Here is a 112,565-nt window from a genome sequence, read left to right as displayed (position 1 = left end):
ACAACATGGGCGGGCTGGCCTACTACCAAAGCCGGGGGTTCGAGGACTACGGAACCAAGCCCGGCGTCCGGTTGGACGATGGCCGGACCGTCGACAAGGTTCTGAAACGCTACGACCTCTGACGGCGCAACGCAGGGTGCGCTGTGGCCTGGCGCGCCCCGTCCAGGACGTACCGCAACCACGCTCCGGGCGCCCAGGCGACGGGCAGGGCCGCAACCGCCCTCAGGGCCGCGTCTTCCTGTTCGATGTCCCTGCGCATTCCACGGCCAGCAGCATCATAGCGACGCGTTGCACGCATCATGTCTTCTGATAACTGAAGCATCGTATTCTCCCAGGGCACCTTCGGCCCAGGGCTATAAATAACTTGAGTTCCGACAAATCCTGAGTCAGGAATTTTTCGTGACCTTTAAGTTGGACTACAAGATGGCAGAGATCGACTGGCACCACCTCCCGCCGCTTTCCAGCCTGCGCGCCTTTGAGGCGACGGCGCGGCTGCAGGGGTTTTCCGCCGCCGCACGCGCCCTGAACGTGACACCCGCCGCCGTGGCCCAGCAGGTGCGGTCACTGGAATCAGAGGTTGGCGCGAAACTCGTGCGGCGCGAAGGCCGGGGGCTGGTTCTGACGGAGGCCGGTCAGCAACTCGCCAAACCCATGACCGAGGCGTTTTCCCTTTTGGCGAATGGTATCGACGGTCTGCGGCAGCGAGAGGCCAGCCGTGGGATCCGTGCAACCACCACCACCTTTATCGTGGACGCGGTGATCCTGCCCAAACTCTGTGACTTCTGGTGCGCACATCCGGAAATCCCGGTCTCCTTCGTGCCCGGGGCCTGCCTGTCGCCGGTGGATTTCGACGGGTTCGACATCGGCATCCGCATCGGAACACCCGAGGATTGGCCGGACTATCGCTGCGAGCCCCTGATCGAATGCGAAACGGTCTTCGTTGCCTCGCCGAAACTCGCGGCGTCTGCGCCGCCGCAGGACCTGCCCTGGATCCTGGGTCCGGCGGATCGCCCCGACGCCCGCATGCTGGCGGAAACGGGGATCGACGTGGACAGGGTCGAACGCCGCGACATCGGCGAAATTTCACTGGAGATCGAGGCGGCACGGCGCGGCATCGGCGCCATCATGGCGACGGATGTCATCGTGCGCCGCCACCTGGACGACGGGTCATTGGTCAAGCTGGACCTGACCTATCCGCGCAAGTCGGTCTACCACGTCATCCTGCCCAGCGGCCCGGTCAGACCGTCCGTGCGTACCTTCGTCGACTGGCTGAAATCCAGCGTCGCCACTTAGCGTGGGCTGCGCTTCGCCAGGATGCGCTGCAGTGTCCGGCGGTGCATGTTCAGCCGCCGCGCGGTTTCCGAGACGTTGCGATCACACAGCTCGTAGACCCGCTGGATATGCTCCCAACGCACGCGGTCGGCGCTCATCGGGTTTTCCGGGGGCGGCGGCAGGTCGTCGCCCTTGGCCAGCAGCGCGTTGGTGATGTCGGTCGCGTCCGCAGGTTTCGACAGGTAATCCGTCGCCCCGATCTTGACCGCGGCGACGGCGGTGGCGATGGCACCATAGCCGGTCAGCACGACCACGCGGCTGTCGGGCCGCTTTTCGCGCAGCACCTCGACCACGTCCAGGCCGTTGCCATCCTCAAGCCGCAGGTCGACAACCGCGTAGGCCGGCGGGCGCGCGGTGGCGATGGCCGTGCCCGCCGCAACGGAACCGGCCATCTCAACCTCGAAACCGCGTTTTTCCATAGCCTTGGCGAGGCGCCTCAGGAAAGGTTCGTCGTCATCGACCAGGAGCAACGAGCGGTCGGCTCCCAGTTCTTCGATGCTGCGTTCCGCCAATAGCCTTCCTCCCGCCACAACTGCGTGAAAACGAGTATTAGCGGGCTAAGTTCCGGCGGTCAAACGCATCCGGACAAGTCAAGATGCCTCGATGAAGCAGGCCGTGCGGTCGGCCATCTGCTCGGGCGTGACCTCGCGCCGGAAGAACTCGACAAAACCCTGTTCGGGCAGCACCAGGTAAGTGAAGGTCGAGTGGTCGACCAGATAGTATTCCGGGTCCGCGTCGGCCTCTTTGCGGTAGTAGGTCCGGTAGGCCTGGCTGGCCGCCTTGACCTGTTCGGCAGAGCCGGTCAGCCCGATCATCTTGTCGTGGATCACCTCGGCGAACTCGCCCACCACCTCGGGCGTGTCCCGCTCGGGGTCGATGGAAATGAAGACCGGGGTCACGTCGTAGCCGCGTTCCGCCAACACATCGACGGCATCGGCGTTACGCGCGGTGTCGAAGGGACAGACATCGGGACAGAAGGTGTAGCCGAAATACACCAGGCTGGGCTTGGTGATCACATCCTTGTCGGTCACCGTCTCACCGTTCTTGTTCAACAGCTCGAAAGGTCCACCAATGGTTTCCGCGCCCCCGGCGATCTTGCTGGTGCGGCACTGGGCAAAGGGATCGTCCGAGGCGGATTGCTGAGTGTAGACCCAGACACCGGCGCTGATGGCGACGAGACCGGCGAAGGCGGCGATTGCGGCAAGACGCTGCATGACTTTCTTCCTCTGGAATGGTTTAGCTGTAGCTATCCGTTGAGGGGCTGGACGCAAGAGGGACGAAAGGGCGCAGATGGCGCAAGGGGATCTCGGACTGATCGGCGACGAACAGCGCAGCAACTGGATCCGGCTGCGCACGATGATCCTGTTGCGCTGGTTCGCGGTGATCGGACAGCTGATCGCGATCACCCTGGCCCAGCGGCTCTACAACCTGCAGCTGGAACTGGGCCTGTGTTACCTGGCCGTGGGTGTCTCGATCGTCGGCAACCTGATCGCGATCTCGGTTTTTCCCGAAAACAAGCGGTTGAGCGAGACAGAGAACTTCATGATGGTGATGTTCGACCTCTTGCAGCTGTGTTTCCTGCTGTACCTGACGGGTGGGCTGCACAACCCGTTCTCGCTTCTGGTGCTGGCGCCGGTCACCGTTTCGGCGGCGGTGCTCAGCCTGCGGTCGACCTTTCTGCTGGGGTTCACCGCCTTCGCGCTGGTCACGGGCATGGTCTATTACCACCTGCCCCTGCGCACCGAGCAGGGGTTCATCCTGCGCATTCCTGACATTTTCGTGTACGGTCAATGGGCGGCAATCTGCATCGCGCTGGTCTTCATCTCTGTCTACTCGCGCCGCATCACGCGCGAGATGAATTCCATGTCCGATGCGCTGGCCGCCACGCAGATGGCGCTGGCCCGGGCACAGAAGCTGAACGACCTCGGCGGCGTGGTGGCCGCTGCGGCGCATGAACTTGGCACGCCGCTGGCCACGATCAAGCTGACCTCGTCGGAACTGGCCGAGGAACTGGACGACCACCCCGACCTCGTCGATCTCAAGGAAGACGCGCTCTTGATCCGGGAACAGGCGGACCGCTGCCGCGACATCCTGCGCAGCATGGGGCGGGCGGGCAAGGACGACCTGCACATGCGCCACGCGCCCCTGATCGAGGTGATCCGCGAGGCCGCCGAACCGCACCAGGACCGGGGCAAGGAAATCCTGATCGAGGAGGGGCCGGGCCCCGGGGGCGACTATGCCCAGCCGCAGATCCTGCGCCGCCCCGAAGTGATCCACGGGTTGCGCAACCTGGTCCAGAATGCGGTGGATTTCGCGCGGACCAAGGTCTGGGTCGAGGCGATGTGGACGGATGACGTGATTTCCATCCGTATCGTCGATGACGGGCGCGGCTTTCCCCAGCACCTGATCGGCCGCATCGGCGACCCTTTCGTGCGCCGCCGCCGCAGCGAAAGCGAAAAACGCGCGCGCCCGGAATATGAGGGCATGGGCCTTGGGCTTTTCATCGCCAAGACCCTGCTTGAACGCACCGGGGCCGAGCTGAGCTTTGCCAATGGATCGGATCCCTACTCGGCGGTGTCGGACCAGTCCGAACGCCGCGGCGCCATCGTCGAGGTGGTCTGGCCTCACAGCAAGATCGTCGCCGACGCCGCAAAACCGGGGACCGCGCTGGGAGAGAACCGCCCGATTGAAATTTAAGATGACTTTAACCTTAATGTTTTATGCTTAACGCGAAATTAACCAAACTGAAATCAACCTGAAGGCCAATCCGCGGGACACGGGTAAGAGGCAGGACCTTGGAGGATCTATTAATTCTGGCAATCGGCGCCGGTGCCGCCGCGGCATTCATGGCCGCCGCACTGATCCTGTTCACGCTGTGCCCGCGCCGATCGCAGTTGCAGCACTCTGGAACGCCGGAAACCGTACTGCTGTTCCGAAACGGCGAAGTTGTCGATTTCACCCAGGATGCCGCAGTGCTGTTCGATCGCACGGTGCTGACCGGTATGGGCTGGGACGAGGTTCGCGAAACGCTGTTGCCCGGCTTCCCGGATCTGCCGGAAGAGCTGCCGGACCGGCCCTTGCACTGGCGTTCGCCTCATGTCGGCAATGCCGAACTGTGGGCCGACCCCGCGGGCAGCCGGCTGCACCTGCGTCTGCAATGCACGCCCGACGGCGCCGCCACACTGTTCCGGGCCCGCTGCCAGAGCGACGAGTACCACCGCCTGTCGGAAATGTCGCGCAACGCCCCCGATGCGCTCTGGCAAACCGATGATGACGGGCAACTGATCTGGTACAACGAGGCCTACGAACACCTGTGCGCAAGCACCGGGCACGAAATCGACGGCACCTGTCCCGTCGACATCAAACTGCCCTCCAAACGAGTCGAGCGCAGCACCCGCATCAGCATCAAGCCCGAGGGCCAGCCGCAGCGCTGGCTCGAAGTCGTCTCGCGCCCGGTCGAACACGGCTGGGTGCATTACGCCACAAGCATCGACAGCCTCGTCAACGCCGAGATGGCGCAGCGCAACTTCGTCCAGACGCTGACCAAGACCTTTGCCCACCTGCCCATCGGTCTGGCCGTCTTTGACCGTGACCGGCAACTGGTGCTGTTCAACCCGGCGCTGGTGGACCTGACGCATCTGCCGGTGGATTTCCTTTCGGCCAAGCCCAACCTCCTGTCATTCTTCGATCACATGCGGGAAAACCGCATGATGCCCGAACCCAAGAACTATGCCTCCTGGCGGGACAAGCTTTATGACGTGGTCTCGGCCGCGCGCGAAGACCGGTATTGCGAGACCTGGAACCTGCCCTCTGGCCTGACCTACAAGATCACCGGCCGCCCGCATCCGGACGGCGCCGTGGCCTTCCTGATCGAGGACATCAGCGCCGAGATCTCGCTCACACGCCGCTTCCGCTCGGAACTGGAATTGACGCAATCTGTGCTGGATTGTTTCGACGACGCGGTGGCCGTCTTCTCTCGGCTGGGCGTGTTGACCTTTTCCAACGCCGCCTACCGGGCACAGTGGAAATGCGATCCCGACAGCGCCTTTGCCGAGATCACCATCGTCGATGCCACCAAGGAATGGCAGCAGGATTGCCAGCCCAGCCCGATCTGGACCGACCTGCGCGAATTTGTCCTGACCCTGCGCGACCGCCAGGGATGGGAGGCACAATTGACCCGCAAGTCCGGTGAAATGCTGCGTTGCATGGTACAGCCCGTGGCTGCCGGGGCGACCCTTGTCCGCTTTACCAGCCTGCCCGTCCAGGCAGAGGAAACCGCACAGCCCGACAATCGCCGGAAGGCGGTGGGATAGCCGCTTGCAGGCCCCTGCGCGGCGCCGGTATCCTCGCCGCCATGACCACCCGCCAGACCGCCCTTACCCTGCCCACGCCAGAGGCCACCTGCGCCCTGGCCCGCCGCATCGGCGCCGGTCTCCGGCCCGGCGACGTGCTGCTGCTGACGGGTGAGATCGGCGCCGGAAAAACCCATTTCGCGCGCTGCCTGATCCAGTCCCTGCTGGACGAACCAGAGGACGTGCCCTCACCCACCTTCACCCTTGTCCAGACCTACGACACCGCCACTGGCGAGCTCTGGCATGCCGATCTCTACCGGCTCACCGGCCCGGACGAGAGCGTCGAGCTGGGCCTGACAGAGGCCTTTGAGACGGCCATCTGCATCGTCGAATGGCCCGACCGGCTGGAGGATCTGGCCCCCCGCGACGCCCTGCGGCTGAGCTTTGCCGCCGGACAGGGTGAGGACGCCCGGGCGCTGGTGCTGGACTGGGAGGCGCCGCGCTGGGATGCGCTGATCGCGGAGCAGGCGGCGTGAGTGACTTCCTGAGTGCAGCAGGATGGGGCGCCGCCCGGCAAGAGGCCTTGGCCGGGGATGCCTCTGCCCGGCGCTACACGCGGCTGTTCCTTGACGGGCAAACCGCCATCCTGATGCAGGACCCAGAGGGCGACGTGGCGCTTTTTGCCCGTCTGGCCCGGCACCTCAGCGGAATGGGCCTGAGCGCGCCGCGCATCCTGTCCGAGGATACAGCCAACGGCCTCTTGCTGATCGAGGATCTTGGCGACGATCTGGTTGCGCGGCTGGCAGAGACTCCCGCGGCAGAGCGCGACCTCTACCTGCTGGCGACGGATGTGCTGATCGACTTGCACCGACATCCCGCGGCGCCCGATCTGCCCATCGCCACGCCGGATCACCTGGCCCAACAGATCGACCTGGCCTTTATCCACTACACGCAGGCGCCAGAGGCCCTGCCCCGCGCCATCGCTGCCTTCCGCCCCCTGCTGGAGGCCCACGCCCAGCCCGCCGAGGTCATGGTGCTGCGCGACTACCACGCCGAAAACATCCTGCTCCTGCCGGATCGTTCGGACACCGCCCGCGCCGGTCTGCTGGATTTCCAGGACGCCCTGCTGGGACACCGCGCCTATGACCTCGTGTCCCTTGTCCAGGACGCGCGCCGTGATGTGCGCGCGGACACCGCCGAGGCCTGTATCGCGCATTACTGCACCGCCACCGGGCACGCGGAAACGCCATTCCGCGCCTCTCTGGCCGTGCTGGGCGCCCAGCGCAACCTGCGTATCCTGGGCGTTTTTGCCCGTCTCGCCGCGACGCGGGGCAAGCCGCATTACATCGACCTGATCCCGCGCGTCTGGGCACACCTGCAGAACGACCTTGCGCACCCGCTGCTGGCCCCGGTGAAAGAGGTCCTCGACACCGCCCTGCCCGCGCCCTCGCCCGACCATCTGACAAGGTTGAAATCCCCATGCCCGACGCCGTGATGCTCTTTGCCGCCGGGTTCGGCACCCGCATGGGGGCGCTGACGGCGACCCGGCCCAAGCCCCTGATCGAGGTCGCCGGGAAACCCCTGCTGGATCACGCGCTGGACCTGACCGCCGGGATCGCGACCCGCGTCGTGAATGCGCATTACCTGTCAGACCAGATCGAAAGCCACCTGAACGGGACCGGCATCCATGTCTCTGTCGAACATCCCGACATCCTGGACACCGGTGGCGGCCTGCGGTTCGCCCTGCCGAAATTGGGTACACATACTGTATACACGCTGAACACAGACGCGATCTGGAACGGTCCGAACCCGCTGGACCTGCTGCGCGCGGCCTGGGATCCGGTGCGAATGGACGCGCTTCTGCTCTGCGTCCCGCTGGCGCGCGCCGTCGGGCGCAAGACCCCCGGTGATTTCAGCCTGCAGCCGGACGGGCAGCTGAGCCGCAAGGGCGATCTTGTCTACACCGGCGCGCAGATCATCAAGACAGAGGGGCTGCACGCCATCCCCGACAAGGTCTTTTCGCTCAATCGCCTGTGGAATGCCCAGGCGGAAACGGGCCGCCTTTGCGGCCTCACCTACCCGGGCCAATGGTGCGATGTGGGCCACCCCGAAGGTATCGCGCTGGCCGAAGGACTTTTGCATGTTTGACGACACGGGACCGCGCCTGTTCGGCCTGCCGCCGGGCGCCGATTTTGCCAGTGAACTTGTCGCGGGCCTGCGCGCCCGCCTGGGCGATGCCCCGCCCGAGGCGCTGGCGCGGGTGGAAATCTACGTCAACTCCGACCGCATGGCGCGGCGCCTGCGCGAAGTGTTCGACAAGGGTCCTGCCAGCCTCTTGCCGCGTATCCGCCTTGTGACCGACCTGGCCGATCCGCTGACAAAGGCCGCTCTGCCCGCCCCAGTGCCCCCGTTGCGCCGGCGGCTGGAACTGACGGGACTGGTGTCGAAACTGCTGGACCAGGCACCCGATCTTGCCCCGCGGGCGGCACTGTTCGACCTGGCCGACAGCCTGGCGACCCTGATGGAGGAAATGCAGGGCGAGGGCGTTGCCCCCGAGGTCATCGAGACCCTCGACGTCTCGGACCAGTCCGGCCACTGGCAACGGGCGCTGACCTTCCTGCGCATCGTGCAGCAGTATTTCGAGGCCGACAGCGCCCCCGACCCGCAGGCCTATGCCCGCCGCGCGCTGGACCTGCGCCTGCGGCAATGGCAGGATAGGCCGCCGCAACACCCGATCCTGGTTGCAGGCTCCACCGGGTCGCGCGGGACAACGGCGGCCTTCATGGAGGCGGTGGCGCGGCTGCCGCAGGGGGCGGTGATCCTGCCCGGCTTTGACACCGACACGCCGGATCACGTCTGGGACCGGCTGGACACCGCGCTGACCGGTGAGGATCACCCGCAGTTCCGCTTTGCCCGGCTGATGCAGGCTTTGGACATGGCGCCCGGAGATGTTCGCCCATGGACCGAGACACCGCCGCCCAGCCCGGTGCGCAACCGCGTGCTGTCGCTGGCCCTGCGGCCCGCGCCGGTCACGCACCAATGGCTGTCGGAAGGGCCGTCGCTGCCGCCACTGGACGCGGCGATGCAGGACGTGACCCTGCTGGAGGCGCCCAGCCAGCGGGACGAGGCGCTGGCCATCGCCCTGCGCCTGCGGCAGGCAGTGGCGGACGGTCAGCGCGCTGCCGTCATCACCCCGGACCGGATGCTGACCCGGCGCGTGACCTCTGCGCTGGACCGCTGGAACATCCTGCCGGACGACAGCGGCGGCACGCCCGCGCAGCTGACCCCGCCCGGGCGACTGCTGCGCCATGTGGCGGAACTCTTCGTCAAACCGCTGACCGCGGAAATGCTGCTGACCCTGCTCAAGCACCCGCTGGTTCACAGCGGCGCCGACCGGGGGCCGCACCTTCTGAATACCCGGGAACTGGAGCTGTTCATCCGTCGCAAGGGCATGCCCTATCCCCAGCCCGAACCGCTGGCGCTCTGGGGCGAAAAGCGGTCGCAGGGCGACTGGGCGGCCTGGGTCGGCGCACGGTTCTGCGGGCAGGAACGGCCCGGCAAACGCCCCTTGGCTGACTGGATCGCCGACCTGCTGACACTGGCGGGCGCGATCTGTGCCGGGCCGGACACCGAAGGCACAGGCGGGCTGTGGCAGGAGGCGGCGGGCCGCAAGCTGCAAGGCGTCATGGCCGGACTGGAGAGAGAGGCAGAGCATGGCGCCGAGATGAACGCTCGCGATTTCGCCGACCTGCTGGGCGCATTGATGTCGCGCGAAGAGGTGCGCGACCGCGACGCGCCCCACCCCGACATCCTGATCTGGGGCACGCTGGAGGCACGGGTCATGGATGCCGACCTGATAATCCTGGCAGGCCTCAACGAGGGCGCCTGGCCGGAACTGCCCGGCGCCGACCCCTGGCTGAACCGGCAGATGCGCGCCAAGGCGGGGCTGCTGCTGCCCGAACGGCGCATCGGCCTGTCGGCGCATGACTTCCAACAGGCGGCGGGCGCACCCGAGGTCTGGCTGTCACGGTCGCTGAAATCGGACGAGGCGGAAACCGTGCCCTCGCGCTGGGTCAACCGGCTGTTGAACCTGATGCGGGGGCTGGAGGCGCAGGGCGGCAAGGAGGTCATCGCCGCGATGCAGGCGCGCGGCAACCGCTGGCTGGCGCTGGCGCGTGCCTCGGAGGCGCCGATCGAGGCCACGCCAGTGCCGCGCCCCTCACCCGCGCCGCCCCCCGGGACACGGCCCGCGAAACTCTCGGTCACCGAAATCAAGCGGCTGGTGCGCGATCCCTACGCGATCTACGCCAAGCATGTCCTGCGGCTGCGCCCGCTGGATCCGCTGATGCAGGCGCCCGATGCGCTGATGCGCGGCATCCTCACCCACAAGGTGCTGGAGGACTTCGTCAAGGCCACGCAGGAGGAACCGCTGGACCTGCGGCCCGACCGCCTGATGGCCCTGGCCGAACAGATCATCGGCGACCCGGACCAAGTGCCCTTTCCCACCGTCCGTGCGCTGTGGCAGGCGCGCATGGCCCGCATCGCGCCTTGGTTCGTGGAAACCGAGGTGGAACGTCAGGGCCGCGCCACCCCCAGCCAGTACGAAATCAAGGGCACCCGCGAAATCCCCGCGCTGGGCTTTACCCTGAGCGCCACCGCCGACCGGATCGACATCGACGGGCGCGGCGCGGCGCATATCTACGACTACAAGACCGGCGCCGCGCCCTCACCCAAGGAACAGCGCGCCTTTGACAAGCAGTTGCTGCTGGAGGCGGCGATGCTGGACGAGGGCGGCTTCCCCCCGCTGGACCCGCCGCATGTGGAACGGGCTGTCTTTGTCTCGCTGCAGCCCTCGAACCCGCGCGAGGTGCTGGCCCCGCTGGAAGACGCGCCGCCCGAGCAGGTCTGGCAGGAGTTCGTCGCCCTCATCAGCGCCTATCATGCCGCCGAGACCGGCTTTACCGCCCGCCGCGCCCTGCAAAAGGACAGCGATGCCGGCGACTACGACCACCTCGCGCGGTACGGCGAATGGGACGTGACCGATGCGCCGGTCAAGGAGGTGCTGACATGAGGCGCGACGACGCGACAGAGGCGCAGGTGCGCGCCGCCGAACCGGGGCATTCGACGTGGTTGGCCGCCAATGCCGGGTCGGGCAAGACCCGCGTGCTGACCGACCGGGTGGCGCGGCTGCTGCTGGACGGGGTGGACCCGTCGCACATCCTCTGCCTGACCTATACCAAGGCCGCCGCATCCGAGATGCAGAATCGCCTGTTCAAACGGCTGGGCGGCTGGGCGATGCTGGATGAAGCCGCACTCAGGGATGAGCTGCGCGAGCTGGGCGTCGAAAAGGACCTGACGGGCGATTTCCTGCGCGAGGCGCGCACGCTGTTCGCCCGCGCCATCGAGACGCCGGGCGGGCTGCGCATCCAGACGATCCACTCTTTCTGCGCCTCCCTGCTGCGTCGGTTCCCGCTGGAGGCCCGCGTCACGCCGCAGTTCCAGGAGATGGAGGACCGCGCCGCCGAATTGCTGCGGGCCGAGGTGCTGGACCGGATGGCAGAGGGACCCGAGGCGCATCTGATCCGCGCAATCGCGCCCTATGTCTCGGGCGACGACGTGGACAGCATCGCCGCGCAGGTCTGTCGCCACCGCGATGCCTTTGCCCCGCCCAAGGATGCGGGCGAGATCCGCGCCGCCTACGGGTTGCGCGAAACGGATGACGAGGACACCCTGCTGGACCAGGTCTTCCTGGGGTCCGAGCTGGACCTCTTCGCGGCGCTGGCCGAGATCCTCGCCACCGGCGGCAAGACCGATCAGAAAATGTCAGGGCAGTTGGGCGCCATCGAGGCGCTGGACCGCGCCGGGCTGGCCCAAGTTCAGGCGGCGCTGCTGACAAAGACCGGGACGGTACTCAAAAGGCTAGGTACGAAGGGGGTCCGCGACAGTGCGCCGGACCTCTTCGAGGCGCTGGATCAACTGGCCGCACGGGTCGAGGAGGCGCTTGCGATGCAGCGCGCGCTGGCCGCCGCCGACCGCGACACGGCCCTGCACGGTTTCGCGGGCGCCTTCCTGCGCGACTACGACGCCGAGAAACAACGCCGCGGCTGGCTGGATTTCGATGATCTCATCACCCGCGCGCGCGACCTGCTGCGCGATCCGGGCGTCGCGGAATGGGTGCTCTACCGGCTGGATGGCGGCATCGACCATATCCTTGTCGACGAGGCGCAGGACACTTCGCCCGTGCAATGGCAGGTGATCGAACGGCTGGCCCAGGAATTCACCGCAGGCGAGGGCGCGCGGGCCGATGTGCGCCGCACGATCTTTGTCGTCGGCGACAAGAAACAGTCGATCTATTCCTTCCAAGGCGCCGACCCGTCCGAGTTCGACCGGATGCGCGACGATTTCGCCGACCGTCTTGCCCGGACCGACGCGCCGCTGGTGCCTGCCAGCCTCGACTACAGCTTTCGTTCGGCAGAGCCGATCCTGCGGCTGGTCGACAACACCTTTCGCGGCGCCGAGGCCTCGGGGTTCGTGGGTGACGGGCACCTTGCCTTCAAGGAGGCGATGCCGGGGCGGGTCGATCTCTGGCCGCTGGTGGACAAGGTCGGTGACGAGGAGGACGGCGCATGGCATGAACCCGTTGATCGGCCCAGTGCCACGCATCACACCGTGCAACTGGCCCAGCGCATCGCGCTTTTCATCAAGGAGAGCATCGAGAAAGGCACCCCCCTGCCCGAGGAGGTCGGCCACACCGGCACCTACCGGGTGCGGCCCGTCCACGCGGGGGATTTCCTGATCCTCGTCCAGAAGCGCGGACGGCTCTTCAAGGAGATCATCCGTGCCTGCAAGCAGCAGGACCTGCCCATTGCCGGGGCCGACGTGCTCAAGGTCATGGCGGAACTGGCGGTCAAGGACATCATCGCCCTGCTCAGTTTCCTCTCCACGCCCGAGGATGACCTGTCGCTGGCAACGCTGTTGCGTTCGCCGCTCTTTGGCCTCACGGAACAGGCGCTGTTCGATCTCGCCCACCGGCGGCAGAAAAAATACCTCTGGGAGGAACTGCGCGCCCGGCGCGAGGATTTCCCCGAGGTGCTGCGCGTGCTGGACGACCTGCGCGGGCAAACCGATTTCCTGCGCCCCTATGACCTGATCGACCGGATCCTGACCCGCCACAATGGCCGCCGCCTGCTGATCGGGCGGCTGGGGCCAGAGGCCGAGGACGGGATAAACGCGCTGCTGCAGCAGGCCCTGGCCTATGAACAAAGCGCCGTGCCCTCGCTGACCGGGTTCCTGGAATGGGCGCGGTCCGACAACCTGAAGATCAAGCGCGCCCCGGACAGCGCGGGCGAAACCCTGCGGGTGATGACGGTGCACGGCTCCAAGGGGCTGGAGGCGCCCGTGGTCATCCTGCCCGATTGCGCCGAACCGGACACCAAGCTGCGCGACGATCTGTTCACCGACGATGACGGCCCGATGTGGAAGGCGGGCGCCGACGCCATGCCGCCGCGCCAGCAGGCGGTGGTCGACACCGCCAAGGAGAAGGCCGCGCAGGAAAAGGACCGCCTGCTCTATGTCGCCATGACCCGGGCCGAGAAATGGCTGATCGTGGCGGCGGCAGGCGACCTGGGGAAATCCGGCGAGGCCTGGTACGACAAGGTCGCGCGGGGTATGGAGGATTCGGGCCCCGAGCGGGTGATGTTCGATTTCGGCGACCTAGGCAGTGGCGAAGGGCTGCGGCTGGGCCTGTCGGACTGGACGCACCTGCCCCTGGATGTCCACGACAAGCCACGGCCCGCGCCGGTAGACCTGCCCGCCGCGTTGCTGGCCCCGGCGCCGGATCCCGTGGCCGCTGTCAAACCGCTCTCCCCTTCGAAGGACCTCGGCGGCGCCAAGGCGCTGCCCGGGGCCGCCGGCGATACCGAGGACATGGCCAAGGCGCGCGGCACGGCGCTGCATCACCTGCTGGAAAACCTGGCCCCCCTGCCCGCCGATCAACGCACACAGGCCGCGGATTCGCTCTGTACCCAGATGGAAACGGACCCGGACCTGGCGCTTGTCACCGGGCATCTGCCCGCGATCCGGGACGAGGCGCTGGCGGTGCTGGAGGCCTCCGCGCTGGCGCATGTCTTTGCCCCCGATGCGCTGGCAGAGGTGCCCGTCACCGCCGATCTGCCGGGGCTGGGGCGGATTCACGGCATCATCGACCGGCTGCTGATCGCGCCCGACCGGATCACCGCCGTGGACTTCAAATCGAACCGCACGGTGCCCGACGGCGCCGACCATGTGCCAGACGGACTCTTGCGGCAGATGGGGGCCTATGCCGCCGCCCTGGCGCAGGTCTATCCCGACCGGCAGATCGACACCGCCCTGGTCTGGACCGCACGTGCACACTATATGCCGCTGCCGCACGATCTTGTGACACAAGCACTCGGTCGGGCCGCCGCATCTTGACGCGCTGGCGACCCCTCCATACCTTCCCACACCTGAAAAGGCTGCCTCAAATCTCAGGAGATTCCCCAATGGCCACCGTCGCCGTCACCGATGACACCTTCGACGCCGAAGTGAAGAATTCCGACATCCCCGTCGTCGTCGACTTCTGGGCCGAATGGTGCGGCCCCTGCAAGCAGATCGGTCCCGCCCTCGAAGAGCTGGCCGCCGAGATGGAAGGCAAGGTCAAGATCGCCAAGGTCGACGTTGACCAGAACCCGAACACCGCCGCCGCGATGGGCGTGCGCGGCATCCCCGCGCTGTTTGTCTTCAAGGACGGACAGGCGGTGTCGAACCTCGCCGGTGCGCGCCCCAAGGCCGCGCTGCAAAGCTGGATCGAAGAGTCGATCTGAGCCGCGTAACCATTTGAATTCGCAGGGGCGCCTTCGGGCGCCCTTGTCGTTTTGCGCGGCATGGCCCATATCGGGCCACAACCGACAAGGAGCGTTCTCATGTCCGACGAGTTTCCCGGCTGGCACGGCACCACGATCATCGGCGTCCGCAAGGGCGGGCAGGTGGTCATCGCGGGCGACGGCCAGGTCAGCCTTGGCCAGACCGTGATCAAGGGCACCGCGCGCAAGGTGCGCCGCCTGTCTCCGGGCGGTCATGACGTGCTCTGCGGCTTTGCCGGGTCCACGGCGGATGCCTTTACCCTGCTGGAACGGCTGGAGAAAAAGCTGGAGGCCGCGCCGGGGCAATTGCAGCGCGCCAGCGTAGAACTGGCCAAGGACTGGCGTACCGACAAGTACCTGCAGAAACTCGAGGCGATGCTGATCGTCACCGACGGCAAGGAGCTTTACGTCATCACAGGCGCCGGCGACGTGCTGGAACCTGAACATGACGTGGCGGCCATCGGGTCGGGCGGGAATTTCGCCCTCGCCGCCGCGCGCGCCATGATGGACACCGATAAATCCGCCGAGGAGGTCGCCCGCACGGCAATGGCCATTGCCGCCGACATCTGCGTCTACACCAACGGCAACCTGACCGTGGAAACCCTGGGCTGAGCCCGGCTCAGCCCCTGCGATGCCAGGCGCCGTCACGCTGCACATAGCTGACGGCGTCGCTTTCGACGAAGCCCGTTTCCCCGGCGGCCCAGCGCGCGATCCGCACATCCGGCCCGTCGAGATCGAGCAGGTTGAAGGTGTTGGGCTCACCCCGCACGCGGCTGGACAGGCAGGTGCCCGCCTGCACGAACAGCAGTTCCGGCCAGGCCCGCATCGGGGCGATCACCGTGTTGTGCAGGTGCCCGGACAGGACGATCTGCGCACCGCATTCCGCAAAGCCCCTCAGCCCCGCATCCGCCCCCTGCATCAGCCGTTTCCGGACCCCGGCGCCGTGCTGCAGAGGATGATGCAGAACCGCGATCCGCGCCCTGTCGCCCGCCGCGCCGAAGCCTTCGCAAGCCCGGGCGATCCGCCGCGACGACAGCCGCCCGCGCTGCCAGGCAAAGCGGTTTACCGTGTTCACGCCGACGACCACCATGCCGTCATCGGCATATCGCGGTTCGAGGTCCTGATGAATGGCACGCCGATAGCGCCGCCAGGGCGCAACCATCCGCAGCCAGAGATTGTCGAGCGGGGTGTCGTGGTTGCCCGGAACCGCCAGCCAGGGCGCATCGAGACGATCCAGAAAGGCGCGCGCCCGGGCAAACTGGCCCACCCGCGCGCGCTGGGTGAAATCACCCGAGATCACCACCAGATCCGGCGTCAACCGGGCGATCTCGTCCAGCAGCGGCTGTTCCAGGTCCTCCCGCGCGCGCCCGTAGTGCAGGTCGGACAGGTGGAGTATTCGCTTCATTTCCTCTCTTGCGGCATGACCAGCCGCAATTCCTCCTCCGTCATGGCAAAGCGCAACGGTCCCTCCATCTTGCGCTTTTCACCGTCATAGGCCAGCAGCATCCGCCGTTTTCCGGGCAGATCGAGGTCCAGCCGGTCGCCCTGGATCAGGTCATAGTCCACGCCTTCCTCGACCGCGCCGGCGGCCAGGCGGGCCACCCTGCGGAACAGTTCGCCCCGGCTTTCGGCGCGGACGACCAGCACCGCGAAACCGCCTGCCTTGATCGCCTCACCCCCTGCCAGGCCAAAGCGCGCCAGTTGAAAATCCGAGCGTCCGACAAAGACCAAAGCCGTCTTGCGGTGATGCGTCCCGTCGCCAGTGCCCAGCCGAACCCGCATGGGCCGGCGAAAGCGCAGGAAACTACGGACGACCGACCAATGCGCCATCAGGCGGCGGCGGCCCCAGCGGCGATAGATCGCCTCGCGCTCTTTCAGGATGCGGGGATAGACGCCGACGCTGGCGTTGTTGAGAAAGATCTGCCCGTTGACCTGGCCCAGGCGCCGGGGCTCGATCCGGCCCGCCGCGATCTGGCGGGCCGCCTCTGCCGGGTCCGGGTCCAGCCCAAGGCCCCGCGCGAAGTAATTGAAAGTCCCGAACGGCAGGACGGCCATGGCGATGCCCGTCCCCAACAGCTTGGCCGCGGTTGCAACAGCGGTGCCATCGCCCCCGGCAGAGACGATCATGTCGGGCCGCCGTGCCACGGCCTTGTCCAGCGTCGCGCCCAGTTGATCGGGGCGGGTGCAGGCCAGGACCTCGGCTCCCAGCACCTCTGCGGCGGCATCGACCGCCGCCGCATCGCGCGAATTGCGCCCGGATTTCAGGTTGGCGACGATGCAGATCCGCCCGGTCGCCGCCATTTCCATCCTGTCCTGCATCGTGCCCGTATCCCGCATGGCGCCCTCGCTTTCGTTGACAGGAACCCCCCGGCGGCGGAGGCGGTTCCCGGAAAGGGCTTGGATTCTGGCGTCACATGTATATCTCACGCCGAAACCCACGCTCTCTGGCGCGGCACAAGGAACAAGACGCATGACCGACCTCACCCCCCGCGAAATCGTCTCGGAACTCGACCGTTTCATCATCGGCCAGCAAGAGGCCAAGCGCGCCGTCGCCGTGGCCCTGCGCAACCGGTGGCGGCGCAAGCAACTGTCCGATGACCTGCGCGACGAGGTCTATCCCAAGAACATCCTGATGATCGGCCCCACCGGCGTCGGCAAGACCGAGATCAGCCGCCGCCTGGCGAAACTGGCCCGCGCGCCCTTCATCAAGGTCGAGGCGACCAAGTTCACCGAGGTGGGCTATGTCGGCCGCGACGTGGAACAGATCATCCGGGACCTGGTGGACACCGCCATCGTCGACACGCGCGACCACATGCGCGAAGAGGTCAAGGCGCGCGCCCATGAAGCCGCCGAAGAACGGGTCATCACCGCCATTGCCGGCACCGACGCGCGCGAAGGCACGCGCGAGATGTTCCGCCGCAAGCTGAAGAACGGCGAACTGGACGACACGGAAATCGAACTGGACGTGGCCGAGACAAGCTCTCCCTTTCCGATGATGGAAATCCCCGGCCAACCCGGCGCCAACATGGGCATGATGAACCTGGGCGAAATGTTCGGAAAGGCCTTTGGCGGGCGCACGGCGCGCAAGCGGATGACCGTGCGTGACAGCTACGAGGTGCTGATTTCCGAAGAGGCGGACAAGTTGCTGGACGACGAGGTCGTCAAGGCCGCGGCCCTGGAAGCGGTGGAACAGAACGGCATCGTCTTCCTCGACGAGATCGACAAGGTCGCCGCCCGGCAAGAGGCGCGGGGTGGCGATGTCAGTCGCGAGGGCGTGCAGCGCGACCTGCTGCCGCTGATCGAGGGCACCACCGTTTCGACCAAGCATGGCGCGGTCAGGACCGACCATATCCTGTTCATCGCCTCGGGCGCCTTCCACATCGCCAAGCCTTCGGACCTGCTGCCGGAGTTGCAGGGGCGCCTGCCGATCCGCGTCAACCTGCGGGCGCTGACCGAAGAGGATTTCGTGCGCATCCTGACCGAAACGGACAACGCGCTGACCCGCCAGTACACGGCGCTGATGGCCACCGAGGAGGTCACGGTCAGCTTTACCGACGAGGGGATCGCCGCGCTGGCCAAGATCGCCGCCGAGGTGAACACCAGCGTCGAGAACATCGGCGCCCGCCGACTTTACACGGTGATGGAACGGGTCTTCGAGGAGCTGAGCTTTACCGCCCCCGACCAGGCCGGGACCGAGGTCACGGTGGATGCGGATTTCGTCGAACAGCACCTGGGCGAGTTGACCCGGTCGACGGACCTCAGCCGCTACGTCCTCTGACCGCCGGCGGACAGCGAGGGGCCAGCCCCTCGCGCTCCCCGAGGTATTTTTCAAACCAAAGAAGCCGGGGTCGCCCCCGAAACGCAAAACGCCCCGCACATCCGGCGGGGCGTTTCGTTTGGGCGAAGTCCCGGGCCAAGCCCGGGACGGGTGCGCTCAGGCCGTCCACCAGCGCTCGGCCATGCGGGCGTTGTCCATCTGCCAGAGGTTGCCCACCTTTTCCGGGTTGGCGATCTTGTTGGACACCGCCTGCACGTAATTGGCGAACATCGGCAGGACCACGCCGCCATCGGTGCGCAGGATCTGCTGCATTTCGGTGTACATCTCGCGGCGCTTGGCCGGGTCCAGTTCGGCGCGGGCCTCGACCAGCAGGTCCTGGAAGCGTTCGCTGTCCTCGCGGCCCCACTGGGTGTCGTTCCACGGCACACCTTCCTCGTAGGCACTGGAGAACATCCAGTCCTCGGTGGCGCGGCCCGACCAGTAGCAGGCACAGAAGGGCTTTTTCAGCCAGACGTTCGACCAGTAGCCATCCGCCGGTTCCTGCACCACGTTGATGTTGATGCCGGCCGACTTGGCCGAGGCCTGGTACAGTTGTGCCGCATCGACGGCGCCCTCGAAGGCCGCGCTGGAGGCCGACAGGTCGATGTCCAGCGAGGACAGGCCCGCCTCCTTGAGGTAGAACTTGGCCTTGTCCGGGTCGTAGCTGTTCTGCTCCATGTCGGCGGCGAAATACTGGTTGGCGGGGCCGATGGGCGTGTCGTTGCCCACGCGACCGTGGCCCAGCAGGATCTTGTCGACCATTTCCTGGCGGTTGATGGCGAATTTCAGCGCCCGGCGCACGTTCACGTCGTCGAAGGGCGCGACATTGGTCAGCATCGGGAAGGTGTACTGCTGGTTGCAGGACACTTCCTGGATCCGCACCATCGGGTTCGCCTTGAGCAGCGCCTCGGTCTTAAGGTCGATGCGGTTGATCGCGTCGACCTGGCCGGTCAGCAGGGCGTTCATCCGCGCGGTATTGTCGTTGACGGCGATGTATTCGATCTCGTCGAAGAAGCCGGCGTCGCCGTCCTTGTAGTGGCTGTCGACCCGCGTCGCGACCATGCGCACGCCCGGCTCGAAGCTCTGGACCTTGTAAAGGCCGGTGCCGATGCCCTTGGCGATGGCCTCTTCGATCTGGCCTGCCGGGTACATCAGCAGGTGATAGTCCGACAGCAGGTAGGGGAAGTCGGCGTTGCCGGCCTCCAGCGTGAACTGCACCTGGTGGTCGGTGATCTTCTTCATCTCGACGATGGATTCGATGATCGGCTTGGCCGCCGATTTCGCACCCTCTGCGACATGCATCTGCAACGAGGCGATCACGTCGTCCGCGCCAAAGGCCTTGCCGTTGTGGAAGGTCACGCCCTGGCGCAAGTTGAAGGTCCAGGTCTTGGCGTCCGGGGACGCCTCCCAGGAGGTGGCCAATTCACCCTTGAGCGTACCGTCGGCGCCGACCTCGGTGAGGTTGTCAAAGACCGAGCCCTGGGCCGAAGCGATCATGAACAGGTCGGAATGCGTACGGGCATCCCAGCTGTCAGAGGTGTTCGCCCCCGACAGAGCGGCGCGCAGGCGGCCGCCCCGCTTGGCCTGGGCGCGCAGCGGCAGGCCGCTGGCGGCAAGGACACCGGCAGCGGCGCCGGTTGTCAGAAGTCCGCGTCTGCTAATTCTGGTCATGTCAGTCTCCCTTGGTCATTGCCCGTCCCGGTTCGTTTTCGGACAGGTTTGTCGCTTTTTGGCGATTCCTACGACATTTTATCAACGGCGGCATCGCCTATGTTATCAACTCCGCGTTCTTTCAGCAGATTTGTCAGCCAATCCGGATCCATCTCAGGCACGGAGGACAGCAGCAGGTCGGTGTAGGCGTGGTGTGGCGGCTTGAACATGTCGCGTTTCGGCCCCTGTTCAACCACCAGCCCGTCCTTCATCACCACGACCTCGTCCGCGATGGCGCGCACGGTGGCCAGGTCATGGGTGATGAACATGTAGCTCAGGCCCAGTTCGTCCTGCAGCCGCGCCAGCAGCTTGAGGATACCCTCGGCGACCAGCTGGTCCAGCGCGCTGGTGACCTCGTCGCAGATGATGAACTTCGGTTCTGCCGCCAGGGCACGGGCGATGCCGATGCGCTGTTTCTGACCGCCCGACAGTTCCGAGGGCAGGCGGTCGATGTACTGGTCTGCAGGCAGCTCGATCTGGTCCATCAGCTCTGCCACGCGCTTGCGCTTGGCGGCGCCGCGCAGGCCCATGTAGAATTCGACCGGGCGGCCGATGATCTCGCCGATGGACTTGCGCGGGTTCAGCGCCGTATCCGCCATCTGGTAGATCATCTGGACCTGGCGCAGCTGGTCCTTGCTGCGCTTGCGATAGTCCAGAGGCAGCGGTTCGCCGTCCAGCTCGATGATGCCGAGACGCGGCGGCAGAAGCCCGGTGATGCAGCGCGCGGTGGTCGATTTGCCGGAACCGGATTCGCCCACCACCGCCACGGTGCGGCCAGCGTGGATGTCGAAACTGACGTTTTTCAGCACATCCACCGTGCCATAGGCCGCCGTCACGCCCTGAACGGAAATCACCGGCGTCGCGTCGGTGGCAACGGGCGGTTTCTCGGGGCGTTCAAAGGCGCGTACGGCCCAGAGGCTTTTTGTGTAGTCCTGCGTCGGCGCGCTCAGCATGGTGCGCGTCTCGGCCTCTTCGACCTCGTCGCCCTTGAGCAGCACCTTGATGCGGTCCGCCATCTGCGCAACCACGGCCAGGTCATGCGTGATGTAGATCGCGGCGGTGTCGAATTCCTCGACGATCTGCCGGATGCTGGCCAGCACCTCGATCTGGGTGGTCACGTCCAGCGCGGTGGTCGGCTCGTCAAAGATGATCAGGTCGGGACGGCAGGCCATCGCCATCGCGGTCATGGCCCGCTGCAACTGGCCGCCAGAGACCTGGTGCGGATAGCGAAAGCCGATCTCTTCCGGGTTGGGCAGGCGCAGCTTGCGATACAGCTCGATGCCGTCGGCGGCGCTGTCGGCCTTGCCCGACACGCTGTGCTGCACCGGCGCCTCCGTGTGCTGGTCGATCAGCTTGTGCGCCGGGTTGAAGCTGGCGGCGGCGGATTGCGCGACATAGGCGATGCGCTTGCCCAGCAACTGGCGTTTCTGCTCGGCGCTGGCGGCCAGCAGGTCGATGCCGTCGAACATCACGCTGCCGCCCGAGATGCGCACGCCGTCGCGGCAGAACCCCATCGCGGCAAGACCAAGCGTGGATTTCCCGGCCCCGGATTCACCGATCAGTCCCAGAACCTCGCCCTTTTTCAGGGTCAGGTCGACGCCGTTGATGATCGGCATCCAGGTCTCGTCCGAGCGGCCCTCGATCCGAACGTCGCGCATTTCGACAAGGAAGTCAGACATGGCTCAATCCTTCAGCCCCGAAGAGCGGTTCAGCATCCAGTCGACGACGAAGTTCACGGCCACGGTCAGCAGCGCAATGGCGCCGGCGGCCAGCAGCGGCACGCTGGCCGCAAGCGGCGCGAAACTGGCGTAGTTGATGAAGGCCGAGAGATCCTTGACCATCGTGCCCCAGTCCGCCAGCGGCGGCTGGATGCCCAGGCCCAGGAAGGACAGCGCGGAGATCGTCAGGAAGACGAAACAGAACCGCAGGCCGAATTCGGCCAGCAGGGGCGCGGTCGCGTTGGGCAGGATCTCGCGGAAGATGAGATAGGGCAGGCCCTCGCCGCGCAGCTTGGCCGCCTCGATGTAATCCATCACGACGATGTTCATGCCCACGGCACGCGCCAGCCGGAACACCCGCGTCGAATCGATCACCGCGATGATGACCACCATCGCAACCGTCAGGCCAAAACCGGACACCCAGGCCGAGGCCACAGTGATCAGCAACAGCGAGAAGATCAGCGAGGGGATCGCCATCAGCACGTCGACCATGCGGCTCAGGACCTGGTCCATCCAGCCGCGCAGGGTGGCGGCAAGAAACCCGAAGGTGCCGCCCAGAACGAAGGCCAGCAGCGTGGTCGCAAAGGCGATGCCCACGGTGTTCTGGGCGCCGTAGATCAGACGGGACAGGATGTCCCGGCCGATCTGGTCGGTGCCCAGCGGGAAATCCGGGTTACCGCCCAGCGCCGGGTTGCCACCGGGGACGATATTGGCCTGGCCGAAGACCTCTTCCTGCCCGTGCGGCGCCAGCGCCGGCGCAAAGATCGCGAGCAGCGCATAGATCAGGATGACCAGAACGCCGAAGGCGGCGGTCAGCGGCATCTGCCGGAACATCTTGCGGCTTCCCGCGGTGCCCAGGGTGCGCCCGATCAGGCGAAAGACAAAGGCCGCCGCCGCGCCGATCAGCACGCCCTGCACCGCCCAGCGGAAGAACTGGACAGAAGCCACGGGCACGCCATCGGCTGTCACGGCGGGCTGGAAATAGTACCAGATGCCGAACAGCAGCAGCGCCGCCCCCAGAACGTAGCCAAAGGCCACCGCCAGCGGCATGTCGCGGAAGAAAGGCTTGTTTCCTGTCAGGCTCTGACCGGCCAGGCGCATGATCCAGCCACCCGCCAGCAAGACAACGATGGCGCCGAGACTCCAGAGTACGGTGCTCATTTCGGATGCCTCAGCCGCGGGTTGGACAGGATCGACAGGATGTCGGCCGTCAGGTTCAGCAGGATATAGGCGGCGGCAAAGATCAGGCAGCAGGCCTGCACCACCGGGATGTCACGGATCTTGACGCTGTCCACGAACAACTGGCCGATGCCGGGATAGACAAAGACCACCTCGACCACCACGACGCCCGTGATGAGATAGGCAAGGTTCAGCGCGATCACGTTGATGATCGGCGCCAGCGCGTTGGGCAGCGCATGGTGCACGATCACGCGCATCGGCTTGATGCCTTTCAGGCGCGCCATCTCGATATAGGGGCTGGCCAGCAGGTTGATGATCGCCGCGCGGGTCATCCGCATCATGTGCGCCGTCACCACCAGCGTCAGGGTCAACGCCGGCAACAGCGTCTTCTGCAACCGTTCGGCAAATCCCATGTCCGCGTAGATGTTGGACAGGGACGGCAAAAGCGGATTCAGCACCGCCAGGAAGAGGATTAGCACATAGGCCAGAAAGAACTCGGGGCTGGAAATCGAGGTCAGGGTCGAGATGTTCGCCACCTTGTCGAAGACCGAGTTCCGATAGAGCGCCGCCAGCACGCCCAGCGTCACCGCAAAGGGCACCGCGATGGCGGCAGCGACACCGGCAAGGAACATCGTGTTGGCAAAGCGGGGCGCGATCTGCTGGGCCACGGTGGTCCGCACACCCGAGTCGTCACCGACGAAGCTGGCGAAATTCGCCTGGGCAAAGGAGTTGCCCAGATCGCCCTGCAACGCACCTGCCAGCCATTGAAGGTAGCGCGTCACCGGGTCCTGATCGAGCCCGAGATCCCGGCGGATGGCCGCCACGGCCTCGGGTGTGGCCCCCTGCCCCAGGATCGCCTCGGCGAAATCCCCCGGCAGCATGTTCACCGCCGCAAAGATGACGATGGATACGATGAACAGAGTCAAAAGGCCCAGCGCAAGACGCTGGAGTATGATTTTGATTACCGGATTCAAGATCCCTGTCGTTTTCTTGTTTTCGTTACAACTACGTTAGCGCCTGAAATCGGTGTGTAAACCCTGTGTCTGGACCGTTTCAGTCCCTCAGGCTGGCCAGATCGTCCATTACGCGCACCAATTCGGCGCTGATCCCGGGTTCCGACAGCGCATGGCCCGCGTTCCGGATCATCCGCAGGTCGGCCCCCGGCCAGGCCTGCGCCAGGTCCCAGGCGCGGCGCGGTGGGCAGATCATGTCATAGCGGCCCTGCACGATGACCCCCGGCACATCGGCCAGCCGGCCGATGTTGTTCAGGATCCAGCCGTCCTCGTCCAGGAAACCCGCGTTGATGAAATAGTGATTCTCGAGCCGGGCAAAGGCACGGGCGTATTCGCCCGGCGCCTCGCCGCCCATCCCGTTGGAATAGACGGAGGCCAGCGCGTTTTCCCAGGACGACCAGGCCTGCGCAAAGCGCGTTTCCGTCCGCAGGTCGCCGCTGAACAGGCGCTTGTGATAAGCGCCGATCAGGTCGTCCCGCTCATCCTCGGGAATCATGTCGGCGAAACGCGCCCAAGGCTCGGGCCAGAACTGCCCGGCGCCGCCGCCATAGAACCAGTCCAGCTCTGTCCGGGTCATCAGGAAGACGCCGCGCAACACCAGCTGGGACACCGCCTCGGGGTGGCTGATGGCATAGATCAGCGCCAGCGTCGCACCCCAGCTGCCGCCAAATACGACGGCGCGATCGATGTCCAGCTCGGCGCGGATGCGTTCGATGTCAGAGACCAGATCCCAGGTGGTATTGGCCACCACGCTGGCATGGGGCCGCGAGCGTCCGCAGCCACGCTGGTCGAACAGGATGACGCGATAGTGCCGGGGATCGAAATAGCGCCGCATCGCCGGGCTGCAGCCGCCGCCGGGGCCGCCATGCAGCACGATGACGGGCTGGCCCTCGGGGTTGCCGCATTGCTCGACGTAAATCCGGTGCCCGTCGCCAACGTCCAGCATACGCTGGTCGAACGGGTCGATCGCCGGATAGAGATACTGCACTGCGCGCTTTTGGCCCGGGATTTTGTCCATGCCCTACCTATATTGCGCCTCAAGGGCAAAAGACCATGAGGAAATTCATGACGACCACCGTGGACGCATCCGAGATCGCCAAGTTCGAAGCGATGGCCGCCGAATGGTGGGATCCGCATGGCAAGTTCAAGCCGCTGCACATGATGAACCCGGTGCGGCTGGACTATATCACCAGCCAGATCGCGGCGGAATTCGACCGCGACCTGACCGCGCCGCAGCCCTTCGCGGGCCTGCGCATCATGGACATTGGCTGTGGCGGCGGATTGCTGTCGGAACCGATGGCGCGGCTGGGGGCCGATGTGGTCGGTGTCGACGCGGCCGAGCGCAACATCCCCGTGGCCCGGACCCATGCCGCGCAATCCGGCCTGCAGATCGATTATCGCCACACCACCGCCGAGGCGATGGCAGCGGCAGGCGAACGGTTCGACGTGGTGCTGAACATGGAGGTGGTGGAACACGTCGCCGACCCGCTGGCCTACCTGACCGCCTGCCGGCAATTGCTGAAACCGGGCGGGCTGCACATCTGTTCGACCATCAACCGCAACCCCAAGAGTTTCGCGGTGGCGATCGTGGGGGCGGAATACGTCATGCGGTGGCTGCCCAAGGGCACCCATGAATGGGCCAAGTTCATCACGCCGGACGAGCTTTACGAGCTGATGCGCCAGGCCGGGCTGGAGCCAGTGGACAGAAAGGGATTCGTCTTCAACCCGGTCAGCTGGGCCTGGAGCGTGTCGGACCGCGACCTCAGCGTGAACTACGTCACCGCTGCGCTGAACCCGGCCTGAACACGCGGCCCGACTTCTTTGGTTTTTAAAGTACCTCGGGGGAGGCTCGGCTTGCCGAGACGGGGGCAGAGCCCCCTCACTCTTCCAGCCGCAGCCGCAACTCGCGCAGCACGGGCAGCGCGGCACGCACGCGGTCCTCGCCCAGGTCGCCCAGCATCTCGTCAATCAGGGGCGTGATCGCGGCCAGCGCCGCCTCGCGCGCCGATCGGCCCGCGGGCGAGATCGAGACCAGCTTGCGCCGGGCATCGTCCCAATCTGGGCGGATATGGACGTAGCCGGCGATTTCCAGTTTCGACAGCGTGTTGGTCATCGCGCCACGGGTGACGTGAAACGCCCGCGCCAGTTGCGCCGGGGTCTTCTCTCCGCCCCGAGCGAGGTGGTTGAGCACCGAGAAATGCGAGATTTCCATGCGGTTCGGCAGCACCTTGGTCAGCCGCGCGCGCAACAGCTGATCCGCCGTCAGCAGTTCCGAGAAAAGCGAGATGGCAAGGCCGCTGGCGTCGCTCATGCCGGTCCCTCGAATTGGCGGTCATGGCTCAGGGCGGGCACCTTGCGCCGCGCCTCTTCGACCGCCGCCATGTCGAGATCGACGCAGAAAACGCCCGGATCCGTACCCGCATCCAGCAGCACCTCACCCCAGGGAGAGATCACCATCGAATGGCCATAGGTCCGGCGCGACCGGCCCGCCCTGGCCGCGTGCTGGCCCGTCTGGGCCGGGGCCAGGACGTAACAGCCCGTCTCGATCGCGCGGGCCTGCAAAAGCGGCTGCCAGTGCATCGGGCCGGTCCCGGGCGAAAAGGCCGCCGGCACGGTCAGAACCTGCGCCCCCGCCTGCGCCAGTGCGCGGTAGAGGTAGGCAAAGCGCACATCGTAGCAGATGCTGAGGCCAAAGGTGCCCAAGGGCGTGTCCGCAAGGACGGCCCGTCCACCCGGCGCATAGCCCGAGGATTCACGGTAGGTCTCCGTCTCGGAGACCTGCACGTCGAACATGTGCATCTTGTCGTAGCGCGCGGCGATCTCACCCTCGGGAGAGATCAGGAAGGATCGGTTCACGAACCGCGTCTCGGGCGGTTCCGCCTTCAGCGCAAGTGACCCGGCCAGCACCCAGATCCCAAGCTCTGCCGCCGCAGCCCGCAGACCGGCCAGCACTTCGTCCGCATCCTCGGGACGCAGCACCTCTGCCTGGTGGCCACGGTCCATCGAGACGCAGTTGCAGACCTCGGGCGTCAGCGCGATCTGCGCGCCTTCGTCCCGCGCACGGCCCAGCATCCCCCGCATCGTGGCCAGGTTTTGCGCCGGATCGTCCGACGAGGTCATCTGCAACAGCGCGGCCCGCATCAACCCGCCAGCAGCGCGTCCAGCTTGCCCTGCCTTTCCAGCGCGGCAAGGTCATCGAAGCCGCCGACATGGGTCTCGCCGATGAAGATCTGCGGCACGGTGTGGCGGCCATGCGCGCGGTCCATCATCTCGGACCGGCGGTTCGGTTCTTCCAGCACGTTAATGCCGGCATAGTCGACACCCTTGCTGTCCAGCAGGCGCTTGGCCGCGTGGCAGTAGCCGCAGAGCGGCGAATAATACATCTCGACCGGTTGCATCTCGGTCCTCCAGATCGTTCGTGCGTATGGTCATGGATTTATGCGTCTTTGGCCGCGCGCGCCAGTACGCTGACACAAACCTCTGTTGCGCCGGCCGCAAGGCAGGCCTCTGACGCTGCGGCCAGCGTGGCGCCGCTGGTCATGACGTCATCGACGATCAGCACCGGCCGCCCCGCTATCATCGGGCTGTGCCGATCCGGCACGCGGATCATGCCGGAAAGCACGCTGAACCGCTCCTCGCGGCTCTTGCCTTCGAGACTGGGCGTGGCCCTGACCCGTTCCAGCGCATCGGGGCACCAGTCCATTCCCAGGTCCCGCGCCAGCGCCTCTGCCAGCAGCGCGGACTGGTTGTAGCGCCGTTTCAGGTGGCGATTGACGTGCAGTGGCACCGGCACGGCCAGCATGTTGTCCCGGATCAGCCCGCGCGTGACCCGCGCCATCCATTTCGCCGCCGGGCGCGCGATGTCGTGGCGGTCGCCGTGTTTCAGCGCCAACACCATCCGCCGCCCCCGGTCACGGTAGACCAGCGCGGCGCGCCCCTGGCTCCAGGGCCGCGCGACGGTGAGGCAATCGTCGCAATGTTCCGCCCGGTCGGACTGGCCCGGCAGGGGCACACCGCATAGATCGCAGGACAGTCCGGATATGAACGGCGTATCGCGCCAGCAGGTCCCGCACAGGCCGAAATCCGTCTCCACCAGCCCGCCGCAGGCCAGGCAGCGCGGCGGATAGACCATCTGCACCAGGGTTTGCATCCCCGTCGACCACAGCCTATGAGCCAACATATGCCCAATCCTCCCCGTCTCACCGACCGGCACGCCCTGACCCTGCATCGCGCCCGCGCACGCGAGGACGCGCTGTTCCTGCACGAAGCCGCGCGCGACGACGCGCAGGATCGTCTCGCGATGGTTAACAAGGGGTTTACGGACATCGCCGTGATCACGCCTTTCCCGCAGGTCTGGCAGCCGCATTTCCCCCGGGCGACATGCATCCCCGACACCGAGGTGCTGGATCTCGACGAGGGCGCGCATGACCTGGTGATCCACGCGCTGTGCCTGCACTGGGCCGACGACCCGGTGGGCCAGCTGATCCAGTGCCGCCGCGCGCTGCGCCCCGACGGGCTGTGCCTGGTGCTGACTTTGGGCGGGCAGACCCTGCACGAGCTGCGCGCCGCGCTGGCCCAGGCGGAGACGGAGGTCACGGGCGGGCTGTCGCCCCGCGTCGCCCCGATGGGCGAAATCCGCGACCTGGGTGCCCTGCTGCAACGCGCGGGGCTGGCCCTGCCGGTGGCGGATTCCGCGCCGTTGACCGCCAGCTACGCCTCGCCGCTGCACCTGATGCATGAACTGCGCGCAATGGGAGAAGGCAATGCCCTGGAGGGCCGGTTGCGGCATCCCACTCGGCGCGCCGTCCTGCTGCGCGCGGCCGAGATCTATGCCCGCGAATTCACCCTGCCGGACGGACGGGTTCCGGCCACCTTCGAGATCATCACCCTGACCGGATGGGCGCCGGACGCCTCGCAACCGCAGCCCTTGCGCCCCGGGTCCGCCGCGCAGCGCCTGGCCGATGCATTGAATACCTCGGAAACGCCTTTGAAAGATTGACGCATTGCAAAACGACGATACATCCAGCCAAACGCGTGATCACGGGACAGACATCATGCTTGACGCCACCACTTCCGCCAAACGTCCGGCCCATGCCCCCGACGACCATCCCAGCCTGCCGCGTGAGCGCGTCGGCGTGCTGCTGGCCAACCTCGGCACCCCGGACAACTACGATTACTGGTCGATGCGCCGTTACCTGAACGAGTTCCTCTCGGACCAGCGGGTGATCGACTATCCCAAGTGGAAATGGCAGCCGCTGCTGCAACTCATCATCCTGACCAAACGTCCCTTCAGCTCGGGCGAGGCCTACAAGTCGATCTGGAACGAGGAGGCGGGGGAAAGCCCGCTGATGACCATCACCAAGGACCAGACCGCGGCCATCGCCCGCAAGATGGCCGACCGCTACGGCGACCAGGTGCATGTCGATTTCTGCATGCGCTACGGCAATCCCTCGACCCAGTCCAAGGTGCGCGAGATGGTCGAGGCGGGTTGCCACAAGATCCTGTTTTTCCCGCTGTATCCGCATTACGCCGGTGCCACTTCGGCGACCGCGAACGACCAGTTCTTTCGCGCGCTGATGCAGGAGAAATGGCAGCCGACCGCGCGCATCGTCGATCCCTACTTTGGCCACCCGAAGTATATCGAGGCGCTGGCCCAGTCGATTGAACGCGCTTATGCGCAGGCCGAAACACGCCCGGACATCCTGGTCTGTTCCTACCACGGTGTGCCGAAACGCTACCTGCTGGAAGGCGACCCCTACCACTGCCAGTGCCAGAAGACGACTCGCCTGTTGCGCGAGCGGCTGGGGTGGGACAAGACCGAGATCACCACCACGTTCCAGAGTCGATTCGGCCCCGAGGAGTGGCTGAAACCCTACACGGTGGACGAGGTCGCCCGGCTGGCGAAAGAAGACGGCAAGAAACACATCGCCGTCTGTGCCCCGGCCTTCTCCGCCGACTGCATCGAGACGCTCGAAGAGATCAACGAAGAGATCAAGGAGAGCTTTGAAGAGGCGGGCGGCGAGAAGTTCACCTATATCCCCTGCCTCAACGACGACCCGGCGCATATCGACGCCTTGTCGCAACTGATCGAGGAGAACCTGGGCGGCTGGGTCTCCTGAACCGGCCAAGCTCACGGTTTCGTTAGTGAAAACCGGAAAAGGGCCGCGCGATGCCTGGCACAGGAAATGAAAAAGGCGGTGCCGTCGCACCGCCTTTTTGCATGATCTTGCGACCGTCGACGATTAGTCGGCGGCAACAGCTGCGATGATCGCGATGAGCAGCAGCGGGATCAGGAGACCAGCGGAGGACGATGCCTCTTGGGTTTCTTCCACGACCACGACGGGCTCCATGACCACTTCATCCTTGGCGTACGACTTGTACGAACCAGCGAATGCGGTGGTGGCTGCGCCAGCGAAAACGGCTGCGAGAGCGAGTTTCTTCATGTTTCTTCTCCAGATATTCGCCTACCGTGGCCACTATTGAACACACGACAGGCACCCAAGACTTACCTCGTATCCCTGTCTAAGCAGTAATTCAGAGGCTTTGCAATTGGTTCTTGGGCGCCCGATTTTGCGGTCCGCCCCCATGTCGTCAAATTAGCAACACCTGCGTTCCGACGTAGGCCATCTCGTACAGTTGTTCGATATGTTCGTTGTACAGGCCGATGCATCCGTTGGACGAACGGCGCCCGATCTTGCGGGTGTCGTGGGTGCCGTGAATCCGGTAGTACGTCCAGCTCAGGTGCAAGGCGCGGGTGCCCAGCGGGTTGTCCGGGCCGGGTCCGACATAGTCGGGCCACTCAGGGTTGCGCCGCTTCATCGCCGGCGTCGGACGCCAATCGGGCTCGGGGTCCTTCAGCACCACCCGGGTGCGGCCGCGCCGGGTCAGGTCCTCTGTCAGGGGGACCGACGACGGGTACAGGTAATAGCTGCCGTCCTCGCGCCAGAAGTGCAGCGCCCGCGACGAGATGTCGACCAGGATCGCGCCCTTGTTGAGGTTGCTGAAGTAGTCCTTCCACTCCAGGGTCCGAAAGCTCGAGATGTTGCGGCGCACGACGTTCGTCACGTTGCGCTCGATCTCTGTGGTGCCGTCGTTCACGTTCTGCGCCAGTGCGGGTGTGCCGATCAGCGCCGCTCCGCCGGCGAGGAACGCGCGGCGGTCAAAGGGTCTTCCTGCCGGTTTCGTCATGCTGCATTGTCCTCGGGGATCTGTATCCTATCGCGACATAATATGGCTCGAATGCCTCAGTCGCAATTCAAACACCTGTCAATATGCCGACTCACGCCGATGTGGGTTTGATCGGCAACGCGTCCTTCGCTAAGGCAGGGTCAAACGAAGAGTCCAAGAGCAGCCAGATGAACCGTCGCGCCTTTATCGCCCTGTCCGCCTCCGCCGCCGCGGCAGCCTGCACCACGACCCCCACCGGAAACACCGAAACCCGGCTGGGTCCGGACGGCAAGCCGCTGCCTCAGGTCTATCGCATCTCCTCGGTCGGGCGCGGCCGCATCCAGTACCGTATGCTCGATTCGGTCAACGCCCTGCGCAAGAGCGCCGGCGCCCCGGAACTGCAACTGGACTCCAAGCTGAACGCCGCCGCCGAAACCCATGCCCGCGACATGTCGGTTCAGAACCGGCCCTGGCACTTCGGCTCCGACGGCTCCTCGCCGATCGACCGCGTGCGCCGCGTCGGCTACCAGGGCAGCCTGGTGGGCGAAACCCTGTCCGAAACCTACGAATCCGAGCTGGAAACCCTCGCCGCCTGGATGCAACAGGACAGCACGCGCACCGTGATCCTGGACCCCTCGGCACGCGACCTCGGCTTTGCCTGGCACCAGGAACCCAACGGCAAGATCTGGTGGACGATGGTTCTGGGCGCCCCGGGCAATGCCGGCCCGACCCCCAGCGCAACCCCCGCTGCCGCCAGCTAACCCCGTCCCGGGCCTGACCCGGGACCTCTGTCCATCCCGTTTCAGGGCGTGATCGTGATCGGCGTGCCGTTCTTTACCATCGAATAGACTTGGCGCATTTCGCGGTTGGTCACGGCGATACAGCCAGCCGTCCAGTCCTGTCCGCCCTTGCGGTACTTCCACGGGCGGCCGTGGATAAAGATGTCGCCCCCCGGGCTCTTGCCCAGATCCTTGGCCTCGGCCCGGTCCTCGGGATTGGGATAGGACACGCCGATCGACAGGTAGAACTGACTGTTCGGATTGCGACGGTCAATGATGTAGCTGCCTTCGGGCGTCTTGCCGTCGCCCTCGATCTTCTTGTCGCCGTTCGGCGCGAATCCCAGACCGATGTCGTAAGATTCCAGCACCTCGTCATGGTGGATGAGGTACATTTTGCGTTCGCCCTTGTTCACAAGAACATGGGTCACCGCCGGTCCGTTGTAGGTGGGAAACTTGCCGCATCCCGCCACCGTCAGACCCAGCATCGCCAGTAGGGCCAACCTGAGAATCGTCATTTCACTGCCTCGTTTCGTTTTTCGGCAGTGTATCTCAGTCGCCCTGTTTTGCGTAGCTCACGATTTCGCCATCGCCCTGCCGTTCGGCCAGGCGCCGCTCGATTGCCTCCAGCCGGGCGATGACCTCGTCGCGGTAGGCATCGGTGGCAATCGTATCCTCCTCGTGGTGGGCATCCTGCATCGAGTTCACGATCAGACCCACCAGCAGGTTCACCACGGCAAAGGTCGTGACCATGATGAAGGGGACGAAGAACACCCAGGCATAGGGATAGACCTCCATCACCGGGCGCACGATCCCCATCGACCAGCTTTCCAGCGTCATGATCTGGAACAGCGAATAGGCCGACAGGCCGAGGTCGCCGAACCACTCGGGGAAACTGTCGCCAAAGAGTTTTGTCGCCATGACGCTGCCGATGTAGAAGATGATCGCCATCAGCAAGAAGACGCTGCCCATGCCCGGCAGCGCGGTCACGAATCCCTCGACCACCCGGCGCAGGCGCGGCGCCACGGAAATCACCCTAAGCACCCGCAGGATGCGCAAGGCCCGCAGTACCGAAAGCCCCTGCCCGCCCGGCACCAGCGCAATGCCGACGATCAGGAAGTCGAAGACGCTCCAGCCGCTGCGAAAGAACCCGGCCCCCCGGGCCAGCAGCTTTGCCGCGATCTCGACGACGAAGACCACAAGGCAGAACTTGTCCAGGGCGATGATTAGCGCTCCGTACCGGCCCATCAGGACCTCCGAGGTCTCCATGCCCAGGACCACGGCATTCAGGATGATGACGGCGATGATGGCATTCTGCACGCGGGGCGCATCGACGATGGCCCCGACGCGGGCGCGAAAACTCATGGGTTCAACTCTCCAGCTGCAATGCGGCGACCAGTTCCACATGGGTGGACCAGCGAAACTGGTCAACCACCTGCAACCAGTCGAGGCGATAGCCCGCCGCCACCAGCCGCGCACAGTCGCGCGCAAAGGTGACGGGGTTGCACGACACATGGGCGATGCGCGGCACCCGCGCCCGCGCCAGCTCTGCCACCTGCGCCTCGGCCCCGGCGCGCGGCGGGTCGATGACGGCGCCGTCAAAGCGTTTCAACTCGTCGGGCAACAGCGGATTGCGGAACAGGTCGCGCGCCTCCGTCGTGACATGCCGCAGCCCCTGCCCCTGGCGCCAGCCCTTGTCCAGCGCGGCGGTCATCGCCCGGTCCCCTTCGACCGCGTGAACCCGGGCCAATTCCGCCAGCGGCAGGGCAAAGGTGCCGCAGCCGGCGAACAGGTCGGCAACGTGCTTTGCCCCCGCCAGCGCCTCCAGCACACCGGCCAGCAGCGCGTCCTGCCCGGTCGCTGTCGCCTGCAAAAAGGCACCGGGCGGCGGTGTCACCAGGGCCGTGCCGAATTGCTGATGCGGCGGGCGCAGGGTCAGCACCTCGTCCCCCCAGGCCAGCCGGGCCAGCCCCGCGCCCTGTGCGATATTGGCCAGCTCCACCCGCAGGGCGTCGTCCACCGGCTTGCCACCCTTCACCATGACGTCCAGCCCCGACAGGCTCTCCGTCACCAGAACGGACATCTCTCCCTTGCGCGAGGCCCCCGCCATAGCCAGCCGTTCCACCATCGGCAATGCCGCCGACAGCGCGGGCGTCACCAGTTGACAGTCCGGCACCGCGACAATCACGTCCGAGGCCTTCTGGTGAAAGCCCGCCAGCGCGCCCTTCTTGGTCCGCCGAACCGAAAACGCCGCCCGCCGCCGCGACCGCTCGGGCGAGGTCACCGTCTCGCGCATCGGGCAGGCCAGCCCCTGCGCCTCCAGCGCGCGGCGCACCACCTCTTCCTTCCAGCCGGTAACAAAACCGTCGGCGGCATGTTGCAACTGGCAGCCGCCGCAGGATTTCGCATGCCGACAGGGCGGTGACACCCGCTGATCCGAGGGCGTCACGATGCGCGGCGCCGCCATGACCGAATTGGCCACCTCTCCCGTGACCACCTCGCCCGGCAGGACACCCGGCACATAGATCGGGCCCGGCGCGATCCCGTCGCCGTGATGGCCCAGACGTTCAATGGTCACTTCCTGCGCGCCATCCGACATGCGCGACCCCCTGTTGCTTCTTCTTGGAACAAATACCCAATAGCCCCGGCACGCCAAACAGGCCAGCGCCCGGAGCTACTCGGCCGCCTCGGCCCCGATGAAACCGCCCGACTGACGCTCCCAGTAACGCGCATAGAGCCCGCCCTGCGCCAAAAGCACCTCGTGGCTGCCTTCCTCGACGATACGGCCGTGGTCCAGCACCAGGATCCGGTCCATCTGGGCGATGGTGGACAACCGGTGCGCGATGGCCAGAACGGTCTTGCCGCGCATGACTTCGCCCAGCGCATCCTGGATCTCGGCCTCGATCTCGCTATCCAGCGCGCTGGTCGCCTCGTCCAGCACCAGCACCGGCGCATCCTTGAGGATGGCGCGGGCCAGCGCGATCCGCTGCCGTTGCCCGCCCGAGAGCTTCACCCCCCGTTCACCCAGCCGCGCGGCATAGCCCCGGTTGCCCTTGTGGTCCGTCAAATCGAGGATGAAGTCATGCGCCGAGGCCCTCCGCGCGGCCTCGAAGACCTCTTCGTCCGTCGCCTCTGCCCGCCCGTAGCGGATGTTTTCCAGGGCCGAGCGGTTGAACATCGCCGTCTCCTGACGGACCACGGAAATCTGCCGCCGCAGCGCCTGTTGGGTCAGGTCGCGGATGTCGGTGCCACCCATCAGGATGCGCCCCTGTTCCACGTCGTAAAGCCGCAACAGCAACGAGACGGCCGTGGATTTCCCCGCACCCGAGGCACCCACCAGCGCCACCTTTTCCCCCGGCGCGATGGTCAGGTCGAACCCGGCCAGCGCGTGTCCCTCGCCACCATAGGCAAACCCCACGTGGTCAAACCGGATCTCGCCCGACTGTGCCTGCGGCAGGGCACCGGGCCTGTTGGTGATCTCATGGCCCGGCGTCAGCGTGCCGATCCCGTCCTGCATCTCGCCGATGTTGGTAAAGATCGACATGGCCACGCGGCCCAGCCGGTTGGTCAGCATGGACAGCCGCGTCGTGACCATCGCGGTCACCGCGATATCCCCCGCCGTCGCCGTGCCGATGCTGTAGAGGTAGAGCGCGCCCAGGATCGACACCACGGGCAGGATGCCCCCCAGCGTCATCAGCACCATGCGAAAGACCGCCGACAGCTCGCCGAAATCCAGCGCGCGGGCGCGGTAAAGGTCCAGCGCCGCGTGGGTCGCCGCGTCCTCGTCATCGTCGCGGGCGAACAGCTTGACCGTGGCGATGTTGGAATAGGTGTCGACGATCTGCCCGGTGACGGCGGTCCGTGCCCCCGCCCGTGCCGCCGACAGGCGCCGCACCCTCGGGATGAAATAGCGCAGCGCCAGCGCATACAGCACCGCCCAAAGCGCAAAGACCCCCAGCAGCCAGGGGTCGATCGCCCCCAGCAGGAAAAAGGCCCCCACGAACATCGCCAGCGCGTAGACGACCACATCCGTGGTTTCCAGCACGAGGTCGGTCAGCGCGCGCGACACCTGCAGCGCCTTCTGGCTGAGCCGTCCGGCAAAATCGTTCTCGAAGAAGCGCATCGAATGGCCAAGGACATGGCTGTTCAGCCGTTGCAGGACCATCGGAAACAGGTTCGGCCCCAGCATCACGCCCGACACGCCCGCGTCAAAGACGAAGATCAGCGGGCGGATCAGCAGGAAGAAGGCCAGCCCGAAAAGGATCAGCCACCAGAACGGCTCCCAGAAGGCGCCAGGGCCGGTGGCCTCGGCGCCGTCGATCACCCAGCCGGTAAAGCGCGCCGCGACCAGTTCGGAAATCCCGGTCATCGCGGTCACGAAGACCGCCAGCAGGATCGGCTTTTCCGCGCCCTTCAGTGCCCAGCGTGCAAAGGCCCACAGGCCCTGCGGCGGCGCACCGTCCGCAGGCTGGAACGGGTCGATCTTCGGCAGCAGGCGTCGGATCATTCCGCCGCCTCCACCGCGTCCTCACCCAGGAATCCGCCGGATTGCCGGTCCCAGTAGCGGGCATAAAGGCCCTTCTTCTCCAGCAGCTCGTCATGGGTGCCCTGTTCGGCGATGCGGCCCTCATGCAGGACAACGATCCGGTCCATGCTGGAAATGGTCGACAGCCGGTGCGCGATGGCCAGAACGGTCTTGCCCTCCATCACCCGGCCAAGCGCCTCCTGGATCGCCGCCTCGACCTCGCTGTCGAGCGCGCTTGTCGCCTCATCCAGCACCAGGATCGGCGCATCCTTGAGAATGGCACGGGCCAGCGCGATCCGCTGGCGCTGGCCACCGGACAGCTTGACGCCGCGTTCACCCAGGTAGGCGCCATAGCCGGTGCGGCCCCGAAAATCCTCCAGTTCCAGGATGAACTCATGTGCCTCGGCCCGTTTCGCGGCCTCGATCACCTCGGCCTCTGTCGCGCCGGGACGGCCATAGCGGATATTGTCCAGCGCCGAGCGGTTGAACATCGCGGTTTCCTGCGTGACCATGCCGATCTGGCTGCGCAGGCTGGTTTGCGTGACCCCCGAAACGTCGGTGCCGTCGATCCGCACCTGCCCGCTTTCGCTGTCGTAGAGCCGCAAAAGCAGCGACAAGAGCGTCGACTTGCCCGCGCCCGAGGCCCCGACGATGGCCAGCTTTTCGCCCGGATGGATGGTCAGGTCGATGCCGGACACACCGCCGGTCCGCCCGCCATAGGCAAAATGCACATCGTCGAAGGTGATCTCGCCCTCGCTCACCTGCAGGTCGGTGGCGCCGGGCTTGTCGGTCAGTGCGTGCGACACGCTGAGCGTTGTCATCCCGTCCTCGACCTCGCCGACGTGGCCGTAGATCACCATCAGGGTAAAGCTGATCCAGCCGGTCATCTGCGCCAGCCGGATCGTGACCGCGCCTACGGCGGCGATGTCGCCCGGCGACACGCCCGCACTGCGCATGGCGATGGCCGTGCCCACCATGATGACGGGCAGCATCCCGGCGATGAAGATCAGGCCAAGGCGAAAGGCCGTCGTCGCCTCGCCGAAATCCAGTGTCTTGCCGCGCAGGTTTTCCATTTCGCCCAGCGCGCGGCGGTCCTCGTGCATGTCGCCGGCGAACAGCTTGACCGTCTTGATGTTGGAAATCGTGTCGACGACCTGGCCCGTCACCATCGCCTGCGCCTCTGCCCGGGCGGCGGAGCGGCGGCGGATGATCGGCAACATCACCCGCAGGAAGGCCAGGTAAAGTGCGAACCACCCGGCCAGCAGCAACAGCATCCCCGGGTGGATCGCGGCCAGCAGAACGGCAGTGCCGATGATGGTCGCCAGCCCGAAGGTGACGGCGTTGACCGTCTCGATCACGATTTCGGTCAAGGATCGCGCGGCCTGCACCATCTTCTGCGCGATGCGGCCCGCATAATCGTCATCGAAAAAGGTAACGGACTGACCGATGGTCCAGCGGTAGAGCCGCGCCAGCACCAGCTTGAAGATATTCGGCCCGATCATCACCGATTGGGTCAGCGCCAGACCACCGAACAGCAGCGGGCGTGCGACCAGCAGGATGCCGACCGCCAAGGCGATCAGCCCCATGTGGTCGGAGAGGAAACCGTCCTGCACCGGCCCGCCAACCGCATCGACCACGCGGCCCAGAAGGTACATCGACAGCACCTCTGTCACGCCCGCCAGGGCCGAGATCGCCACCCCCAGCCATATGATCAACCAACCGCCCTGCAAGGCCCAGGTCATGAAGGCGCGCAGCCTGTCGGGCGGCATGCCTTCGGCCTGCCGCTCCGGGTCGATCATGTTTCCCGCGCGTGCGATCAGTTTCTGGAAAAGTGCCTGCATTACTCTGCCGCCTGCGTGTCCGGATCAAGGAAACCGCCCGATTGGCGTGCCCAGAAACTGGCATATAGCCCGCCCTTGGCCAAAAGCGCGTCATGGCTGCCCTCTTCGGCGATCCGCCCCTCGTCCATGACCAGGATGCGGTCCATCTGAGCGATGGTCGACAGGCGGTGCGCGATGGCGATCACCGTCTTGCCCTGCATCATGCCGTAAAGCGTGTCCTGGATCGCGGCCTCGACCTCGGAGTCCAACGCGCTGGTCGCCTCGTCCAGCAGCAGGATCGGCGCGTCCTTGAGGATCACCCGCGCCAGCGTCACCCGCTGCCGCTGCCCGCCGGAGAGTTTCACGCCCCGTTCCCCCACATGGGCGTCATAGCCGGTGCGCCCCTGCGGATCTTCGAGATCCAGGATGAACTCATGCGCCTGCGCCTGTTTCGCCGCCTTCAGCATCTCGGCCTCGCTGGCGTCAGGGCGCCCATACAGGATATTGTCGCGGACCGAGCGGTGCAGCAGCGCCGAATCCTGCTGTACCATGCCGATGTTCAGCCGCAGGCTGTCCTGCGTGACGCGGGCGATGTCCTGGCCGTCGATCAGGATCTCGCCCTTTTCGGCGTCGTAGAACCGCAACAGCAGCTTGACCAGTGTCGTCTTGCCCGCGCCCGACCGGCCAACGAGGCCGATCTTTTCGCCCGGTGCGATATTCAGCGATACCCGGTCCAGCCCGCCCGCGTCGCGTCCGTAGTGATGCGACAGGTTGCGGATCTCGATGGCGCCCGTGTCCATCACCAGCGGCTTTGCGTCCTTGTCATCTACCAATGTCACCGGCTGGGCGATCGTTTCCATCCCCTCGGCCACGACACCAAGGTTCTGAACCAGGTTCGTCATCGCCCACATGATCCAGTAGGTCATGTTGTTCAGCCGCAGCACCATGGCCAGAGCGGCGGCCACCATCCCCTCTGTCGTCAGCCCGGCGATCCAGAGCCAGACCGCAAGCGAGGCCACCGCGACGATCATCGCCCCGTTCAGGAAGGTCAGCGAGAAGTCCATGATCGTGACGATCCGCATTTCCCGCATGAAGGTCTTGCGCGCCGTTTCGATGGCCTCGCGGGCATAATCCACCTCGCGGTCGTGATGGGCGAACATCTTGACCGAATGGATGTTTGTGTAGCTGTCCACCACCCGCCCGGTGATCGCGCTGCGGGCATCGGAACTGGCCTTGGAGGCGGGACCGGCCCGCATGATCGTCCAGCGCATCAGCCAAAGATATCCCGCGATCCAGAGGACCAGCGGGATAGCCAGCCGCACATCGAACCCCGACAGCATGATCAACGCGCCGATCAGTGTCGAAACGAAGAAGGCGGCGGCATCCAGCACCTGAAAGGCCGCCTCGCCCGCGGCGGGGGGCGTCTGCATGATACGGTTGGCGATGCGGCCCGCGAAATCGTTTTCGAACCAGCCAACCGACTGCCGCAGGACGTGCCGGTGCGACCGCCAGCGGATCAACGTCCCCAGGTTGGGCAGGATCGTGTTGTGCAGGAACGCCATGTCCACGCCCGAGACGATGGTGCGCAGCACCAGCACCCAAAGCGCGGCCAGCGCGAATTCCATCCCGTATTGCGGCAGGATCTGGTCGGGCGTGCCCTGCGCCAGAAGATCGACGATCCGGGCCATATACCAGATCAGAAGGACCTCGCTGGCGGCGACAACCATCTTGAACAGGACGGCCACGGCCATGATCCGGCGGAAGGGGTAAAGGTACTCGCGCATGAAGGGCCACAGGCGCGTGGGCGGCCGATCGGTCGGCGTGTAGTCAAGATAGGGATCGACGAGGTTTTCAAAGAAACGGAACATACCGGGCGCTCCTTGGAGCATTTGACAATGATAAGGGTAAAGCGGGGCTGCCAGTGGCCGACCCGCGCGTGCAGACCGGCTCAGGCGAAGCTGATCAGGATCCTGTCACGCACCATCATGTCTCCCGGGAATTACATGAGTCGAACATGTATTAGGCCAGAATTCCCGGCCTGTCACCCCTCGTCGAGCCAGTTCCGCAGGGCGGCGCCATCGGGCGCGAAATCCTGCGCAATCCAGTGATCCTCGGCCCGGCGCAGCGCATCGCCCAGCGCGGCGCCCTGGTAGGCTGGCATCAAATGCTTGGCCTTCAAGGGGAATTTGGCCTGCGCCCCGCGCGACAGCTCTGCCGCCAAGTCGGGCGGCACCGGCATCCCCAGGCTGGCGGCCCGCAGGACCATCACGATCTGAGCCGCCTGGCTGCCGTGGCGGTAGGCAAGCTCTGCCGGGCCCTCGGTCCCGGACATCAGTGCGCGGAACAGCTCCAGCTCGCGCTGCTGCGACCTCGACAGGCGCAAGGCGGCCCCGTCGAAATATCCCATGACCGCCATGCGGGCCATCGGATCGGGCGTCATGCCCTGTTCCGCCTCAAGCAGCAGGTAGGGGCCCAGCGCCGTGATACTCGCCCCCGGCAGGACATGGGCCAGCACGCCCAGCCGTTCCATCACCGAGACGGACACCAGCGGATCGGGCGCCTTGAGCAGCTTGACCAGTTCCACCCCGACCCGTTCGCGCGACAGCACGTCCAGACCGTCGAGATTGGCGGCAATGGCGGCCAGCGCCTCGGGGTCCATCCCGGCCTCGGGATCGCCGTACCAGGCAGTGAACCGGAAAAAGCGCAAAATGCGCAGGTAATCCTCGCGGATGCGGGTGTCGGCATCCAGGATAAAGCGGAAGTGCCGCGCCTCGAGGTCCGGCAAGCCGCCCAGCGGATCGACCAGCGTGCCGCGCCGGTCGGCGTAGAGCGCGTTCATGGTAAAGTCGCGCCGCACGGCATCCTCGTGCACGTCATCGGCAAAGCGCACCACGGCCCGCCGGCCATCGGTTTCCACATCGGCGCGGAATGTCGTGACCTCGAACCCCTCGCCATCGGCGACCACCGTCACCGTGCCGTGGTCGATCCCCGTCGGCACGACCTTCAGCCCGGCGGCCCGCGCGAGTTCCATCACCCGTTCCGGGCGCGCGTCCGTGGAAATGTCCACGTCGCTGACCGGCACAGCCAACAGCGCGTTGCGCACGCAGCCACCGACCGCATAGGCAAGGTGCCCCCCGTCTTCGAGCAGCCCCATGACCACCTGCGTTGCGGGCGAATCCAGCCAATCTCCGGTGACGCGGGTCATGGCTGCACCCTTTCCGCCAGCGCCCGCAGCATCCGCGCCGTGGCGCCCCAGATGTAATAGGGCCCAAACGGCACCGTGTAATACAGCCGCCTTTGCCCGCGCCAGCGCCGCCACTGCACAGAATAGCGTTCGGGATCTGTGACATGGGCGTAGGGCACGGCAAAGACCTCGTCGACCTCGCCGGGTTCCGGCATCGGCGTGAAATCACCATGCACCAGCCCGATGACCGGCGTCACCACGAAGCCGGTCACCGTCTCATGCGGCGGCAGTGTTCCCAGCACCTCGACCTGGCCGGGGTCCAGCGCCACTTCCTCCTGCGCCTCGCGCAGGGCGGCCGCCACCTCGTCGGCATCGCCCGGATCGACCTTGCCGCCCGGAAAGGCGATCTGGCCAGGATGGTGTTTCAAGCGGCTGGAGCGTTTGGTCAGGATCAGGTCCAGCCCGTTCGCGCCGGGGCGAAAGGCCGCCAGCACGCCCGCCGGGCGCAGCTTGCGGCCCTCGGGAAGGACCACCTTGGGGTTCAGGTCGAAATCCGACGACGGCGCCCCGGGCGCATCCGGCGCCCGGCGCAACCGCGCTTCCTGTTCATTCCGTGTCATTGGCCGTGTCATCGGACCCATCGGCCTCGAACCCTACGCTGGCAGGGTCCAGCGTGTAATGTGCGCCGCAGAACTGGCAATCCGCCGTCACCAGCCCTTCGTCCGTGGTCATCTTCTCGATGTCCCGGGCCGAGTAGATCGACAGGCTTTGGCGCACGCGATCCTCGGAGCAGGTACAGCCGAAACGCACCGGCTGCGCATCGTAGACGCGCGGCTGTTCCTCGTGGAACAGGCGCAACAACAGCTCTGTCGGCGGCACGGTCGGGCCGATCAGCTCCATTTCCTCCAGCGTATGCAGGTGGCTGTTGACCCGGTTCCAGTTTTCCTCGTTGTCGCCGCTGAGCAGATCCTCGGCCTGCAGCAACCCTTCGTCACCCGACCCGCCTTCGCCGCTGGCAAAAGGCGAGGCCTTGGGCATGTGCTGCAGCATGATGCCCCCCGCACGCCAATGTTCGGCCACGCCCGGTTCGGTCGACCGGCCATAGGACAGCGCAAAGGTGGTGGGCAGCTGTTCGGACTGCGCGAAATAGGCGGCGGCGCAATCCGACAGGCTGCTGCCCGCGATGGGGGTGATGCCCTGGTAGGGTTGCATCCCCTTGCCCTGGTCGATCAGGATCGCGAAATAGCCCGAGCCAAGCTGCTGGAACGGCGGCGCGTCGGTGATCCGGTCCCGGTCGAAGCTGGCGTAGGCCCGGATACGCGCCGGCTGGCCTTCTTCCTCGGGGCCGAAGTAATCGGTGGCGATCATCCGCACCGGGCCGTTCGTCTGCACCTGCAGCGACAGTTTCCAGCGCAGCTTGATGGTCTGGCCGATCAGTGCGGTCAGCAGTGCCATCTCGGCCACCAGTGCCTCGACCGGGGCGGGGTAATCGTGCTGTTTCAGAACGCCGGACAGCACGCCGTCAAGCCGGGCGACCCGGCCGCGCATGTCCGAACGGTCAAGCTGAAAGGGTAGGACGGTGTCGTCCCAGGCGAGTTTGTTGCCGATGCTCATGGGGTTTCCTTGTCTGCCTTTGGCTGGCATATCGCGACCATATAAGAGGAATGAACCCGGACGCAAAGGGGGCCAGGGATGACACCCAGGATCGGCACGCCGCCGGAACCCGGTCGGCGCTATACTCTGCGGCCCGGCGTCTATGCCATCCTGCCCCGCGCCGGGCGCCTGTTGCTGACGCTGCAGGCCGACCCGGGACCAGAGGTGCAACTGCCCGGCGGCGGCATCGACCCGGGGGAACATCCGCTGACCGCCCTGCACCGCGAGGTGTTCGAGGAAACCGGCTGGCGAATCGCCCGGCCGCGCCGGCTGGGTGCCTTCCGGCGGTTCACCTTCATGCCGGAATACGATCTCTGGGCGGAAAAGCTCTGCGTGATCTACACGGCGCAGCCGGTTCGACCACACGGCCCCCCGACAGAAGCCGGGCATACGGCGATCTGGCGCAGCCCCGAGATGGCGGTGCAAGAGCTTGGCAATCGCGGCGACAGCAGCTTTGTCCGGGAGTTCTGCCTGCGGAACGTCAGGCCCTGGCGTCCCTGAGAACGTCGTATTCCAGCAGCGCGGCAGAAACGTCATCGCCCAGTTTCGCGGCGCTTTCCATCTGCTGTGTCAGGCGCCAGAACATGTCCTCCAGCAGGTCCGGTCCACTGCCGGTGCGGGCGCTTTCGCGAAAGATCTCGACCAGGCCATCGTCGCCCAGCATCTCGCCGTTCTTCATCACCGCCTCGGTGAACCCGTCGGAATAAAGCAGCAGGCGGTCCCCGGACTGCAGCTGGAAATCATGCTGGTCATAGCTGACCTCGTCGACCAGGCCGATGGGCAGCCCGCCATCCCCGATGAAGTCATGGCTGCCATCCGCCCGCAGCAAAAGCGGCGGCGAATGCCCAGCCTGCACCATGCGCATCCGTCCCGAGGCAAGATCGGCCGCGACATAGGCCATCGTCAGGTATTCTTCGACCCCGGGATCGGCGGCCAGCCGCTGGTTCAGCATCTGCGCCGTCTCTGCCGGTTCGCGCATGGCGTAGAACCGGTCGAACCGGCGTTCCAGGGCGACATTCTGTTCCGGAAAGGTCGATGACAGATAGCCCGCCACCCGCGCCGTCACCATCGCCGAGGTGATGCCGTGGCCCGAGACGTCGATACTGTAGAGACCCAGCCGCCCGAACCCCGGCTTGAACACGCCCACCAGGTCACCGCCGACATGACCGCAGGGCCTGAGCAGCAGGCTGACGCGAGACGTCAGGACCTCGCAGATACGTTCGGGGACCAGCGATTGCTGGATCGTGCGCGCCTGGCGCAGGTCGTTGTCTATGGCGGTGTGGATCTCACGCAACTCCTCCAGCGCGTCCGAGACCTGGCGGTTCTTTTCCGACAGCTGCCGTTCCATCGACACGATGCGTTCGCCGGCCTTGATCCGCGCGCGCAGTTCGTGCGCGTTGACCGGCTTGGTCAGGAAATCATCGGCGCCCGCGTCCAGCCCCTTGGCAATGTCGCCTTTCTCGCTCTTGGAGGTGAGCAGGATGAAATAGCCGTATCCATTCTGGGACAGGCTCCTGAAATGGCGACAGAATTCCAACCCCGTCATGCCCGGCATCATCCAGTCCGAAAGGATCAGATCCGGCGGCGTCCGGCGCACGATTTCCAGCGCCTGGTGCCCGGAGTCGGCGGTCATCACCTCGTACCCCCAGCGGCGGACCATCGTCTCGACCATCTTCAGCTGGGCGCGGCTGTCATCGACCACCAGCACGCGCTGAATAGCGCCTGTCAGCCCGGACGGGATACTGGTGCTCTGGGTCTGCAATTCGTGCCCCTGTTGGCGTTTCCAATGCCGCGGTTTCTAAGCTCCGTTCCTTAACGCGGCCTGAACGATAAAATGCGCCGCATTCCCTCGCCGCCCCGGCACAAACGGAAAGGCAGCCTTTACCTGCGCAGATTAGACAGGGCGCACAAAGGGGCCAGGGCCTCTTTCACCGGCGTGTTTTCCGCAGGAGGTCAGGGAATGATTGATTGGTCGCGTGTCGACGAGCTGGTCGATGAAATCGGCGCCGAGGATTTTGCCGAGGTTGTCGACCTGTTCCTGGACGAGGTTGAAATCGCCATCGTCGCGCTGGAGAAATGCGAAGGCAATCCGGTGGTGACAGAGGAACAGATGCACTTCCTCAAGGGCGCTTCGCTGAACCTTGGGTTCGCGGAACTGGCCCAACTGTGTCTGAAGGGAGAAAAATCCGCCGCCTCGGGCGCGCCGGACACCGTCAGCCCGGCACAGGTCCGCCAAACATTCGAATCCTCGCGGCGCAAGTTCGAACAGGATCTGCCCGGTCGGCTTGCCGCCTGACAGGCAAAGCGAATCCTGACACAGCGAATCCCGGCTGCTCAGATGCGGCGGTGCAGTTCTGACAGGTCACGCGGCGCACCGTCGGCAAAGGCCCCGCGCCGCAACTGGCGCATGCCGTCTATCCAACGGTCCATGTCCGCGGCCCGGCGCCGTGCAAACTCCGCCGCCTCCGGATGCGGCAGGATCAGGAACCGCTGCTCTCTCAGCCCCTGCAACACACGGTCCGCAACCGCTTCGGGTGTCAGGACGCCCTCGGGCCGGTCCTCTTCCCCAACCCCGTACCCCAAAAGCGGAGTCGCGACATACAGCGGACAGACGACAGCGACGCGGATACCCTCGTCGCCATGTTCGATCGCCAGGGATTGCGCCAGGCTGACGGCGGCATGTTTGCTGGCCGAATAGGGTGCATCGCCGATCTGCGACAACAGCCCCGCCGCCGAGGCGACATTGACCAGCCAGCCCTCGCCCCGTTCCCGCATACCGGGCAGGACAAGCCGCGCGGCCCGCAGATGCGCCATGACATGCAGATCCCAACTGTCCTGCCACTGGTCATCCGGCGCGCTGCAGGGCCCCTCCATCGCGCCCCGCGCGAAGCCCGCGTTCGAGATCAGCATGTCGACCCCGCCCAGCGCCGCCTGCGCGTCCGCGACAAGCGCAGCGATCTGCCCGGGGTCGCGCAGATCGGCGGCAAAGGCCCCGGCCCCCAGGTCCCGCGCAACCCTGTCCAGATCCGGCCCCGCCCTGTCGGTCAGGAACAGCCGCGCGCCCTCTGCCGCCAGGGCGCGGGCCAGCGCAAGGCCGATCCCCTGTGCCGCGCCGGTCAGCAGAACGCGCCGCCCGGCAAACATCAGATCACGAACTGGGCGAGGATCTCGTCCTCGGTGATGTCCTGGTAGGTGAACCCCTGCGCATCCAGCTGAGCAAACAGCTTGGCGAAATTCTCGGGCGCCGAGGTCTCGATCCCGATCAGGACAGAACCAAAGTTGCGCGCGGATTTCTTGAGGTATTCGAATCGCGCGATGTCATCCTCGGGACCCAACAGGCCCAGGAAATCCTTGAGCGCACCGGGCCGCTGCGGCAGGCGCAGGATGAAGTATTTCTTTACCCCGGAATAGCGCTGCCCGCGTTCCTTGACCTCTGGCAGGCGTTCGAAATCGAAATTCCCGCCCGAGGTGATACAGACCACCGTCCGCCCGGAGATCCCCTGGCCGAGGTCCTGCAACGCATCGACCGAGAGCGCGCCGGCGGGTTCCAGAACGATTCCCTCGACGTTCAGCATTTCCAGGATGGTCAGGCAAAGCCTGTCCTCGTTGATCGTCAGGGTATTGGCCAGGCCCACGCCCTTGAGCCGGTCAAAGGTCCGCTCACCAATCCGGGCCACGGCGGCGCCATCGGCAAAGGTGTTCACCTGTGGCAGGGCCACGGGCCGCCCGGCCTGCAGCGCCGCGCGCAGGCAGGCCCCGCCCGAGGGCTCGACAAAGGTATATTGCACCGAATTGCCGAAATAGCTGAGCACGCCCGAGGACAGGCCGCCGCCGCCCACCGGAATCACCAGGTGGTCGGGCGCGCGGCCCAGCTGCTGTTCGATCTCGACCGCGACGCTGGCCTGCCCCTCGATCACGTCGTCATCGTCGAAGGGAGACAGGAAATGCCCACCCTCCTGCGCGCAGAACGCCTGCGCCGCCTTCAGGCAATCGTCGAAATAATCCCCGATCAGGCGGATCTCGATAGTGTCGCCGCCGAACATCCGCGTCTTCTGGATCTTCTGCTGTGGCGTCGTCACGGGCATGAAGATCACGCCCGTGACCCCGAAATGCCGGCACATGTAGGCCACGCCCTGCGCGTGGTTGCCGGCAGAGGCACAGACGAAGAGGATTTCCCCCTCCGCCTTGCGCATGGCGTTGAAGGCCCCGCGCAGCTTGTAGCTGCGGACGGGGCTGAGATCCTCGCGTTTCAGCAGCACCTCGGCGCCGAACCGTTCGGAAAGATGGGCATTGCGCAAGAGCGGCGTCGGCGGAAAGACGTCGCGCATGGCGGCCTCGGCGGCGCGGGCCTGGTCCTGGAAACGTGTCATGGCCCAGAAGTGACCCAAGCCCCGCGCCTGCGCAAGTCAGTCGATGTCGCGGCCCTCGACGCAGACACCGTAGAGCGTGGTCAGGACCGAGATCCCGATCATCGTCGCGAACCAGCCGACAACGACGCTGTAGACAAGGTTGATCAGCGAATGCGGGTCGGGGTTCAGCATCGCGGGCAGTTGCACCGCCACCACCATACCCGTCACCAGCAGCGTCAGCACCACCATCGCCTCCTGGTCCTTGCCGGTCGCGGCCCAGGCCTCGCGCAGGGTCATCTTGCGGTCAATGGCGCCGGCGGGCAGCATCACGCCGAAGCGGAAGAACAGGTAGACCGCCAGCGCCACGACCATCAACATCAGCGGCAGGCCCAGCGCGGGCGCCATCGCCATGACCGCCGTCACCGGGATCAGCGCGGCCACCAGCGCAACGACCACCAGCAGGGCAATCATCACCGACCGGCCCAGGTAGGCCAGCACCAGCCCGCCGTGCCAGGGCGGCACCGCACCGTCGGGTTCCTCTCCGGTGAGGACATAGCGGTGCCAGGCCACGGCGATCCACAGGCTGGCGACAATCGCCAGGATCGAGGTCGCGAGAACCATCATCGCCATGCCCGGGTTGATCACTGTCGCGGTCGACCCCTGGGCCGGGGCGGCCAGCAGCACCAGCACCTGGTTCAGCGCCTGCACGGCATAGAGGACCGCCGACAGGCGAAAGGCCGCTTCGAGGTTGTTGAGCACCATGCGGAACGAATGTCTGAAAATCTGCCAGCCGCGCATCGCGCACCTTTCCGAAACAATCCGGCTTCAGGGGGTAGCACGCCGAGAGGTGGCGTCAACGCCCCTTCCTTGCAGGCTCCCTGAAAACAGGCTAATCCGCCCGCCAAACTGCCCCAAAGGACATGATCCATGACAGCGCCCAAGAAAGTTGTGCTCGCCTATTCCGGCGGCCTCGACACCTCGATCATCCTGAAATGGCTGCAGACGGAATACGGCTGCGAAGTGGTGACCTTTACCGCGGACCTCGGTCAGGGCGAAGAGCTGGAGCCCGCCCGCGAAAAGGCGCTGATGCTGGGGATCAAGCCCGAGAACATCTACATCGAGGACGTGCGCGAGGAATTCGTGCGGGATTTCGTCTTTCCGATGTTCCGCGCCAACGCCGTCTACGAGGGGCTGTACCTGCTGGGAACCTCCATCGCCCGCCCGCTGATCTCCAAGCGGCTGGTCGAGATCGCCGAGGAAACCGGCGCCGACGCCGTCGCCCACGGTGCCACCGGCAAGGGCAATGACCAGGTTCGTTTTGAACTGAGCGCCGCCGCGCTGAACCCCGACATCAAGGTGATCGCGCCCTGGCGCGAGTGGGACCTGAACTCGCGCACCGCGCTGCTGGACTTTGCCGAGAAGAACCAGATCCCGATCGCCAAGGACAAGCGCGGCGAGGCGCCCTTCTCTGTCGATGCGAACCTGCTGCACACCTCCTCCGAGGGCCGCGTGCTGGAAGACCCGGCAGAAGAGGCGCCCGAATACGTGCACCTGCGCACCGTGAACCCCGAGGATGCGCCCGACACGCCCGAGGTGATCGAGATCACCTTTGACAAGGGCGACGCCGTGGCCATCAACGGCGAGGCCATGTCCCCCGCCACGATCCTGACCAAGCTGAACGACTACGGCCGCACCCACGGCATCGGGCGGCTGGATTTCGTCGAGAACCGTTTTGTCGGCATGAAGTCCCGCGGCATCTACGAAACCCCCGGCGGCACCATCCTGCTGGAGGCGCACCGCGGCATCGAACAGATCACGCTGGACAGCGGCGCGGGCCACCTCAAGGACAGCCTGATGCCGCGCTACGCGGAACTGATCTACAACGGTTTCTGGTACTCGCCGGAACGCGAGATGTTGCAGGCGGCCATCGACACCTCGCAGCAGTTGGTCTCGGGCACCGTGCGTCTGAAGCTCTACAAGGGCTCGGTCCGCTGCATCGGTCGCTGGTCCGAGAACTCGCTCTACTCCGAGGCCCATGTGACCTTCGAGGACGATGCCGGCGCCTACGACCAGAAGGACGCCGAGGGCTTCATCACCCTCAACGCCCTGCGCCTGCGCCTGCTGGCGGCACGCAAGCGGCGTCTTGGCTGAGCTATCCGAGTTCGTCACGTCCCAGGCTTCGGGCTGGGACGACGTGCTGCGCGAGTTGCGCGCGGGCCGGAAGACCTCGCACTGGATCTGGTGGGTCTTTCCGCAGCTGGCCATTCTGGGCCGCTCGCATCGCGCGCGGCATTTCGGGCTGTCAGGGCTGGACGAGGCCGCAGCCTACCTTGCCCACCCGGTACTTGGCCCCCGGCTGGTCGAGGTTTCGCAGATCCTACTTACCCATGCGGAGACGGATCCGGAAACGATCCTTGGCGCGGTCGATGCGCTCAAGGTGCGGTCCTGCATGACCCTGTTCGAGGCGGTCCCCGGTGCGCCGGAGGTCTTTGCCGAGGTGCTGGATCGCATGTATGACGGCGCCCGCTGCCCGATCACGCGCGAGGCGATCGGCGGAAACGCATCCTGAACACATGAAGGCCGCCCAGGTCCGGGAAACCGGGACCTGGACGGCCGTTCACCGTGCCAAATACGCAGGCACGTGCCTGCCGTGTAACCTGCGGCAGGTGCCGGGCCGGGGTTGAGACGAGGTGACCCGGCGAGAGCCCTTACTGGGCGGTGATGGTGGTCATCACCAGGTTGCCGTCCATGCGGATCGGGCCGTCTTCCTTGGCGCCCAGCGTGTATTCGAAGATACCGGTGGTCATGCCACCGTCTTCGCCGTGAACCATGAGCATCAGCATGTCACCGGCGGCGACTTCCTCGGTCAGGATCGCGGCGACATCCATGTTCTCGCCCTTGCGCAGCGGCGCATGGCCGACAACCGGGCCCGGTTTCATGTCTTCGCCGGTACGGTGCACCACCAGCCAGCCGTTGGCGGGCGCGACAACCTTGGACGCGGAAACGGTGCCCTCTGCAACGCTCTGGTCAGCGGCTTCGACCATCGGGGCCATGCCGTGGCCGCCGGCAAAGGCAGTGCCTGCGACACAGATGAGGGCGGCGGTCATAATCTTGAAATTCATACATTTTCTCCCAGTTCTACTCTACGCCGACAAAGTTGTTTTTCGGCGTGTGGTGCCCTGAATCACGAACCCTCTCCGAAAAAGTTTCAGCACGGATGAATTTTTTCGAGAAAAGTCACGTCTCGCTCACCTTCGGGTGAGACCCTCTCGGGGCGGATTGCCAGGAAGGGGGGCACCGGGGCAGGCTTTGGGAAAAGGAGGACCCGCCATGCCCCGTCTCGTATCCATCCGTCCCGCCCTGCTCTGCCTTCTTCTCGCACTTGGCCTGGGGACCACGGCCCAGACCGCCCGCGCCGCCGAGATCATCGTGGCCGGCGGCTGTTTCTGGTGCGTCGAGGCGGATTTCGAGAAAGTCCGCGGCGTAAGCGAGGCGGTGTCCGGCTACACCGGCGGGCGCACCGCCAACCCGACCTACAAGCAGGTGAGCCGGGGCGGAACCGGCCATTACGAGGCCGTCAGGATCAGTTTCAATCCCGGCTCGGTCTCTGTCCGCCAGCTGTACGACATGTTCTTCCGCTCGGTCGATCCGACCGACGCGGGGGGCCAGTTCTGTGACCGTGGCGAAAGCTATCGCACCGCGATCTTCTACACGGATGCTGCCCAGAAATCCGCCGCCGAAGCCGCCAAGGCGGAGGCGGAAAAGGCGCTGGGCCAACGGATCGTCACCCCGATCCTGCCCGCCAAACGCTTTTACCGGGCCGAGGATTATCACCAGGACTACTACAAGGGCAGCCAGCGCATCGTGACCCGTTTTGGCATCGTCAAGCAACGCGACGCCTACAAACGCTACCGCGACGGATGCGGCCGAGACCAGCGCGTGAAACAGCTTTGGGGCAACGCCGCACCTTTCGTGAACTGACCCGTGGATCGGCATCAATCGGCCGCTTTCCCCCGCTCACATGACGCAATGCATGGCCTGCATTAAGCTGGATGGACCGGATCGGCAGCGATCCGGTCCTTGCATGTATTGAAGAGCGAATTGGAGAGAAGGCAAAATGGCGAATTTCACCATTACAGGCTACAACACGACCGCCAGAACTTTGACCGGGGCGGAACTTGGCGTCGTCACCAAGGACGGTGAGCTGATCATCACAAACGACGAGGCCATCACCCTGTCCGGAGTCGGACTCAACTACCTGTCTGTCAACGGGTCGGTCCAGACCGTTTCCAACGCTTCCTTGACGGCCATCGAGATGTCCGGAGAAGGCAGCATCATGCTGTTTGGTCCGAATGCGACGATCATTTCGTTGAACGGAAACGCCGTGGCCGGCGACGTGTCAGAAAACTTCGAGCTGGACAATGCAGGTACGATCCTTGCGGGCAGCAGCGGCATCATCGTCACCGAGTCAGATGGAAGCATAGCCAGTCGGATCTCGAACAGCGGGCGCATTCATGCCGACGGCAGCGGAATCATCCTGGCATCCGGCAACACGACGGTACGTATCGTGAACACCGGCGAAATCATCGGGACAACGGGCACCGGCATCATCGTCAACGCCAACGTGGGCCAGACAGGCGGCTCTGTCATCAACAATGCCGGCTATATCTATGGGTCATCAAGGGCCTTCCTGGGTGGCGAAGGCGCTGATTGGATTTTCAACAGCGGCACCTTCGATGGCGACATCCTGCTGTTCAGCGGAAATGACCGTTACGAAGGCGGCGCGGGAGTCGCGACCGGGGTGATCGAAGGTGACAGCGGAGAGGATACCATCGCCGGCGGGGACGCTCCGGACACGATGGCGGGCGGCACGGAAGACGACCTGCTGGTCGGGCGTGGCGGGGATGACAACCTGTCCGGCGACAACGGCAACGACACGCTCTTGGGCGGCGACGGCAACGATCTGCTGGATGGCGGTTCGGATGACGACGTGATCACCGGCAACGCGGGCGACGACACGATGGCAGGCGGCATCGGCGATGACATCCTGGTGGGACAGGACGGCTCTGACCGGCTCGAAGGCGGCGGCCAGAACGACACGATGGACGGCGGCGCCGGGAATGACACGCTGGAAGGGGATGATGGCAACGACATCCTGCGTGGCCGCTCCGGCGAGGATGAACTGGCCGGGGGTCCGGGGCGCGATTTTCTGACGGGAGGCACCGGGGCGGACCAATTCGTGTTCCGCGCAGCGGCCAATACGGTGCCCGGTGCCAACCGCGACCAGATCCTGGACTTTGAGCAGGGCATCGATCTGATCGTCGTCGCCGGCCTGTCCCCCGGCGTTTTCGAGTTCCGTGGCACGGCCGGGTTTGCGCCCTCGGGCAATCCCGAACTGCGTCTGCTGGAAACCGCCACCGGCTCGACCATCGTGCAGCTCGACAACGATGGCGACGGCATCGCCGATGCCGAGATCCGCGTGGCGAATGTCACCGGGCTGACGGCGGATGATTTCGTGCTGTGACATTGGGCACATGAGCCAGGGGGCGCTGCACGCCCCCTTGGTATCATTGAAGATTTCGGGCCATGCGCTAGACAGTCTGGTTGTAGACACAAGCATTGACGCGACAGGACAGGATTTCATGGCCCAGATTTTCCAGACCACCGATACCAGCGCGACCGTGACCGCCACCAATGGCGACACGCTGACAATTCTCGAAGGTGTACAGGTCACACCCAGCGCCGTCGCGGTGCAGATGGCCGATGGTTCGTCGACCCAGACGCGGCTTTTCAACAACGGCGATCTTTTCGGGACGGTCCAGATCAACACGGCCTACGCCGAGATCATCAATAATGGCACCATCCAGGCCGGTATCGACAGCGCCTTTGTCCTGGATACGCCCTCGTCAGAGCCGGGGGCGCGGCTGCACATCTACAACTACGGCAGCGTGATCGCCGCCGATGACGTGATCGACCCCTCCGGCGCGCAATCCTCGGTGGACCTGCAGGTGGTGAATCACGGATTGATGAGCGCAACGCGACTGGGCGATCTGCTGCCCGGCGGCGGCGACCTGTCGAACGCGATCATCGTGAACTACGGAGAGATGCGCGGTTCTATACTGGACCTGTCGTCCGATTCCGGCGGTCGCCTGACCAACCTGGGCACACTCGCGGTGGATCGCATCATCTTTGCCACCACCAGCAGCGCCTTCCTTCCGGGGGTCTTCGTCAACCACGGAACGATCATCGGCAAGAACGGCATGTCGGCCCAAATCGAGTTCAGCAATGAAAACGACCGCATGATCAACACCGGGACGATCACCGGCACCGTCAACCTTGGCGACGGTTTCGATCTTTATGACGGCATGGGCACAGGTCAGGTTGTCCAGGCGAACTTTTCCGGAACGGTCAGCGGCGGCAACGGGAACGACACGCTCAAGGGCGGCAACTTTCCCGATTTCCTGTCGGGCGGCAACGACGACGACCTGCTGATCGGGCGCGGCGGCAACGACACGTTGAGCGCGGGATCGGGCGACGACATCGCCTTTGGCGGCGACGGGGACGACGACCTGCGTGGACAGAGCGACAATGACACCCTCAACGGCAACGCGGGCGACGACCTGATCTCGGGGGACGATGGCAACGACGTTCTGGTCGGTCAGGCGGGCAGCGACAGCCTGTATGGCGGCATCGGGGACGACACGCTGGACGGGGGCAGCGACGACGACGTCCTGGAAGGCGGCGATGACAACGACATCCTGCGCGGCCAGGCGGGCAATGACACCCTGCGGGGCCAGAACGGCAACGACCTGCTGAACGGTCGCGATGGTGCCGACGAACTGGACGGCGGCGAGGGCAACGACACGCTGGACGGCGGGTCGGGCAACGATGTGCTGGAAGGCGGCGATGGCACCGACGTCCTGCGCGGCCGCGATGGCGAGGATGAGCTGGCCGGCGGGCTTGGCCTCGACTTCCTGACCGGGGGACAGGATGCGGATGTCTTCCTGTTCCGCACCACCGCCCAGGCCGGTCTGGGTGCCCAGCGTGACCAGATCCTGGATTTCGAACAGGGGATCGACATCATCAACGTGGTCTCGATGATCCCCGGTGTCTTCACCTTTGTCGGCACCGGGCCCTTTACCGGCGCCAACCAGATCCGGGTGATCGAGACGGCCGCCGGATCCAGCATCGTGCAGTTCAACACCGACGCCGACCTGGCCGCCGAGGCCGAGATCCGTGTCGCCGGTGTGACCGGGCTGACAGAAGATGACTTTGCGCTTTAACCGCCGAAGTCCTGAACGTCGCGGAGGTCGGGGATCACGTCCGCCGTGCCTTCGCGCGTGACCATGATCGCCCCGGCAATCATCGCCTGCCCGATGGCCTGTTCCATCGGCAGGCCCCGGTCCAGCCCGGCAAGGACATAGCCGGTAAAGGTGTCCCCTGCCCCGGTCGTGTCGACCGGCGTGACCGGCACAGCCGGAAAGGCCCGTGTTTCTCCGGTGTCGGTGTTGTGCCAGCACGCGCCGTCCCCGCCCAATGTCACGATGACGTCGCGCACCGGCAACGCCTCGGGCGCCAGGCCGGTCGCCTCTTGCAACTGCCGCGCCTCGACCGCGTTCAGGAACAGAAGGTCCAGCAACGGCAGGACCGCCTGCACCGCCTTGGCGTCAAAGGGCGCGGCCGCATAGGCCACCCGCATCCCCTTCGAAGAGGCCAGCTCCGCCGCCGCGCGCTGGGCGTTGGTCTCGTTCTGGGTCAGGAAGATGTCAGAGGCCCCTGCCCCGTCCAGTGCCTCGGCCAGGTGATCGGTGGAAATGGCATGGTTGGCGCCGGGATACAGGATGATCGTGTTCTCTCCGGCGTCATCGACGGCGATCAGGGCGTTTCCCGTGTCCTCGGATACAGTTGAAATAAACTGTGTATACACCCCATATTCCATCAGCCGGTCAACTGCCCAGGCGCCATCCGCCCCCACCGCGCCGATATGCACGCAGCGCGCCGCCGCGCGCGCGGCGGCCACCGACATGTTGGCGCCCTTGCCGCCCAGCCCCCGGGTAAAGGACCGCGCGGCCAGGGTTTCGCCCGGAGCGGGCAGGTGCGGGACGTGATAGAACAGGTCCGCGTTGATAGAGCCGAGATTGAAGATCGTCATCAGGCACCTCCCATGCCGGTCTCTTGCCGGGCGACCGCCCCCTGCCCTGTCTAGCTGATCTTGGCGGCGGCGAGCACCGCCATGTTCAGGATGTCATTCGCGGTCATCGAGGTCGAACAGATCTGGATCGACTTGTCGACACCGGCCAGGATCGGCCCGATCACCGTCGCCCCCGCCATCTCCTGCATCAGCTTGACCGAGATCGAGGCCGAGTGCCGCGCCGGCACCACCAGGATGTTGGCCGGGCCGGTCAGGCGCTGGAACGGGTAATGCTCCTGCGCCTTGACGTTCAGCGCCACGTCCACGGTCATCTCGCCTTCGTATTCGAAACTGACCCCGCGCCGGTCCAGCACGCGCGGCGCCAGGTGCATCTTTTCGGCCCGTTCCGACACCGGGTAACCGAAGGTCGAAAAGCTGACAAAGGCCACACGCGGTTCCAGCCCCAGGTGCCGCGCCACGCCCGCCGCGCGTTCGGCGATGGTGGCCAGGTCTTCCTCGTTGGGCCATTCATGCACCAGGGTATCGGCAATCATCACGATCCGCCCCTTGTGCAAGAGAGCGGTGACACCCGCGGCCCCATGCGCCGCATCGGCATCGAACACATGGTTGATCAGCTGCATCACATGCGCCGATTTCCGCGTTGCCCCGGTGACCAGCCCATCGCCGTGCCCGTGCGCCAGCATCAACGAGGCAAAGACATGCCGGTCGCGCGCCGCAAGCCGGTGGATGTCCTGTCGGTCCATGCCGCGCCGCTGCAGGCGCTCGTAAAGAAAGGTCTTGTAGGTCTCCAGGTGGCGCGTGTTGGCGGCGTTCACCACCTCCAGCTCGCGCACCGCGTCGTGCAGGCCCGCCTCTTCGAGTTTCTGTTTCACGTCCGCGTCGCGCCCGACAACCAGCGCCTTGCCCAGGCCGGACCGCTGGTACATCACCGCCGCGCGCAGCACGCGCGGATCGTCGCCCTCGGCAAAGATCATCCGCGCCTGCGCCGACCGCGCCCGCGCGTTGATCGACCGCAGGATCGAGGCGGTCGGGTCCATGCGCGTCTGCAACATGTGCTCATAGGCTTCCATGTCGACGATGGGCCGCCGCGCCGCGCCCGTGTCCATGCCCGCCTTGGCCACGGCAGGCGGAATCCGGTGGATCAGGCGGGGGTCGAAGGGCGTGGGAATGATGTAGTCGCGGCCAAAGGTCAGCGTCTTGCCATAGGCCAGCGCCACCTCGTCGGGCACGTCCTCGCGCGCCAGTTCGGCCAGGGCCTGCGCGCAGGCGATCTTCATCTCGTCGTTGATGGCGCGGGCGTGGATGTCCAGCGCGCCCCGGAAGAGATAGGGAAAGCCCAGCACGTTGTTGACCTGGTTGGGATAGTCGCTGCGCCCGGTGGCAACGATGGCATCCACCCGCACCTCATGCGCGTCCTCCGGCGTGATTTCCGGATCGGGGTTGGCCATGGCAAAGATCACCGGGTTGTCGGCCATGCTGGCGACCATGTCCTGAGTGACCGCCCCCTTGGCCGACACGCCCAGGAAGACATCGGCGCCTTTCATTGCGTCTTCCAGCGAACGCGCCTCGGTCACGACCGCATGCGCCGATTTCCACTGGTTCATGCCCTCGGTGCGGCCCTGGTAGATCACGCCCTTGGTGTCGCACATGATGCAGTTTTCGTGCCGCGCGCCCATCGACTTGATCAACTCGAGGCAGGCAATCCCCGCCGCGCCGGCACCGTTCAGGACAATTCGGCAATCCTCGATCTTTTTCCCCGACAGGTGCAGAGCATTGATCAGACCCGCCGCGCAGATCACCGCCGTGCCATGCTGGTCGTCGTGAAAGACGGGAATGTCCATCTCTTCCTTGAGCCGCTGCTCGATGATGAAACATTCCGGCGCCTTGATGTCCTCAAGGTTGATCCCGCCGAACGTCGGCCCCATCAGCTTGACCGCCTTGCAGAATTCGTCCGGATCCTCGGTGTCCAGCTCGATGTCGATGCTGTTCACGTCGGCAAAGCGCTTGAACAGCACCGATTTGCCTTCCATCACCGGCTTCGACCCCAGGGCGCCAAGGTTTCCCAGACCCAGGACCGCCGTCCCGTTCGAGATCACGGCGACGAGGTTGCCCTTGTTGGTATAGTCGTAGGCCAGTTCCGGGTTCGCGGCGATATCCTCGCAAGGCACGGCCACACCGGGCGAATAGGCCAGGCTGAGATCACGCTGCGTGGTCATCGGGACGGTGGCCTGCACCTCCCATTTGCCGGGCGTCGGTTCGAGGTGAAAGGCAAGGGCCTCTTCGCGGGTGAATCTGGCTTTGGACATGTCCCCTCCATCCGGCAGAATTTGCGGTTTTCCCCGCTCTTTACCCGTCTTAATGTCACGCGAAATCGCCGGGGGGAAGCTACGTGAGCGCTAACAACGCGGGAAAGAGTACACCACGGGATACCGCTGTCACGCCGATGATGGCGCAGTACCTCGAGATCAAGGCAAACCATCCCGATGCGCTGCTGTTCTACCGCATGGGGGATTTCTACGAACTGTTCTTCGACGACGCGGTGGCGGCCAGCGCGGCGCTGGACATCGCGCTGACCAAACGCGGCAAACACGCCGGGGACGACATCCCGATGTGCGGCGTTCCGGTGCATGCCGCCGAAGGCTATCTGCTGACCCTGATCCGCAAGGGATTCCGCGTCGCCGTGGGCGAACAGATGGAAACCCCCGAAGAGGCCAAGAAACGCGGCTCGAAATCCGTGGTCAAACGCGACGTGGTGCGGCTGGTCACGCCGGGCACCCTGATCGAAGATTCGCTGCTGGAGGCACGGCGGCACAATTTCCTGGCCGCTCTTGGCCACGTGCGCAGGGAATGGGCGCTGGCCTGGGCGGATATCTCGACCGGCGCGTTTCACGTGATGCCGCTGGGCCGGGCGCGGATCGGCGCCGAACTGGCCCGGCTGGCCCCCTCGGAACTGCTGTGCTCCGACGCGACAGAGGACACCCTGCGCGAGGTGCTGGGCGACCTCGGGATCGACCCCACGGTGCTGGGCGCCGCAAGCTTCGAATCCGGCGCCGCCGAGGGGCGGCTGTGCAAGCTGTTCAAGGTGCAGACGCTGACCGGTTTCGGCAGTTTCGACCGGGCCGAACTGTCCGCGATGGGCGCACTGGTCGATTACCTGGACATCACCCAGAAAGGCCGCCTGCCGCTGCTGCGACCGCCCCGGCAGGAACAGGTCAGCCGCATCCTGCAGATCGACGCGGCCACCCGGCGCAACCTGGAACTGACCGAAAGCCTGCAGGGCGGGCGCAAGGGCTCTCTCCTGTCGGTGATCGACATGACCGTGACCTCCGCCGGTGCGCGCCTTCTGGAACGGCGCGTCGCCTCGCCCTCACGCGATCTGGCAGTCATCCACGAGCGGCTGGAGGCGGTGCGCTGGGGCGTCGAGGGACCGATGGCCGACATGCTGCGCGGCGCCTTGAAAGAGGTGCCTGACGTCGACCGAGCGCTGTCGCGGCTGGGGCTGGACCGGGGCGGCCCGCGTGACCTGGCAGCAGTGCGCACCGCGCTGGCGCAGGCCGGGCAGATCGCGGACCGGCTGTCCGGTGTCGACCTGCCGGACCTGGTGGCCCGGTCCTGCGCCGCGCTGAAGGGGCAGGAGGCCCTGCTGGACAGACTGGACGAGGCGCTGGTGGCGGAACCGGGCCTGCGCGTCAGCGACGGCGGCTTTGTCGCACCGGGGTTCGACGCCGCGCTGGACGAGGCGCGCACGCTGCGCGACGAGGGCAGGGGCGTCATTGCCCGGATGCAGGGGGAATACGCGCAGGAAACCGGCGTCACCTCGCTCAAGATAAAGCACAACAACGTGCTGGGGTATTTCATCGAGACGACAGCGGTGCACGCGGACAAGATGTTCGCGCTCTCCGAGCGGTTCATCCACCGCCAGACCACGGCGAACCAGGTCCGGTTCACCACCGTCGAACTGTCGGAACTCGAACGCCGCATCCTGAACGCCGGCAACGAGGCGCTGGAGATCGAGCGCCGCATCTACGAGGACCTGCGGGCCGAGATCATGGACCAGGCGCCCGCGCTGTCCGACCTGGCGCTGGCCCTGGCCGAGATCGACCTGGCGCTGGCCCTGGCAGAACTCGCCCGGCAGCGGGACTGGTGCCTGCCAAGGGTCGATGACAGCCGCGCCTTTGCCGTCGAAGGCGGACGGCACCCGGTGGTCGAGGCAGCGCTGGCCGTGGCCGGCGAACCCTTCATCGCCAATGACTGCAATCTCAGCGCGGACGGGCAGGGGGCTGCCGTCACCCTGCTGACCGGGCCGAACATGGCCGGTAAATCGACCTACCTGCGGCAGAACGCGCTGATCGCGCTCCTGGCCCAGATCGGCTCTTACGTCCCGGCGCAATCGGCGCACGTCGGGCTGGTCAGCCAGATCTTCAGCCGCGTTGGCGCCAGCGACGACCTGGCGCGCGGACGATCAACCTTCATGGTCGAAATGGTCGAAACCGCCACCATCCTGAACCAGGCCGACGAGTGCGCGCTGGTGATCCTCGACGAGATCGGCCGCGGCACCGCCACCTACGACGGCTTGTCGATCGCCTGGGCGACGCTGGAACACCTGCAGGCGGTCAACCGGGTTCGCGGCCTCTTTGCCACGCATTATCATGAACTTACCGCCCTGGCGGGCAAGCTGGACGGGGTCCGCAACGCCACCGTGGCGGTCAAGGAATGGGATGGCGAGGTGATCTTCCTGCACGAGGTCCATGAAGGCGCTGCCGACCGCTCTTACGGCGTGCAGGTCGCTCAACTGGCCGGCCTGCCTGCCGCGGTCATCACCCGCGCCCGCGACGTTCTCGAGGCGCTGGAAAAGGGTGAACGGGAACGCGCCTCGCCCAAGGCGCTGATCGACGACCTGCCGCTCTTCTCAGCTGCCGCCCGCGCATCGGAACCGCCGGTGGCACGGCAAACATCAAAGATCGAGGAACAGCTGCGCGACATGACGCTCGACGACCTGAGCCCACGCCAGGCCCTGGATGCGCTTTATGATCTCAAGGCACTGCTGGACAAAGGCTGACACCCTGTCCGGCGGCTGTGCTTCTTCTTGGTCGAAATAGCCCCGGGGGGTCTGGGGGGCTGGCCGCCCAGCGCGTGCCACCGGCGCCACGCGGTCTTGATGCGCAGGGCGGGAAAACCCGCCATTCACCGGTTCAGGACGCGGGCATCGAGCTGACGCCAACCTGCGCGGGCCGCAACAGCCGGTCGTACAGCATGAACCCCTCGGCCGAGACCTGGATGATCTCGCCCGCCTTGGTGCCCGGCACCGGGGCCTCGAACATGGCCTCGTGCTGTTGCGGGTCGAAGCGCTCGCCGACCTCGGGGGTGATCCGGGTCACGCCATGACGCTCAAACACCTTCAGCAGCTCTTTCAGCGTCAGTTCCACGCCTTCGACCAGCGCGGTCGAGGCGCCTTCGGATTCCTGCGCCGCGGTCAGCGCCCGGTTGAGGTTGTCATAGACCGGCAGCAGGTCGCGCGCGATGCGAGTGCCGCCATAGGCCTGCGCCTCGCGACGGTCCTTGTCGGCGCGCTTGCGGGCGTTTTCGGCATCCGCCAGCGCCCGCATGAACTTGTCCTTGTAGTCGTCCCGCTCGGCGCGCAGTGCGTCAATTTCCATCGCGATATCGTCGATTTCCTCGTTCAACCCGGCCTGCTCCTCGGCTTCGGCCGCGTCGATATCGTCGAGAAAATCATCCTTTTTCGGGTCTGCCATGCCTTCCACCTCTAACTCCGGTCGGCGATCATCCGCCCGACCAGCTGCGCCGTGTAATCCACGATCGGAACGATCCGGCCATAGTTCAGCCGGGTCGGGCCGATCACGCCCACCGCGCCAATGATCTTTCGGTCCGCGTTCATATATGGAGAGACCACCAGAGAGGAACCCGAAAGTGAGAAAAGTTTGTTCTCGGAGCCGATAAAAATGCGCACCCCTTCGCCTTCGTCGGTCAGTTCGAGGAACTCGGCGATATCGCGCTTGCGTTCGAGGTCGTCGAACAGGCTGCGGATGCGTTCCAATTCTTCCTGGGCCGAATCCTCTTCGAGCAGATTCGCCCGTCCGCGCACGATCAGCCGTTCGCTGCTGTCGCCGCTGCCATCCCAGACGGCGATGCCCGCATCGATCAGCGCGGCGGCCAGGCCGTCGATCTCCTGACGGCGCTTGGAAATCTCGGCCTGCATCGCCTTGCGCAACTCTGTCAGGGTGCGGCCCTCGGCCAGCGCGTTGGTGAAATTCGCCGCCTCGCGCATCGCGCTGGGGGTCAGACCCGGCGGCGGGGTGAAAACCCGGTTCTCGACGTGACCATCGGCAAAGACGATCACCACCAGCGCACGGTCCTGCGCCAGGCTGACGAACTCGATATGTTTCAGCGGCGCCTCGTGCTTGGGTGTCAGTACCAGCGAGGCCCCATGCGTCACCCCCGACAGGGCCGAGCCCACCGCATCCAGCAGCCCCGAGACATCGCCAGCGTTGCGCCCCAGAGTCGCATCCAGCTTTTCGCGGTCCTGATCGTCGAGGTCGCGCACCTCCAGCAAGCCGTCGACGAACATCCGCAATCCCTGCTGCGTCGGGATTCGTCCGGCAGACACATGTGGGCTGTCCAGCAGGCCCAGGTATTCCAGGTCCTGCATCACGTTGCGGATCGTCGCCGCCGAGACCTTTTCCGACAGGGTACGGGTCAACGTGCGGGACCCGACGGGTTCGCCGCTGGCCAGATATCCCTCGACCACGCGCCGGAATACCTCGCGCGAGCGGTCGTTCATCTGGGACAGGAGTTCGCGTGCCTCATTCATCTTCTTGCCCTCTGCGGCGCCATTAAAGAGCCTCTGGCCGGAACGTCAATCGGGGTTGCATCCGTGGGCTGCCGCTGTCTATCCCCTGCGTGACCATCAGGAAGGGATGACAATGCGACCGTCGGGACGAGATTTAAGCGAAATGCGCGCCGTTTCAATCGAAACGGGTGTAACCAAACATGCCGAAGGATCGTGCCTGATCCGCATGGGCGACACCCATGTGCTCTGCACCGCCTCGCTGGAGGAGCGTGTGCCTCCCTTTATCAAGGGCTCGGGGCAGGGCTGGGTGACAGCGGAATACGGCATGCTGCCGCGCTCGACCTCGAGCCGGATGCGGCGCGAGGCACAGGCCGGCAAACAGGGCGGCCGCACCGTGGAAATCCAGCGGCTGATCGGACGCGCGCTGCGTGCGGGTGTTGACCGCAACGCCCTGGGCGAACGCCAGATCACCGTGGACTGCGACGTGATCCAGGCCGATGGTGGCACGCGCTGTGCCTCGATCACCGGCGGTTGGGTGGCCCTGCGGCTGGCAGTCAACAAGCTGATGAAGGCCGGGGACGTGATCACCGATCCGCTGGTGTCCGAAGTGGCCGCCATCAGCTGCGGGATCTACGCCGGGCAGCCGGTGCTGGACCTGGATTACCCCGAAGACAGCGAGGCCGGCACCGACGGCAATTTCATCCTGCGCGGTGACGGGCGCCTGATCGAGGTGCAGATGAGCGCCGAGGGATCGACCTTTTCCCGCGACGAGATGGGCCGCCTGATGGACCTGGCGGAAAAGGGCGTCTCGGAACTGGTGGCAGCCCAGCGGGCCGCCGTGGCATGACCCGACGGTTCGAAGGCGACAAGCTGCTGGTGGCCACGCACAACCAGGGCAAGCTGGACGAGATCGCGCATCTGCTGGACCCGTATGGCGTGACCTGCGTGGGGGCCGCCGAGATGGGCCTGCCGGAGCCGGAAGAGACCGGGACGACATTTGTCGAGAACGCACGGATCAAGGCCCATGCCGCAGCAAAGGCCACCGGCCTGCCGGCGCTGGCCGATGACAGCGGTATCGAGATCGACGCCCTGGACAAGGCGCCCGGGGTCTATACCGCCGATTGGGCCGAAACCCCGCATGGCGGCCGCGATTTCATCATGGCGATGGGAAAAACCCATGACCGGCTGCAGGAGAGCGGTATACCGCAACCCTGGACCGCGCGGTTCTGCTGTACGCTGGTGCTGGCCTGGCCGGACGGCGAGGACCTGGTTTTTCCCGGCGTGATGGAGGGCAGGGTGGTCTGGCCCATGCGCGGCTCGCAGGGGCATGGCTATGACCCGATCTTTCAGCCGCAAGGCTATGACGTGACCTTTGGCGAAATGGACCGCTGGGAAAAGAACAAGATTTCCCACCGGGCGGATGCTTTCCGCAAATTCGTGGCGGGATGTTTTGACGCGTAAAGCCCCGGAAAACTGGCAGATCGGCGGGTTCGGGCTTTATGTCCACTGGCCGTTCTGCGAGGCCAAATGCCCCTATTGCGATTTCAACAGCCATGTCGTGAAGGGCATCGACCAGGCCCGTTGGGCCAGGGCATTGGCGGAGGAGATCCGCCGAGCGGGGGCCGAGAGCCAGGGTCGGGTACTCAGTTCGATCTTTTTCGGCGGCGGAACGCCTTCGCTGATGGCGCCGGAAACGGTGGCCGCCGTGATCGAGGCGGCGCGCGACTGCTGGACCTTTGCCAATGACGTCGAGATCACGCTGGAGGCCAATCCGCGTTCCGTCGAGGCGGGGCGCTTTGAAGGCTACGCCCGCGCCGGGGTGAACCGCGTGTCGCTGGGCGTGCAGTCCCTGCGGGCCGAGGATTTGAAGCGGTTGGGACGCTTGCACGACGTCGACGAAGCGCGCGCAGCCTTTGGCGTCGCGCAGTCGGTCTTTGACCGGGTCAGTTTCGACCTGATCTATGCCCGCCAGAACCAGACGCTTGAGGACTGGCGCGCGGAACTGTCAGAGGCGCTGGAAATGGCCGTCGATCATATGTCGCTGTACCAGTTGACGGTCGAGGAAGGCACCGCCTTCTGGGACCGGGCGCGGGCCGGGGGCCTGCGTGGACTGCCGGAAGAGGACCTGGCGGCGGACATGTTCGAACTGACCCAGGAGCTGTGCCAGGCCGCCGGATACGAGGCCTACGAGGTGTCCAACCATGCCCGGCCCGGGGCGCAGTCGCGGCACAACCTGGTGTATTGGCATTACGGCGACTGGGTGGGTGTCGGGCCCGGCGCACATGGGCGAATCGGCAGCGGTGCCACGCGGCAATCCACTGTGGCCTGGTCCGCGCCGGGCAAATGGCTGGAGCAGGCCGAGGCCGGGAGCGGGCTGGAAAGCCGGGATCTCCTGTCCCTGGAAGATCAGGCTGGAGAATACCTCATGATGGGGTTGCGCCTGACTGAAGGACTAGATGTTGAGAGATTGCGGGCCCTGGACTATGGGATCGCGCCTGATGCCGCGATCCGAGACCTGCAGGGACTGGGTCTTGTCGAGCAGAACGGCCCGATGCTGCGGGCAACGGGGCAGGGGCGGCTTGTGCTCAACTCGGTGATTGCCGCCCTCCTGCCCTGACGCCTAGCGCGAGGTGCTGAGCAAGCCGCAGAGCGCGTCCAGCTGTTCCAGCGTATCGTAGGAGATCGTCAGGCGCCCCGCGTCATCGCCGGGCTTGTGGTCGATCCGCACCTTCATGCCAAGCGCAGCGCTGAGATCCCCCTCGAGGGCGCGCGTGTCGGCATCCTTGTCCACGTGGAACGCCCCCTCGGGCGCCTTCTTGCGCGGCTTGGCCTCCGGGTTCATCTGCTTGGCCAGCTTCTCGGTCTCGCGCACCGACAGGCCCTTGGCCAAGACCGTCTTTGCCAATGCGTCCGGATCGGTCGCCGTGATCAGCGCCCGGGCGTGACCTGCGCTCAGCTGGCCCTCGGAGACCATCTCCTGCACGCCTTCGGGCAGGTTCAAAAGACGCATCAGGTTGGCGATGTGGCTGCGGCTCTTGCCCAGGGCCTCGGCCAGTTTTTCCTGCGTGTGACCGAACTTGAACATCAGCTGACGATAGCCCGCCGCCTCTTCGATGGCGTTCAGGTCTGCCCGCTGGATGTTCTCGATGATGGCAACTTCGAGCACCTCGGTATCGTCGAAATCCCGCACGAGGACCGGGATTTCATGCCGCTGCGCCATTTGCGAAGCGCGCCAGCGACGTTCACCCGCGACGATTTCGAACTTGCCGTCTTGATGCGGAGAGGGGCGCACGATCAGCGGTTGCAACACGCCCTTGGTCCGGATCGAGGCAGCGAGTTCATCCAGCTGGGCCTGGGTAAAGCTGCGCCGGGGCTGGTCCGGGTTGGGGATCAGCGATTCGATCGGCACCATGCGGTCTGCCCGGCGGGGGCTTTCCGCCTGGGTGGTTTCCTGCGCCGGACCCACGTCTGCCATGAGTGCCGAAAGGCCGCGACCCAGGCCGCGGCGGGTGTCTTTCTTGGGTTTCTCTGCCATGCCCGTCCTCTTTGACCGCCGTTCAGGCCGCCCGTTTGTCGTTTTTCTTCAGCAGTTCCTCGGCCAGGGCGCGATAGGCCTGCGCCCCTTTCGAAGACGTGTCATAGGCCAGCACCGGCAGCGCGTAGGAGGGCGCTTCGGACACACGAACGTTGCGGGGGATCACTGTCGAGAACACGAGGTCCCCGAGGTTGGCCCGCGCATCCGCCTCGACATGTTGGGAGAGGTTGTTGCGGGCGTCGTACATCGTCAGGACGATGCCCTCGATCCGCAGCGATGGATTGGCGCTTTGGCGGACTTCGCGGATCGTCAGCATGAGTTGCGACAGGCCTTCGAGCGCAAAGAACTCGCTTTGCAGGGGGACCAAGACGGAATGCGCGGCGACCATCGCATTGACCGTCAGCAGGTTCAGCGAGGGCGGACAATCCACCAGGATCACGTCGAATCCAAAGTCATCCAGTGCGGGTTGACGCAGCGCGTCATGCAGCAGAAAGCTGCGTTTTTCGTTGGAATACAGCTCGATATCTGCCGAGCTGAGGTCCACCGTGGCGGGGATGAGGGAAAGGTTATCGGTCGAGGTCTTGAGGATCACGTCCGCCGGGGAAACATCGCCCAGAAGCAGATCGTAGGTCGTCAACTCTCGGTCTTCGGGCTCGATCCCCAGTCCGGTCGAGGCGTTCCCCTGCGGATCGAGATCCACCACAAGAACCTTGTGCCCTTGTTCGCACAGCGCGGCCCCGAGGTTGATCGTCGTCGTGGTCTTGCCCACTCCGCCTTTCTGGTTGGCGATGGCGATGATTTTCGGACCCGGGGGGCGAGTCGGATCAGACATGGACGAGGTCTCCGATTTCCAGGACAACTGCGTTTGGGTTGGTTCTACTTGTATGCGGGGTGCAGGAGAATTGCCATTGGCTGCGTGCGTCTTCGAGCTCTTTTCCCCAGCTTTCGCCCTTCATGAACAATGCAGTCCCCCCCGGGGCAAGGTGGCGTGCCGCAAATTCCATCAGCTTCGGCAAGGGGGCGAGGGCACGTGCTGAAAGGGCTGTCGCCTCTTGGGGTGCACAGGCCTCTATCCTCTGCGCGTGGACCTTGGCCGAAAGGCCGGTTTCACGGATGACACTGCGCAGGAAGGTCGCCTTGCGGGTGTCCGATTCGATCAGGCTGACGGACATACCCGGCGCGCGTTCCGCCAGGAGGGTTGCAACAACAAGCCCGGGAAAACCACCCCCGCTGCCGATATCGACCCAATGGCCCAAAGGCCGGGGGAGGACTGTCACCAATTGGGCGGAGTCCGCGAAATGCCGGTCGACGGCCTCTGCCAGCGTGGCCCGCGCGACCAGGTTGATGCGCGGATTCCACTTGTTCAGTAGTGCCAAGTAGTGATTCAGGCGCTCCAGTGTTTCACGTGAAACATCGAGGCCAAGAGTTTCAGACGTGATCATACCGCGTCTTTACGCAAATGCTGACGCAACTTGGCAAGAATCAAGGTCAAGGCCGCCGGTGTCATCCCGTCGATTCGACCCGCCTGAGCTATTGTTTCCGGCCGTGTCCGCGACAGCTTCATCTTCAACTCGTTGGACAGACCCTGCAGGGATTCAAAATCGAATCCCAGCGGGATTTCAACAGCTTCATCCTTTTTGAGAACTTCCACGTCCCGCGCCTGGCGTTCCAGGTAATTCGCGTACAACGCCTCCCGCTCCAGCTGCGCGGCTGTTTCCGAATCCAGATCCCCCAGACCCTCGTCCAGCTGCACGAGGGTTTGCAGGGAAACATCCTTGAACGACAGCATCTGGAACCCGCTTCGGCGAGCGCCATCCTGGTTGACGTTGATCCCGATGGATCTCAACTGGTTAGGGCTGAACGACACCGCATCCAGTTTCTCCCGACCCGTCGCAAGACGCTCCATCTTGTCATCATAGGCGCTGCGCCGCCCGGCGGACATGGTGCCAAGCGCAATAGCCTTCGGCGTCAGGCGCTGATCCGCATTGTCGGCCCGCAAGGACAGACGGAATTCCGCCCGGCTGGTGAACATCCGGTAGGGTTCACTGACGCCCCGCGTGGTCAGGTCATCCAGCATCACCCCGATATAGCTTTCCGTCCGCGAGAACTTGATCGCCTCTCGGCCTTGCGCTTGAGCCGCCGCGTTCAGACCGGCGACAAGACCTTGGGCGGCTGCTTCCTCATATCCCGTTGTTCCGTTGATCTGCCCGGCCAGGTACAGCCCCTCAACGTCACGCAAGCGCAATGTCGCCGCCAGCGCGCGGGGATCCACATAGTCATATTCGATGGCATAGCCGGGCTGCATGATCTCGACCCGTTCAAGACCGGGAATGCTCCGGACATAGGCCTCCTGGATATCCTGGGGCAGGGAGGTCGAAATCCCGTTCGGATAGATCGTCGGAACATCCAGACCTTCCGGCTCCAGGAAGACCTGGTGAGAGGTCTTGTCCGCGAACCGCACCACCTTGTCCTCGATCGAGGGGCAATAGCGCGGGCCAACCCCTTCGATATGCCCGCCGTACATTGCAGAGCGGGACAGGTTGTCCCGGATGATTTCATGAGTGCGTTCCGTGGTATGCGTGATACCACAGGAAATCTGCCGCGCCTGCGGAGCAGGGGAGAGAAAGGAAAACATCACCGGGTCATCGTCGCCCGGCTGCATGTCGAGGCCGCTCCAGTCAATGGTGCGCCCGTCGAGACGCGGGGGCGTCCCCGTCTTCAACCGGCCAATCGGCAGGTCCATCTCTTTGATACGATCAGCAAGACGGACCGACGGGCGATCACCCATCCGGCCACCCGGCTTCTGAACATCGCCGATATGAATGATTCCGCGCAGGAAGGTGCCACTTGTCAGCACCGTCGACACCGCCCGGATCTCGGAGCCATCCGCCAGCGCTACGCCCTCGACGCGGCCACCGGACATCAGAAAGTCTACGACTTCACCCTCGATGACCTGCAGGTTTTCCGTACCCGCGATCTCGGCCTGCATCGCCTCGGCATATAACCGGCGATCCGCCTGGGCACGGGGGCCTTGCACCGCCGGCCCCTTGCGTCGGTTCAACAGGCGAAACTGGATTCCCGCTGCATCGGCAATCCGCCCCATGATCCCGTCCATCGCGTCGATTTCACGGACAAGATGTCCCTTGCCCAAACCACCAATCGCGGGGTTGCAGGACATGACCCCAAGATCTTGGAGGCGCAGGGTCACAAGCGCCGTGCGTGCACCCATCCGGGCCGAAGCCGCGGCAGCCTCGGTTCCAGCATGGCCGCCGCCCACGACGACAACATCAAAGGCCTCATGTTTCACGTGAAACACTCCTCACTTGCCAATGCAGAAGCTGGAAAAGATCTGGTCAAGAACCTGTTCGACATCCACGTGACCCACCAGCTGTTCCAAAGCCCGCAAGGCGATACGGACTTCCTCGCTGGTCACATCGTACACGTCGAGACCATCATTCAAAAGCACCTGCGCCTGTTCCAGATGGGTCAGACCCTCGGCCAGCGCAACCCTGTGCCGTTCGCGCGAGGCCAGCCCGGCGCCTTGCACCTCTTCGACCAGACGCGCTTCGATCCGCGACAAAAGCTCGGGCACGCCAAGACCCGTCAGTCCGGACACACCCTGGCCAGCCTTGTCCCCCTTTGCGGTGACGACGATGTCGCCCTCGGCAACCGCCAGCATGGGGGTGTCCCCCTCGGGCACAAGGTGAACCCTCAGGTCGGCCGCACCGGCCCGTTCCCGGGCCCGCGCCACGCCAATCTGTTCGACACTGTCATCCGAGTCGCGCAGACCGGCCGTGTCCAGCAGGGTCACGGCCAGGCCTCCAATATCCATACGCACCTCGATCACGTCCCGGGTGGTGCCCGCGACGTCAGAGGTGATCGCCGCATCACGACCGGCGAGGTAATTCAACAGCGTCGACTTGCCCGCATTCGGCGGACCAACAATCGCCACCTCGAACCCCAGCCGCACCCGCTCTGCCGACTCCAATCCGCGCAGCTCACGCCGGATTTCTTCGCTGACAAACTGCAAGAGATCCCGAACTTCGTCCGAGACATCCACCGGCACCTCTTCATCGACAAAGTCGATCGTCACTTCCAACAAGGACACGGCGCGCAGGATCTTCTCGCGCCATTCTCCCACGCGGGTCCCCAGCGCCCCGGTCAGCATCCTCAAGGCCTGCCGCCTCTGCTGCTCGGTCTCCGAGTCGATCAGGTCCGCCAAGGCCTCGACCTGACTCAGGTCCAGACGCTCGTTTTCCAAGGCTCGCCGGGTGAATTCCCCTGGTTCCGCCCCGCGCAGACCCGGCATTTCGCCTAGCTCCCGCAACAGCGCCTGAACCACGGCCACGCTGCCATGCACTTGGAACTCGGCCACGCGTTCCCCGGTAAAGCTCGCCCCGTCCTCGAAGATCAGGATCAGAGCCTCATCCAGGAAATCCCCGCCCGCCGAAATCAACCGCCGGACAGAGGCCATGCGCGGGCGGGGCAGGGGTCCACCCAGCCGTTCCACTGCCTCCCAGGCAAGGGGTCCGGACACGCGCACAACCGAAACGCCCGCTTTCCCGACCGCGCTCGCCAGGGCAAAGATCGTGTCCATGACAGGATCAGCTGTTCATCGAATCGAAGAACTCGGTGTTGGTCTTGGTCTGTTTCAGCTTGGAAATCAGGAACTCGATGGCATCGGTCGTGCCCATCGGGTTCAGGATGCGCCGCAGGACAAAGGTCTTCTGCAAGTCGATCTTGTCCACCAACAGGTCCTCTTTCCGCGTGCCGGACTTGAGAATATCCAACGCCGGGAAGACCCGCTTGTCCGCCACCTTGCGGTCCAGCACGATCTCGCTGTTGCCGGTGCCCTTGAATTCCTCAAAGATCACCTCATCCATCCGGCTGCCGGTATCCACCAGGGCCGTCGCGATGATCGTCAGCGAACCACCTTCCTCGATGTTCCGCGCCGCGCCAAAGAACCGCTTGGGCCGCTGCAGCGCATTCGCATCGACACCACCGGTCAGAACTTTGCCCGACGACGGCACCACGGTGTTGAAGGCTCTACCAAGTCTGGTGATCGAGTCCAGAAGGATAACAACATCTCGTTTATGCTCGACCAGGCGCTTGGCCTTTTCGATGACCATCTCGGACACGGCCACGTGTCGCGTTGCCGGTTCGTCGAAGGTCGAGGAAATCACCTCACCCTTCACCGACCGCTGCATGTCCGTCACCTCTTCGGGACGTTCGTCGATCAGCAAGACGATCAGGTAACACTCCGGGTGGTTCCGCTCGATGCTCGTCGCGATGTTCTGCAGCAGTACCGTCTTACCCGTCCGCGGCGGCGCCACGATCAGGCTCCGCTGGCCCTTGCCGATCGGGGCCACCAGGTCGATGATCCGCGCCGAACGATCCTTGATGGTCGGATCCTCGATCTCCATCTTCAGGCGCTCGTCCGGGTACAGCGGCGTCAGGTTGTCAAAGGCGATCTTGTGCCGCGCGCGTTCCGGCTCTTCAAAGTTGATCTCCGATACCGTCACCAGCGCAAAGTACCGCTCTTCCCCGTCCGGTGCCTTCATCTCGCCCTGGATCGAATCCCCCGTCCGCAGCGAGTATTTGCGGATCATGTCCGGCGAGACATAGATGTCGTCCGGACCGGGCAGGTAGTTCGCCTCGGGCGATCGCAGAAAGCCGAACCCGTCCTGCAGCACTTCCAGGACCCCGTCCCCGTAGATGACCCATCCCTCATCCGCGCGCTCGCGCAGGATCTGGAACATCATCTCGCCCTTCCGCATGGTCGAGGCGTTTTCGATTTCCAGTTCCTCGGCCATCGCCAGAAGATCCTTGGGGCTCTTCGCCTTCAGGTCGGACAGGTTAAGCTTTTCTTCGCTCATGGCACATAACGTGGTGCCCGGAGGCCCACACATCCTTTGTCTAACGGGAAAGATCGCCTTCGGACGAAGGCTGACGGTGCGTATCGCATTGCAAGGCTTCCCGTCAATGAAGATCGCGGAACACCCTTTCTTTAATAAATAGATAAAAGAAAAGGTTTATGAAGTGTTAGGGGCTCCCCGATCTGTGGATTATCGGTTTGTCCCCAGCCTTCCAAACAGGGAAAGACCTCGGGAAAACTCGCGGGATAGCACCGTGACGGTTTCGAACATCTTTCGATAGAGAACTTGTTTTCAAATGGTTAGCCCAAAATTCCCGAAGGTTCTCCATTCGGGATAACTCTTCTGGCAAACCATTCTCTGGCCATCTTCGCACCGGGCACCTCTTGTTCTTTCTCACAGCCTGATGAGTGCTGCACTGCGGGGGAAGACCGCCTGTTTCGCCCCCAGCCTTGCATGTGCCGCGCTTTTTCCTCAGAAACATCGACAAGCCTGCACACCGAATTTTCCCCGGTTTCATCCCCATGCCTGCCGATCTTCTTCTCGCCTCCAGCTCCGCGATCCGGGCCGACATGCTCCGCGCCGCCGGGCTCGTGATCGAAACCGAATCGCCGCGCGTGGATGAGGACAGCCTCAAGGCTGCCCTCACCCTCGAAGAGGCCAGCCCGCGCGACATTGCCGACACCCTGGCAGAGGCCAAGGCGCGCAAGCTGGGGCAGCGCTACCCGGAAAAACTGGTGCTTGGCTGTGACCAGGTACTCGACGCCAAGGGCACCACCCTGTCCAAGCCGCAAAGCCGCGAGGAGGCGCGGGACCAGCTCTGTCGGTTGCGCGGGGAAACCCACCGTCTTCTCTCCGCCGCCGTCCTCTATCACGAGGCGCAGCCGGTCTGGCGCCACGTCGGCACTGCGCGGTTGACCATGCGACCTTTCTCGGACAGCTACCTCGATGACTACCTCGACCGGAACTGGCCGGATGTCGGTACTTCGGTTGGGGGCTACAAGCTCGAATCCGAAGGTGTCCGCCTCTTTGCCCGGGTCGAGGGCAACCATTTCACCATTCTGGGTCTGCCGTTGCTGGAACTGCTGGCCTACCTGACGAACAGAGGAACCATCGCCGCATGAGCCTCGCACGCATTCCGCTTGCCGCCGTCATCGGGTCCCCCGTGGCCCATTCCCGCTCTCCGCGCCTGTTCTCACATTGGCTGCAGGCGCATGGTCTGCCCGGGCATTACGTGCCCATCGACGTGCCCGAGGACAAGCTGGCGGACACCCTGCGACTCCTGCCGCAGCTTGGCTTTGTCGGCCTCAATGTCACCGTGCCCTACAAGGAAAAGGTGATGCAGATCGCCGACAGCGTCTCGGACCGCGCCCGGCTGATCGGGGCCGCGAACACACTGATCTTCCGCGAGGACGGGCGCATCCACGCCGACAACACCGATGGCTACGGTTTTATGCAGAACCTGCAGCAGAATGCGCCGGACTGGGATCCGGCCTCGGGGCCGGCCACGGTCTTCGGGGCAGGGGGCGCGGCCCGCGCCGTGATCGCCTCCCTGCTTGATGTGGGTGTGCCGGAGATCCGGCTGACCAACCGCACCCGCCCGCGGGCGGAAAAGCTGTGCGAGGACTTCGGCGACAAGGTGCAGGTCTTCGACTGGGTGCAGGCCGGTAACATTGTCGAGGGCTGTGCCACCGTGGTGAACACCACCTCGCTGGGCATGACCGGCAAGCCCCGGTTCCGCGTGCCGCTGGACGCGTTGACCCCGGACATGTTGGTGACGGACCTCGTCTATGCGCCGCTGGAAACCCGCCTGCTGGCAGAGGCGCGCGCGCAGGGCTGTACCGTTGTCGACGGATTGGGGATGCTCCTGCACCAGGCGGTGCCCGGTTTCGAACGCTGGTTCGGCGCCCGCCCCGAGGTTGACGAGGCGACGCGCCAGATCGTCCTGGCATGAGGTTCAAGCTTGGCCTGACCGGCTCTATCGGCATGGGCAAATCGACCACCGCACAGATGTTCGCGGATGCGGGCTGCGCCGTCTGGGACGCGGATGCGGCCGTGCACCGGCTTTACGGACCAGAGGGTGCCGCGGTTGCACCCATCGGGAAAATCTTTCCCCAAGCCATTGAAAACGAACAGGTTTCCCGCGACGCGCTGCGCAGGATCATCGCTGATGATGCCACTGCGCTGAAACGGATCGAAGAGATGGTGCATCCGCTTGTGCAAGAGGACCGGGAGGCTTTCATCGCTGCCCATCCGCAGGCCATCGGCGTTTTCGACATCCCCTTGTTGTTCGAAACCGGCGGCGATGCGCAAATGGACGCCACCGCCTGCGTGAATGTTTCCCGTGAAACGCAAGAGGGGCGCGTGCTTGCCCGGGGCACCATGAGTGCCGATGACCTGGCCCGCATCCTCGCCCGCCAGATGCCCAACGCGGAAAAATGCGCTCGCGCCACCTATGTCATCGAAACCGACACGCTTGAGCATGCCCGCGCCCAGGTGCAGGATGTGCTGAAGGACATCGAACAAAGGTTGCAACATGCGTGAGATTGTTCTCGATACGGAAACCACCGGGTTCGAGCCGGAACAGGGCGACCGCATCGTCGAAATCGGGGCGCTGGAACTGTACAACCACGTGCCCACCGGGCGCACTTATCACCAGTACATCAACCCCGAACGCGGGATGCCGGACGAGGCCTTCGGCGTCCATGGCATCGGGCCCGACCTGCTGGAACCGCCGCGCCCGGCCAAACCCGGTGAGATTACCCTGCGCGACAAGCCGGTCTTCGCCAAGATCGTGGACGAATTCCGCGCCTTCATCGGTGAGGATGCCAAGCTGGTCATCCACAACGCCTCGTTCGACGTGAAATTTCTGAATGCCGAATTGCGCTGGGCCAACCGCCCGCCCCTGGCCAAGGATTGCGCTATCGACACGCTGGACATGGCACGGCGCCGCTTTCCCGGTTCACCTGCCTCGCTCGACGCGCTCTGCCGCCGGTTCAGCATCGACAACTCCTCGCGGACGTTGCACGGGGCGCTTCTCGACTCCGAAATCCTGGCCGAGGTCTACCTTGAACTGATCGGGGGAAAACAGCCGGACTTCGGCCTGTCGTCGCATGGCGCCGGTGGTGGCAGCACGGGCGCCGAGCCGGTCTGGCGTCCGCGCCCGCGCAGCAATCCGCTGCCCAGCCGGTTGACGGAAAAGGAAAAGGCGGCTCACGCCGCCTTTGTCGAAACACTCGGGGAAGAGGCGCTCTGGCTGAAAAGCTGAGCGCCGGAAACCCTCAGGCCGGGGCCTGGTCGCCCTGTGCCGCCTGGCGACGCGCGATCTCGTTGCGGTACAGTGCCAGGAAGTCGATCGTTTCCAGGTTCAGCGGCGGGAAACCACCGTCGCGCGACACGTCCGAAACGATCCGGCGCACGAAGGGGAACAGCATCCGCGGGCATTCGATCAGCAGGAAGGGGTGCAGCTGGTCCTCGGGAACGTTCTCGATCGAGAAGACACCGGCATAGTCCAGTTCCAGCAGGAACAGCATGTCACCGGTCGACTTGGCCTTCGACTCGATCTTCAGCTTCATCACCACTTCGTACTGGTTGTCGGCCGTGCGCTTCTTGGCGTCCAGGTTGACCTGCACCTGCACATCGGGCTGAACCTCGCCGCTGACACCTTTCTGGGAAAGGATGTTCTCAAAGGACAGGTCGCGAATGAATTGGGCCAGAATGCTCATCTTGGGCGGCTGTGGTGCCTGCCCGTTGCCGTTGGTGTCTGCCATGTCGGGTCTCCCGTGAAAATCTCAGCGCGAGGCATAGCAGCGCCCGCGCAAAGCCTCAATGCCTCGTCCAGCCCGAACCGGGGTGATTGGGGGCCTTCTCCTTGGGAACCTCGGTGAACTCGCCGTCGATCACGTCGCCCTGGCCGGATCCGGCACGGGGATCGGGATAAACCGGGCCGCGCGGGTCCGGTCCCATCTGGAACCGGGTCACATGCACCCGCCGACGCAGCCAGGCAAAGACCGCCGTGCGCACCGGCGGCGCAAGCAGGGCAAAGCCCACCGCATCGGTAAAGAACCCCGGCGTCAGCAGCAGCGCGCCCGATACAAGGATCATCGCCCCATGCGCCAGCGGCTCGCTGGGATCGTCCAGGTCGGAAAAGCTGCGGCGCAGGTTGTCCATCGCCAGCCGCCCTTGCGCCTTGACCAGCCAGGTCCCGATCACCGCCGTCAGGACGACCACCGCCAGCGTCGGCCACAGGCCGATCAACCCGCCCACCTGGATGAACAGGGCGATTTCGATCAGCGGGACCATGAGAAAGGCCAGGAACAGCCACATGGGAAGATCCTCCATATCAGGGCGGGGCAGGTAGACTCACCCCAACGCCTCACCTACATAAGGATGCAAGCAAGATCTTTAAACGCTGCCTGCAAAGAGGTGCCGATGAACTCTCCCATCCTCCAGCTTCTGGTCCTGGCCGGAATCGCCATTTTTCTCGTTCTGCGCCTGCGGAGCGTGCTGGGCACCCGGGAGGGGTTCGAAAAGCCGCCAGCTCCGGCGCCAAACGACGACCGCCGCCGTTCCGCACGCGACTTCGAGGTGATCGAAGGCGGCCCGGACCATGACATCATCGACCACGTCGCCGAGGACAGCGACGCCGCCAAGGCCCTCGCCGCGATGAAACGGATCGAGCCGCATTTCTCGGTGTCCGAGTTCCTTTCGGGGGCCCGCGGGGCCTATGAAATGATCCTCATGGGCTTTGAACGCGGCAATATCGAAGACCTGCGGCCATTTCTCGCGGATGACGTCTATCAAACCTTTGCCGAGGTCGTGGAACAGCGTGAACAGCAGGGCCTGACCATCGAGGCCGAATTCATCGGTGTCCGTGAACTGACGCTCGCCGATGCCACCTTTGACGAAGGCTCGCGACTGGCCGAGATTTCCGTGCGCTATGTCGGCGAGCTGACCTCGGTCGTCAAAGATGCGACGGGCGAGGTGATCGAAGGATCGCCCACCGCGGTCAAGCGTCAGAAAGACGTCTGGACCTATGCCCGCAACATGGGCAGCGATGACCCCAACTGGCAGCTTGTCGCCACGGACGAATGACGCGCCTTCTCCTTGCGATCACATTTGCGATATCCCTCATGACCGGCCCCGCCTCCGCAGAGACGGGGCCGCGTTATGACATCCTGGATTTTGCCGATCTGCAGGGATGGGCCGAGGATGACCATGCTGCGGCCCTTGCCGCCTTTCTGGAAACCTGCGGCGATCTCGACGATCCGGACTGGTCCGCGCTGTGCGGCCTGGCCCGCGAAACCGATGACGCGCGCGGATTCTTCGAACTGCTGTTCCGCCCGGTCCTGATCCAGGATGAGGCGGAAATGCTGTTCACCGGCTATTTCGAACCTGAACTGAACGGCGCGCCCTACCGCAGCAGCACCTACCGATACCCGGTCTACAAGATGCCGCCCGAGGCGCGCGCCAGCCGTCCCTGGCTCACCCGGCGCCAGTTGCTCACCTCCGGGGTGATGGAGGGCAGGGGCCTTGAAATCGCCTGGGTCGATGATCCGGTCGAGCTGTTTTTCCTGCAAATCCAGGGGTCTGGCCGTATCCGCTTTCCGGACGGGCGGATGATCCGCGTGGGCTACGGCGGCGCCAATGGCCACCCTTATCGGTCCGTCGGCCGGGAATTGGTGCGGCGCGGTGTCTATACTGCGCATCAGGTCTCGATGCAGGTCATCGCCAACTGGGTGCGGCGCAACCCGGTCGCGGGGCGTGAACTGCTCTATCACAACGCGGCTTATGTCTTTTTCCGAGAGGTCAGCGAGGTGCCGCCGGAAAAAGGACCGCTGGGCGCGATGAACCGCTCGATCACGCCGCTGCGCTCGGTCGCCGTCGATCCCCGCTATACGCCGCTGGGTGCGCCGGTCTGGATCGAAAAGGCGGGCGCCGACCCGATGAACCGGCTGATGATCGCCCAGGACACCGGCTCTGCCATCAAGGGGGCGCAGCGGGCCGATATTTTCTATGGAACGGGTGACGACGCCGGCCGCATTGCCGGGCGCACCAAGGACGGCGGGCGCATGATCGTTCTCATGCCGATCCAGCGCGCCTATGCGCTCTTGCCCGAACCGGTGCAATGACCCGGCGGCGCAAGCTACGGCCCGAAGAGCAGGAGCTCTGGCAACAGGTCGCCCGAACCGCAGATCCGCTGCACAAGCGGCCCGCCCGCAAGTCGGAAGAGGCCAAACCCGAGCCAAAACCGCTGTCCTCCGGAAAGGAGACGCCGCGCGATCCGCTGTCGCCCTTTACGATGGGGGACAAATCCGCGCCGCGGACCCAGACCCATGTCTTTCCGAAAACCACCGCCGACCATTTGCACGAGGCGCCGGTGCGTATGGACGCCAAGGCCTTTACCCGGCTCAAGCGCGGCAAGCTGGTGCCCGAGGCCCGCATCGACCTGCACGGGATGACCGTGGACCGCGCGCATGGCGCCCTGGCGCAGTTCATCCTGAATGCCCATGCCCGGGGATTTCGGCTGGTGCTGGTCATCACGGGCAAGGGCCAGCGTGAAGACCCCTATGACCCCATGCCCCGCCGCCGCGGTGTCCTGAAGACGCAGGTGCCGATGTGGTTGCAGATGCCGCCCTTGGCGGGGGCCGTCCTGCAGGTCTCGCAATCGCACCGCAAGCACGGCGGCGAGGGCGCCTATTACGTCTATCTCAAGCGCCGCCGCTGAGCTTGTTCCGGGCCCTGCGTGGATGCCGGGTTAACGATGTCTTGCCGCTTTGTACGAAATGCCGGAAACGACGTACAAAACGTACGTTTTGTACAAACTTCGGGGCCGCGTCACAGCATCTTCCGTGCCCGCGAAACCCCCACCCACATCATCGCCGTGGCAAAGAGGAAATAGAGCGCGACGCCGATATACTGCGTCTCGATCCCCACGCCGAAGTCGATCAGGTAGCCGGTGATCCCCGGCCCGATGGCAGAGCCGAAGACCATCACCGCCGCCGCCATCGCCTTGATCGCGCCCAGGCTGCGGGTGCCGTAGAACTCTGCCCAGAAGGCATTGGGCAGGGTATGTGTCGCCCCCGTGGTCATCGCCACGAACAGCAGTCCGACCAAGGTCCAGCCCAGGCTATCACCCAGGGCGAAACAGAAAAACCCAACGAACATGGGCAGTTGCGACCAGGGGATCAGCCGCCCGGTCCCCAGCCGGTCCAGCAGACCGCCCGCCATGACCATCGCGCCGACCGCCGCCGCCGTGTAGATCGGGAACAGGGCGGTCAGCTCCAGGTGGGACCATCCCTTGACCTCTGCGAAGTGCACCTGCTGAAAGAAAAATGCGGTGTTGAAGGCCGGCGGCCCCAGCAAGGCCGGCACCATGAACCAGAACAGCCAGTGTTTCAGCACCTCGGGCCGGGCCCAGTGCCTTTGGTCCATGCCCACGGAATGATCGGTTTCCGCATGGCTTTGTGGCGTCCGTTCCCGGCGCAGCAACAGCAGCAGAACAGGGACTGCCGCAAGGCTGACACAGGCCACGGCCACCCAAAGCCAGCGCCAGTCCATCACCAGCATGAGCGAGACGAAACTGACCGGCAGCAGCGCCTCACCCAGGGCGAAGCCGAGGCCAGCGACCGAAAGCGCCTTGCCCCGCGTCGCAACGAACCAGCGCGACATCGAGACGACGGCGGTGTGGCTGGCCATGCCCTGGCCGCAGAACCGCAGCGCGAAGATCACCAGCGGCAGCAGGGCCGCCCATGCGTTCAGGGCCATAAAGAGGCAGGAACTTGCCAGCAAAATCAATACGATAGACCCGATCACGCGGGTCCGGAACCGATCCGTCAGCGCGCCTGCCCAGACCATGACCACCGCCGAGGCGCTGGTCCCGATCGTGTAGATCCCACCCCATTGCCCGTGGCTGAGGTCGAATCCTTCGCGGATTTCACCTGCAAAGATCGAAATAAAGAAGGTCTGGCCGAAGCTCGACAGAAACGTGAGCAGCGCGCCGGCGGACAGCCAGCGCGCGTTTTCGGCGAGAAAGCGAATGAGACCCATGTCCCGCCCTTGTCCCGCGATGTGTGAAAATGCGGACGCTGAACGCGTCCGCCAGAGGTCAGTTCGAAATGGCGTTCGCCTGGGCCGACACGCCCAGCACCGCCCCGACCATGCCAAAGATTGTCTGCGCCGAGGTGATCGGGCTTTCCGTGGCAAGCACGGTGTCATCGGGCTGGATCTGGAACTTGCGCGCGGCAAAGAGACCGTCGGCGGTGGTCAGGTCCAGCGTGAACACGACTTGCTGCATCCTTGGGCCATGCCCCGTGGGACTGATGGCCTTGGCGGGATACTCCCGCAGCACCAGGACACCCTTGGGATCTGCACGGGTATCGGACAGGCCGCCCATCAGCGACACGGCCTCAAGCGCGGTGACGTAATCCTTGGGGAAATAGATCAGGTTCTCGATCCCGCTGGCGCCAAGGGCGGTAAAGCTGCGGTCATCCTGTTCGATGACAACCGTGTCTCGGGGCAGGAGGAGCGCGTTCTTGGAACCGTCCGACAGCAGTTGCGACACCGAGATCTCGTAGGTCTTGGAGCCGCGCAGCAGGCGGATTCGGGGGTTGCGCAGATCCGGCATCACGCCGCCGGAATCCGCCAACAAGTTGAGAACCTTGTAGTTTCTCGACGGAAGGGGGTAGGCACCGGGTTTGCCGACGCCACCGACCACGTCAACCGTGTGATCACGGCCCTGCTGCAGGTTAAGCTGAACCTGTGCCGACGGCAGGATCGGTGCCAGCCGTTCCTGGATCTTGGCACGGGCGCCGGTCGCGGTCAGGCCGCGCACGCCAACCTTGTTGACGTAGGGCAGAAAGATTGATCCCTGCGAGTCGACCTCGACACCCTTGATCTCGGCAAAGCGTTCGCCGGGGCTGGTCAGCAGGGAGTTATCCTGGCTGTCCCAGATGATGATGTCGATGCGGTCGCCGGTTCGGATGACCGAGGAACTGCTGCCGTGGCTGGTATTCGGCCAATGGTAGTGCCCGTGCCAGCCGCTGGCGGACCATGTGGCAAGACCGGGAACATTTTCACGGGTGACTTCGATCACCTGGAAAGTCGGTTTTTCCGCGTCCTTCTGGTTGAGTACCTCGGACTGGATCGCCGCGCCGCGCGGCAGGCTGCACGCCGCCAAGGCAAGAACGGCGGCCAACAGGGTGATAAGTCTCAGTTTTGCAGACACTCCAGTCCCCCAACCGGTGTTTGACACTTTCTAGCGGTTCAATCCGCTGATAGACAGTCTGACGGTCGATTGAAAGCGAATTGAGGGTCAAACCGTGGCAGGAACACAGCAATCCCGCAAGGTCCTGCTGATGGGTGCCAGTGGAAAACTTGGCCGAATGCTATGCTCTTTATGGCAATTCAACAGGTTTTCTCTGGTTCCGGTCTACCGTTCGGAAGGGCATGGGGGCCTTGTCTGGCAGGTCGGCGGACCTCTGCCGATGATCGAAGACGTGGCCGCAGTGATTGCCTTTTGGGGTGTGACGCCGCGGCCTGGATGCAACTTGGACGATAATTCGCGACTTGCCTTGGCGGCCTTGGACCTGGGCAAGTCAATGGGCGCAGGGGTGGTGCTGCATTGCTCGAGTGCCGCGGTTTATCGGCCGGGGACAAGCCCGGTTTCGGAAGCTGACCGGGCCTGTCCCGGTTCGGACTATGGCCGTGCCAAGCTGGCGATGGAAAAGGCGATTGAGGAAAGCGCCAGTGGCGAGGGGCCGCGCAATATCATCCTGCGGATCGGGAACGTCGCGGGGGCTGACAGTCTCTTTGCCAATCTGCGCCCCGGAGGGCGGATCACGCTGGATCGCTTTCCTGACGGGTCAAGCCCGGCGCGCAGTTATATCGCCCCGCCCGACCTTGTGCGCGTGATCGAGGCGCTGGTCGAAGACGTTACCGCCGAGGGCACGTACAATGTTGCCGCGCCCGTGCCGACGGAAATGGGGGAAATTGCCCGCGCCGCCGGCTGCACCATCGACTGGCGCGTCGCCCCCGAGACGGCGGTGCCGAAGGTCTGGCTGGACACGTCCCGGCTGTCTCGGATCCTTGCTCTGCCATCTGGGGCGGCTGCAGCGGATCACCTGGTCAAGGGCGCCCAAGCGGGGGGCACCTGGCCATGAGGACGCGGCGGCCCCTGCTGCATACGCTTGATTTCCTTTATGCAATCGGGATGACGGTGCTGCTCTCACCACTCATTCTTTACGTGGCGGTCGTGGTCTGGCGCAACGATGGCTGGCCAATCATCTATCGCTCCGAACGGATGAAAAGCCCGACGCGGTCCTTCTTGCTGTGGAAGTTCCGGACGATGAAGAATGACCCGGCCGATGCCGGCGTCACCGGTCCGTCCAAGTCCGGCCGGATCACGCCGACAGGTGCCTGGTTGCGGCGCAAACGGCTGGATGAACTCCCGCAGCTCTGGAATATCCTGAGAGGAGACATGGGCTTTGTCGGCCCCCGCGCGCCGCTGCGCCGATACGTCGAGAAATACCCCGAGATCTATGCAGAGGTGCTGAAGGAACGGCCCGGGATCACGGGGATGGCTTCGATGGCCTATCACAGGACAGAGGAACGCCTGCTGGCGCGGACTGAAAGTGCGGAAGAGACCGAAGAGGTCTATTGTCGCCGCTGCATCCCGCGCAAGGCGCGCCTGGATCGCCTGTACGCGGCGCGGCGCAATCCCTGCACGGATCAACGGCTGATGTGGGCGACGGTTTTCCGGCGGGTGTCCATGCACCGGCGCCGCTGAGGATCAGCGGCGCAGAACCTGCGAGTTCACATAGCCGATATAGCTGCCCAGCCAGTGCTTGCCGCTGTAGATGTAACCATCAGAGCCGACAACGTAGGCATTGGTGAAATCGCGCGACATGCCGTCGGCGGCGGTACACTTGGCGGTCACAAGCTGCCCGCTGGCGCGGACGAGCCCGGCTGCCACGGGCACTGTGCCACCCGTCGTCAGGTAGCAGGTGTAGCGGTGTATCTCGGTCACGTCCTCGGGCGTGAGGAAACGCTGGTCATAGCTGACCCGGCCTTCACGGCGTGCCTTGACGTAGGAAAGCAACTGGTCCTCTTCCGAGGACATCAGGTCACCGCCCAGGCCACGGGTTGACGTGATCATGCCATCGCGCAGGACGATCACCTGGCGGGCCGGGTTGCCGTAGGTCTGGTAGGGACCATTGCGCTGGATGTTCTGCAGAAGAACCTGAACCTTGTCGCGGCTTTCCAGTTCGAACAGGTAGACGGAATCCGTTGTGGCCCCCAGTGCCTTGGCGATCTGCTGCGGTGTCAGCGGCTTGGGCGCTTCCTTCTTTGAAAAGATCGCCTTGGGCAACTGCTTGAGAATAGCTGCCGTGTCCTTGTTCGCGTTGCCGCAGGAAACCAGGGCCAGGGCCGCCGTCAGGGCCAGGCCGATGCGTGTAATGCTGCGCCGGGTCATCGCCAGAACCTTCCCCAAGAATTGACAGCGTCCGGTTTGTGGTAGTCGCGGACCTGTTCGTAGAGACGCCCGTTGACGTTCAGACGCGCGCCGCCGTCCCGCGACAGCGACTGGATCAGGACATCGTTCCGGCGCCGCGACGGTTGGCCGAAGAAGGTGGCCAGCGGCATGGTGAAACGGATGCCCTTGTCGAACGAACCTTCGCCGAAGTCCTCGAAGGAGGCATCGGTAAAGGTGGCATAGGCACCCACGCGCCAGCCATTCGCGAACTCGCGGTCCAGAGCGACCGTCGCGCCATAGTCGCCTGCCAGGTAACGGCCCACGTCAAGCTGTCCGTGGAACCCGTTGCCGAAGGCATAGTAGGCCGAGACATGGCCGTTGACGTTGGGGATCTCGCGCTTGACGCCCGTCACCGGGTCCGTCGTCGTCATGGACTGCAGGCCAAAGAGCTGGTCGAAGTCACGGCGCTGGATGTAGTTCAGCTCTGCCCCCAGTGCGAGACGGCTGTTGACCGGTTTCCACAACAGTTCGGCCGAGGCACCGGCGTACATCTGTTCAAGGTAGCCCAGCGTCACGCGGGAATAGACATTCTTGGCCGGGCGTCCGTAGTGCGCCAGCTGCAGGTACTCGATCGCCGGATCGCCTTCTTCCGAGTAGCGGGCGTGGTCGGTGCGCACGCGCGGCAGGTTCGACTTGTCGAGGCGTTTCACCTTGTCGAGGTTGCCGGTGAGCTTCTTGGTGATCGACCCGCTGGCAATCAGGTTCGGCGTGATTTCGTATTCCGCCGAGGCGCGCAGACCCGCGTCGAAACGCACAGGGTTGTCCGGGTCAAAGACCGAGAGCTGCACGAACGGTGAAATGGCCCAGGTGAATTTCGGGTAGATGCCGTCATCCGGCGGTGGCGCCTTGCCAAAGCCGTCGCCGAAGTTGGTCCGGGCCAGCATCTCGTTGGCGGCATCATGTTCCAGCCGCTCGAGGTCGGACCGGCGGAAGGTGACGGCGGACATCGCCATGCCGTTGACCACGGGCACGATCTCGAACACCTCGACCGAGGCTGGCATGACTCGGGTCATGACCCGGGCCAGTCTGCCAAAGGCCTGTGACGGGGCACCGTATTTGGGATTCACCAGACGAACGGTGACACGGTTGCTTTGCAGGTCGATGCCCTCGACCTCCAACCCTTCCTTGGCGGCGAGGTTCTTGAGCGAAGCCGTGACGGAAGCCGAGCGCTGGGAGTCCAGCGTCCAGCCAAGGTCCGCAGCCGATCCGGGCGCGCGGGGCGCGACCGGAAGGCCCGATGGCTCTGTCCCGCCGGGCACGCCCAGGGTCTTGGGGTTGGTGACAAAGGTGAACTGCGCGCCGATTTCCGTGCCCAGGACGTGGTATAGCGAAAGCTGCCCACCATTCTTGAACCGGTAGTCGACACCGAAGTTCCAGGGGCTGGATTTCTTCGATGTGCCGCGCTGAACCTCGTCGACATAGTCGTCAGAGGAGTATTCCACCTTGAAGGTGTAGCGGTCGTTGGGCGAGTAGGAGACCCCGCCAAAGGCGGCCACGTCGCCACGGAAAAAACGGTCGATTTCGGGCAGGCCACCCTGGTTGGTGATCTTGCCCGGCCGCGTGCCCATGTTGCCAAAGGGCTGGTAGGACCCGTAGCGCCCCCAGCCAAGACCGCCGGTCAGCGTCAAGCCGGGATACACCGTTTTCGACGCGACCAGGTATTCGCCCGAGTAGATGCCCGTCCCGATGAAGTCCTGGATGCCGACGACCACCGAGGGGCGGCGTTCGGTTTCGGTCAGGAGCTGGTAGCGGAGGTCAAAGCTGCGGTCGAAGAGCGTGCCATTATTGGCGGTGAAGTTCTCGATCGCGGAATAGCGGAAGGTGCCGGACAGCCGCGGGAGGATCTGGAAATAGAGCGTGGTCCGCGATGTGCCGCCGAAATGAGCATAGGTCCCGGCAAGGGTCGCGTCTGGCGGCACCTGTGCGGTGGGCATGTCAACCAGGCCGGGAGAGCCGTACAGGTTGAACGGAAGGCTGTTCACACCCTCCTCTGCCCGGACGGCGCCGCCGAGCGCGGACAGAATGGTGCCCGCAAGCGCGACGCGCCGTACGAGGCCCGATTTTCCGTTGTGAAAACCCGGCATGGTCCCCCACCTCGTTGCCAACACTGTTTCCCGACCCTTGCTAATGTGTTCGTCTGGCCCTGTCCATTCGAAGGCGGCGGCCAGGGCCATATTGTGGGAAAATCGGCACGCCCTTGCCGTCTTGTCTACAAGATGTGCGTGCGCTGCGCTTTAACGGTACATTTTGAAACGTTAATCGAGTGGTAAGCCGCCCGCCCCTAAACCTGTACCCAGGTGAGAGAAAGGTGGGAATGATGAGTGGCGACAGCAATGTCGCGCCAGTCATCATCAAACGCAAAAAGGTGATTGCGGGCGAAGGGCATCATGGCGGTGCCTGGAAGGTGGCCTATGCCGACTTCGTGACCGCGATGATGGCCTTTTTCATGTTGATGTGGCTGTTGAACGCGACAACGGAAAAACAACGCAAGGGGATCGCGGACTATTTCAGTCCGACGATCGCGGTGGCCCGGGTTTCGGGTGGCGGCAGCGGCGCATTGGGCGGAGAGTCCGTCTTTGCGGAAAACACGCTGCCTAGGGTCGGAACCGGGGCCACGAGCCTGCGACCGCAAGCCGAGAGCAGCCGTGACCCGGGTCTGGACAGCAAGGTGTCCGAAGGACCGGAAACCGCCGAATTCAAGAAGGTCGAAGAGCTGTTGATGGGCCGCGGCGGCGAAAGCATGGTTGCCGACGAGCTGCTGGAACACATCGTCACCGAGGTGACGGACGAAGGCCTGGTGATCGAGTTCTTCGAGACCGCGCAGGCCCGGCTTTTCGATGACGAGGCGCGGCCGACGCAGCTTCTGAAGGATCTGGCGTTGGTCCTGGCCCGGGCATCCGATGTCGTGTCCAACCCGGTTGCGATCGAGACGCATACGACCAGCTACCCGGTTGTCCTGGCCGAGAACCCGGCCTGGCAGATATCGCGCGACCGGGCAGAGGTCTTTCGCGAACTGGTCATAGCCCGTGGGCTGGAGGAAGCGCGGGTGCAGCGCCTGACGGCCTATGCGGACCGGGAACCCAGCACCTCCAACCTGCTGGACCCGCGCAACAGCCGGATCGAGGTTGTCTTTCTGCGCAGGAACTGACTCAGTTTTCGTGGGATTTTACCTGTTAGGCCCGCGTTAAACCCACGCCTTTATCTGTTGTCGTGAATTCGGAGCGACGGCAGAAAGGCTAGTCCATGACAATCTCCTCTTCCCTCAATGCAGGTGTTGCGGGTCTCGCGGCCAATGCGACGCGGCTGGGAACCATTTCCGACAACATCGCGAACTCCGCGACCAAGGGGTACAAACGGGTCGAGACGGATTTCTCCTCGATGGTGATCGCGTCGAACGGGTCCGGCTATACCGCCGGCGGCGTGCGCACCACCACCACGCGGATCATCGACCAGAGCGGCGCGTTGGTGGGCACCAGCAACGCAACCGATATCGCCGTGCGCGGCAACGGGTTCATCCCCGTCGCCGAGGCGACGGAATTCGCGGCAACCGGCGATCCGCAGATGTTCCTGACCACCACGGGGTCCTTCCGGGTCGACGCGGATGGCTACCTGCGGACCGAATCCGGCCTGCTGCTGATGGGCTGGCCGGCCAATTCCGATGGGTCGTTGGCCTCCTACGCACGCGACACGGCGGAAAGCCTGGAACCCGTGCGGATCAACCGCAACCAGGTCACCTCGGAACCCACGACGGCCATCACGCTCGGCGCGAACCTCGCGGCATCGGCGACCGATTTCGATGCCACTGGCGCACCCGAAGTCCTGCCGATCGAATACATTGACAACCTGGGCCGGTCCGAAACCCTGACGGTGACATTCACGCCGACGATCCCTGCCACGGGTTCGTCGAACGAATGGACGATGACCATCGTCGATTCTGCCACCTCTGCAGGCGGCAACCCGGTTGGCGAATATACCGTGACCTTCAACACCGGCGCGGCAGACGGCGGCACGCTGTCCACGGTGACAACCACGACGGGCGGCACCTACAATGCCACCGATGGCACGATCATCGTCACCACCAATGGTGGCCCGGTCGAAATCACCATCGGCGCGCCCGGCACCAGCGGCGGGCTGACCCAGGTCGGCGACAGTTTCAAGGCGCTCAACATCTCCAAGGACGGGTCCGCCGCCGGGTCCATGACCACGGTCGAGATCGACGAGAACGGTTTTGTCCACGCGCTGTTCGATACCGGCGCCTCGCGCGTGATCTACCAGGTGCCCCTGGTCGACGTGCCGAACCCCAACGGGCTGATCTCGATGGACAAGCAGATCTACATGCCCTCGCCGGAAAGCGGCAGTTTCTTCCTCTGGGATGCAGGAGACGGGCCGGTCGGTGACGTCGTGCCCTTCGCGCGTGAGGAAAGCTCGACCGACGTGGCCAACGAACTGACGGCGATGATCCAGACCCAGCGGGCCTATTCGTCGAACGCCAAGGTCATCCAGACCGTCGACGAGATGCTGCAGGAAACCACCAACATCAAGCGCTGACGGTTCATCCGTCAGCTTTTCAGGGGGTCGCTAGATGTCTCTTTCCGGTGCGCTGTACAATGCCTTCAGCGGGCTCAAGGCCAATTCCCGGGCCGCGGGCCTGGTGTCGACGAATATCTCAAACGCCACCACCGAGGGGTACGGCCGGCGGACACTGGGCCTTGCACCCGGTGCCGTCGGCACCACCGGCGGCGTACGTATCACCGGAACGGTGCGTCATTCCGATCCGGTCCTGACCGGGGACCGGATGATGTCGGACGCAACCCTCGCCCATGCGACGGCCGGGTTCGAATTCGCCAGCCGGATCGAGGACCTGGTGGGCGATTCCGGCACGCCGGGGTCGCTGACCGACCGCGTGAACGCCTTCGAGAACGCGTTGCTGACAGCCTCGTCCAACCCGGCCTCGACACAACGGCTGGAACTGGTGGCAAACACGGCGGATTCGCTGGCGCGGGCGCTGAACGGCCTCAGCGATGAGGTCCAGTCCGCCCGGCAGACAGCCGATAACCGGATCGCGGCACAGGTCGAAACCCTGAATTCCGCCCTCTCGCGGCTGGATTCCCTGAACGACAACATTGTTCGGGCCGGCTCGACCGGGACCGACCCGACGAGTTTCTATGACGAACGGCAAAGGGTGCTCGACAGCATCGCCGAAATCGTGCCCTTGCGGGTGGTTGAAAGGGAAGAAGGTGACATCGCGGTCTTTACCCGGGGTGGCGCCGTCCTGCTGGATGGGCGCCCGTTCGAGGTGGGGTTCGAACCGAACCATGCCATCGGACCGGGCATGACCTTCGCCAACGGCGACCTGTCGGGCCTGACGCTGAACGGCGTTCCCGTCGATACCCAGGGCATGAGCATGTTCGCCGGTGGCAGCCTTGCCGCCCAGTTCGAGATCCGCGACGTGGACGCGGTCGAACGCCAAGCGCAACTGGACGGGATCGCCCGCGACCTGATCGAACGGCTTGGTCCCGGCGGGCCGGACACGACGCTGGCGGCGACCGATCCGGGACTGTTCACCGATGGTGGCAGTGCCTTCGTGGCCGCGGATGAAACCGGTATTGCCGGCCGGATCGAGATCAACGCCCTCGTCGCACCCGACAGCGGTGGGGCATGGCGCCTGCGGGACGGGCTTGGCGCAGCCACGCAGGGCGACGTGGGCGATGCCCGCCTGCTGCAGGGGATTTCGGAGGCTCTGAGCGCCTCGACTGTCCCGGCCTCCGGCGGTCTGACTGCCATCGCGCGCAGCTTTGCGAACCACATATCGGAATTTGCCTCCTCCGCGGTGGGAGAGCGGGTGCGGGCGGAAAACGCCCAGACATTCGTGTCGATCCAGAACACAGCCCTGTCCGAGATGGAACTGTCCAAGGGTGTGGACACGGACCAGGAACTGCAGCGGTTGATGCAGATCGAACAACACTACTCCGCCAACGCCAAGGTCATGTCGACGGTCGACAGCCTGCTTGAGCGGTTGATGTCCATTTAAGGAGGGCCCGTGATGGAAGTTATCGGGGATATGGCACGCGCGCTGGTGCTGCGTACCAACCAGGTACGGCTGCGCCAGGAAATGGACCAGCTGGCGGTCGAGGTCGCCACCGGGTTCGTCAAGGACGCGGGACAGCATCTGCACGGCGACCTGACCGGCCTGCAATCCATCGACCGGTCACTGGCGCGGTTGGACACATACAGGGTCAATACGACAGAGGCGACCTTTCTGTCCGGAACGATGCAAACGGCCCTGGACGAGATTCAGGATCGCAGCGAGACCCTGTCGCAATCGCTGATCGCCGCCGAGCTGACGCCGAACTCGGCCCTGTTGAACACGATGTCGGACGATGCGGAAAACGCATTGGGACAGGTTCTGAACGGGTTGAACCGCTCGGTTGCCGGGCGGTTCCTGTTTTCCGGAACGGCGACCGACCGCGAGGCGGTGCAAGGCGTCGATGACGTGCTGAACGCTGCGCGCATGGCGCTTTCAGGTCAGACCGACATGGCCGGGATCGAGGCGGCGCTGGACAGTTTCTTTGGCGCCGGCGGCACCTATGAAACCACGGTCTACCAGGGGTCGAACACCGGACTCGCCCCGCTGAAGCTGAGCGAGACGGAAAGTGCGAACCTCGATATCCGGGCCACCGATCCCGTGTTCCGCGAAGTCCTGAAACCGATGATCATGGCGGCCTTGGCCACCGATGACACGCTGGGCCTGTCCCAGGACGTGCAGATCGAAATGCTGACAACCGCCGGACAGGACCTGCTGGCCGCGCAACAGGACGTGGTCGAACTGCGTGCCGGGCTCGGCGCGCTCGAGGCGCGCGTCGAAGAGACCACGGCGCGCAACTCGGCAGAGCATACGGCCACCAATATCGCGCGCCTCGATCTGGTCGGGACTGACCAGTACTACACCGCGTCGCGCTACGAGAACATTCGGACCCAACTTGAAAGCCTTTACACGATCACCGCGCGGTCACAGCGACTGTCGCTTGCGGAGTTCCTCTGATGTTGACACGTTTCTTCACCGCCTTTGTCATAGTGGTTTCACTTGCCCTTCCGGCGGCCTCCCAATCGGTCCGGATAAAGGACCTGGTCGAGGTCGACGGCGTGCGTTCGAACGATCTGGTCGGGTATGGCTTGGTCGTGGGTCTGAACGGCACGGGCGACGGGCTGCGCAACTCGCCCTTTACCGAAGAGATCATGTCCAACATCCTGGAACGGCTGGGCGTGAACGTGACCGGCGAGCAGTTCCGTCCGCGCAACGTTGCGGCGGTTCTGGTGACGGGCAAGCTGCCGCCTTTCGCGCGGATCGGCAGCCAGATCGACATCACGGTTTCCGCGATTGGCGATGCCAAAAGCCTGTTGGGCGGGACGCTGATCATGACCCCGCTGAACGCGGCGGACGGTCAGATCTATGCCGTGGCCCAGGGCACGATCATCGCCGGCGGTGTCGAGGCCGAGGGCGAGGCGGCCCGCGTTGTGCAGGGCGTGCCGACGGCTGGTGTCATTCCCTCCGGCGCGCGTGTCGAGCGCGAAGTGCCCTTTGATTTCACGCAATTGTCGACACTTCGCCTTGCCCTGCGCGAGCCGGATTTCACCACCGCCGCGCGGATTGAGGACGTGATCAACCGGGCCGTCGGTCGCCGGGCGGCCACCATGCTGGACGCCGGGACGGTCCAGGTCGACCTGCAGCGCAGTGGCGCCCGGTCCCCGGCGCGGGCCGTTGTCGCCATCGAGAACCTCGCGGTCGAGCCACAGCGTCGTGCGCGTGTCGTTGTCGATCAACGCTCGGGCACCATCGTGATGGGTGCGGATGTGCGGATTTCCCGAGTGGCGGTGTCCCAGGGCAACCTGACCCTCCGGATCGAGGAAGCGCCGCTTGCGATCCAGCCCAATCCCTTCAGCGACGGTGACACCGTCGTGGTGCCGCGCACCGGCGCCCTGATCGAGGAAGACCCGGGCATCGGCCTCGCCGAAGTGCCGACCGGGACCAACCTGTCCGAGGTCATCGCCGGCCTCAACGCCTTGGGTGTCAGCCCGCGGGACATGATCGACATCCTGAAAAGCATCAAGGCCGCCGGTGCCTTGCATGCGGATTTCGTGGTGATGTGAAGGGCCGCTGAGGCTTTCTTAACGGCTGGCTGTCAGGTTGGCGGCGGCACAGGAGCGGGAGAGCGCAGATGCTCGGAATCATTGGTATCGTTGTGATCTTTGCGATGGTCTTCGGCGGCTATCTCGCGGCTGGCGGCAAGCTGGCGATCATCCTCAAGGCGCTGCCGTTCGAATTCATGATGATCGGAGGCGCGGCAACCGGTGCCTTCCTGATCAGCAATGACGGGGCGACAGTCAAGCACACGATCAAGGATGTCGCCAAGGTCTTCAAGGGTGCCAAGTGGAAGCCCGACGACTACCGCGATCTTCTGTGCCTGCTGTTCGAGCTGATCCGGCTTGCGCGGCAGAACCCGGTTGCCATCGAGGAACACGTGGAATCGCCCTCGGAGTCGAATATCTTTGCCAAGTATCCCAAGATCCTGGCCGACAGTCACGCGATCGAACTGATCTGCGACACGATGCGGTCGGTCTCGATGAACTACGACGATCCCCACCAGGTCGAAGAGGTGCTGGACAAGCGTCTGGACGCGATGCAGCACCACGCCCTGATGCCCAGCCACGCCCTGCAGAGCATGGCTGACGCGCTGCCTGCGCTGGGCATCGTCGCCGCGGTTCTGGGGGTGATCAAGACGATGGCCTCGATCGATCAGCCGCCCGAAGTGCTGGGCAAGCTCATTGGCGGCGCCCTGGTCGGCACCTTCCTGGGCGTGTTCCTGGCCTATGGCCTGGTCGGTCCGTTCGCGGCCAAGGTCAAGACCGTTGCCGAAGAGGACCTGCATTTCTATCACCTGATCCGCGAAGTGCTGGTCGCGAACCTGCATAACCACGCAACCAACATCTGCATCGAGGTCGGACGCCAGAACACGCCGGATCACTACCGGCCCAGCTTCGAGGATCTCGAGGATGCGCTGAAATCCGTCAAACAGGAGGCGGCATGATCCGTATCGCGCTACTGATCCTTCTTTCGGTTTGGCCCCTGCTTCTGTCAGCACAGACCGTGACAGTGCGCAGCGGCGAACACGGAGAATTCACACGGTTGGTGCTGACGGTGCCTGAAGGCACGACATGGGCGCTGTCCCCGGATGCAGAACGCAACCAACTGGGGCTGGAAATCGAAGGTGGACCCTATGAATTCGACACTTCGTCGGTCTTTGACCGGATCGGGACCGGTCGTATCCGTGACCTCGTTGTGGCAGAGGGGGGGCGACGGCTGGACATTGCGCTTGCCTGTCAGTGCGCGGCCGAGGCCTTTGTGCTGCGGAATACCATGTTGGTCGTCGATATCTCCGCTTCCGAGGTGCCGCTTGCACAGGCGGTCCGAACTGGGCCGAAACCTGCGGAGCCTCGGGGCGTTGGACCGTCGCCGGTCGTGCTGGATCTTTCCCGCGTCCGCGTTGCCGATGTTCCCCGGATCGGTCCGGAGCCGGTGCACGACCCTGGTCTTCCCTACCTTGCCCAGCGCCTCGACGTGGACCCAACAACTGCCGGACTTGATCATGCAGCGCGCGATCCATCAGTTGCGCGTGACTTGGGCAACCAGATCGCGGCTGATCTGGCGATTGCGGCCACCCAGGGTCTGCTGGACCCGGCGCTGACACCATCCCCGGCGCCTGCTCCGACACCTGCCGAACCGGCGCCCAAGTCCCCCAGCCTATCGCCCGAGATTGATCCCGACCAACCAGCGCGCCGGTTGGCTGCCGGCATGTCGGGACTGGATCACATGGACCTTCAGAATGGCCGTATCTCCATCGGTGGCGACACCTGTGTGGCGGCCGGCAGCCTTGCCATCGCGGCCTGGGGAAAGCCCGGTGACGATCCCAACCACGCACTGGCCAAACGCCGCAGCGCAGTCTTCGGCGAGTTTGACCGCATCGGGGAAGAGGCCCTGGTGAGCTATGCCAAGGCATTGATCTACTACGGGTTCGGCGCCGAGGCGCGCAGCGTCCTGTCGCTGCAGCCAGAGGTGGACGCGCCTGTCGTGATGGCTCTGTCCCATCTTGTGGATGGCGACGGAGATCCCCTGTCACTTTTCTCCCAGCAGGCGCACTGCGAGGGACCAGCAGCGCTCTGGTCCGTTCTCGCGCTTGCTCCGCCAAGTGGTTCTCCCCAAATCGCGGATTCGGCGATTCTCCGCAGCTTCGAGGCATTGCCGAAACACCTCAGGACCCACCTGGGACCGATCCTCGTCGAACATCTTGCCACCGCGGGTTATCCCGATACCGCACGCGATGTCCTGCGTCGGATGCAACGCATGGAGGGACATGAGACGGACAGCATCGCGCTGGGCAAGGCGCAGCTTGCGCTGCGCGATGGCGATCCTGCGGAAGCGGGCAAAAGGTTGCAGGATCTTTCCATTGCCGGCGGACCGGAGGCTGCAAAGGCCGTGGCCGCGGCGATTGACCTTGCGGAGGCAACGGATGCTCCGGTTCCGACACGGATCGTCGAACTTTCGGATGCTTTCGCCACCGAACTGCGAAACAGTGAGGATGGGCCGAAACTCTGGCAGGCCCATGTGCGTTCGCTACTGATCAACGGGCATTTCGATACCGCGTTCGATGAATTGGACTCGCCGCACGGCATGCCAGAAGAGATTGCCGATACGATGCGGCAGACGGCGATGCGGTTCCTTGTCGACAAGGGTGAGGATGTCACCTTCCTGAAATTCGCGACGCGTGCACTCGCCGACGGGGATGACCCCGGGCAGGACGCCCTGGGGATTGCGATTGCCGAGAGATTTCTCGACCTGGGTCTGGCCGAGTCTGCCCTGCAGCAACTCGATAGCCTGTCAGAGCCGACAAGCGCACCGGAGGCGCGAATCGCCCGAGCCCGTGCCCTATTGGCGCTGGGCCGGCCCGAGGAGGCCGAAATCATCCTGATCGGCCAGCGCGGCGACGAGGTGGGGCGCTTGCGGGCCGAGGCACGCAGCCAGATGGGGGACCATGTCTTTGCAAAATCCATCTTCTCGGATGCGGGCAGGACCAGCGAGGCGGTGACCTCGGCCTGGCTCTCCGGCGATTGGCAGGACGTCGCCGAAAGCGACACCGTTCTGGCACCGGCAGCCGATCTGATGCAGCAGGAGCCACCGGTCTTCGATCCGGCCCAGGTCAGTCTTGCCGGTGTCGATGCTGTCTTTGATGCCAGTACCCGTTCGCGTGAGACCCTGCGCGCCCTTCTCGATGCAACCGCCGTCCCGTCCAACCCGTAAAATTCGTTACGGTTTCTAAATTCTTCTGCCTTAGCCAGTTAGCAGGGCAGACGGATTGGAGAGGCCGGAAGATGGCGCGTTCTTGGAAGCTGGCAGAATACCGAACCGACACGGACGTTGAACGCGGCACCGGCGCAAGGCCGGTGCCTTGCGTTTGTGCCTCGTCGCAACAGGGGGGTCATTGATCATGTCGCTCTCGACCCTGTTCAAACCGACGATCCTCATGGCCGTGGCGCTCATGGCGGTGATCGTCATGATGATCCTGCCGATGCCATCCTGGGTTCTGGACGTGGGCCTGGCGGCCTCGTTCGGGCTGGCGATCCTGATCTTCACGGTCACGCTCTTCATCGAGCGGCCGCTGGATTTCTCCGCCTTTCCAACGATCCTGCTGACCTCGCTGATGCTGCGGCTCTCTCTCAACGTCAGCTCGACCAAGCTGATCATCGGCCAGGGGCATACCGGAACCAACGCGGCGGGTGAGGTGATCGAGGGATTCGCCAACTTCGTCATGGGTGGCAGTGTCTTCCTGGGCCTTGTCGTCTTCGGCGTTCTGATGATCGTCAATTTCGCGGTCATCACCAAGGGGTCGGCCCGGATGGCCGAAGTGTCCGCCCGGTTTGCACTGGACGGCATGCCGGGCAAGCAGCTTGCCATCGACGCTGACATGTCCGCAGGTGCGATCGACCATGCCGAGGCCAAGCGCCGCCGCGAAGTCGAACAGCAGGAAACCACCTTTTTCGGGTCGCTCGACGGTGCGTCGAAATTCGTCAAGGGCGACGCGGTGGCGGGTTTGCTGATTACGCTCCTGAATCTCGTGATGGGGATCATCATGGGCGTCGTCGTGCATGACATGCAGTTGGCCAACGCGCTGGAGACTTATGCCATCCTGACAGTTGGCGACGGTCTGGTGTCGCAGATCCCGGCGGTCATCATCTCGATTGCCGCAGGCCTGCTGCTTGCCCGTGGCGGTGCGACTGGCGCGACCGACGTGGCGCTGGCGGCCCAGCTGGGGCGCCATCCGTCCGCCCTTTTGGCGGTTGCGGTGCTCATGGTCCTGTTCGCGCTGGTGCCCGGCCTGCCGTTCGTTCCCTTCATACTCGGCGCGGCTGTTCTCGGGGCGACGGCATGGTGGCTGGCCAAACGCCCGTCAGAACCGGAAAAAACGGATGACGAGGATGAGGAAGACAGGGCCATGCCGGTTCAGCACATGGGAGATGTCCTCGACCTCGACGACATCCATGTCGAATTTGCACCGGACCTGGTCAACATGGTGCTGGACCCAGGAACCGGCCTGGACGTCCGCATTGCCAACATGCGCCGGCACATCGCCGCGCATTTCGGGCTGATCCTGCCCGAGATCCGGCTGACCGATGCGGCGTCCCTGCCAACCGGAACCTATGTCGTCCGCATCCACGGGGTGGAGATGACGCGCGGCGAACTAAACCCGGATTTCGTGCTGGCCCTTGTGCCCGAGAACAACGGCGCGCTGCCAAACGGCAAGGATGTGACCGAACCGGTCTACGGGGCGCCGGCGCGCTGGATTCGTCCCGAGGATCAGGACAAAGCGGCCATCACCGGGGCCACGATTGTCGCCCCGACGGAAGTGCTGGCAACACATCTGCTGGAGGTCATCAGGCGCAACTTCGGACGGCTGCTGACGCTCAAGGCCCTGCGTCGCCTGCTGGACGAGATGGTATCGCTCAGCAATCAGAGCCGGGCAGAAGCGAACAAGAAATTGCTGGACGAGCTCATCCCCGACAAGGTGCAGATCGACACGCTGTTGCAGGTGTTGCGGCTTTTGCTGGATGAACAGGTGTCGATCCGCAACCTGCCGCTGATCCTGGAAACCATCGCCGAGATGCGCGGCCAGCAGACCCAGCCCGAGGTGGTCTGCGAACACGTGCGCCAGCGGCTGGGGTTCCAGCTGGTGGCCGGGATGCGGCGCGACGACGGCACCATCCCGCTGGTGCAACTGGCACCCGAATGGGAAGAGACGTTCATTTCTTACCAGGTGGAAAACAGCCAGGGCGCGCTGGATGTTGCCCTGCCGCCGGAAAAGTTCGAGGCGCTGACCAGCGGCCTGGCCGACACCATCGGCGAGGCCGGGCAGCGTGGGGTGTCGCCCGCGGTCGTGACTTCGGCCCGCCGTCGCCGCTTCTTGCGCACGGTCATGGTGGCCAAAGGGTTGAGCAATCCGGTCATGTCCTACGAGGAAATCGGGCTGGAGGCGCGCCCGGCGCTGGTTGGCGTGGTGGCCGCATGATCGCGGTTCAGCCCCTGCTGGATCTCCTGGGTGGCACGCTCTGGACTGCGCTCGTGGTTTTCCTGCGGGTCGGCGCGGCCCTGGCGGCCCTTCCCGGACTGGGTGAACAGGTGATTTCTGTCCGGGTCCGGCTGATCCTGGCGCTGATGCTGACGGCCGTCGTCGTGCCTGCCGTGGGCCCCGGGCTGGATCTGCCGCCCCCAGGGCTGGGCAGTTTCCTGCGTGCCCTGGCCACAGAAACCCTGTCGGGTCTGTTTCTGGGCATCATGCTGCGCCTGTTCATCCTTGCGATCCAGACTGCCGGGGCCATCGCCGCGCAATCGACGTCACTGTCGCAACTCATGGGGCAGTCCGGCCTCGATCCGCTTCCGGCGATAGGTCATATCCTGACCACCGCAGCCCTGGCGCTGATGATGGCGACCGGGTTTCACGTCAAGGCCGCCGCTTTCCTGGTGCTGTCCTACGACCTATTGCCGGTGATGCAGTTTCCCAACCCGGCCGATGTCGCCGAGGCCGGCCGCCACCGCGTCGGGCAGAGCTTCGCGCTGGCCTTCAGCCTGGCGGCGCCCTTTGTCCTGATGTCGGTGATCTACAACCTGACGCTGGGCGTCATCAACAAGGCCATGCCACAGCTCATGGTGGCGTTTGTCGGCGCCCCGGTCATCACATTTGGCGCCATCGCCTTGCTGCTGGTTTCGGCGCCACTGCTGCTTTCGGTCTGGTTGCAGGCCTTCGAGGCCTTCCTGGCCGCACCTTTCCGGTAGGCGCGCGATGGCAGAGCAGGACGAATCCTCTGAAAAGAGCCACGAACCATCCCAGCGCAAGCTCGACGAGGCGCGCAAGAAAGGTGAAATCGCCCGCGCCCCGGACCTGCTCACCGCGATGGCCTACCTGGGGATGCTGGTCTGCATGACCGCGGCGGGTGGGTACAGCCTAGCCAGTTTCGCCGAGGCGCTCCTGCCGCTCATCGAACAGCCCGACCGCCTTGAATCCCTGTTCTTCCGCGATGGTGCACCGTCGATCGCCGGCTCCCTGATCTCGGAGAGCCTTGGCCCGGCGTTGCCCTTTCTCTTTGCGCCGGGGGTGTTGGTCTTGCTGGCACTCTTTGCCACGCGGGGCATCGTCTTTACCGGCTCGAAACTGGCCCCCAAGATCTCTCGCATCAATCCGATCGAGAATGCCAAGAACAAGTTCGGGCGCCGGGGGCTGTTCGAGTTCTTCAAGAGTTTCGTCAAGTTGAGCGTCTATTCCGTCCTGCTTGCGGTCTTTCTTGGCGGACAGCTGGACCTGATCGTCGGCACGGCGATGGCCACCCCCGGTGAGGCGGTACTGCGCATGACCGACCTGATGAAGCATTTTCTGCTGATTGTCGTGCTGATCGCCGCCGTGATCGGCGGGATCGACCTGTTCTGGCAGCGCGCAGAGCACATCCGCAAGAACCGCATGACCCAGAAAGAGCTTCGCGATGAGATGAAGGAATCCGAGGGTGATCCGCATCTCAAGCAACACCGCCGGATGCGGGCGCAGGAAATGGCGCTGAGCCAGATGATGGGCGATGTGCCGACGGCGGATGTGGTGATCGTCAACCCGACCCATTATGCCGTCGCCCTCAGCTGGAGCCGTCTGCCCGGCTCTGCCCCGGTCTGCGTTGCCAAGGGCACCGACGAAGTGGCGGCGCGCATTCGCGAAACCGCGCAAGAGGCGGGTGTCCCGATCCATTCGGATCCGCCCACCGCCCGCGCGCTATTTGCCACGACCAAGATCGGCGAGGAAATCGCGCCGGATCACTATCGCCCTGTCGCTGCGGCCATTCGATTTGCGGACAGCATGCGGCGCAAAGCAAAGGAGAAAGGCTGGTGACCAGCAAATTCGACGACCTGATCGCTGCAACGGATCTCTTGCTGGAACGCGAGCTAGAGGCGCATCGTCGGAACATTTCCGAAAGCGCCCGGGTTGCTGGGGAACTGGCCCAGATCGACGCCATGCGCCGTGCCGCCCAGACCGACCAGGGGGCCGTGGGCGCGCGCCAGTTGCTGGGGGCGGATACGCTCTGGCAGGGGTGGCTGGTGGGCAAGCGGGCCGAGGCCCTGCGCCAGAGCGCGATTGCCCGCGCCCGCGAGGGCGAGAGCCTTGCCCGCGCGCGCACGGCCTTTTCCCGTGCGCAGGCGGCAGAGGCGCTTGCCCGCGACGAAAAGGAAGCCCGAAAAAGACGCAGGCTCAAGGCCGAGGCCGAGGCTATCGACGCCCTGGGTGTGCTGCGCGAGGCAAAGGCGCGCGGTCTGGACTGACCGGAGGCACGACAAGACCCGCCCGGTTCCGGGCGGGTCTTCGACGAGCAGGGTAACTGTGCCTGGTGTCAGGCGGCGTCCTGGCGGGCGATCTCGGTGATCAGCACGTCTTTTACGTCGGTCCCCAGCACCGAACGCGCCGCGTCCAGAAGGGCGGACCGGAGGATATCCATGCGCTCCCCGGCGGTGAAGGCACCCTCGAACCCGCCGATATTGGCATGGTCGAACATCACTTGCAGAAAGACGTCGCGCAGCTTGGGTTCCCTTTCGTAGACCGCCTGCGATCCGCCGCTCGAGACCTCGATGCTCAACGAGGCGACGACCAGCGCCTCGACGCGCTCGGTGCTCATGATCGGGATGACGAACTGGTTGTTCATCTTGACGTATTCGTTGCCGCTACCGCTGTGGCCATCGTCCTTGTGACCGTCCGCCGCCGGGGGCTCTGCATGGTCCTTGTCGGCATGTTCGTCGTCATGGGCATCCGCGGCGACGTGTTTGGGATCCTCGTCCGAGGGCGCAAGGACCAGCCCGGCGCCCACGCCGGCGCCGGTTCCCACCAGCGCCAGGATCAGGGGAAAGAGTTTCTTGAGCATGAACCGGCCTCAGAAGGGTAGGATCGCATCCAGCACCTGCTGGCCGATCCTGGGTTGTTGCACGTCTGTGATCTGACCACGCCCACCATAGGAAATCCGGGCCGAGGCGATCTTGTCATAGGTGATTTCATTCTGGCGCGAGATGTCCTCGGGGCGGACGTAGCCCGTCACCAGCAGCTCGCGCAGTTCGAAATTCACCCGCACCTCCTGGCTGCCTTCGATGGCCAGCACGCCGTTCGGCAGGACGTCGATCACGGTGGCGGCTACGCGCAGGGTCAGGCTCTCGCTGCGGCGCACCGATCCATCGCCGCTGGCATCGCTGGAGGACTTGATCGACACCGCGTCGTCCAGGCTGGCCCCGTCGGTGATGCCCTGGTTGATCCGTTGCGGCACCCCGAAGAGATGCGGAATGCCAAGGCTTTCCGAGCCCGAGCGCGACCGCGAGGTCTTGTTCTTAATCTCTGCCTTTTCGTCGATCTCGATCACCACGGTCATGATATCGCCGCGTTTCATCGCGCGCCGGTCGCCCAGCAAAGAGGTCTGACCCCCGCTCCACAGAGAGGCACGGTCGGCGCCAAGGCGGGGCGCGCCGTCCTGCGGCAGGCCGGAGGCAATCATTGCCACCCGTTCCGGGCTGCTCTTGTCCGGGGTGAAATCGGGGGTCTTGCCGATGTGGTTCACCCGCGCGCAGGCGCCAAGGGTCAGGGCCAGCCCGATCAGGCCGATGTATCGCAGCATGTCTGTCCTCATTTGTTCACCAGGATGGAACCATCGGGCGCGATGGTGCCGAAAAGCGTGGTGCGGGAATCCACGTTCATCACGCGAATCCGCTCGCCTGACGCGCCGCGGCCGAGAGCGCGGCCCTCGGCCCTGATCCGCAACCCGCCCTGGGCATAGACCAGTTCAACCGCCTGGTTGCGGTCGACAAGGGCCGGCTGTCCGACCGCGCCGCGCATGACGGCGCGACCGGGATAGATGGCGGTCCGGGCCTCTTGCCCGACAACCGCGTCGAGCGTCGCATAGGCGCCCTGGACCTCTGCCGGGTCCAGCCGCACCGCGTCGGCGGTTATGATCTGTTGCGGGCGGATCGTCTGGGTGGCGACCACCGTGTCTGCGGCCGCCGCTCCGGGTAGAAGCGCAAGGAGGACCAGCCAGCGCATCAGCGCACCTGCGCCGTGGCGCCCATCATCTGGTCGGCGGCCGAGATCACCTTGGAGTTGAGCTCGTAGCCGCGCTGGGCCTCGATCAGGTCGGTAATCTCCTTCACGGCATCGACGGAACTGTCCTCAAGGTATCCTTGCCTCACCGTACCAAGGCCGTCCTGGCCCGGCGTCGACTGGATCGCGGGTCCCGAGGCCTCTGTCTCGACAAAGAGGTTCGAACCGATCGCCTCCAGTCCCTTGGGGTTGGAAAAGCCGGCCATCGTGAACTGGCCCAGCAACTGGCCCTCGGGCTGGTCGGGGAAATAGGCATAGACCTCGCCGTCGGCGTTGATCGAGATACTGCGTGCATCCGACGGGATCACGATCTCGGGCGAGACGGGATAGCCTTCGGAGGTGACGATCAATCCCTCGCCGCTGCGTTTCAGTCCGCCGTCCCGGGTATAGCCCAGCTGGCCGGAGGGCAGGACCACCTCGAGGTAGCCGTTCCCCTCGATGGCCAGGTCAAGATCGCCACCGGTGGCCGACAGCGCCCCCTGTTGAAGCTGCATCGAGACGGCGGCGGGCCGGACGCCAAGGCCCAGCTGGATGCCGGTGGGCAGCACGGTGCCGTCCGAGGCACTGACAGATCCCGCGCGGGCAAGCTGTTGATAGTGCAGGTCCGCGAACTCGGCCCGGCGGGCGTTGTAGCCCGTGGTGCTCATGTTCGAGAGGTTGTTCGAGATGACCTCGACCCGCATCTGCTGGGCGGTCATGCCTGTGGCGGCGATCTTGAGGGCGCGCATGTGACGGCTCCTATTTGATGACGTTTTTCAGGACGCTGCGGATGCGCTCATCTTCGCGTTCCATAAAGCTCTGGCCCAGTTCGTAGGCGCGCTGCACCTCGACCATGCGGGCCACCTGCAGGATCGGATCCACGTTCGATGCCTCGACGAATCCCTGCATGACGCGGGGCGCCTCGACCGGTTCGAAACCGTCATCGCTGCGGAACATCTGCCCGCCCTCGCGGATCATCGACTTGGGGTCCAACGGTTGCACGACACCGACCTGCCCGATCGGGCGGCCTTCGGTGCTGATTGTCCCGTCACGGGCAATAGACAGGTCGATGGCCTGCGGTGGAACAAAGATCGGCGCCCCGCCCGCGTCGAGCACGGGATAGCCATCCGGCGTTACCAGCGTACCTTCGGCGCTGGGCGAAAAGGCCCCGGCACGCGTCAGCCGGGGACCATCGGGCGAGTCCACCAGGAAGAACCCGTCCCCCTCGATGGCCATGTCGTACATGCCGCCGGTCTGTTCCAGCGTGCCCTGTTTGAGTGACGTAGTGCCGATCCGGCCGGCGCCCATCGCGACGGCTTCCATGCCGTCGCCTTCGGCCACGTATTCGGAAAAGATCACGCCTTCCTGCCGGTATCCGGTGGTGTTGGCGTTGGCGATATTGTTGGCGATGACCTGCATTTCGCGCATCAGGCTTGTCTGGCGCGACAGGGCGGCGTAGCCGGCGGTTTCCATGTCAGCCTCCGGTGATGAGGGGAATGATCTGCCCCTGGAAGAATTCCACGAGCGTTCGGGTCATGAAGCTCATCGACATCCAGAAGACGGCGACGATGGCCAGGAGTTTCGGCACGAAGGTCAGCGTCATTTCCTGAATCGAGGTGAGCGCCTGGAAGAGGCCCACGCCGACCCCGGCAACCAGGGCCGCCGTCAGGATCGGGACCGCGGTGATCGTGGCGATCCACAGGCCCATGCGCAGGGTGTCGAAGAAGATGACCTCTGTCAGCATGGCGTCAGACCGGCATCCGCAGGATTTCCTGGTAGGCCTCGACCACCTTGTTGCGCACCGCGACGACGGTTTCGACCGCCAGTTCCGACTGGGCCAGCGCCTCGACCAGGGCATGCGGGTCCGCATCGCTGGTCATCGCGGCCTTGGCGGTATCCTCGGCGGCCTTGAGCTGTTGGGTGAATTCCTCCGTGACCCGGGCGAACTCCTTTTCCACGGGCGCTTGCGCGGTCTCCGGTTCGGGTTGCATGGCGGGACGGGAGGCCGCGTATTTCTGTGCGGCATAAAGCGAACGGACGTCCATTCTGGATTCCTTTCAGGTTTTAATTCAGGGGATTAGCGACGCAGAAGATCCATCAGGCTAGTCGACATCTGGCGCGTCTGGTCGAACATCTTGAGGTTGGCTTCGTAAGAGCGCTGCGCCTCACGCGCGTCGGCGATCTCGATGATCAGGTCGACGTTGGAGCCGAGGTAGTTGCCCGTCGCATCGGCCAGCGGGTGCGAGGGATCGTGGATCACCTCCAGTTCACTGCGGTCCAGCCGCACATCGCCGGGTTTGACGCCGGTGACATCTGAACGGGTCGGCTCCATCTCGAATGACACGGTCTTGCGCCGGTATCCGGGCGTGTCGACGTTGGCAATGTTCTCGGACAGGATCCGCAGGCGTGCGGCCTGGGCCTGAAGGCCGGTGGTGGTGACCTTCAGGGCGTTTGAAAAATCGCTCATCTCTCTCTCCGGTTATCCGCGGCCCAGGCTGGCGCGGAGGATGCTGAGGTTGCTGCGGTAGATGGCCAGGGCGCGGTCGTGCTGCCGTTTCGCGCCGGCGGCGTTCACCATTTCCTCTTCCAGGGAAACGGAGTTGCCGTTCGGATCCAGCATGTCGCGCCGTTCGCGAATATCGACATCGCGGCCGTTGCTGCCGTTGAGGTGCTTTTCCCGCGTGGCGCGCTGGCCCATCATCGAGTCACGCAGGGTGTCCTGGAACTCGGGCAGCGCGCGGGCCCGGTAACCGGGTGTATCCGCATTCGCGATATTCTGGGCACTGTAGGCCTGTTGCGTGCCGGCGTGACGCGCCATTGCCATTGCCGTTCTGAAGACGTCCAAATTCTGGAACATCGGGGCTTCTCCCTCGATTGCTTCAATCAAGGCTTAACGCTGATTCCTTTAGATATGGTTTGCGAGGAATGAACGGAGCGTACGATGGACGAAGACATCAGCGGCCTCAGGGCCAGGATCGCGCAGATGCAGCCGGTGCGCGCGGTCGGCCGTGTGCAATCGGTGGATGGTACGATCATCTGGGTGCGCGGCCTGGCCGAGGATGCCTGTATCGGCGACCGGCTGCGGCTGATGCACCCCGGGAACGTGCTGGGCGGAGAGGTCCTGCGCATTCGCGATGATCTCGTGGCGATGTTGCCGGACGAGGCGGCCGAGGGCGTGTCGCGCGGCGACCGGGTTGCCGTACTTGGTCCGCCGACACTCGCGCCCTGCGATAGCTGGATCGGCCGGGTGATCGACGCCTATGGCCGCCCGCTTGATGGTGCGCCGATAGGTCCGGGGGCCCAGCGTCGCCCATTTCGCGCCAGCCCACCACCGGCGGCGGCGCGGCGGCGCCTGGGTGAGAGGTTGCGGACCGGCCTGTCCGTTTTCGATACCCTTCTGCCCATCGTGACCGGCCAGCGCGTTGGTCTCTTCGCCGGCTCCGGGGTGGGCAAATCCAGTCTGCTGGCGCAGCTGGCACAGGGGATGGAGGCGGATGTCGTCGTTCTAGCCCTTGTCGGTGAACGCGGGCGCGAGGTCCTGGATTTCGTGACCTCCGTACTGGGGCCGGAGGGCATGGCGCGCAGCGTCGTGGTTGCCGCGACCTCCGATCGTTCGCCGCTGGAGCGGCGGCGCTGTCCTCTGGCGGCCATGACCATCGCCGAGCATTTTCGCGACCAGGGCAAACACGTGCTCTACCTTGCCGATTCGATCACACGTTTTGCAGAGGCGCACCGCGAAGTGGCGATTGCCTCTGGCGAGCTTCCGGCCCTGCGCGGGCATCCGCCCTCGGTGGCCCATCAGATCATGCGCCTGGCGGAACGGGCCGGGCCCGGGTTGCAGGGCACGGGCGACATCACGGCGGTGTTCAGCGTCCTCGTGGCGGGGTCGGACATGGATGAACCGGTGGCGGATATCCTGCGCGGGGTGCTGGATGGACACGTTGTCCTGGACCGGCAAATCGCCGAACGGGGCCGCTTTCCGGCGATCGATCTTTTGCGGTCCGTTTCGCGCAGCCTGCCCGAGGCGGCAAACGACCATGAAAACGCACTTATCCAAAGAGTTCGGGGCCTGTTGGGCGCCTACGCGAAATCAGAAACGATGGTGCGGGCAGGTTTGTACCGGGAAGGTGAGGATCCGCTGCTGGACCAGGCGATGAAGGTCTGGGCGGACCTGGACGGTTTCCTGGCCGAGAAATCGCCGGACGGGCCGGAAGGTGCGTTTCAAAAATTGGAACTGATTCTGCGTCGCGCTCAGGCTGGCGTACCGCAGGGTCGCCCGGCGCCGGGGCGTGGCGGACAGATGCCCATGGCGCGCAAGATGTGAGACATTGGCGCGGCGTTCATGGCCGCGCTTTTCAACCGAAGAGGGATTGGCGCGGAATGGACGAAAGCAACGTCAGTGCAATCTGGTTCGATCCGGCATTTGCTGTCTGGTTTATCTGGTTCTGCAGCAGGTAGGTGTTGATGACCCGGTTCATGATGTCCGGTTCAGCCAGTTCCGAGAAGGATTTGACGCCATAACGGCTGCTGACCTTGTCCTTCAGCACCTCGACCTGCTTGTCGACGTCGATCTGGCTGAAACCCGAGGGCAGGCCCAGCGCCGCCTGGAAGACGTTGCGTAGCGAAGTTGTTCCAAGGACCGAGAACCACTTGGTGTTGTCCGAGGATTCGCGCCCTGCCAATTCAGGGATGGCACGTTCGAAATTCAGCGCTGTGCGCAGGCTTTCATCCACGTCGCCAACCGCGACTTCGAATTCGTGGAGATAAAAGTCGGACACGATTTCATCCGCGAACCCATCTCTTTGGGTTGCGGAGACCGGGTCACGGTCAAATTCAAAGGCTTTGGCCAGTTCGACATAGCGGCTGTCGCCCAGGACATTGGCCAGGTCACGCGCATCGTCGGCGCCCTGTTCCAGCACCCTTTGCATCAGCTTTGGGCTGCCGGCCTTTTCGCCGAGATCGAAAGCGACCAGGGCATAGGTAAACAGGCGCGGGTTCTTGATCATCCCCTCAGCCGAGGTGACAGCGCCGATGTTGTCGCGAAAGAACTGGGTTTCGGTTTCGATGTTCAGAAGGACCTGCTGCCGCACCGATTCGCCGTAGGGCGTGTCCGTGTCGCCGGTTTCGGCCAACCCGGCCTCCATGTTGGCCAGCACGGTTTCGCGGTAGCGATCCGCGATCGGGTCGGCAAAACCCGGTTCCCGGGTCTTGGGTTCGAGAACCTTTTCGAAGCTGAACGCATTGGCCAGGGCGACGAAACGACCATCCGACAGGCGGTTGGCGAGAGCATCGTCATTCTCCGTTCCCTCTTCCAGAACCTTCTGGATCAGGAACTTGCTGTCGATCTTGTCTTCAAGTCCGAAGGCCGACAGAGCGACGCGCATAATCCGGCGATCGGATACAAATTCCTCCGCGCTCGTAATTTCGCCGATACGGGACGCGAAATACTCGGCATCGCGTGCAAGCGTCGGCGACTTGTCGAAATTCGCACGTTGAGTCTCTTGCGTGGCCTTCAGGAACTGCCAGGCGGTAAGACCGGAGCCGACGACAATGGGTTGAAAGCTCATTGGGACCTCGTGGCCAGCAACCTGTCCTCGCGTGGGATCAATGCTCGAAGCGCCTTGAGGCACTGGTAGAACTGTTCACCCAACAGTGCCTCGGTCGCTTGGCCCAGCAGGCGGCGGCTATCCGGATCGGTGAGGATCTGGCTCAGCTCCTCGATCCGCGGAAGGAGTTTCAGACGCGCCTCCTCGGCGTCGGCATCCCCGGTCAGGATCAACTGTGCATGGTAGCAAAGCCTGCGAACGGGCGTCTTCGCCTCTTCTGGATGGATCGCGTCGCGCAGGCGAAGTACATTGGCGTTCGGTGTCACGATTGACAGGCGGCTGCGGCGATCACCGTTCTCGATGACGGCGCCATTGATCAGCACGCGCTCTCGCGGGCCGAGTTTGAGGACAAGTCCACTCATTTCCGTGTGCTCCTGCCGCTCAATCCTTTGAGGATCGCGGCGTTGATTTCCAGAAGCGGTCTGACGCGCGCTTTCTTCGTCAGCACCTGTGAGGTGTGCTGTTGCACGAACTCCGCCAGATAGAAGATCCGCGCCCGCAGCTCGGCCGGCAGGCCATTGTCGCTGTCGGCGACATCGACGGCCAGGGCGGTCCAAAGACGTTGGTTGTCGGAAAGTGCCTCGACCAACCGTGGATAGGCACGCGGACCAGCTTCGGCGGCGGCCTTGATGCGATGCGTGACCTTTGCGATCAGCTCGTATTCGGTGCCGCGGGGGGTCTGGGTCGAGCGGGCGTTTTGGGCATAGGCCCGTTGCGCGAGAGAATGGGCGTTCACTTCAGAACCTTCTGGTTATGAGGATCAAGGGGGATGACCCGAAGGGCCGGTTGCCCGGCCCCCCGGAGTGTCTTGGGTTAGCGGAACAACGACAGCAGCGACTGCGGCGCCTGGTTGGCGATCGACAGTGCCTGGACACCCAGCTGCTGCTGGACCTGGAGCGCTTGCAGGCGGGCCGAGGTCTCTTCCATATCCGCATCGACCAGCGTGCCGATGCCGGACTTCAGGGCGTCGGTCAGGCTGCTGACGAAATTCGCCTGGGTTTCGATGCGGCCCTGGGCCGAACCAAAGGCCGAGGCCGAGTCGATTGCGGTCTGGATCAGGCCCTCGATCGATTCCAGTGCGGCGTCCGCGCCGGCCTGGGTGGTCACGTCGATGTCCGACAGGTTCTCGAGGCGGCCACCAATGGTGGAATCCCCGACATCGTAGCTGCGAACCTGGACCGAGAAGTTGTCGCCGGTGTTGTTAGCACCGGTAAAGTCGATCTGGTTCGCGTTGGTGCCGTTGACTGCCGCACCGATGCCAAGGCCGTCGGTGATGTCCGAGTTGTCTGCCACGTATTTGTTGAACGCGTCGGCAAGACCGGCGGCCACATCGGCCTGTGTGTCACCGTCGCGGGCAACGTAAGTGATTTCCTGTGCGCCGGCCGTGGCGGTGGTGTTGAAGGTTGCCAGACCTGCCGCACCCGCTGTGATCTCGATCGAGAAGCCGGTGCCGGCGGCCACGGTCGCAGTGCCCGCACCCGCGGCCTGACCGACGACAGCGGCGGTGGTCGGCTGTGTCGCGTTGCCGGTCAGGGCAACGGCAGCGGTGTTGGCTGCGCCCGACAATTCGTCCGAGGCCGCGGCGGTGGCGGATGCCGATGCCACGTCGATCGACGAGACCGATGTGCCGAGGTCCTGCTTGGCCACCGTGATGTCCGATGCGGTCACACCGGTGCCGGAACGGTCCAGCGAAGCCAGCACGTTGATGCTGCCCGAACCGGCCGCAGTATCGGTATTCGACAGCAGGTTCAGACCGTTGAACTGCGCGGCACCGACGACGGCACTGATCTGGTTGCGCAGCGCATCGATGTCCGTCTGGATCTTGCCGCGGTCGACGTTCTCTTCCTGGGCGGCAACGATCTTGCCTTTGATCTCGGTCAGCAGCTCGGTCGTGGTTTCCGCGGCCTGGCGGGCCACGGCGACGGTGGACTGGCCGAGGTTGAGGCTGTCGGAGATGCCCTTGAAGCCCTTGACGTCCGCTTCCATCACCTTGGAGATGGCCCAGACTGCGGAGTTGTCCTTGGCGTTGGCAACGCTCTTGCCGGTGGAGATCTGCGACTGCGTGTCCGCCATGCTGGAGTTGATGGACTTGAGGGTCTGCAGCGCGACCATCGCGCCATTGTTCGTCAGGATGCTAGACATAGGTTGTCCTTGCTTTCAAAAGGCGCTTTTGCGCCGGTTTGCATTTGCCGCGAACGGCATCTCTGACGCCTTCTGACGTATGCAGTCCGACCCCTTTGTCGGCCTGCGCCACCCGTCTTGGTGCGCGGCCAACTTGGCCTTTCGAGTCCTAACGTTGCCCTAATCCCTCCACTGCCGTTTCGGCGGATTTGTCACAAATACTCAGGCACGTCTTTCCAGGCGTTTCGAGGCCGGTGCATCAATGGTCTGGCGACGCCCCTTGGCATCATAAGTATCGGTCGCCTTGCGCACGCGGTTGAGATCGCCAATTCGCGCGGCAACATTGCGCAGCCCGGCCAGGGCCTGGTCGAACAGTTCCTGATTGCGGCGCAGCCCGTCCTTGATGGGCGCGACCTCCTCGGCCCGTAGCGGCGCATTCTCCAGGTCTTCGGCAAGGCCCTGTTTTTCAGCCATTAGCTCGGCCAGGCGATCGAAATCACCTTCAAGCAAGGCCTTCCGCTCGGCCTCGAGCAGGGATTTCAGGCGGTTCGTCAGCGTCTGGTCAGTCATCGATTCTCTCCTTCAGGGCATGGAACAGCGATTCGGCCAGTCCGATTCCGCCGCCTTCGGTCATTTGCCGGGCCTGTTCCAGGCGCATGAAAGAGGCGAACTGGTTTTCACCTGCGCCCCCGCCGAACGCCTCCGGCGCCTCGCCCAGTTTTGCGGATTTCAGCATTTCGGCCAGGAAGTTCACCTCCAGTTCTTTGGCGGCTTCGCGCAGGGCGCGGTCCTGCGGTGTTGCAGTGGTTGCGGCTGTTATGGGAATTTCCATCTGGTTTGTCTCCAATTCGACTCGCTCTTCGTGATTTGGCCAGATCGCGGTAAAGAAGTGGTAAGGAGCTTCGCCCTAGTGTGCCCCCGTGGAAGAATTCCCGGAGCACTCATGCTGAGCCAATTGACTAGCCTGCTGGGCATTGCCCCGACGAAATCCGTTCCGGAGGCCCGCAAGGATGCGCGGCCCGACGCCGATTTCGCCAGCATTTTCGCCGAGTCAGAGGATGACACGCAGAGCTACCAGCCAGATCCTGGGTCTCTCCCGGATGCGGACGAGGTTGCTCCTGCAGATCTCTTGAACGATCCGGATGCAATTGCTGCGCCAATCGGTGATCCGGACGAAGGAACGGATTTGGTCGATGACCTCGATCTTTTGCACGGCGGTTCGGACGAACCGAGGGAGATCGCTCCTGCGGAGCGACGGTTTGACCCGGATCCGGGAGAAAAGCCGGATGAGGTGACTGATCCCAAGGGAGCCGCCTTCGCCGATCATCAATCGACCGAACCCTCGAAACAATGGGATGGTTGGCTGCAACGCCTAGAGGACTCGCGACCGAAACACGACCATCCCGACGGCCAGCCCATGGTCGACCGCGAAGCCGATCAGGCGACTGGCCCCGGGTCCCTTGCGCCAAGGGACTGGCGCAAGACCGATAGCTGGATCAACGGGATTGGCACGAAGAACCATCCTTCTGCGGCTGAGGCTACGTTTGCAGAGAACACGTCTTCCGTCGCTGTTCCAATGCGTGGCCTGCTTGGCGCTGAGGCGCAACCTGTCGAGCGGTCTGAGGTCTTTCAAGTCATTGATACAGAGATAAAAACTGCCGATCCTGGGGGGCGGGATCACCGCGCAAGTCATTCGGTCACACCAGTCATTCCGCATGGTGAAACGCACGCCGGCGCCGTTGACCGACTGCGTACCAACCCCGGATCACCCGCCCCCCTGACCAGCGGCACCCCGGCGAAACCTTTAGAAGGAACTGATCCGGGCTTGCCGGACATACCGGTTTTTCGTTTCGGCCTGTCGCAGCCGGCCCAAGAGCACACCTGGCCCCGACCGACCGAGCTGCCGGTATCCCGTCTGAAACAGGTGGTGATGCCCGCCGGACAAGGTCTGCCGACGGGGCCGGCTTCATTGGGCTCGCCTGCATTGGCTCCCAAGAACGCAGTAGCCGAAGCGGTTCAGCCACGGGACAAGCCAGTTTCTCCTATGCGGAGTGAACTGGCCCAAGGCTCTGCGTCTGACCAGATTCATCGGATCGACACTGAACTGCGCGCGCCAGCAGGCGTGCAAGTGACATCCGGCATGAACAGGCGTGATCCGCGTGATGCGTTGCATCGATTCACTGACGATCTCGCGTTGGCGGCGAAACCCGGCACAGAGTCCCCTGCCAAACTGGGACTAGTCGATCAGACAGGAAATTCGCAGGGGATCGAAGAAAAGCAGGTGCCGCTGGCGACGCTGAAAGGTCGTCTTGGCAGCCTTGATTTGAACCCCGACGTGTTCCGCACGAGCGTCAAGCCAACAGGGGTTTCTGCCGCTGCGCAAGGCGGGCCCGTTCCGGCTGGCGTGCGGGGTTTCGAACCGGCGATCGGGCCTGCACAACAAGTCCTTGATGGCGAATTACCTCCCATGCCGCGAAGGACGGAGTCAGACCCATCGGCGCGTGTCGAGCTTGGCGCCACGGCCAGGGTAATGGCACGGCCCGGCATCGGGGCAGAGCCCGTCGTACAACCCTTGGAGGCAGAACGCGCCGAAAGTTTGAAACATAGTCTTCGACGTGGCGATCCGAATCCGGCGCCGCGTCTCGACGGCGTCATCGTCGACAACACGACTGTGGCGCCTAGCAGAGGGTCTTCAGGATGGGCAGATGTCGCACCGGTTGCATCCGGTGGCGCGACTCCGGCCCTGGCGGGCCTCCCGGTGCCGGGCACGGCGGCGCGCGTGACGTCTCCGTTCATCGATGATCTCGCCGAAGATCTCTTGCGCTTCGACAGCCAGCCCGCGGGCGCGGCACCCGGGGGCCAGTCTGCACCGGTCCAGGCGGCAACGATGCCGCAGGTCATGCACAGAACGGATACTGCGTCGATTCTTCGGCAGGTGTCGGATGGCATGGCACGCCTGGGTGAGGGCTCGGTAGAGATCCGGCTTTCACCCGAGGAACTTGGACAGGTGCGCATGCAGATGGTGCCGTCCGACAATGGCATGACGGTGCATATCACCGCCGACCGCCCCGAAACGCTTGATCTCATGCGGCGTCATATCGACCAGCTTGCGCGCGACTTGGCCGATGCCGGGTACGAAAGTGCCTCGTTCAGTTTTGGCGAAGGTGGAGAGGATGGTGAAGAGCCAACCGCGCACAATGATCACGCCGAAACGATGCCGCGGGACGACACGGCGGCCAATGCGCCACCCAGAACCGAGCCTGCTTCGGACGGACTTGACCTCAGATTCTAGGACAGACCATGACAGAAATCACATCGCCACCGCCGCTCTACAGCAGCGCCCCGTCGTCCTCTGCCAAGGGGATGGATGACAAGGGCGTCCTCAGCTCGGACTTTGACACCTTTCTCAAGATGCTGACCGTCCAGGTCCAGAACCAGGACCCTCTGAACCCCGTGGACTCGACGGATTATGCGACTCAGCTTGCGACGTTTTCCTCGGTAGAACAACAGGTTCTCACAAATGACCTGTTGCGGGAGGTCAGCGCCTCGCTGACCGGGAATGCCCTGCAAGAACTCAGCGGCTGGATCGGGATGGAGGCACTGGTCCGAGCGCCAGTCCTGTTTACCGGAACACCGATCGCGGTCCGACCCGAGTTCGCGGAGGACGCGGATGCGGCGACGCTGGTGGTCAGGGATGGAAATGGCGATGCGATCCAGAGGTTCGACCTCGACCTGTCGCAGGACGAGGTCTACTGGACCGGGACCGACGACACCGGCGCGGCCCTGCCGGCGGGCATCTACAAGTTCGAGGTGGAAAGCTACAAGGACGA

General features: G+C 64.6%; 110 protein-coding genes (2 of these 110 running past the window's edge). 50 read left to right on the top strand and 60 right to left on the bottom strand.

Translation table 11 applies throughout. The annotated features are described in order from the left end of the window. A protein-coding gene (locus tag G9Q80_RS27730; RefSeq protein WP_088715994.1) for a GNAT family N-acetyltransferase crosses the window boundary here: on the top strand, positions 1-122 show its final stretch. It extends 367 nt beyond the left edge of the window; 122 of the gene's 489 nt are visible here — the last part of the coding sequence; its start codon lies beyond the left edge, outside the window; the stop codon is at positions 120-122. Positions 123-399: 277 nt separating this feature from the next. Then, on the top strand, positions 400-1,293 hold the full coding sequence (locus G9Q80_RS27725) for a LysR family transcriptional regulator (RefSeq protein ID WP_088715993.1): 894 nt from the start codon (positions 400-402) through the stop codon (positions 1,291-1,293). Here G9Q80_RS27725 and G9Q80_RS27720 read toward each other — a convergent pair. Beyond that, a complete protein-coding gene (locus G9Q80_RS27720) occupies positions 1,290-1,844 on the bottom strand; it encodes an ActR/PrrA/RegA family redox response regulator transcription factor (RefSeq protein WP_043142704.1) in 555 nt (184 codons plus the stop codon). The genes G9Q80_RS27725 and G9Q80_RS27720 overlap by 4 nt on opposite strands. Positions 1,845-1,922: 78 nt before the next feature. Then, a complete protein-coding gene (locus tag G9Q80_RS27715) occupies positions 1,923-2,546 on the bottom strand; it encodes an SCO family protein (RefSeq protein WP_043142707.1) in 624 nt (207 codons plus the stop codon). A gap of 76 nt (positions 2,547-2,622) precedes the next feature. Between G9Q80_RS27715 and regB the strand changes: the two genes are divergently transcribed. The 9 genes from regB (at position 2,623) to hslV (ending at position 15,115) form a co-directional block, all read left to right on the top strand. After that, complete coding sequence (regB, locus tag G9Q80_RS27710) at positions 2,623-4,029, top strand: sensor histidine kinase RegB (RefSeq protein WP_043142710.1); 1,407 nt, start codon at positions 2,623-2,625, stop codon at positions 4,027-4,029. 98 nt (positions 4,030-4,127) lie between these two features. Continuing rightward, on the top strand, positions 4,128-5,645 hold the full coding sequence (locus G9Q80_RS27705; protein WP_088715992.1) for a PAS-domain containing protein: 1,518 nt from the start codon (positions 4,128-4,130) through the stop codon (positions 5,643-5,645). Between the two features lie 41 nt (positions 5,646-5,686). Then, positions 5,687-6,160, top strand: a complete 474-nt coding sequence (gene tsaE / locus G9Q80_RS27700) for a tRNA (adenosine(37)-N6)-threonylcarbamoyltransferase complex ATPase subunit type 1 TsaE (RefSeq protein WP_088715991.1) — start codon at positions 5,687-5,689, stop codon at positions 6,158-6,160. Beyond that, a complete protein-coding gene (locus tag G9Q80_RS27695; protein ID WP_088715990.1) occupies positions 6,157-7,119 on the top strand; it encodes an aminoglycoside phosphotransferase family protein in 963 nt (320 codons plus the stop codon). Before tsaE ends, G9Q80_RS27695 begins: the two co-directional genes overlap by 4 nt. Then, positions 7,104-7,772, top strand: a complete 669-nt coding sequence (locus G9Q80_RS27690) for a nucleotidyltransferase family protein (protein WP_088715989.1) — start codon at positions 7,104-7,106, stop codon at positions 7,770-7,772. Before G9Q80_RS27695 ends, G9Q80_RS27690 begins: the two co-directional genes overlap by 16 nt. After that, positions 7,765-10,695, top strand: a complete 2,931-nt coding sequence (gene addB, locus G9Q80_RS27685; protein WP_088715988.1) for a double-strand break repair protein AddB — start codon at positions 7,765-7,767, stop codon at positions 10,693-10,695. Before G9Q80_RS27690 ends, addB begins: the two co-directional genes overlap by 8 nt. Next, a complete protein-coding gene (gene addA, locus G9Q80_RS27680) occupies positions 10,692-14,075 on the top strand; it encodes a double-strand break repair helicase AddA (RefSeq protein ID WP_088715987.1) in 3,384 nt (1,127 codons plus the stop codon). Before addB ends, addA begins: the two co-directional genes overlap by 4 nt. Positions 14,076-14,143: 68 nt before the next feature. Further along, the gene (gene trxA / locus G9Q80_RS27675; RefSeq protein ID WP_043142727.1) at positions 14,144-14,464 is read left to right on the top strand and encodes a thioredoxin; all 321 of its coding nucleotides are present in this window, start codon (positions 14,144-14,146) and stop codon (positions 14,462-14,464) included. Positions 14,465-14,563: 99 nt separating this feature from the next. Further along, positions 14,564-15,115 carry an ATP-dependent protease subunit HslV gene (gene hslV, locus G9Q80_RS27670; RefSeq protein WP_043142729.1) on the top strand — a complete coding sequence of 184 codons (552 nt, stop codon included), beginning with the start codon at positions 14,564-14,566 and terminating at the stop codon, positions 15,113-15,115. Positions 15,116-15,122: 7 nt separating this feature from the next. On the opposite strand, the gene G9Q80_RS27665 is transcribed toward hslV, so the two are convergent. Both G9Q80_RS27665 and G9Q80_RS27660 read right to left on the bottom strand, forming a co-directional pair. Continuing rightward, positions 15,123-15,908: a metallophosphoesterase family protein gene (locus G9Q80_RS27665; RefSeq protein WP_088715986.1), complete on the bottom strand. Its 786-nt coding sequence runs from the start codon at positions 15,906-15,908 to the stop codon at positions 15,123-15,125. Continuing rightward, positions 15,905-16,840, bottom strand: a complete 936-nt coding sequence (locus G9Q80_RS27660; protein WP_088715985.1) for a diacylglycerol/lipid kinase family protein — start codon at positions 16,838-16,840, stop codon at positions 15,905-15,907. Before G9Q80_RS27660 ends, G9Q80_RS27665 begins: the two co-directional genes overlap by 4 nt. Positions 16,841-16,973: 133 nt before the next feature. On the opposite strand from G9Q80_RS27660, the gene hslU reads away from it, so the two are divergent. After that, on the top strand, positions 16,974-18,281 hold the full coding sequence (gene hslU / locus G9Q80_RS27655; protein WP_088715984.1) for an ATP-dependent protease ATPase subunit HslU: 1,308 nt from the start codon (positions 16,974-16,976) through the stop codon (positions 18,279-18,281). A 156-nt stretch (positions 18,282-18,437) separates the two neighbouring features. On the opposite strand, the gene G9Q80_RS27650 is transcribed toward hslU, so the two are convergent. The 5 genes from G9Q80_RS27650 to pip form a co-directional block, all read right to left on the bottom strand. Next, positions 18,438-19,991 (bottom strand): ABC transporter substrate-binding protein, encoded by a 1,554-nt coding sequence (locus tag G9Q80_RS27650; protein WP_074622554.1) that lies wholly within the window; start codon positions 19,989-19,991, stop codon positions 18,438-18,440. 68 nt (positions 19,992-20,059) lie between these two features. Beyond that, positions 20,060-21,709, bottom strand: coding sequence for an ABC transporter ATP-binding protein (locus tag G9Q80_RS27645; RefSeq protein ID WP_088715983.1), 1,650 nt, complete (start codon positions 21,707-21,709; stop codon positions 20,060-20,062). A gap of 3 nt (positions 21,710-21,712) precedes the next feature. Beyond that, positions 21,713-22,909 (bottom strand): ABC transporter permease, encoded by a 1,197-nt coding sequence (locus G9Q80_RS27640; RefSeq protein ID WP_088715982.1) that lies wholly within the window; start codon positions 22,907-22,909, stop codon positions 21,713-21,715. Further along, positions 22,906-23,901 carry an ABC transporter permease gene (locus G9Q80_RS27635; RefSeq protein WP_088715981.1) on the bottom strand — a complete coding sequence of 332 codons (996 nt, stop codon included), beginning with the start codon at positions 23,899-23,901 and terminating at the stop codon, positions 22,906-22,908. Before G9Q80_RS27635 ends, G9Q80_RS27640 begins: the two co-directional genes overlap by 4 nt. Positions 23,902-23,980: 79 nt before the next feature. Then, entirely contained in the window at positions 23,981-24,958 is a 978-nt protein-coding gene (gene pip, locus G9Q80_RS27630; RefSeq protein WP_088715980.1) for a prolyl aminopeptidase, read from the bottom strand. Between the two features lie 47 nt (positions 24,959-25,005). Between pip and ubiG the strand changes: the two genes are divergently transcribed. Continuing rightward, complete coding sequence (ubiG, locus tag G9Q80_RS27625; protein WP_088715979.1) at positions 25,006-25,743, top strand: bifunctional 2-polyprenyl-6-hydroxyphenol methylase/3-demethylubiquinol 3-O-methyltransferase UbiG; 738 nt, start codon at positions 25,006-25,008, stop codon at positions 25,741-25,743. A 76-nt stretch (positions 25,744-25,819) separates the two neighbouring features. On the opposite strand, the gene G9Q80_RS27620 is transcribed toward ubiG, so the two are convergent. Genes G9Q80_RS27620 through G9Q80_RS27605 form a run of 4 tightly spaced genes read right to left on the bottom strand, consistent with a single transcriptional unit; the run spans position 25,820 to position 28,090 of the window. Continuing rightward, positions 25,820-26,251 carry a MarR family winged helix-turn-helix transcriptional regulator gene (locus G9Q80_RS27620; RefSeq protein ID WP_043142755.1) on the bottom strand — a complete coding sequence of 144 codons (432 nt, stop codon included), beginning with the start codon at positions 26,249-26,251 and terminating at the stop codon, positions 25,820-25,822. Beyond that, positions 26,248-27,081: a carbon-nitrogen hydrolase family protein gene (locus tag G9Q80_RS27615; RefSeq protein ID WP_088715978.1), complete on the bottom strand. Its 834-nt coding sequence runs from the start codon at positions 27,079-27,081 to the stop codon at positions 26,248-26,250. The genes G9Q80_RS27620 and G9Q80_RS27615 overlap by 4 nt, the downstream gene beginning before the upstream one ends. Further along, positions 27,081-27,338 carry a glutaredoxin 3 gene (gene grxC, locus G9Q80_RS27610; protein ID WP_043142761.1) on the bottom strand — a complete coding sequence of 86 codons (258 nt, stop codon included), beginning with the start codon at positions 27,336-27,338 and terminating at the stop codon, positions 27,081-27,083. The genes G9Q80_RS27615 and grxC overlap by 1 nt, the downstream gene beginning before the upstream one ends. A 38-nt stretch (positions 27,339-27,376) precedes the next feature. Beyond that, on the bottom strand, positions 27,377-28,090 hold the full coding sequence (locus G9Q80_RS27605; protein ID WP_088716002.1) for a ComF family protein: 714 nt from the start codon (positions 28,088-28,090) through the stop codon (positions 27,377-27,379). Between the two features lie 30 nt (positions 28,091-28,120). Between G9Q80_RS27605 and G9Q80_RS27600 the strand changes: the two genes are divergently transcribed. Both G9Q80_RS27600 and hemH read left to right on the top strand, forming a co-directional pair. Beyond that, entirely contained in the window at positions 28,121-28,939 is an 819-nt protein-coding gene (locus G9Q80_RS27600) for a methyltransferase domain-containing protein (protein WP_069209773.1), read from the top strand. A gap of 55 nt (positions 28,940-28,994) precedes the next feature. Beyond that, positions 28,995-30,059, top strand: a complete 1,065-nt coding sequence (gene hemH, locus G9Q80_RS27595) for a ferrochelatase (protein ID WP_088716001.1) — start codon at positions 28,995-28,997, stop codon at positions 30,057-30,059. Positions 30,060-30,182: 123 nt separating this feature from the next. Here the strand turns inward: hemH and G9Q80_RS27590 are convergent, their stop codons facing one another. Both G9Q80_RS27590 and G9Q80_RS27585 read right to left on the bottom strand, forming a co-directional pair. Further along, positions 30,183-30,383: a hypothetical protein gene (locus G9Q80_RS27590; RefSeq protein WP_043142766.1), complete on the bottom strand. Its 201-nt coding sequence runs from the start codon at positions 30,381-30,383 to the stop codon at positions 30,183-30,185. 148 nt (positions 30,384-30,531) lie between these two features. After that, entirely contained in the window at positions 30,532-31,128 is a 597-nt protein-coding gene (locus G9Q80_RS27585) for a L,D-transpeptidase (RefSeq protein ID WP_043142768.1), read from the bottom strand. A 167-nt stretch (positions 31,129-31,295) separates the two neighbouring features. Here G9Q80_RS27585 and dalA point away from each other — a divergent pair, with 167 nt between their 5' ends. Further along, the gene (gene dalA, locus G9Q80_RS27580; RefSeq protein ID WP_043142771.1) at positions 31,296-31,868 is read left to right on the top strand and encodes a divisome-associated lipoprotein DalA; all 573 of its coding nucleotides are present in this window, start codon (positions 31,296-31,298) and stop codon (positions 31,866-31,868) included. Positions 31,869-31,909: 41 nt separating this feature from the next. Here dalA and G9Q80_RS27575 read toward each other — a convergent pair whose 3' ends face one another. From G9Q80_RS27575 to hslO, 9 genes are all read right to left on the bottom strand, one after another. Continuing rightward, positions 31,910-32,401 (bottom strand): L,D-transpeptidase family protein, encoded by a 492-nt coding sequence (locus G9Q80_RS27575; RefSeq protein ID WP_069211145.1) that lies wholly within the window; start codon positions 32,399-32,401, stop codon positions 31,910-31,912. A 34-nt stretch (positions 32,402-32,435) separates the two neighbouring features. Then, positions 32,436-33,248 (bottom strand): ion transporter, encoded by an 813-nt coding sequence (locus G9Q80_RS27570; protein WP_052244526.1) that lies wholly within the window; start codon positions 33,246-33,248, stop codon positions 32,436-32,438. Positions 33,249-33,252: 4 nt separating this feature from the next. Further along, positions 33,253-34,482 (bottom strand): class I SAM-dependent RNA methyltransferase, encoded by a 1,230-nt coding sequence (locus G9Q80_RS27565; RefSeq protein WP_088715977.1) that lies wholly within the window; start codon positions 34,480-34,482, stop codon positions 33,253-33,255. A 75-nt stretch (positions 34,483-34,557) separates the two neighbouring features. Next, positions 34,558-36,390, bottom strand: a complete 1,833-nt coding sequence (locus G9Q80_RS27560; RefSeq protein WP_088715976.1) for an ABC transporter ATP-binding protein — start codon at positions 36,388-36,390, stop codon at positions 34,558-34,560. Next, positions 36,387-38,249: an ABC transporter ATP-binding protein gene (locus tag G9Q80_RS27555; protein WP_088715975.1), complete on the bottom strand. Its 1,863-nt coding sequence runs from the start codon at positions 38,247-38,249 to the stop codon at positions 36,387-36,389. Before G9Q80_RS27555 ends, G9Q80_RS27560 begins: the two co-directional genes overlap by 4 nt. After that, the gene (locus G9Q80_RS27550) at positions 38,249-40,096 is read right to left on the bottom strand and encodes an ABC transporter ATP-binding protein (RefSeq protein WP_088715974.1); all 1,848 of its coding nucleotides are present in this window, start codon (positions 40,094-40,096) and stop codon (positions 38,249-38,251) included. Before G9Q80_RS27550 ends, G9Q80_RS27555 begins: the two co-directional genes overlap by 1 nt. Before the next feature lie 173 nt (positions 40,097-40,269). Beyond that, positions 40,270-41,433, bottom strand: coding sequence for a CCA tRNA nucleotidyltransferase (locus tag G9Q80_RS27545; RefSeq protein WP_088715973.1), 1,164 nt, complete (start codon positions 41,431-41,433; stop codon positions 40,270-40,272). Beyond that, the gene (locus G9Q80_RS27540; protein WP_088715972.1) at positions 41,430-42,032 is read right to left on the bottom strand and encodes a CoA pyrophosphatase; all 603 of its coding nucleotides are present in this window, start codon (positions 42,030-42,032) and stop codon (positions 41,430-41,432) included. Before G9Q80_RS27540 ends, G9Q80_RS27545 begins: the two co-directional genes overlap by 4 nt. Then, entirely contained in the window at positions 42,019-43,026 is a 1,008-nt protein-coding gene (gene hslO, locus G9Q80_RS27535) for an Hsp33 family molecular chaperone HslO (RefSeq protein ID WP_043142794.1), read from the bottom strand. Before hslO ends, G9Q80_RS27540 begins: the two co-directional genes overlap by 14 nt. A 78-nt stretch (positions 43,027-43,104) precedes the next feature. Between hslO and G9Q80_RS27530 the strand changes: the two genes are divergently transcribed. Further along, positions 43,105-43,566 carry an NUDIX domain-containing protein gene (locus tag G9Q80_RS27530; protein ID WP_069211154.1) on the top strand — a complete coding sequence of 154 codons (462 nt, stop codon included), beginning with the start codon at positions 43,105-43,107 and terminating at the stop codon, positions 43,564-43,566. On the opposite strand, the gene G9Q80_RS27525 is transcribed toward G9Q80_RS27530, so the two are convergent. Beyond that, on the bottom strand, positions 43,547-44,827 hold the full coding sequence (locus G9Q80_RS27525) for a PP2C family protein-serine/threonine phosphatase (protein ID WP_052244527.1): 1,281 nt from the start codon (positions 44,825-44,827) through the stop codon (positions 43,547-43,549). The genes G9Q80_RS27530 and G9Q80_RS27525 overlap by 20 nt on opposite strands. 198 nt (positions 44,828-45,025) lie before the next feature. Between G9Q80_RS27525 and G9Q80_RS27520 the strand changes: the two genes are divergently transcribed. Next, a complete protein-coding gene (locus tag G9Q80_RS27520; RefSeq protein ID WP_088715971.1) occupies positions 45,026-45,361 on the top strand; it encodes a histidine kinase in 336 nt (111 codons plus the stop codon). A gap of 38 nt (positions 45,362-45,399) precedes the next feature. Here the strand turns inward: G9Q80_RS27520 and G9Q80_RS27515 are convergent, their stop codons facing one another. From G9Q80_RS27515 to G9Q80_RS27505, 3 genes are read right to left on the bottom strand one after another with little or no spacing between them, the layout of a single operon-like run. Further along, entirely contained in the window at positions 45,400-46,209 is an 810-nt protein-coding gene (locus G9Q80_RS27515; RefSeq protein ID WP_198550000.1) for an SDR family NAD(P)-dependent oxidoreductase, read from the bottom strand. After that, entirely contained in the window at positions 46,209-47,435 is a 1,227-nt protein-coding gene (ilvA, locus tag G9Q80_RS27510) for a threonine ammonia-lyase IlvA (protein ID WP_088715969.1), read from the bottom strand. Before ilvA ends, G9Q80_RS27515 begins: the two co-directional genes overlap by 1 nt. Positions 47,436-47,471: 36 nt before the next feature. Then, a complete protein-coding gene (locus G9Q80_RS27505) occupies positions 47,472-48,176 on the bottom strand; it encodes a hypothetical protein (protein ID WP_245188950.1) in 705 nt (234 codons plus the stop codon). A gap of 165 nt (positions 48,177-48,341) precedes the next feature. Here G9Q80_RS27505 and G9Q80_RS27500 point away from each other — a divergent pair, with 165 nt between their 5' ends. Then, entirely contained in the window at positions 48,342-49,565 is a 1,224-nt protein-coding gene (locus tag G9Q80_RS27500) for an argininosuccinate synthase (protein WP_088670006.1), read from the top strand. Beyond that, the gene (locus G9Q80_RS27495; protein ID WP_232788250.1) at positions 49,558-49,983 is read left to right on the top strand and encodes a DUF1810 domain-containing protein; all 426 of its coding nucleotides are present in this window, start codon (positions 49,558-49,560) and stop codon (positions 49,981-49,983) included. The genes G9Q80_RS27500 and G9Q80_RS27495 overlap by 8 nt, the downstream gene beginning before the upstream one ends. A gap of 139 nt (positions 49,984-50,122) precedes the next feature. On the opposite strand, the gene G9Q80_RS27490 is transcribed toward G9Q80_RS27495, so the two are convergent. Next, a complete protein-coding gene (locus G9Q80_RS27490) occupies positions 50,123-50,536 on the bottom strand; it encodes a DUF7282 domain-containing protein (protein ID WP_043142810.1) in 414 nt (137 codons plus the stop codon). A gap of 208 nt (positions 50,537-50,744) precedes the next feature. Between G9Q80_RS27490 and msrA the strand changes: the two genes are divergently transcribed. From msrA to G9Q80_RS27475, 3 genes are all read left to right on the top strand, one after another. Then, positions 50,745-51,395: a peptide-methionine (S)-S-oxide reductase MsrA gene (gene msrA, locus G9Q80_RS27485; protein ID WP_069211160.1), complete on the top strand. Its 651-nt coding sequence runs from the start codon at positions 50,745-50,747 to the stop codon at positions 51,393-51,395. Positions 51,396-51,531: 136 nt separating this feature from the next. After that, positions 51,532-52,938, top strand: a complete 1,407-nt coding sequence (locus G9Q80_RS27480) for a calcium-binding protein (protein WP_088715967.1) — start codon at positions 51,532-51,534, stop codon at positions 52,936-52,938. Positions 52,939-53,056: 118 nt separating this feature from the next. Then, positions 53,057-54,697, top strand: a complete 1,641-nt coding sequence (locus G9Q80_RS27475) for a calcium-binding protein (RefSeq protein WP_088715966.1) — start codon at positions 53,057-53,059, stop codon at positions 54,695-54,697. On the opposite strand, the gene G9Q80_RS27470 is transcribed toward G9Q80_RS27475, so the two are convergent. Beyond that, the gene (locus G9Q80_RS27470) at positions 54,694-55,566 is read right to left on the bottom strand and encodes a ribokinase (protein ID WP_088715965.1); all 873 of its coding nucleotides are present in this window, start codon (positions 55,564-55,566) and stop codon (positions 54,694-54,696) included. The genes G9Q80_RS27475 and G9Q80_RS27470 overlap by 4 nt on opposite strands. A gap of 50 nt (positions 55,567-55,616) precedes the next feature. Beyond that, the gene (locus G9Q80_RS27465) at positions 55,617-57,872 is read right to left on the bottom strand and encodes an NADP-dependent malic enzyme (RefSeq protein WP_043142818.1); all 2,256 of its coding nucleotides are present in this window, start codon (positions 57,870-57,872) and stop codon (positions 55,617-55,619) included. Between the two features lie 137 nt (positions 57,873-58,009). Here G9Q80_RS27465 and mutS point away from each other — a divergent pair, with 137 nt between their 5' ends. Then, positions 58,010-60,625 carry a DNA mismatch repair protein MutS gene (mutS, locus tag G9Q80_RS27460; RefSeq protein WP_088715964.1) on the top strand — a complete coding sequence of 872 codons (2,616 nt, stop codon included), beginning with the start codon at positions 58,010-58,012 and terminating at the stop codon, positions 60,623-60,625. A 133-nt stretch (positions 60,626-60,758) separates the two neighbouring features. Here mutS and G9Q80_RS27455 read toward each other — a convergent pair whose 3' ends face one another. Both G9Q80_RS27455 and hrcA read right to left on the bottom strand, forming a co-directional pair. After that, a complete protein-coding gene (locus G9Q80_RS27455) occupies positions 60,759-61,319 on the bottom strand; it encodes a nucleotide exchange factor GrpE (protein WP_043143115.1) in 561 nt (186 codons plus the stop codon). Positions 61,320-61,330: 11 nt separating this feature from the next. Next, positions 61,331-62,395 (bottom strand): heat-inducible transcriptional repressor HrcA, encoded by a 1,065-nt coding sequence (gene hrcA, locus G9Q80_RS27450; protein ID WP_043142824.1) that lies wholly within the window; start codon positions 62,393-62,395, stop codon positions 61,331-61,333. Between the two features lie 112 nt (positions 62,396-62,507). On the opposite strand from hrcA, the gene rph reads away from it, so the two are divergent. Genes rph through hemW form a run of 3 tightly spaced genes read left to right on the top strand, consistent with a single transcriptional unit; the run spans position 62,508 to position 64,991 of the window. After that, complete coding sequence (gene rph, locus G9Q80_RS27445) at positions 62,508-63,221, top strand: ribonuclease PH (RefSeq protein ID WP_043143117.1); 714 nt, start codon at positions 62,508-62,510, stop codon at positions 63,219-63,221. After that, positions 63,218-63,835, top strand: a complete 618-nt coding sequence (gene rdgB / locus G9Q80_RS27440; RefSeq protein WP_088715963.1) for an RdgB/HAM1 family non-canonical purine NTP pyrophosphatase — start codon at positions 63,218-63,220, stop codon at positions 63,833-63,835. Before rph ends, rdgB begins: the two co-directional genes overlap by 4 nt. After that, on the top strand, positions 63,825-64,991 hold the full coding sequence (gene hemW, locus G9Q80_RS27435) for a radical SAM family heme chaperone HemW (protein WP_232788249.1): 1,167 nt from the start codon (positions 63,825-63,827) through the stop codon (positions 64,989-64,991). The genes rdgB and hemW overlap by 11 nt, the downstream gene beginning before the upstream one ends. A gap of 3 nt (positions 64,992-64,994) precedes the next feature. On the opposite strand, the gene G9Q80_RS27430 is transcribed toward hemW, so the two are convergent. Genes G9Q80_RS27430 through rho form a run of 6 tightly spaced genes read right to left on the bottom strand, consistent with a single transcriptional unit; the run spans position 64,995 to position 71,785 of the window. After that, entirely contained in the window at positions 64,995-65,909 is a 915-nt protein-coding gene (locus tag G9Q80_RS27430) for a ParB/RepB/Spo0J family partition protein (RefSeq protein WP_088670016.1), read from the bottom strand. A gap of 22 nt (positions 65,910-65,931) precedes the next feature. Further along, on the bottom strand, positions 65,932-66,741 hold the full coding sequence (locus tag G9Q80_RS27425) for a ParA family protein (protein WP_069211168.1): 810 nt from the start codon (positions 66,739-66,741) through the stop codon (positions 65,932-65,934). Next, the gene (rsmG, locus tag G9Q80_RS27420) at positions 66,734-67,351 is read right to left on the bottom strand and encodes a 16S rRNA (guanine(527)-N(7))-methyltransferase RsmG (RefSeq protein ID WP_088715961.1); all 618 of its coding nucleotides are present in this window, start codon (positions 67,349-67,351) and stop codon (positions 66,734-66,736) included. Before rsmG ends, G9Q80_RS27425 begins: the two co-directional genes overlap by 8 nt. Further along, complete coding sequence (mnmG, locus tag G9Q80_RS27415; protein ID WP_088715960.1) at positions 67,348-69,225, bottom strand: tRNA uridine-5-carboxymethylaminomethyl(34) synthesis enzyme MnmG; 1,878 nt, start codon at positions 69,223-69,225, stop codon at positions 67,348-67,350. Before mnmG ends, rsmG begins: the two co-directional genes overlap by 4 nt. A gap of 3 nt (positions 69,226-69,228) precedes the next feature. Continuing rightward, positions 69,229-70,506: a tRNA uridine-5-carboxymethylaminomethyl(34) synthesis GTPase MnmE gene (gene mnmE / locus G9Q80_RS27410; RefSeq protein WP_088715959.1), complete on the bottom strand. Its 1,278-nt coding sequence runs from the start codon at positions 70,504-70,506 to the stop codon at positions 69,229-69,231. A gap of 7 nt (positions 70,507-70,513) precedes the next feature. Beyond that, positions 70,514-71,785, bottom strand: a complete 1,272-nt coding sequence (rho, locus tag G9Q80_RS27405; protein ID WP_043142844.1) for a transcription termination factor Rho — start codon at positions 71,783-71,785, stop codon at positions 70,514-70,516. A gap of 521 nt (positions 71,786-72,306) precedes the next feature. Between rho and G9Q80_RS27400 the strand changes: the two genes are divergently transcribed. The 4 genes from G9Q80_RS27400 to dnaQ are packed head-to-tail and all read left to right on the top strand — an operon-like array spanning position 72,307 to position 75,050. Next, entirely contained in the window at positions 72,307-72,906 is a 600-nt protein-coding gene (locus tag G9Q80_RS27400; RefSeq protein ID WP_043143121.1) for a Maf family protein, read from the top strand. After that, a complete protein-coding gene (locus tag G9Q80_RS27395; RefSeq protein WP_088715958.1) occupies positions 72,903-73,736 on the top strand; it encodes a shikimate dehydrogenase in 834 nt (277 codons plus the stop codon). Before G9Q80_RS27400 ends, G9Q80_RS27395 begins: the two co-directional genes overlap by 4 nt. Continuing rightward, complete coding sequence (coaE, locus tag G9Q80_RS27390; protein ID WP_088715957.1) at positions 73,733-74,326, top strand: dephospho-CoA kinase; 594 nt, start codon at positions 73,733-73,735, stop codon at positions 74,324-74,326. Before G9Q80_RS27395 ends, coaE begins: the two co-directional genes overlap by 4 nt. Then, the gene (gene dnaQ, locus G9Q80_RS27385) at positions 74,319-75,050 is read left to right on the top strand and encodes a DNA polymerase III subunit epsilon (protein WP_088715956.1); all 732 of its coding nucleotides are present in this window, start codon (positions 74,319-74,321) and stop codon (positions 75,048-75,050) included. The genes coaE and dnaQ overlap by 8 nt, the downstream gene beginning before the upstream one ends. 13 nt (positions 75,051-75,063) lie before the next feature. Here the strand turns inward: dnaQ and secB are convergent, their stop codons facing one another. Continuing rightward, positions 75,064-75,552, bottom strand: coding sequence for a protein-export chaperone SecB (gene secB, locus G9Q80_RS27380; protein ID WP_043142856.1), 489 nt, complete (start codon positions 75,550-75,552; stop codon positions 75,064-75,066). Between the two features lie 55 nt (positions 75,553-75,607). Then, positions 75,608-76,108 (bottom strand): FxsA family protein, encoded by a 501-nt coding sequence (locus tag G9Q80_RS27375; protein WP_043142859.1) that lies wholly within the window; start codon positions 76,106-76,108, stop codon positions 75,608-75,610. Positions 76,109-76,213: 105 nt separating this feature from the next. On the opposite strand from G9Q80_RS27375, the gene G9Q80_RS27370 reads away from it, so the two are divergent. Genes G9Q80_RS27370 through G9Q80_RS27360 form a run of 3 tightly spaced genes read left to right on the top strand, consistent with a single transcriptional unit; the run spans position 76,214 to position 78,509 of the window. Then, positions 76,214-76,876, top strand: coding sequence for a Tim44/TimA family putative adaptor protein (locus tag G9Q80_RS27370; RefSeq protein WP_069211174.1), 663 nt, complete (start codon positions 76,214-76,216; stop codon positions 76,874-76,876). Next, complete coding sequence (mltA, locus tag G9Q80_RS27365) at positions 76,873-77,913, top strand: murein transglycosylase A (RefSeq protein WP_088715955.1); 1,041 nt, start codon at positions 76,873-76,875, stop codon at positions 77,911-77,913. Before G9Q80_RS27370 ends, mltA begins: the two co-directional genes overlap by 4 nt. Then, complete coding sequence (locus G9Q80_RS27360) at positions 77,910-78,509, top strand: Smr/MutS family protein (protein WP_088715954.1); 600 nt, start codon at positions 77,910-77,912, stop codon at positions 78,507-78,509. The genes mltA and G9Q80_RS27360 overlap by 4 nt, the downstream gene beginning before the upstream one ends. A gap of 110 nt (positions 78,510-78,619) precedes the next feature. On the opposite strand, the gene G9Q80_RS27355 is transcribed toward G9Q80_RS27360, so the two are convergent. Both G9Q80_RS27355 and G9Q80_RS27350 read right to left on the bottom strand, forming a co-directional pair. Next, the gene (locus G9Q80_RS27355; protein WP_088715953.1) at positions 78,620-79,831 is read right to left on the bottom strand and encodes an MFS transporter; all 1,212 of its coding nucleotides are present in this window, start codon (positions 79,829-79,831) and stop codon (positions 78,620-78,622) included. 58 nt (positions 79,832-79,889) lie between these two features. Then, positions 79,890-81,008, bottom strand: coding sequence for a polysaccharide biosynthesis/export family protein (locus tag G9Q80_RS27350; RefSeq protein ID WP_223306218.1), 1,119 nt, complete (start codon positions 81,006-81,008; stop codon positions 79,890-79,892). A 130-nt stretch (positions 81,009-81,138) separates the two neighbouring features. Here G9Q80_RS27350 and G9Q80_RS27345 point away from each other — a divergent pair, with 130 nt between their 5' ends. Beyond that, complete coding sequence (locus tag G9Q80_RS27345) at positions 81,139-81,942, top strand: NAD-dependent epimerase/dehydratase family protein (RefSeq protein ID WP_088715952.1); 804 nt, start codon at positions 81,139-81,141, stop codon at positions 81,940-81,942. Further along, positions 81,939-82,568 carry a sugar transferase gene (locus G9Q80_RS27340; protein WP_088670026.1) on the top strand — a complete coding sequence of 210 codons (630 nt, stop codon included), beginning with the start codon at positions 81,939-81,941 and terminating at the stop codon, positions 82,566-82,568. Before G9Q80_RS27345 ends, G9Q80_RS27340 begins: the two co-directional genes overlap by 4 nt. A gap of 3 nt (positions 82,569-82,571) precedes the next feature. Here G9Q80_RS27340 and G9Q80_RS27335 read toward each other — a convergent pair whose 3' ends face one another. Further along, entirely contained in the window at positions 82,572-83,255 is a 684-nt protein-coding gene (locus tag G9Q80_RS27335; protein WP_088715951.1) for a YjbF family lipoprotein, read from the bottom strand. Beyond that, positions 83,252-85,399, bottom strand: coding sequence for a YjbH domain-containing protein (locus tag G9Q80_RS27330; RefSeq protein WP_082024660.1), 2,148 nt, complete (start codon positions 85,397-85,399; stop codon positions 83,252-83,254). Before G9Q80_RS27330 ends, G9Q80_RS27335 begins: the two co-directional genes overlap by 4 nt. A gap of 233 nt (positions 85,400-85,632) precedes the next feature. On the opposite strand from G9Q80_RS27330, the gene G9Q80_RS27325 reads away from it, so the two are divergent. From G9Q80_RS27325 to G9Q80_RS27275, 11 genes are all read left to right on the top strand, one after another. Further along, positions 85,633-86,463: a flagellar motor protein MotB gene (locus G9Q80_RS27325; protein ID WP_043143130.1), complete on the top strand. Its 831-nt coding sequence runs from the start codon at positions 85,633-85,635 to the stop codon at positions 86,461-86,463. Positions 86,464-86,558: 95 nt separating this feature from the next. After that, the gene (locus G9Q80_RS27320) at positions 86,559-87,863 is read left to right on the top strand and encodes a flagellar hook protein FlgE (RefSeq protein ID WP_043142880.1); all 1,305 of its coding nucleotides are present in this window, start codon (positions 86,559-86,561) and stop codon (positions 87,861-87,863) included. A gap of 34 nt (positions 87,864-87,897) precedes the next feature. Continuing rightward, positions 87,898-89,346 carry a flagellar hook-associated protein FlgK gene (flgK, locus tag G9Q80_RS27315; RefSeq protein ID WP_088715950.1) on the top strand — a complete coding sequence of 483 codons (1,449 nt, stop codon included), beginning with the start codon at positions 87,898-87,900 and terminating at the stop codon, positions 89,344-89,346. A gap of 12 nt (positions 89,347-89,358) precedes the next feature. After that, on the top strand, positions 89,359-90,357 hold the full coding sequence (locus tag G9Q80_RS27310; protein WP_088715949.1) for a flagellin: 999 nt from the start codon (positions 89,359-89,361) through the stop codon (positions 90,355-90,357). Next, positions 90,357-91,463: a flagellar basal body P-ring protein FlgI gene (locus G9Q80_RS27305; protein ID WP_088715948.1), complete on the top strand. Its 1,107-nt coding sequence runs from the start codon at positions 90,357-90,359 to the stop codon at positions 91,461-91,463. The genes G9Q80_RS27310 and G9Q80_RS27305 overlap by 1 nt, the downstream gene beginning before the upstream one ends. 68 nt (positions 91,464-91,531) lie before the next feature. Next, the gene (motA, locus tag G9Q80_RS27300) at positions 91,532-92,401 is read left to right on the top strand and encodes a flagellar motor stator protein MotA (RefSeq protein ID WP_088670029.1); all 870 of its coding nucleotides are present in this window, start codon (positions 91,532-91,534) and stop codon (positions 92,399-92,401) included. Continuing rightward, the gene (locus tag G9Q80_RS27295; RefSeq protein ID WP_088715947.1) at positions 92,398-94,668 is read left to right on the top strand and encodes a hypothetical protein; all 2,271 of its coding nucleotides are present in this window, start codon (positions 92,398-92,400) and stop codon (positions 94,666-94,668) included. The genes motA and G9Q80_RS27295 overlap by 4 nt, the downstream gene beginning before the upstream one ends. A gap of 187 nt (positions 94,669-94,855) precedes the next feature. Beyond that, the gene (flhA, locus tag G9Q80_RS27290) at positions 94,856-96,931 is read left to right on the top strand and encodes a flagellar biosynthesis protein FlhA (RefSeq protein ID WP_088716000.1); all 2,076 of its coding nucleotides are present in this window, start codon (positions 94,856-94,858) and stop codon (positions 96,929-96,931) included. Continuing rightward, the gene (locus G9Q80_RS27285; RefSeq protein WP_069211181.1) at positions 96,928-97,695 is read left to right on the top strand and encodes a flagellar biosynthetic protein FliR; all 768 of its coding nucleotides are present in this window, start codon (positions 96,928-96,930) and stop codon (positions 97,693-97,695) included. The genes flhA and G9Q80_RS27285 overlap by 4 nt, the downstream gene beginning before the upstream one ends. A 7-nt stretch (positions 97,696-97,702) precedes the next feature. Beyond that, the gene (locus G9Q80_RS27280; RefSeq protein ID WP_088715946.1) at positions 97,703-98,791 is read left to right on the top strand and encodes an EscU/YscU/HrcU family type III secretion system export apparatus switch protein; all 1,089 of its coding nucleotides are present in this window, start codon (positions 97,703-97,705) and stop codon (positions 98,789-98,791) included. Further along, complete coding sequence (locus tag G9Q80_RS27275) at positions 98,788-99,219, top strand: hypothetical protein (protein ID WP_088715945.1); 432 nt, start codon at positions 98,788-98,790, stop codon at positions 99,217-99,219. Before G9Q80_RS27280 ends, G9Q80_RS27275 begins: the two co-directional genes overlap by 4 nt. Before the next feature lie 68 nt (positions 99,220-99,287). Here the strand turns inward: G9Q80_RS27275 and G9Q80_RS27270 are convergent, their stop codons facing one another. Genes G9Q80_RS27270 through G9Q80_RS27230 form a run of 9 tightly spaced genes read right to left on the bottom strand, consistent with a single transcriptional unit; the run spans position 99,288 to position 103,865 of the window. Beyond that, positions 99,288-99,812: a flagellar basal body-associated FliL family protein gene (locus G9Q80_RS27270; RefSeq protein WP_043142908.1), complete on the bottom strand. Its 525-nt coding sequence runs from the start codon at positions 99,810-99,812 to the stop codon at positions 99,288-99,290. A gap of 9 nt (positions 99,813-99,821) precedes the next feature. Beyond that, positions 99,822-100,550, bottom strand: a complete 729-nt coding sequence (gene flgH / locus G9Q80_RS27265) for a flagellar basal body L-ring protein FlgH (protein WP_167645267.1) — start codon at positions 100,548-100,550, stop codon at positions 99,822-99,824. Between the two features lie 8 nt (positions 100,551-100,558). Beyond that, a complete protein-coding gene (gene flgA, locus G9Q80_RS27260; RefSeq protein WP_088715944.1) occupies positions 100,559-100,972 on the bottom strand; it encodes a flagellar basal body P-ring formation chaperone FlgA in 414 nt (137 codons plus the stop codon). After that, entirely contained in the window at positions 100,972-101,757 is a 786-nt protein-coding gene (gene flgG, locus G9Q80_RS27255; RefSeq protein WP_088715943.1) for a flagellar basal-body rod protein FlgG, read from the bottom strand. The genes flgA and flgG overlap by 1 nt, the downstream gene beginning before the upstream one ends. A gap of 10 nt (positions 101,758-101,767) precedes the next feature. Next, on the bottom strand, positions 101,768-102,481 hold the full coding sequence (locus G9Q80_RS27250; protein WP_088715942.1) for a flagellar hook-basal body complex protein: 714 nt from the start codon (positions 102,479-102,481) through the stop codon (positions 101,768-101,770). A gap of 1 nt (position 102,482) precedes the next feature. Further along, on the bottom strand, positions 102,483-102,752 hold the full coding sequence (locus G9Q80_RS27245; protein ID WP_043142920.1) for a flagellar biosynthetic protein FliQ: 270 nt from the start codon (positions 102,750-102,752) through the stop codon (positions 102,483-102,485). A gap of 4 nt (positions 102,753-102,756) precedes the next feature. Beyond that, complete coding sequence (gene fliE / locus G9Q80_RS27240) at positions 102,757-103,053, bottom strand: flagellar hook-basal body complex protein FliE (protein WP_043142922.1); 297 nt, start codon at positions 103,051-103,053, stop codon at positions 102,757-102,759. Between the two features lie 32 nt (positions 103,054-103,085). Continuing rightward, positions 103,086-103,475, bottom strand: a complete 390-nt coding sequence (gene flgC / locus G9Q80_RS27235) for a flagellar basal body rod protein FlgC (RefSeq protein ID WP_043142924.1) — start codon at positions 103,473-103,475, stop codon at positions 103,086-103,088. A 12-nt stretch (positions 103,476-103,487) separates the two neighbouring features. Next, positions 103,488-103,865 carry a FlgB family protein gene (locus G9Q80_RS27230; RefSeq protein ID WP_172431337.1) on the bottom strand — a complete coding sequence of 126 codons (378 nt, stop codon included), beginning with the start codon at positions 103,863-103,865 and terminating at the stop codon, positions 103,488-103,490. Between the two features lie 84 nt (positions 103,866-103,949). On the opposite strand from G9Q80_RS27230, the gene G9Q80_RS27225 reads away from it, so the two are divergent. Beyond that, positions 103,950-105,332, top strand: coding sequence for a FliI/YscN family ATPase (locus G9Q80_RS27225; RefSeq protein WP_088715941.1), 1,383 nt, complete (start codon positions 103,950-103,952; stop codon positions 105,330-105,332). Between the two features lie 31 nt (positions 105,333-105,363). Here G9Q80_RS27225 and G9Q80_RS27220 read toward each other — a convergent pair whose 3' ends face one another. From G9Q80_RS27220 to G9Q80_RS27195, 6 genes are all read right to left on the bottom strand, one after another. Further along, positions 105,364-106,575 carry a DUF1217 domain-containing protein gene (locus tag G9Q80_RS27220; protein ID WP_209037443.1) on the bottom strand — a complete coding sequence of 404 codons (1,212 nt, stop codon included), beginning with the start codon at positions 106,573-106,575 and terminating at the stop codon, positions 105,364-105,366. Further along, the gene (gene flbT, locus G9Q80_RS27215; RefSeq protein WP_043142932.1) at positions 106,572-106,976 is read right to left on the bottom strand and encodes a flagellar biosynthesis repressor FlbT; all 405 of its coding nucleotides are present in this window, start codon (positions 106,974-106,976) and stop codon (positions 106,572-106,574) included. The genes G9Q80_RS27220 and flbT overlap by 4 nt, the downstream gene beginning before the upstream one ends. Next, entirely contained in the window at positions 106,973-107,350 is a 378-nt protein-coding gene (gene flaF, locus G9Q80_RS27210; RefSeq protein WP_074622509.1) for a flagellar biosynthesis regulator FlaF, read from the bottom strand. The genes flbT and flaF overlap by 4 nt, the downstream gene beginning before the upstream one ends. A 77-nt stretch (positions 107,351-107,427) precedes the next feature. Next, positions 107,428-108,756 (bottom strand): flagellin N-terminal helical domain-containing protein, encoded by a 1,329-nt coding sequence (locus tag G9Q80_RS27205; protein WP_088715940.1) that lies wholly within the window; start codon positions 108,754-108,756, stop codon positions 107,428-107,430. A gap of 201 nt (positions 108,757-108,957) precedes the next feature. Continuing rightward, positions 108,958-109,305: a flagellar protein FlgN gene (locus tag G9Q80_RS27200; RefSeq protein WP_043142942.1), complete on the bottom strand. Its 348-nt coding sequence runs from the start codon at positions 109,303-109,305 to the stop codon at positions 108,958-108,960. Then, a complete protein-coding gene (locus tag G9Q80_RS27195) occupies positions 109,298-109,567 on the bottom strand; it encodes a rod-binding protein (protein WP_069211287.1) in 270 nt (89 codons plus the stop codon). The genes G9Q80_RS27200 and G9Q80_RS27195 overlap by 8 nt, the downstream gene beginning before the upstream one ends. 111 nt (positions 109,568-109,678) lie before the next feature. Here G9Q80_RS27195 and G9Q80_RS27190 point away from each other — a divergent pair, with 111 nt between their 5' ends. Next, positions 109,679-112,027 carry a flagellar hook-length control protein FliK gene (locus tag G9Q80_RS27190; protein WP_088715939.1) on the top strand — a complete coding sequence of 783 codons (2,349 nt, stop codon included), beginning with the start codon at positions 109,679-109,681 and terminating at the stop codon, positions 112,025-112,027. Between the two features lie 8 nt (positions 112,028-112,035). Then, positions 112,036-112,565, top strand: the 5' portion of a protein-coding gene (locus G9Q80_RS27185) for a flagellar hook capping FlgD N-terminal domain-containing protein (protein WP_043142948.1). Its footprint extends 145 nt past the window's final position; the window shows 530 of its 675 coding nt (coding positions 1-530); it begins with the start codon at positions 112,036-112,038; the stop codon falls past the right edge of the window.

This window comes from Mameliella sp. LZ-28, from assembly GCF_012274245.1.
GTDB lineage: Bacteria > Pseudomonadota > Alphaproteobacteria > Rhodobacterales > Rhodobacteraceae > Antarctobacter > Antarctobacter albus.
The sequence above is the reverse complement of the archived record's forward strand: the minus strand, read 5'-3'. Positions and strand labels throughout refer to the sequence as shown.

Coding starts and splice junctions, on each gene's coding strand:
- G9Q80_RS27715 (WP_043142707.1), bottom strand. CDS start 2,546: ATGCAGCGTCTTGCCGCAATCGCCGCCTTCGCCGGTCTCGTCGCCATC.
- regB (WP_043142710.1), top strand. CDS start 2,623: ATGGCGCAAGGGGATCTCGGACTGATCGGCGACGAACAGCGCAGCAAC.
- tsaE (WP_088715991.1), top strand. CDS start 5,687: ATGACCACCCGCCAGACCGCCCTTACCCTGCCCACGCCAGAGGCCACC.
- G9Q80_RS27690 (WP_088715989.1), top strand. CDS start 7,104: ATGCCCGACGCCGTGATGCTCTTTGCCGCCGGGTTCGGCACCCGCATG.
- addB (WP_088715988.1), top strand. CDS start 7,765: ATGTTTGACGACACGGGACCGCGCCTGTTCGGCCTGCCGCCGGGCGCC.
- addA (WP_088715987.1), top strand. CDS start 10,692: ATGAGGCGCGACGACGCGACAGAGGCGCAGGTGCGCGCCGCCGAACCG.
- trxA (WP_043142727.1), top strand. CDS start 14,144: ATGGCCACCGTCGCCGTCACCGATGACACCTTCGACGCCGAAGTGAAG.
- hslV (WP_043142729.1), top strand. CDS start 14,564: ATGTCCGACGAGTTTCCCGGCTGGCACGGCACCACGATCATCGGCGTC.
- G9Q80_RS27665 (WP_088715986.1), bottom strand. CDS start 15,908: ATGAAGCGAATACTCCACCTGTCCGACCTGCACTACGGGCGCGCGCGG.
- G9Q80_RS27660 (WP_088715985.1), bottom strand. CDS start 16,840: ATGCGGGATACGGGCACGATGCAGGACAGGATGGAAATGGCGGCGACC.
- hslU (WP_088715984.1), top strand. CDS start 16,974: ATGACCGACCTCACCCCCCGCGAAATCGTCTCGGAACTCGACCGTTTC.
- G9Q80_RS27650 (WP_074622554.1), bottom strand. CDS start 19,991: ATGACCAGAATTAGCAGACGCGGACTTCTGACAACCGGCGCCGCTGCC.
- G9Q80_RS27645 (WP_088715983.1), bottom strand. CDS start 21,709: ATGTCTGACTTCCTTGTCGAAATGCGCGACGTTCGGATCGAGGGCCGC.
- G9Q80_RS27640 (WP_088715982.1), bottom strand. CDS start 22,909: ATGAGCACCGTACTCTGGAGTCTCGGCGCCATCGTTGTCTTGCTGGCG.
- pip (WP_088715980.1), bottom strand. CDS start 24,958: ATGGACAAAATCCCGGGCCAAAAGCGCGCAGTGCAGTATCTCTATCCG.
- ubiG (WP_088715979.1), top strand. CDS start 25,006: ATGACGACCACCGTGGACGCATCCGAGATCGCCAAGTTCGAAGCGATG.
- G9Q80_RS27620 (WP_043142755.1), bottom strand. CDS start 26,251: ATGAGCGACGCCAGCGGCCTTGCCATCTCGCTTTTCTCGGAACTGCTG.
- G9Q80_RS27615 (WP_088715978.1), bottom strand. CDS start 27,081: ATGCGGGCCGCGCTGTTGCAGATGACCTCGTCGGACGATCCGGCGCAA.
- grxC (WP_043142761.1), bottom strand. CDS start 27,338: ATGCAACCGGTCGAGATGTATTATTCGCCGCTCTGCGGCTACTGCCAC.
- G9Q80_RS27605 (WP_088716002.1), bottom strand. CDS start 28,090: ATGCAAACCCTGGTGCAGATGGTCTATCCGCCGCGCTGCCTGGCCTGC.
- G9Q80_RS27600 (WP_069209773.1), top strand. CDS start 28,121: ATGCCCAATCCTCCCCGTCTCACCGACCGGCACGCCCTGACCCTGCAT.
- hemH (WP_088716001.1), top strand. CDS start 28,995: ATGCTTGACGCCACCACTTCCGCCAAACGTCCGGCCCATGCCCCCGAC.
- G9Q80_RS27590 (WP_043142766.1), bottom strand. CDS start 30,383: ATGAAGAAACTCGCTCTCGCAGCCGTTTTCGCTGGCGCAGCCACCACC.
- G9Q80_RS27585 (WP_043142768.1), bottom strand. CDS start 31,128: ATGACGAAACCGGCAGGAAGACCCTTTGACCGCCGCGCGTTCCTCGCC.
- dalA (WP_043142771.1), top strand. CDS start 31,296: ATGAACCGTCGCGCCTTTATCGCCCTGTCCGCCTCCGCCGCCGCGGCA.
- G9Q80_RS27575 (WP_069211145.1), bottom strand. CDS start 32,401: ATGACGATTCTCAGGTTGGCCCTACTGGCGATGCTGGGTCTGACGGTG.
- G9Q80_RS27570 (WP_052244526.1), bottom strand. CDS start 33,248: ATGAGTTTTCGCGCCCGCGTCGGGGCCATCGTCGATGCGCCCCGCGTG.
- G9Q80_RS27565 (WP_088715977.1), bottom strand. CDS start 34,482: ATGTCGGATGGCGCGCAGGAAGTGACCATTGAACGTCTGGGCCATCAC.
- G9Q80_RS27560 (WP_088715976.1), bottom strand. CDS start 36,390: ATGATCCGACGCCTGCTGCCGAAGATCGACCCGTTCCAGCCTGCGGAC.
- G9Q80_RS27555 (WP_088715975.1), bottom strand. CDS start 38,249: ATGCAGGCACTTTTCCAGAAACTGATCGCACGCGCGGGAAACATGATC.
- G9Q80_RS27550 (WP_088715974.1), bottom strand. CDS start 40,096: ATGTTCCGTTTCTTTGAAAACCTCGTCGATCCCTATCTTGACTACACG.
- G9Q80_RS27545 (WP_088715973.1), bottom strand. CDS start 41,433: ATGACCCGCGTCACCGGAGATTGGCTGGATTCGCCCGCAACGCAGGTG.
- G9Q80_RS27540 (WP_088715972.1), bottom strand. CDS start 42,032: ATGACACGGAATGAACAGGAAGCGCGGTTGCGCCGGGCGCCGGATGCG.
- hslO (WP_043142794.1), bottom strand. CDS start 43,026: ATGAGCATCGGCAACAAACTCGCCTGGGACGACACCGTCCTACCCTTT.
- G9Q80_RS27530 (WP_069211154.1), top strand. CDS start 43,105: ATGACACCCAGGATCGGCACGCCGCCGGAACCCGGTCGGCGCTATACT.
- G9Q80_RS27520 (WP_088715971.1), top strand. CDS start 45,026: ATGATTGATTGGTCGCGTGTCGACGAGCTGGTCGATGAAATCGGCGCC.
- G9Q80_RS27515 (WP_198550000.1), bottom strand. CDS start 46,209: ATGTTTGCCGGGCGGCGCGTTCTGCTGACCGGCGCGGCACAGGGGATC.
- ilvA (WP_088715969.1), bottom strand. CDS start 47,435: ATGACACGTTTCCAGGACCAGGCCCGCGCCGCCGAGGCCGCCATGCGC.
- G9Q80_RS27505 (WP_245188950.1), bottom strand. CDS start 48,176: ATGGTGCTCAACAACCTCGAAGCGGCCTTTCGCCTGTCGGCGGTCCTC.
- G9Q80_RS27500 (WP_088670006.1), top strand. CDS start 48,342: ATGACAGCGCCCAAGAAAGTTGTGCTCGCCTATTCCGGCGGCCTCGAC.
- G9Q80_RS27490 (WP_043142810.1), bottom strand. CDS start 50,536: ATGAATTTCAAGATTATGACCGCCGCCCTCATCTGTGTCGCAGGCACT.
- msrA (WP_069211160.1), top strand. CDS start 50,745: ATGCCCCGTCTCGTATCCATCCGTCCCGCCCTGCTCTGCCTTCTTCTC.
- G9Q80_RS27480 (WP_088715967.1), top strand. CDS start 51,532: ATGGCGAATTTCACCATTACAGGCTACAACACGACCGCCAGAACTTTG.
- G9Q80_RS27475 (WP_088715966.1), top strand. CDS start 53,057: ATGGCCCAGATTTTCCAGACCACCGATACCAGCGCGACCGTGACCGCC.
- G9Q80_RS27470 (WP_088715965.1), bottom strand. CDS start 55,566: ATGACGATCTTCAATCTCGGCTCTATCAACGCGGACCTGTTCTATCAC.
- G9Q80_RS27465 (WP_043142818.1), bottom strand. CDS start 57,872: ATGTCCAAAGCCAGATTCACCCGCGAAGAGGCCCTTGCCTTTCACCTC.
- mutS (WP_088715964.1), top strand. CDS start 58,010: ATGATGGCGCAGTACCTCGAGATCAAGGCAAACCATCCCGATGCGCTG.
- G9Q80_RS27455 (WP_043143115.1), bottom strand. CDS start 61,319: ATGGCAGACCCGAAAAAGGATGATTTTCTCGACGATATCGACGCGGCC.
- hrcA (WP_043142824.1), bottom strand. CDS start 62,395: ATGAATGAGGCACGCGAACTCCTGTCCCAGATGAACGACCGCTCGCGC.
- rph (WP_043143117.1), top strand. CDS start 62,508: ATGCGACCGTCGGGACGAGATTTAAGCGAAATGCGCGCCGTTTCAATC.
- rdgB (WP_088715963.1), top strand. CDS start 63,218: ATGACCCGACGGTTCGAAGGCGACAAGCTGCTGGTGGCCACGCACAAC.
- G9Q80_RS27430 (WP_088670016.1), bottom strand. CDS start 65,909: ATGGCAGAGAAACCCAAGAAAGACACCCGCCGCGGCCTGGGTCGCGGC.
- G9Q80_RS27425 (WP_069211168.1), bottom strand. CDS start 66,741: ATGTCTGATCCGACTCGCCCCCCGGGTCCGAAAATCATCGCCATCGCC.
- rsmG (WP_088715961.1), bottom strand. CDS start 67,351: ATGATCACGTCTGAAACTCTTGGCCTCGATGTTTCACGTGAAACACTG.
- mnmE (WP_088715959.1), bottom strand. CDS start 70,506: ATGGACACGATCTTTGCCCTGGCGAGCGCGGTCGGGAAAGCGGGCGTT.
- rho (WP_043142844.1), bottom strand. CDS start 71,785: ATGAGCGAAGAAAAGCTTAACCTGTCCGACCTGAAGGCGAAGAGCCCC.
- G9Q80_RS27400 (WP_043143121.1), top strand. CDS start 72,307: ATGCCTGCCGATCTTCTTCTCGCCTCCAGCTCCGCGATCCGGGCCGAC.
- G9Q80_RS27395 (WP_088715958.1), top strand. CDS start 72,903: ATGAGCCTCGCACGCATTCCGCTTGCCGCCGTCATCGGGTCCCCCGTG.
- coaE (WP_088715957.1), top strand. CDS start 73,733: ATGAGGTTCAAGCTTGGCCTGACCGGCTCTATCGGCATGGGCAAATCG.
- dnaQ (WP_088715956.1), top strand. CDS start 74,319: ATGCGTGAGATTGTTCTCGATACGGAAACCACCGGGTTCGAGCCGGAA.
- secB (WP_043142856.1), bottom strand. CDS start 75,552: ATGGCAGACACCAACGGCAACGGGCAGGCACCACAGCCGCCCAAGATG.
- G9Q80_RS27375 (WP_043142859.1), bottom strand. CDS start 76,108: ATGTGGCTGTTCCTGGCCTTTCTCATGGTCCCGCTGATCGAAATCGCC.
- G9Q80_RS27370 (WP_069211174.1), top strand. CDS start 76,214: ATGAACTCTCCCATCCTCCAGCTTCTGGTCCTGGCCGGAATCGCCATT.
- mltA (WP_088715955.1), top strand. CDS start 76,873: ATGACGCGCCTTCTCCTTGCGATCACATTTGCGATATCCCTCATGACC.
- G9Q80_RS27360 (WP_088715954.1), top strand. CDS start 77,910: ATGACCCGGCGGCGCAAGCTACGGCCCGAAGAGCAGGAGCTCTGGCAA.
- G9Q80_RS27355 (WP_088715953.1), bottom strand. CDS start 79,831: ATGGGTCTCATTCGCTTTCTCGCCGAAAACGCGCGCTGGCTGTCCGCC.
- G9Q80_RS27345 (WP_088715952.1), top strand. CDS start 81,139: ATGGGTGCCAGTGGAAAACTTGGCCGAATGCTATGCTCTTTATGGCAA.
- G9Q80_RS27340 (WP_088670026.1), top strand. CDS start 81,939: ATGAGGACGCGGCGGCCCCTGCTGCATACGCTTGATTTCCTTTATGCA.
- G9Q80_RS27335 (WP_088715951.1), bottom strand. CDS start 83,255: ATGACCCGGCGCAGCATTACACGCATCGGCCTGGCCCTGACGGCGGCC.
- G9Q80_RS27330 (WP_082024660.1), bottom strand. CDS start 85,399: ATGCCGGGTTTTCACAACGGAAAATCGGGCCTCGTACGGCGCGTCGCG.
- G9Q80_RS27325 (WP_043143130.1), top strand. CDS start 85,633: ATGAGTGGCGACAGCAATGTCGCGCCAGTCATCATCAAACGCAAAAAG.
- G9Q80_RS27320 (WP_043142880.1), top strand. CDS start 86,559: ATGACAATCTCCTCTTCCCTCAATGCAGGTGTTGCGGGTCTCGCGGCC.
- flgK (WP_088715950.1), top strand. CDS start 87,898: ATGTCTCTTTCCGGTGCGCTGTACAATGCCTTCAGCGGGCTCAAGGCC.
- G9Q80_RS27310 (WP_088715949.1), top strand. CDS start 89,359: ATGGAAGTTATCGGGGATATGGCACGCGCGCTGGTGCTGCGTACCAAC.
- G9Q80_RS27305 (WP_088715948.1), top strand. CDS start 90,357: ATGTTGACACGTTTCTTCACCGCCTTTGTCATAGTGGTTTCACTTGCC.
- motA (WP_088670029.1), top strand. CDS start 91,532: ATGCTCGGAATCATTGGTATCGTTGTGATCTTTGCGATGGTCTTCGGC.
- G9Q80_RS27295 (WP_088715947.1), top strand. CDS start 92,398: ATGATCCGTATCGCGCTACTGATCCTTCTTTCGGTTTGGCCCCTGCTT.
- flhA (WP_088716000.1), top strand. CDS start 94,856: ATGTCGCTCTCGACCCTGTTCAAACCGACGATCCTCATGGCCGTGGCG.
- G9Q80_RS27285 (WP_069211181.1), top strand. CDS start 96,928: ATGATCGCGGTTCAGCCCCTGCTGGATCTCCTGGGTGGCACGCTCTGG.
- G9Q80_RS27280 (WP_088715946.1), top strand. CDS start 97,703: ATGGCAGAGCAGGACGAATCCTCTGAAAAGAGCCACGAACCATCCCAG.
- G9Q80_RS27270 (WP_043142908.1), bottom strand. CDS start 99,812: ATGCTCAAGAAACTCTTTCCCCTGATCCTGGCGCTGGTGGGAACCGGC.
- flgH (WP_167645267.1), bottom strand. CDS start 100,550: ATGCTGCGATACATCGGCCTGATCGGGCTGGCCCTGACCCTTGGCGCC.
- flgA (WP_088715944.1), bottom strand. CDS start 100,972: ATGCGCTGGCTGGTCCTCCTTGCGCTTCTACCCGGAGCGGCGGCCGCA.
- flgG (WP_088715943.1), bottom strand. CDS start 101,757: ATGCGCGCCCTCAAGATCGCCGCCACAGGCATGACCGCCCAGCAGATG.
- G9Q80_RS27250 (WP_088715942.1), bottom strand. CDS start 102,481: ATGGAAACCGCCGGCTACGCCGCCCTGTCGCGCCAGACAAGCCTGATG.
- G9Q80_RS27245 (WP_043142920.1), bottom strand. CDS start 102,752: ATGCTGACAGAGGTCATCTTCTTCGACACCCTGCGCATGGGCCTGTGG.
- fliE (WP_043142922.1), bottom strand. CDS start 103,053: ATGGACGTCCGTTCGCTTTATGCCGCACAGAAATACGCGGCCTCCCGT.
- flgC (WP_043142924.1), bottom strand. CDS start 103,475: ATGAGCGATTTTTCAAACGCCCTGAAGGTCACCACCACCGGCCTTCAG.
- G9Q80_RS27230 (WP_172431337.1), bottom strand. CDS start 103,865: ATGTTCCAGAATTTGGACGTCTTCAGAACGGCAATGGCAATGGCGCGT.
- G9Q80_RS27225 (WP_088715941.1), top strand. CDS start 103,950: ATGGACGAAGACATCAGCGGCCTCAGGGCCAGGATCGCGCAGATGCAG.
- G9Q80_RS27220 (WP_209037443.1), bottom strand. CDS start 106,575: ATGAGCTTTCAACCCATTGTCGTCGGCTCCGGTCTTACCGCCTGGCAG.
- flbT (WP_043142932.1), bottom strand. CDS start 106,976: ATGAGTGGACTTGTCCTCAAACTCGGCCCGCGAGAGCGCGTGCTGATC.
- G9Q80_RS27205 (WP_088715940.1), bottom strand. CDS start 108,756: ATGTCTAGCATCCTGACGAACAATGGCGCGATGGTCGCGCTGCAGACC.
- G9Q80_RS27200 (WP_043142942.1), bottom strand. CDS start 109,305: ATGACTGACCAGACGCTGACGAACCGCCTGAAATCCCTGCTCGAGGCC.
- G9Q80_RS27195 (WP_069211287.1), bottom strand. CDS start 109,567: ATGGAAATTCCCATAACAGCCGCAACCACTGCAACACCGCAGGACCGC.
- G9Q80_RS27190 (WP_088715939.1), top strand. CDS start 109,679: ATGCTGAGCCAATTGACTAGCCTGCTGGGCATTGCCCCGACGAAATCC.